Source organism: Pseudomonas sp. WC2401 (assembly GCF_041200115.1).
GTDB classification, from domain to species: Bacteria; Pseudomonadota; Gammaproteobacteria; order Pseudomonadales; family Pseudomonadaceae; genus Aquipseudomonas; species Aquipseudomonas fragi.
The window spans coordinates 699416-812751 of sequence record NZ_CP165623.1 but is presented as its reverse complement, the minus strand read 5'-3'; the positions used below and the strand labels follow the sequence as shown (position 1 = coordinate 812751).

106 protein-coding genes and 1 pseudogene (1 of these 107 cut by a window edge) are annotated in these 113336 nt (G+C 59.0%); 44 read left to right on the top strand and 63 right to left on the bottom strand.

Annotation, left to right across the window (positions count from 1 at the left end; translation table 11 throughout):
• The 3 genes from AB3G35_RS03575 to AB3G35_RS03565 all read right to left on the bottom strand — a co-directional run.
• Positions 1-139, bottom strand: the 5' portion of a protein-coding gene (locus AB3G35_RS03575; protein ID WP_016782740.1) for a MetQ/NlpA family ABC transporter substrate-binding protein. 632 nt of this gene lie to the left of the window's left edge; the window shows 139 of its 771 coding nt (coding positions 1-139); it begins with the start codon at positions 137-139; its stop codon lies beyond the left edge, outside the window.
• Positions 140-219: 80 nt separating this feature from the next.
• Positions 220-894, bottom strand: coding sequence for a methionine ABC transporter permease (locus AB3G35_RS03570; RefSeq protein WP_016782741.1), 675 nt, complete (start codon positions 892-894; stop codon positions 220-222).
• The gene (locus AB3G35_RS03565; protein WP_016782742.1) at positions 894-1901 is read right to left on the bottom strand and encodes a methionine ABC transporter ATP-binding protein; all 1008 of its coding nucleotides are present in this window, start codon (positions 1899-1901) and stop codon (positions 894-896) included. Before AB3G35_RS03565 ends, AB3G35_RS03570 begins: the two co-directional genes overlap by 1 nt.
• A gap of 201 nt (positions 1902-2102) precedes the next feature.
• Between AB3G35_RS03565 and katE the strand changes: the two genes are divergently transcribed.
• On the top strand, positions 2103-4292 hold the full coding sequence (gene katE, locus AB3G35_RS03560; RefSeq protein WP_369782312.1) for a catalase HPII: 2190 nt from the start codon (positions 2103-2105) through the stop codon (positions 4290-4292).
• Between the two features lie 61 nt (positions 4293-4353).
• Here katE and AB3G35_RS03555 read toward each other — a convergent pair whose 3' ends face one another.
• Genes AB3G35_RS03555 through AB3G35_RS03540 form a run of 4 tightly spaced genes read right to left on the bottom strand, consistent with a single transcriptional unit; the run spans position 4354 to position 7162 of the window.
• Positions 4354-5073, bottom strand: coding sequence for a PA5502 family lipoprotein (locus tag AB3G35_RS03555; protein WP_016782744.1), 720 nt, complete (start codon positions 5071-5073; stop codon positions 4354-4356).
• Between the two features lie 37 nt (positions 5074-5110).
• Positions 5111-5899, bottom strand: a complete 789-nt coding sequence (znuB, locus tag AB3G35_RS03550) for a zinc ABC transporter permease subunit ZnuB (RefSeq protein ID WP_016782745.1) — start codon at positions 5897-5899, stop codon at positions 5111-5113.
• Positions 5892-6680, bottom strand: a complete 789-nt coding sequence (gene znuC, locus AB3G35_RS03545; protein ID WP_016782746.1) for a zinc ABC transporter ATP-binding protein ZnuC — start codon at positions 6678-6680, stop codon at positions 5892-5894. The genes znuB and znuC overlap by 8 nt, the downstream gene beginning before the upstream one ends.
• Positions 6680-7162, bottom strand: a complete 483-nt coding sequence (locus tag AB3G35_RS03540) for a Fur family transcriptional regulator (protein ID WP_016782747.1) — start codon at positions 7160-7162, stop codon at positions 6680-6682. The genes znuC and AB3G35_RS03540 overlap by 1 nt, the downstream gene beginning before the upstream one ends.
• A 57-nt stretch (positions 7163-7219) precedes the next feature.
• Here AB3G35_RS03540 and AB3G35_RS03535 point away from each other — a divergent pair, with 57 nt between their 5' ends.
• The gene (locus AB3G35_RS03535; RefSeq protein ID WP_369782311.1) at positions 7220-8149 is read left to right on the top strand and encodes a zinc ABC transporter substrate-binding protein; all 930 of its coding nucleotides are present in this window, start codon (positions 7220-7222) and stop codon (positions 8147-8149) included.
• Positions 8150-8296: 147 nt separating this feature from the next.
• Here AB3G35_RS03535 and AB3G35_RS03530 read toward each other — a convergent pair whose 3' ends face one another.
• Both AB3G35_RS03530 and AB3G35_RS03525 read right to left on the bottom strand, forming a co-directional pair.
• A complete protein-coding gene (locus AB3G35_RS03530; protein ID WP_369782310.1) occupies positions 8297-9247 on the bottom strand; it encodes a homoserine kinase in 951 nt (316 codons plus the stop codon).
• 56 nt (positions 9248-9303) lie between these two features.
• A complete protein-coding gene (locus tag AB3G35_RS03525; RefSeq protein WP_016782750.1) occupies positions 9304-9594 on the bottom strand; it encodes a DUF2782 domain-containing protein in 291 nt (96 codons plus the stop codon).
• A 74-nt stretch (positions 9595-9668) separates the two neighbouring features.
• On the opposite strand from AB3G35_RS03525, the gene polA reads away from it, so the two are divergent.
• A complete protein-coding gene (gene polA / locus AB3G35_RS03520; protein WP_369782309.1) occupies positions 9669-12437 on the top strand; it encodes a DNA polymerase I in 2769 nt (922 codons plus the stop codon).
• Positions 12438-12768: 331 nt separating this feature from the next.
• On the opposite strand, the gene yihA is transcribed toward polA, so the two are convergent.
• Positions 12769-13419 (bottom strand): ribosome biogenesis GTP-binding protein YihA/YsxC, encoded by a 651-nt coding sequence (gene yihA / locus AB3G35_RS03515; protein ID WP_016782752.1) that lies wholly within the window; start codon positions 13417-13419, stop codon positions 12769-12771.
• A gap of 190 nt (positions 13420-13609) precedes the next feature.
• Here yihA and AB3G35_RS03510 point away from each other — a divergent pair.
• The 6 genes and pseudogenes from AB3G35_RS03510 (at position 13610) to AB3G35_RS03485 (ending at position 19079) form a co-directional block, all read left to right on the top strand.
• Positions 13610-13857: pseudogene (locus AB3G35_RS03510) on the top strand (cytochrome c5 family protein).
• Between the two features lie 46 nt (positions 13858-13903).
• On the top strand, positions 13904-14524 hold the full coding sequence (locus AB3G35_RS03505) for a cytochrome c (protein WP_016782753.1): 621 nt from the start codon (positions 13904-13906) through the stop codon (positions 14522-14524).
• 200 nt (positions 14525-14724) lie between these two features.
• The gene (locus AB3G35_RS03500; protein WP_016782754.1) at positions 14725-15363 is read left to right on the top strand and encodes a thiol:disulfide interchange protein DsbA/DsbL; all 639 of its coding nucleotides are present in this window, start codon (positions 14725-14727) and stop codon (positions 15361-15363) included.
• Positions 15364-15378: 15 nt separating this feature from the next.
• Positions 15379-16257, top strand: a complete 879-nt coding sequence (locus AB3G35_RS03495; protein ID WP_369782308.1) for an endonuclease/exonuclease/phosphatase family protein — start codon at positions 15379-15381, stop codon at positions 16255-16257.
• Complete coding sequence (locus tag AB3G35_RS03490) at positions 16254-18212, top strand: diguanylate cyclase (protein ID WP_369782307.1); 1959 nt, start codon at positions 16254-16256, stop codon at positions 18210-18212. The genes AB3G35_RS03495 and AB3G35_RS03490 overlap by 4 nt, the downstream gene beginning before the upstream one ends.
• A gap of 87 nt (positions 18213-18299) precedes the next feature.
• Positions 18300-19079: an N-acetylmuramoyl-L-alanine amidase gene (locus tag AB3G35_RS03485; protein WP_086795604.1), complete on the top strand. Its 780-nt coding sequence runs from the start codon at positions 18300-18302 to the stop codon at positions 19077-19079.
• A gap of 4 nt (positions 19080-19083) precedes the next feature.
• On the opposite strand, the gene AB3G35_RS03480 is transcribed toward AB3G35_RS03485, so the two are convergent.
• Together AB3G35_RS03480 and algB are read right to left on the bottom strand one after the other, a co-directional pair.
• On the bottom strand, positions 19084-20874 hold the full coding sequence (locus tag AB3G35_RS03480; protein ID WP_083369709.1) for an ATP-binding protein: 1791 nt from the start codon (positions 20872-20874) through the stop codon (positions 19084-19086).
• 7 nt (positions 20875-20881) lie between these two features.
• Complete coding sequence (gene algB / locus AB3G35_RS03475) at positions 20882-22228, bottom strand: sigma-54-dependent response regulator transcription factor AlgB (protein WP_016782759.1); 1347 nt, start codon at positions 22226-22228, stop codon at positions 20882-20884.
• Positions 22229-22776: 548 nt separating this feature from the next.
• Between algB and AB3G35_RS03470 the strand changes: the two genes are divergently transcribed.
• The 4 genes from AB3G35_RS03470 to AB3G35_RS03455 all read left to right on the top strand — a co-directional run bounded on the left by AB3G35_RS03470 (position 22777) and on the right by AB3G35_RS03455 (position 26562).
• Positions 22777-23061 (top strand): hypothetical protein, encoded by a 285-nt coding sequence (locus tag AB3G35_RS03470; protein ID WP_016782760.1) that lies wholly within the window; start codon positions 22777-22779, stop codon positions 23059-23061.
• Positions 23062-23133: 72 nt separating this feature from the next.
• The gene (locus AB3G35_RS03465; RefSeq protein WP_019828122.1) at positions 23134-23298 is read left to right on the top strand and encodes a DUF1328 domain-containing protein; all 165 of its coding nucleotides are present in this window, start codon (positions 23134-23136) and stop codon (positions 23296-23298) included.
• A 610-nt stretch (positions 23299-23908) separates the two neighbouring features.
• Positions 23909-25228, top strand: coding sequence for a glutamate/aspartate:proton symporter GltP (gltP, locus tag AB3G35_RS03460; RefSeq protein WP_016782761.1), 1320 nt, complete (start codon positions 23909-23911; stop codon positions 25226-25228).
• Positions 25229-25332: 104 nt separating this feature from the next.
• Complete coding sequence (locus AB3G35_RS03455) at positions 25333-26562, top strand: nucleoside recognition domain-containing protein (protein ID WP_088378644.1); 1230 nt, start codon at positions 25333-25335, stop codon at positions 26560-26562.
• Positions 26563-26664: 102 nt separating this feature from the next.
• Here AB3G35_RS03455 and AB3G35_RS03450 read toward each other — a convergent pair whose 3' ends face one another.
• The 8 genes from AB3G35_RS03450 to AB3G35_RS03415 form a co-directional block, all read right to left on the bottom strand.
• Positions 26665-27294, bottom strand: coding sequence for a class I SAM-dependent methyltransferase (locus AB3G35_RS03450; RefSeq protein ID WP_086795601.1), 630 nt, complete (start codon positions 27292-27294; stop codon positions 26665-26667).
• A gap of 41 nt (positions 27295-27335) precedes the next feature.
• A complete protein-coding gene (locus tag AB3G35_RS03445) occupies positions 27336-27980 on the bottom strand; it encodes a methionine ABC transporter permease (RefSeq protein ID WP_095027691.1) in 645 nt (214 codons plus the stop codon).
• Positions 27970-29091, bottom strand: coding sequence for a methionine ABC transporter ATP-binding protein (locus tag AB3G35_RS03440; RefSeq protein WP_083369708.1), 1122 nt, complete (start codon positions 29089-29091; stop codon positions 27970-27972). The genes AB3G35_RS03445 and AB3G35_RS03440 overlap by 11 nt, the downstream gene beginning before the upstream one ends.
• A 2-nt stretch (positions 29092-29093) precedes the next feature.
• On the bottom strand, positions 29094-29885 hold the full coding sequence (locus AB3G35_RS03435) for a MetQ/NlpA family ABC transporter substrate-binding protein (RefSeq protein ID WP_083369707.1): 792 nt from the start codon (positions 29883-29885) through the stop codon (positions 29094-29096).
• Between the two features lie 132 nt (positions 29886-30017).
• Complete coding sequence (locus tag AB3G35_RS03430; protein ID WP_106115685.1) at positions 30018-31379, bottom strand: LLM class flavin-dependent oxidoreductase; 1362 nt, start codon at positions 31377-31379, stop codon at positions 30018-30020.
• The gene (locus tag AB3G35_RS03425; RefSeq protein ID WP_369782306.1) at positions 31379-32575 is read right to left on the bottom strand and encodes an SfnB family sulfur acquisition oxidoreductase; all 1197 of its coding nucleotides are present in this window, start codon (positions 32573-32575) and stop codon (positions 31379-31381) included. Before AB3G35_RS03425 ends, AB3G35_RS03430 begins: the two co-directional genes overlap by 1 nt.
• A 14-nt stretch (positions 32576-32589) precedes the next feature.
• Positions 32590-33831, bottom strand: a complete 1242-nt coding sequence (locus tag AB3G35_RS03420; RefSeq protein WP_369782305.1) for an SfnB family sulfur acquisition oxidoreductase — start codon at positions 33829-33831, stop codon at positions 32590-32592.
• Positions 33832-34050: 219 nt separating this feature from the next.
• Entirely contained in the window at positions 34051-34815 is a 765-nt protein-coding gene (locus tag AB3G35_RS03415) for a hypothetical protein (protein WP_016782768.1), read from the bottom strand.
• Positions 34816-35306: 491 nt separating this feature from the next.
• Between AB3G35_RS03415 and AB3G35_RS03410 the strand changes: the two genes are divergently transcribed.
• The 3 genes from AB3G35_RS03410 (at position 35307) to AB3G35_RS03400 (ending at position 38312) form a co-directional block, all read left to right on the top strand.
• The gene (locus AB3G35_RS03410) at positions 35307-36239 is read left to right on the top strand and encodes an SdiA-regulated domain-containing protein (protein WP_369782304.1); all 933 of its coding nucleotides are present in this window, start codon (positions 35307-35309) and stop codon (positions 36237-36239) included.
• 125 nt (positions 36240-36364) lie between these two features.
• Positions 36365-37279 carry an SdiA-regulated domain-containing protein gene (locus AB3G35_RS03405; RefSeq protein ID WP_324708365.1) on the top strand — a complete coding sequence of 305 codons (915 nt, stop codon included), beginning with the start codon at positions 36365-36367 and terminating at the stop codon, positions 37277-37279.
• A gap of 124 nt (positions 37280-37403) precedes the next feature.
• Positions 37404-38312, top strand: a complete 909-nt coding sequence (locus AB3G35_RS03400; protein ID WP_029611640.1) for an SdiA-regulated domain-containing protein — start codon at positions 37404-37406, stop codon at positions 38310-38312.
• Positions 38313-38417: 105 nt separating this feature from the next.
• Here the strand turns inward: AB3G35_RS03400 and rpiA are convergent, their stop codons facing one another.
• Complete coding sequence (rpiA, locus tag AB3G35_RS03395; RefSeq protein WP_016782772.1) at positions 38418-39089, bottom strand: ribose-5-phosphate isomerase RpiA; 672 nt, start codon at positions 39087-39089, stop codon at positions 38418-38420.
• Positions 39090-39230: 141 nt separating this feature from the next.
• Here rpiA and ilvA point away from each other — a divergent pair, with 141 nt between their 5' ends.
• Both ilvA and AB3G35_RS03385 read left to right on the top strand, forming a co-directional pair.
• Positions 39231-40745 (top strand): threonine ammonia-lyase, biosynthetic, encoded by a 1515-nt coding sequence (ilvA, locus tag AB3G35_RS03390; protein ID WP_016782773.1) that lies wholly within the window; start codon positions 39231-39233, stop codon positions 40743-40745.
• A gap of 40 nt (positions 40746-40785) precedes the next feature.
• On the top strand, positions 40786-41214 hold the full coding sequence (locus AB3G35_RS03385) for a DUF2269 family protein (RefSeq protein ID WP_106115689.1): 429 nt from the start codon (positions 40786-40788) through the stop codon (positions 41212-41214).
• 55 nt (positions 41215-41269) lie between these two features.
• On the opposite strand, the gene AB3G35_RS03380 is transcribed toward AB3G35_RS03385, so the two are convergent.
• Positions 41270-41926, bottom strand: coding sequence for an HAD family phosphatase (locus AB3G35_RS03380; RefSeq protein ID WP_086795593.1), 657 nt, complete (start codon positions 41924-41926; stop codon positions 41270-41272).
• 143 nt (positions 41927-42069) lie between these two features.
• On the opposite strand from AB3G35_RS03380, the gene AB3G35_RS03375 reads away from it, so the two are divergent.
• Complete coding sequence (locus AB3G35_RS03375; protein ID WP_019828104.1) at positions 42070-42549, top strand: RNA pyrophosphohydrolase; 480 nt, start codon at positions 42070-42072, stop codon at positions 42547-42549.
• Between the two features lie 21 nt (positions 42550-42570).
• A complete protein-coding gene (gene ptsP / locus AB3G35_RS03370; RefSeq protein ID WP_016782777.1) occupies positions 42571-44850 on the top strand; it encodes a phosphoenolpyruvate--protein phosphotransferase in 2280 nt (759 codons plus the stop codon).
• Between the two features lie 198 nt (positions 44851-45048).
• Here the strand turns inward: ptsP and AB3G35_RS03365 are convergent, their stop codons facing one another.
• Entirely contained in the window at positions 45049-45795 is a 747-nt protein-coding gene (locus AB3G35_RS03365) for an NRDE family protein (protein ID WP_016782778.1), read from the bottom strand.
• A gap of 129 nt (positions 45796-45924) precedes the next feature.
• On the opposite strand from AB3G35_RS03365, the gene AB3G35_RS03360 reads away from it, so the two are divergent.
• Genes AB3G35_RS03360 through AB3G35_RS03350 form a run of 3 tightly spaced genes read left to right on the top strand, consistent with a single transcriptional unit; the run spans position 45925 to position 48548 of the window.
• The gene (locus tag AB3G35_RS03360) at positions 45925-46707 is read left to right on the top strand and encodes a sulfite exporter TauE/SafE family protein (protein WP_016782779.1); all 783 of its coding nucleotides are present in this window, start codon (positions 45925-45927) and stop codon (positions 46705-46707) included.
• A 12-nt stretch (positions 46708-46719) separates the two neighbouring features.
• Positions 46720-47523 carry a prolipoprotein diacylglyceryl transferase gene (lgt, locus tag AB3G35_RS03355; RefSeq protein ID WP_016782780.1) on the top strand — a complete coding sequence of 268 codons (804 nt, stop codon included), beginning with the start codon at positions 46720-46722 and terminating at the stop codon, positions 47521-47523.
• Between the two features lie 53 nt (positions 47524-47576).
• Positions 47577-48548: a thymidylate synthase gene (locus tag AB3G35_RS03350; protein WP_016782781.1), complete on the top strand. Its 972-nt coding sequence runs from the start codon at positions 47577-47579 to the stop codon at positions 48546-48548.
• 48 nt (positions 48549-48596) lie between these two features.
• Here AB3G35_RS03350 and AB3G35_RS03345 read toward each other — a convergent pair whose 3' ends face one another.
• Both AB3G35_RS03345 and AB3G35_RS03340 read right to left on the bottom strand, forming a co-directional pair.
• Positions 48597-49262, bottom strand: a complete 666-nt coding sequence (locus tag AB3G35_RS03345) for a fumarylacetoacetate hydrolase family protein (protein ID WP_095004004.1) — start codon at positions 49260-49262, stop codon at positions 48597-48599.
• A 178-nt stretch (positions 49263-49440) separates the two neighbouring features.
• Positions 49441-50835 carry an FAD-binding oxidoreductase gene (locus tag AB3G35_RS03340; RefSeq protein WP_016782783.1) on the bottom strand — a complete coding sequence of 465 codons (1395 nt, stop codon included), beginning with the start codon at positions 50833-50835 and terminating at the stop codon, positions 49441-49443.
• A gap of 206 nt (positions 50836-51041) precedes the next feature.
• Between AB3G35_RS03340 and serA the strand changes: the two genes are divergently transcribed.
• On the top strand, positions 51042-52271 hold the full coding sequence (gene serA, locus AB3G35_RS03335) for a phosphoglycerate dehydrogenase (RefSeq protein ID WP_083369705.1): 1230 nt from the start codon (positions 51042-51044) through the stop codon (positions 52269-52271).
• A gap of 58 nt (positions 52272-52329) precedes the next feature.
• Here the strand turns inward: serA and AB3G35_RS03330 are convergent, their stop codons facing one another.
• The gene (locus AB3G35_RS03330) at positions 52330-52767 is read right to left on the bottom strand and encodes a DUF4399 domain-containing protein (protein ID WP_016782785.1); all 438 of its coding nucleotides are present in this window, start codon (positions 52765-52767) and stop codon (positions 52330-52332) included.
• Between the two features lie 138 nt (positions 52768-52905).
• Here AB3G35_RS03330 and AB3G35_RS03325 point away from each other — a divergent pair, with 138 nt between their 5' ends.
• Positions 52906-53547, top strand: a complete 642-nt coding sequence (locus AB3G35_RS03325) for a transporter substrate-binding domain-containing protein (RefSeq protein WP_106117010.1) — start codon at positions 52906-52908, stop codon at positions 53545-53547.
• 102 nt (positions 53548-53649) lie between these two features.
• Here the strand turns inward: AB3G35_RS03325 and AB3G35_RS03320 are convergent, their stop codons facing one another.
• The 3 genes from AB3G35_RS03320 to AB3G35_RS03310 are packed head-to-tail and all read right to left on the bottom strand — an operon-like array spanning position 53650 to position 57446.
• Positions 53650-54906, bottom strand: coding sequence for a cytochrome c (locus AB3G35_RS03320; RefSeq protein WP_169870163.1), 1257 nt, complete (start codon positions 54904-54906; stop codon positions 53650-53652).
• Positions 54907-54918: 12 nt separating this feature from the next.
• On the bottom strand, positions 54919-56703 hold the full coding sequence (locus AB3G35_RS03315; RefSeq protein WP_369782303.1) for a GMC family oxidoreductase: 1785 nt from the start codon (positions 56701-56703) through the stop codon (positions 54919-54921).
• Positions 56704-56705: 2 nt separating this feature from the next.
• Positions 56706-57446, bottom strand: coding sequence for a gluconate 2-dehydrogenase subunit 3 family protein (locus AB3G35_RS03310; RefSeq protein ID WP_016782789.1), 741 nt, complete (start codon positions 57444-57446; stop codon positions 56706-56708).
• Between the two features lie 303 nt (positions 57447-57749).
• On the opposite strand from AB3G35_RS03310, the gene AB3G35_RS03305 reads away from it, so the two are divergent.
• On the top strand, positions 57750-58391 hold the full coding sequence (locus tag AB3G35_RS03305; RefSeq protein WP_324708367.1) for a dual specificity protein phosphatase family protein: 642 nt from the start codon (positions 57750-57752) through the stop codon (positions 58389-58391).
• A gap of 7 nt (positions 58392-58398) precedes the next feature.
• On the opposite strand, the gene AB3G35_RS03300 is transcribed toward AB3G35_RS03305, so the two are convergent.
• Positions 58399-60405 carry a M3 family metallopeptidase gene (locus tag AB3G35_RS03300; protein WP_340055994.1) on the bottom strand — a complete coding sequence of 669 codons (2007 nt, stop codon included), beginning with the start codon at positions 60403-60405 and terminating at the stop codon, positions 58399-58401.
• Between the two features lie 112 nt (positions 60406-60517).
• Positions 60518-61564 carry an aminopeptidase gene (locus AB3G35_RS03295; RefSeq protein WP_369782302.1) on the bottom strand — a complete coding sequence of 349 codons (1047 nt, stop codon included), beginning with the start codon at positions 61562-61564 and terminating at the stop codon, positions 60518-60520.
• Between the two features lie 182 nt (positions 61565-61746).
• Between AB3G35_RS03295 and AB3G35_RS03290 the strand changes: the two genes are divergently transcribed.
• Positions 61747-62163 (top strand): hypothetical protein, encoded by a 417-nt coding sequence (locus tag AB3G35_RS03290; RefSeq protein ID WP_016782793.1) that lies wholly within the window; start codon positions 61747-61749, stop codon positions 62161-62163.
• On the opposite strand, the gene AB3G35_RS03285 is transcribed toward AB3G35_RS03290, so the two are convergent.
• A complete protein-coding gene (locus AB3G35_RS03285) occupies positions 62155-62400 on the bottom strand; it encodes a DUF1161 domain-containing protein (RefSeq protein WP_029611642.1) in 246 nt (81 codons plus the stop codon). The genes AB3G35_RS03290 and AB3G35_RS03285 overlap by 9 nt on opposite strands.
• A 147-nt stretch (positions 62401-62547) precedes the next feature.
• The gene (locus AB3G35_RS03280) at positions 62548-62979 is read right to left on the bottom strand and encodes an OsmC family protein (RefSeq protein ID WP_016782795.1); all 432 of its coding nucleotides are present in this window, start codon (positions 62977-62979) and stop codon (positions 62548-62550) included.
• A gap of 215 nt (positions 62980-63194) precedes the next feature.
• Between AB3G35_RS03280 and AB3G35_RS03275 the strand changes: the two genes are divergently transcribed.
• Positions 63195-64199 carry an LLM class flavin-dependent oxidoreductase gene (locus AB3G35_RS03275; protein WP_106117002.1) on the top strand — a complete coding sequence of 335 codons (1005 nt, stop codon included), beginning with the start codon at positions 63195-63197 and terminating at the stop codon, positions 64197-64199.
• A gap of 120 nt (positions 64200-64319) precedes the next feature.
• On the opposite strand, the gene AB3G35_RS03270 is transcribed toward AB3G35_RS03275, so the two are convergent.
• Positions 64320-64544, bottom strand: coding sequence for a DUF1161 domain-containing protein (locus AB3G35_RS03270; RefSeq protein WP_083369703.1), 225 nt, complete (start codon positions 64542-64544; stop codon positions 64320-64322).
• A gap of 120 nt (positions 64545-64664) precedes the next feature.
• On the bottom strand, positions 64665-64880 hold the full coding sequence (locus tag AB3G35_RS03265; RefSeq protein WP_016782798.1) for a dodecin: 216 nt from the start codon (positions 64878-64880) through the stop codon (positions 64665-64667).
• 154 nt (positions 64881-65034) lie between these two features.
• On the opposite strand from AB3G35_RS03265, the gene AB3G35_RS03260 reads away from it, so the two are divergent.
• Positions 65035-65361: a YqjD family protein gene (locus AB3G35_RS03260; protein WP_016782799.1), complete on the top strand. Its 327-nt coding sequence runs from the start codon at positions 65035-65037 to the stop codon at positions 65359-65361.
• Here the strand turns inward: AB3G35_RS03260 and AB3G35_RS03255 are convergent.
• On the bottom strand, positions 65358-66254 hold the full coding sequence (locus AB3G35_RS03255; protein ID WP_106117000.1) for a LysR family transcriptional regulator: 897 nt from the start codon (positions 66252-66254) through the stop codon (positions 65358-65360). The genes AB3G35_RS03260 and AB3G35_RS03255 overlap by 4 nt on opposite strands.
• A 113-nt stretch (positions 66255-66367) precedes the next feature.
• Here AB3G35_RS03255 and trpB point away from each other — a divergent pair, with 113 nt between their 5' ends.
• Positions 66368-67588: a tryptophan synthase subunit beta gene (trpB, locus tag AB3G35_RS03250; RefSeq protein ID WP_016782801.1), complete on the top strand. Its 1221-nt coding sequence runs from the start codon at positions 66368-66370 to the stop codon at positions 67586-67588.
• Positions 67588-68394 carry a tryptophan synthase subunit alpha gene (gene trpA / locus AB3G35_RS03245; protein ID WP_016782802.1) on the top strand — a complete coding sequence of 269 codons (807 nt, stop codon included), beginning with the start codon at positions 67588-67590 and terminating at the stop codon, positions 68392-68394. The genes trpB and trpA overlap by 1 nt, the downstream gene beginning before the upstream one ends.
• Before the next feature lie 134 nt (positions 68395-68528).
• Here trpA and epsC read toward each other — a convergent pair whose 3' ends face one another.
• From epsC to phoB, 7 genes are all read right to left on the bottom strand, one after another.
• The gene (gene epsC / locus AB3G35_RS03240; RefSeq protein ID WP_083369702.1) at positions 68529-69455 is read right to left on the bottom strand and encodes a serine O-acetyltransferase EpsC; all 927 of its coding nucleotides are present in this window, start codon (positions 69453-69455) and stop codon (positions 68529-68531) included.
• Positions 69456-69543: 88 nt separating this feature from the next.
• Entirely contained in the window at positions 69544-70926 is a 1383-nt protein-coding gene (locus AB3G35_RS03235; RefSeq protein ID WP_369782301.1) for a M16 family metallopeptidase, read from the bottom strand.
• 83 nt (positions 70927-71009) lie between these two features.
• On the bottom strand, positions 71010-72668 hold the full coding sequence (locus tag AB3G35_RS03230; RefSeq protein ID WP_016782805.1) for a Na/Pi cotransporter family protein: 1659 nt from the start codon (positions 72666-72668) through the stop codon (positions 71010-71012).
• Between the two features lie 243 nt (positions 72669-72911).
• Positions 72912-74219 carry a CitMHS family transporter gene (locus AB3G35_RS03225; RefSeq protein ID WP_016782806.1) on the bottom strand — a complete coding sequence of 436 codons (1308 nt, stop codon included), beginning with the start codon at positions 74217-74219 and terminating at the stop codon, positions 72912-72914.
• A gap of 266 nt (positions 74220-74485) precedes the next feature.
• Positions 74486-75826 (bottom strand): hemolysin family protein, encoded by a 1341-nt coding sequence (locus AB3G35_RS03220; protein WP_016782807.1) that lies wholly within the window; start codon positions 75824-75826, stop codon positions 74486-74488.
• A 99-nt stretch (positions 75827-75925) separates the two neighbouring features.
• Positions 75926-77248, bottom strand: a complete 1323-nt coding sequence (gene phoR / locus AB3G35_RS03215) for a phosphate regulon sensor histidine kinase PhoR (protein ID WP_016782808.1) — start codon at positions 77246-77248, stop codon at positions 75926-75928.
• Positions 77249-77292: 44 nt separating this feature from the next.
• Entirely contained in the window at positions 77293-77985 is a 693-nt protein-coding gene (gene phoB / locus AB3G35_RS03210; protein WP_016782809.1) for a phosphate regulon transcriptional regulator PhoB, read from the bottom strand.
• A gap of 152 nt (positions 77986-78137) precedes the next feature.
• Here phoB and AB3G35_RS03205 point away from each other — a divergent pair, with 152 nt between their 5' ends.
• Positions 78138-78518 (top strand): hypothetical protein, encoded by a 381-nt coding sequence (locus AB3G35_RS03205; RefSeq protein WP_016782810.1) that lies wholly within the window; start codon positions 78138-78140, stop codon positions 78516-78518.
• A 251-nt stretch (positions 78519-78769) separates the two neighbouring features.
• On the opposite strand, the gene AB3G35_RS03200 is transcribed toward AB3G35_RS03205, so the two are convergent.
• The 8 genes from AB3G35_RS03200 to AB3G35_RS03165 form a co-directional block, all read right to left on the bottom strand.
• Entirely contained in the window at positions 78770-79660 is an 891-nt protein-coding gene (locus tag AB3G35_RS03200; RefSeq protein WP_016782811.1) for an ABC transporter permease subunit, read from the bottom strand.
• A complete protein-coding gene (locus AB3G35_RS03195) occupies positions 79657-80577 on the bottom strand; it encodes an ABC transporter permease subunit (RefSeq protein ID WP_029611643.1) in 921 nt (306 codons plus the stop codon). Before AB3G35_RS03195 ends, AB3G35_RS03200 begins: the two co-directional genes overlap by 4 nt.
• On the bottom strand, positions 80574-81716 hold the full coding sequence (potA, locus tag AB3G35_RS03190) for a polyamine ABC transporter ATP-binding protein (RefSeq protein WP_016782813.1): 1143 nt from the start codon (positions 81714-81716) through the stop codon (positions 80574-80576). Before potA ends, AB3G35_RS03195 begins: the two co-directional genes overlap by 4 nt.
• A 69-nt stretch (positions 81717-81785) precedes the next feature.
• Positions 81786-82880: a polyamine ABC transporter substrate-binding protein gene (locus AB3G35_RS03185; protein WP_029611644.1), complete on the bottom strand. Its 1095-nt coding sequence runs from the start codon at positions 82878-82880 to the stop codon at positions 81786-81788.
• 237 nt (positions 82881-83117) lie between these two features.
• Positions 83118-84230: a polyamine ABC transporter substrate-binding protein gene (locus AB3G35_RS03180; protein ID WP_016782815.1), complete on the bottom strand. Its 1113-nt coding sequence runs from the start codon at positions 84228-84230 to the stop codon at positions 83118-83120.
• A gap of 184 nt (positions 84231-84414) precedes the next feature.
• On the bottom strand, positions 84415-85779 hold the full coding sequence (locus AB3G35_RS03175; protein ID WP_083369701.1) for an aspartate aminotransferase family protein: 1365 nt from the start codon (positions 85777-85779) through the stop codon (positions 84415-84417).
• A 61-nt stretch (positions 85780-85840) separates the two neighbouring features.
• Positions 85841-87199 (bottom strand): glutamine synthetase family protein, encoded by a 1359-nt coding sequence (locus AB3G35_RS03170; protein WP_016782817.1) that lies wholly within the window; start codon positions 87197-87199, stop codon positions 85841-85843.
• A 36-nt stretch (positions 87200-87235) separates the two neighbouring features.
• A complete protein-coding gene (locus AB3G35_RS03165) occupies positions 87236-88012 on the bottom strand; it encodes a gamma-glutamyl-gamma-aminobutyrate hydrolase family protein (RefSeq protein WP_083369700.1) in 777 nt (258 codons plus the stop codon).
• 278 nt (positions 88013-88290) lie between these two features.
• On the opposite strand from AB3G35_RS03165, the gene AB3G35_RS03160 reads away from it, so the two are divergent.
• The 3 genes from AB3G35_RS03160 to AB3G35_RS03150 all read left to right on the top strand — a co-directional run bounded on the left by AB3G35_RS03160 (position 88291) and on the right by AB3G35_RS03150 (position 91321).
• Positions 88291-89667, top strand: coding sequence for a glutamine synthetase family protein (locus tag AB3G35_RS03160; RefSeq protein ID WP_016782819.1), 1377 nt, complete (start codon positions 88291-88293; stop codon positions 89665-89667).
• Between the two features lie 141 nt (positions 89668-89808).
• Positions 89809-90600, top strand: coding sequence for a carbonic anhydrase (locus AB3G35_RS03155; RefSeq protein ID WP_106116996.1), 792 nt, complete (start codon positions 89809-89811; stop codon positions 90598-90600).
• Between the two features lie 64 nt (positions 90601-90664).
• A complete protein-coding gene (locus tag AB3G35_RS03150) occupies positions 90665-91321 on the top strand; it encodes a TetR/AcrR family transcriptional regulator (protein ID WP_106117014.1) in 657 nt (218 codons plus the stop codon).
• A gap of 137 nt (positions 91322-91458) precedes the next feature.
• On the opposite strand, the gene tauD is transcribed toward AB3G35_RS03150, so the two are convergent.
• From tauD to tauA, 4 genes are read right to left on the bottom strand one after another with little or no spacing between them, the layout of a single operon-like run.
• Complete coding sequence (tauD, locus tag AB3G35_RS03145) at positions 91459-92292, bottom strand: taurine dioxygenase (RefSeq protein WP_369782300.1); 834 nt, start codon at positions 92290-92292, stop codon at positions 91459-91461.
• Between the two features lie 49 nt (positions 92293-92341).
• Positions 92342-93178, bottom strand: a complete 837-nt coding sequence (gene tauC, locus AB3G35_RS03140; protein ID WP_086795578.1) for a taurine ABC transporter permease TauC — start codon at positions 93176-93178, stop codon at positions 92342-92344.
• A complete protein-coding gene (gene tauB / locus AB3G35_RS03135; protein ID WP_016782824.1) occupies positions 93175-93969 on the bottom strand; it encodes a taurine ABC transporter ATP-binding subunit in 795 nt (264 codons plus the stop codon). The genes tauC and tauB overlap by 4 nt, the downstream gene beginning before the upstream one ends.
• A 26-nt stretch (positions 93970-93995) precedes the next feature.
• Complete coding sequence (gene tauA / locus AB3G35_RS03130; protein ID WP_016782825.1) at positions 93996-94979, bottom strand: taurine ABC transporter substrate-binding protein; 984 nt, start codon at positions 94977-94979, stop codon at positions 93996-93998.
• A gap of 498 nt (positions 94980-95477) precedes the next feature.
• On the opposite strand from tauA, the gene AB3G35_RS03125 reads away from it, so the two are divergent.
• The 8 genes from AB3G35_RS03125 (at position 95478) to AB3G35_RS03090 (ending at position 102793) form a co-directional block, all read left to right on the top strand.
• Complete coding sequence (locus AB3G35_RS03125; RefSeq protein WP_369782299.1) at positions 95478-96845, top strand: OprD family porin; 1368 nt, start codon at positions 95478-95480, stop codon at positions 96843-96845.
• A 292-nt stretch (positions 96846-97137) separates the two neighbouring features.
• Positions 97138-97776, top strand: coding sequence for a peroxiredoxin (locus tag AB3G35_RS03120; protein WP_083369699.1), 639 nt, complete (start codon positions 97138-97140; stop codon positions 97774-97776).
• 310 nt (positions 97777-98086) lie between these two features.
• On the top strand, positions 98087-98680 hold the full coding sequence (ssuE, locus tag AB3G35_RS03115; RefSeq protein ID WP_016782828.1) for an NADPH-dependent FMN reductase: 594 nt from the start codon (positions 98087-98089) through the stop codon (positions 98678-98680).
• A gap of 100 nt (positions 98681-98780) precedes the next feature.
• Complete coding sequence (locus AB3G35_RS03110) at positions 98781-99746, top strand: sulfonate ABC transporter substrate-binding protein (RefSeq protein WP_088378603.1); 966 nt, start codon at positions 98781-98783, stop codon at positions 99744-99746.
• A 31-nt stretch (positions 99747-99777) separates the two neighbouring features.
• Positions 99778-100926, top strand: a complete 1149-nt coding sequence (ssuD, locus tag AB3G35_RS03105; protein ID WP_315249540.1) for an FMNH2-dependent alkanesulfonate monooxygenase — start codon at positions 99778-99780, stop codon at positions 100924-100926.
• Between the two features lie 7 nt (positions 100927-100933).
• The gene (ssuC, locus tag AB3G35_RS03100) at positions 100934-101740 is read left to right on the top strand and encodes an aliphatic sulfonate ABC transporter permease SsuC (RefSeq protein ID WP_086795576.1); all 807 of its coding nucleotides are present in this window, start codon (positions 100934-100936) and stop codon (positions 101738-101740) included.
• Positions 101737-102543 carry an aliphatic sulfonates ABC transporter ATP-binding protein gene (gene ssuB, locus AB3G35_RS03095; protein WP_016782832.1) on the top strand — a complete coding sequence of 269 codons (807 nt, stop codon included), beginning with the start codon at positions 101737-101739 and terminating at the stop codon, positions 102541-102543. The genes ssuC and ssuB overlap by 4 nt, the downstream gene beginning before the upstream one ends.
• Positions 102544-102577: 34 nt before the next feature.
• The gene (locus AB3G35_RS03090; RefSeq protein ID WP_003444581.1) at positions 102578-102793 is read left to right on the top strand and encodes a molybdopterin-binding protein; all 216 of its coding nucleotides are present in this window, start codon (positions 102578-102580) and stop codon (positions 102791-102793) included.
• A 303-nt stretch (positions 102794-103096) separates the two neighbouring features.
• Here the strand turns inward: AB3G35_RS03090 and betT are convergent, their stop codons facing one another.
• From betT to hemF, 6 genes are all read right to left on the bottom strand, one after another.
• The gene (gene betT, locus AB3G35_RS03085) at positions 103097-105094 is read right to left on the bottom strand and encodes a choline transporter BetT (RefSeq protein ID WP_086795575.1); all 1998 of its coding nucleotides are present in this window, start codon (positions 105092-105094) and stop codon (positions 103097-103099) included.
• A 634-nt stretch (positions 105095-105728) separates the two neighbouring features.
• Positions 105729-107168, bottom strand: coding sequence for a hypothetical protein (locus AB3G35_RS03080; protein ID WP_369782298.1), 1440 nt, complete (start codon positions 107166-107168; stop codon positions 105729-105731).
• 69 nt (positions 107169-107237) lie between these two features.
• Positions 107238-107774, bottom strand: a complete 537-nt coding sequence (locus AB3G35_RS03075; protein WP_134050339.1) for a hypothetical protein — start codon at positions 107772-107774, stop codon at positions 107238-107240.
• A gap of 278 nt (positions 107775-108052) precedes the next feature.
• Positions 108053-108379, bottom strand: coding sequence for a DOPA 4,5-dioxygenase family protein (locus AB3G35_RS03070; protein WP_134050341.1), 327 nt, complete (start codon positions 108377-108379; stop codon positions 108053-108055).
• Between the two features lie 159 nt (positions 108380-108538).
• Positions 108539-109360, bottom strand: coding sequence for a shikimate dehydrogenase (gene aroE, locus AB3G35_RS03065; protein WP_369782297.1), 822 nt, complete (start codon positions 109358-109360; stop codon positions 108539-108541).
• Between the two features lie 22 nt (positions 109361-109382).
• Positions 109383-110297 (bottom strand): oxygen-dependent coproporphyrinogen oxidase, encoded by a 915-nt coding sequence (gene hemF / locus AB3G35_RS03060; protein WP_369782296.1) that lies wholly within the window; start codon positions 110295-110297, stop codon positions 109383-109385.
• A gap of 152 nt (positions 110298-110449) precedes the next feature.
• On the opposite strand from hemF, the gene AB3G35_RS03055 reads away from it, so the two are divergent.
• Entirely contained in the window at positions 110450-111427 is a 978-nt protein-coding gene (locus AB3G35_RS03055; protein WP_324708376.1) for an NADPH:quinone reductase, read from the top strand.
• 102 nt (positions 111428-111529) lie between these two features.
• On the opposite strand, the gene AB3G35_RS03050 is transcribed toward AB3G35_RS03055, so the two are convergent.
• Positions 111530-112087: an L-threonylcarbamoyladenylate synthase gene (locus AB3G35_RS03050; RefSeq protein WP_016782842.1), complete on the bottom strand. Its 558-nt coding sequence runs from the start codon at positions 112085-112087 to the stop codon at positions 111530-111532.
• A 35-nt stretch (positions 112088-112122) separates the two neighbouring features.
• Positions 112123-113220: a DNA-processing protein DprA gene (gene dprA, locus AB3G35_RS03045; protein WP_106116989.1), complete on the bottom strand. Its 1098-nt coding sequence runs from the start codon at positions 113218-113220 to the stop codon at positions 112123-112125.
• Positions 113221-113336 lie beyond the last annotated feature (116 nt).

Here is a 113336-nt window from a genome sequence, read left to right as displayed (position 1 = left end):
TGACGCCCTCCTTGGCCAGTGCAGGCTTCACGAACTCCAGGATCTCCGCGTGGGGCACCGGGGTGGCCGCAACCGACAGATCGCCCGCGTGGGCCGAAAACGCCGCAACAGCGGCCACAGCAGCAAATAACTTCTTCATGCAGCAACTCCTTGTGAATACCTGATCTCAGGTATCTGCCAGCCGGAGCTGGCGGTTACGTTTATAGAATCGGCTTGCGTTTACTTGCGCGAAAAGTGCACCACCAGCCTGTCGCCAACGGTCTGCAGAATTTGCACCAGAATCAGCAACAGCACCACTGTGACGATCATCACGTCAGGTTGAAAACGCTGGTAGCCGAAGCGGATAGCCAGGTCGCCCAGGCCGCCGGCACCGACAACACCTGCCATCGCGGTGTAGCCCACCAGCGTAATGGCTGTCACCGTAATCGCGGCAAAGATGCCGGGGCGTGCTTCAGGCAGCAACGCATTAGTAATGATCTGACGTGTCGTGGCGCCCATGGCCTGCGTGGCTTCGATAATGCCGCGATCGACTTCACGAAAGGCCGTCTCTATCAGGCGCGCAAAGAATGGCGTGGCGCCCACTACCAGCGGTGGAATCGCCCCGGCCACACCCAGGGATGTGCCGGTGATCACGACGGTCAACGGGATCATCACCACCAGCAGGATGATGAACGGCAGTGAACGCAGGATGTTCACGATAAAGGATAGCGCGGCATACAGGGTTTTCTGTTCCAGCAGCTGGCGCGGGCTGCACAGGAACAGCAGGATGCCCAGCGGCAGGCCGAGCAATACGGTGAACAGCAGCGAACCGCCGAGCATGACCATCGTGTCGCCGGTGGCCAGCCAGATTTCGTACCAGTCGATATTGGAGAAGAAGCTCAATAGGGTTTCCATTAGCGCAGCACCTCCATATGAACGTCAGCGGCAACGAAGCTGGCAAACGCCGCTTCCATATCGCCACCGGTGATGGCGAGGGTCAGTTGCCCATAAGGGGTGTCTTTGATGCGGTCGATGCGACCGGCCAGGATGCTGTAGTCCACACCCGTTTCGCGAGCAATGGTACCCAGCAACGGTGCGTAGGTAGCTTCACCCTGGAAGGTCAGGCGCACGATGCGGCCAGGCACATGAGCGAAATCGTCGCGCTGCTCGCTCTCGTCAATCTGCTCGTCTTCCTGCACAAAACGCTTGGTGGTCGGGTGCTTGGGGTGCAGGAACACATCGGCTACCGGGCCTTGCTCGACGATCACACCTGCGTCCATCACGGCCACTTCGTCACACACACGACGGATCACATCCATCTCGTGGGTGATCAGCACGATGGTCAGCTTCAGCTCGCGGTTGATCTCGGCCAGCAGTTGCAGCACCGAGGCCGTGGTTTGCGGGTCGAGGGCGCTGGTGGCTTCATCGCACAGCAGCACTTTTGGCTTGGTGGCCAGGGCGCGGGCAATGCCCACGCGCTGTTTCTGGCCGCCCGACAGTTGCGCCGGGTACTTTTTGGCGTGATCTGACAGGCCCACGCGCTCGAGCAACTCAGCAACGCGCTTATCAATGGCACTGCGGGACAATTCACCTGCCAGTGTCAGAGGCATCGCGACGTTATCGGCCACGGTCTTGGAGGCCAGCAGGTTGAAGTGCTGGAAAATCATGCCGACCTGTTGACGGAAACGGCGCAGGCCGTTGGCGTCCATTGCGGTCACGTCTTCGTTATCGACGATGATCTTGCCGCCGCTCGGGGTTTCGAGGCGGTTGATCAGGCGCAGCAATGTACTTTTACCCGCACCGGAGTGACCAATCAGGCCGAACACCTGGCCGCTCTCAACACGCAAACTGGTGGAGTGCAGCGCGGGAATGTCCTTACCGGCAACCCGGTAAGTTTTATGAACATTATGAAACTCAATCACGTAGCGAACCTTGTGGGCGCGTAAATAGAAGTACAGCGGTAAGCCGGGCGCGCATTTTAGCCTGTCCGTATAGATGCACTTAGCATTTATTTGCGCGCAAACCTTTGATTTGGCAATAAGACGACTAAAGGTCAGAAAAAAGGAACGACGGTAGAGGCCAGGCGTCAGTACTTAGGCAACTCGCATCCGCCTCGGCGGTATTTGTCGACAGGGCCTAATGCACAGGGCTTCGCAAACAAGGAGTTTAGTCTGATGAGCAGCAAAAAACCGTCTTCCAACAAGAGCCAGATGGCCGGCACCGACACCTTGGATCGTGGCAACACCAACGTCAAATTGCAAAGCCTTGAAACCTTTCGCGATGACGCCACGGACCAGGCATTAAGAACCAACCAGGGGGTGAAGATTGCTGATAATCAAAACACCCTCAAGGCCGGCTCCCGCGGTCCGTCGTTGCTCGAAGACTTCATCATGCGCGAGAAAATCACGCATTTTGACCACGAGCGGATTCCCGAGCGCATCGTGCACGCGCGAGGCACCGGGGCGCATGGCTATTTTCAGGCGTACAAGTCCCACAGCGCCCTGACCAAGGCGGGCTTTCTGCAGGATCCGGGCAAGCAAACCCCGGTGTTTGTGCGTTTCTCCACCGTGCAAGGCCCGAGGGGCTCCGGGGATACGGTGCGTGACGTTCGCGGTTTTGCGGTCAAGTTTTTCACCGACGAAGGCAACTTCGATCTGGTAGGCAACAATATGCCGGTCTTTTTCATACAAGACGCGGTCAAGTTTCCTGACTTTGTTCATGCCGTAAAACCTGAGCCGCACAATGAAATCCCTACCGGGGGCTCGGCTCATGACACCTTCTGGGACTTTGTCTCACTAGTGCCGGAATCTGCTCACATGGTTATTTGGGCCATGTCCGACCGGGCCATTCCGAAAAGCCTGAGAAGCATGCAAGGCTTCGGCGTGCATACCTTTCGCTTTATCAACGCTGAAGGCCAGGCGAACTTCGTCAAGTTCCACTGGCGGCCGAGCGCAGGTACTTGCTCGTTGGTGTGGGACGAAGCGCAAAAGCTCGCAGGCAAAGACACTGACTTCCATCGCCGTGATCTGTGGGACGCCATCGAAACGGGCGATTACCCGGAGTGGGAATTCGGGGTGCAGATCATCCCGGAGGAAGACGAACACAAGTTCGATTTTGACATTCTTGACCCCACCAAGCTGATTCCCGAAGAACTGATACCCATCACACCCTTGGGCAAAATGGTGCTCAACCGCAACCCGGACAATTTCTTCGCAGAAACCGAGCAGGTTGCGTTCTGCCCGGGGCATATCGTGCCGGGGATCGATTTTTCCAACGATCCGTTGCTGCAAGGGCGCCTGTTTTCCTACACGGACACGCAGATCAGCCGTCTTGGCGGGCCGAACTTTCATGAAATCCCGATCAACCGTCCGGTCGCGCCGTTCCACAACAACCAGCGCGATGCCCAGCACCGCAGCACGATCCACAAGGGCCGTGCGGCTTACGAACCCAACTCCATTGACGGGGGCTGGCCAAAAGAAACGCCACCCGCCGCCAGGGACGGCGGTTTCGAGAGCTACCCGGAGCGTATCGATGCCAACAAAATCCGTCAGCGCAGCGAGTCGTTCAGCGATCATTTCTCCCAGGCGCGGCTGTTTTTCAACAGCATGAGCAAACACGAGCAAGAGCACATCATCGCCGCCTACAGTTTCGAGCTGGGCAAGGTGGAGCGCGAGCATATCCGGGCGCGCCAAGTGGACGAAATCCTGGCCAATATCGATTTGGGCCTGGCCGGGCGCGTAGCGCAGAACCTGGGGTTGCCTGCGCCCAAGGCCGGCACAGTGGCCGAGCGCAAGACCGGTATCGCCAAGTCCCCGGCCTTGAGTCAGGCCAATCTGTTGCCGGGCAATATCAAAACCCGCAAGGTCGCGATTCTGGCCGCCAACGGGGTGGATGGCAAAGCGATCGATGCCCTGAAACAGGCGCTGGCCGCCGAGGGTGCCCACGGCAAATTACTGGGGCCGACCTCGGCACCGGTCAAGACAGCTGAAGGCAATTTGCTCGCGGTGGATGCGTCGATGGAAGGCTTGCCCTCAGTGGCGTTCGACGCGGTGTATGTGCCGGGCGGCGCAGCGTCGATCAAGGCCTTGAGCGGCGACGGCGTGGCTTTGCACTACCTGCTGGAAGCCTACAAGCACCTCAAGGCCATCGCCTTGCACGGCGAAGCCGGACAGCTGCTGGACGTGCTGCATTTGCAGGCGGATGAAGGGCTGCTGGTGATCAAGGAAGCCAAGGACCTGAAGGGCTTCTTTGCGGCAATCGGGCAACATCGTGTATGGGCGCGTGAGGCCAGGGCCAAGGCAATACCGGCCTAGTCTTCAATAAAAAACCCGTAGCAGCCGGTGGCTACTACGGGTTTTTTTATGCCCGGGCGATTTACTCCGCCTTGGCAGGGATCAGCACCATTTGTGCAGGCACATGGCGAATGATCTGACGCTCCAGCTTGAGGTCAAACCCGGGATCGAGCTTTTTGACCCGCTTGCTGATCAGTGTGGCCAGCCAGGGGTAGTCCGCGGTACGCGGAACCTGCAGGCTGACAGCACACTGGTAATTAACGATATCTTGAGCGATCAAATCCAGTTGATGGCGAAGTTTGGCAATATCGTTGATGTTCAGTGCAACGGTGGTGCTTTCGGCCGCCGGGTCGATCACCTTGGCAGGCGGCCGGGCTTCAGCAGCCTTGAGCGCGGCTTCGGCCTTGTCCAGCTCGGCCTTGCGGGCCTGGGTGATGGCGCTGTTGACGCCACCGGTCAGCGCAGGCGCCTTGGGCATCAGCGCGCGGGCACGGCTCAGGGCAGTGGCTGCAGCATTGACATCACCCTTTTGCAGAACGATCTGGCTGCGTTGCAGGTAGGCCTCGGCCAGTTGGCGCTGGTACTGCACCAATTGCGGATCATCCGGGGTTTGAGCCTGCAAGGCGCTCAGTTGGTCTTCAGCGGTCGCGAGTTCGCTGCTGGCCAGGTTTTGCTCCAGCTGTGCGATGGCCGTAGCGCGAGCGTCGGCGGCAGTAGTGTCGGCCGACGGCGTGCTTTGGCAGGCGCCCAGCAGCAAGGAAAATGCGGCCAGGAGCAAGTAACGGGAGTTGAACAGCTTCATTCCTGCGGCTCTCTAAGTGCGCAAAAAACAAGCAAGTCTACACCCCTCGACGGGGCAGAACAAAACTCAGCAAAAACAGTGCAGCGGCACACACCACAATCGACGGCCCTGCCGGCGTGTCCTTGAACCATGAGAGTGCCAGGCCACCACATACGGCCAGTATGCCCAGCGCGCTGGCGCCCAGCGCCATTTGCTCCGGAGAGCGGGCATGGCGCTGGGCCGCCGCCGCCGGAATGATCAGCAAGGACGTGATCAGCAGCACGCCGACGATTTTCATCGCCACGGCAATCACCACCGCGATCAACAGCATCAAGGCCAAGCGTAACGCCGCCACGGGCAGGCCTTCAACCATCGCCAGCTCTTCATGCACAGTAATCGCCAGCAATGGCCGCCACAGGGCAACCAGCAAGGCCAGTACCGCCGCACTGCCGCCCAGGATCCACATCAGGTCGGTTGGGCTGATGGCCAGCAGGTCACCAAACAAATACGCCATCAGGTCGATCCGCACTTCATGCATGAAGCTTAGTACGACCAGCCCGAGGGACAAGGTGCTGGGGGCGAGAATTCCGAGCAAAGTGTCGGATGCCAGCGATTGACGCTGCTGCAGCGTAACCAGCAACACGGCCAGCAACAGGCAGCCCACGGTCACGGCAATGGTCGGGCTCACATCCAGTAAAAAGCCCATCGCTACGCCCAGCAAAGCCGCGTGCGACAAGGTGTCGCCAAAGTAGGCCATGCGACGCCACACCACAAAGGACCCCAGAGGGCCTGCAACGATTGCCAGAGCCAGACCTGCCAGCAGGGCGTAAAGCAGAAAATCAGCCATGCTTGCAGCCTTCTCCATGTACATGAGTGTGTGCAGCCGGGGCGTCTTCACTGACCACCGCGCCATGCAAGTCATGGGCATGGTCGTGATGGTGGTGATAAATCGCCAGGCTTTGTGCGTTTTTGCCAAACAGCTCGACAAAGGCCGGGTCGCCGCTCACCTGCTCAGGATGCCCGGAACAGCAGACGTGGCGGTTGAGGCACACCACCTGGTCGGTGGTGCTCATCACCAGATGCAAGTCGTGGGACACCATCAGCACGCCGCAGCCGTGGCGGTCGCGCAAACGGGTGATCAGGGCATACAGCTCCGACTGGCCGGCCACGTCCACGCCCTGTACCGGCTCGTCGAGCACCAGCAATTCAGGTTTGCGCAACAGTGCGCGGGCCAGCAGCACCCGCTGCATCTCACCGCCGGACACGCTTTGCACCGGGCTGTCGATGACCTTTTCGGCGCCCACCTCCTTGAGTGCGTCAAGGGCCTGGGCACGGTCCACGCCGGGCACCAGACGCAAAAAACGCAGCACCGACAACGGCAGCGTCGGGTCGACGTGCAATTTTTGCGGCATATAGCCCACCCGCAACTTGGGCTTGCGCCAGACACTGCCACGGGTAGGCTTGAGCAGGCCGAGCACGGCCTTGACCAGCGTGGTCTTGCCGGCGCCATTGGGGCCGATCAGGGTCACGATCTGGCCCGGCTCAACGCTCAGCTCAATATTGTCGAGGACGTTTTGCCCGTCATACGTCACCGTGACGTGTTGCAGGCGAATCAATGCTGCGCTCATCAGGCCTCCCGGCAACCCGAACACAAACCGACCACTTCGACGGTCTGGCCTTCGACAGTAAAGCCGACATCGCGGGCGCTCTGCACAATCGCGTCGCTGATAGCTTTTTGCTCAAGCTCGATGGCCGCATGACAGTTGCGGCAAATCAGGAACTGGCCCTGGTGCGGATGTTCAGGGTGGCTGCAGCCGACAAAGGCATTGAGCGACGAAATACGATGCACCAGGCCATTATCGAGCAGGAAGTCCAGTGCCCGATAAACGGTCGGTGGCGCGGCGCGGCGGCCGTCCTGCTCGCTCAGCACCGCCAGAATGTCGTAGGCGCCCAGCGGCTTGTGGCTCTGCCACACCAGCTCCAGCACCCGACGACGCAATGCGGTCAGGCGCAGGCCCTTTTGTGCGCACAGGGTATCGGCCTCGGTCAGCGCACTGTGGACACAATGAGAGTGGTCATGGGGACGGCTGGCAAGCGGTGTAATAGGCATGGGCGGCGACGATTATTGAGAGAGACGTTATTATGTTACCTGTTTCAGCCCACATGAGTGCTCATCGTGCCCCGTTTTTTGTCTCTTTTTCTTGCTCTAAGCGCCAGTTTGCTTGTGATCAACCCGGCCCGGGCCGAGGTCAACGTGCTGACCAGCATCAAACCCCTGCAGCTGATTGCTGCTGCCGTGCAGGACGGCGTGGGGCATCCGGAGGTGCTTTTGCCGCCCAATGCCTCGCCGCATAACTATGCACTGCGCCCATCCGACGTACGGCGTGTGCAGTCGGCGGACCTGTTGTACTGGATCGGCCCGGACATGGAAGGGTTTCTGCCACGGGTGATCAAGGGCCGGACCCTGCCATCGGTGACGGTACAAACCCTGCCGGGCTTGAAACTGCGTCATTTCGCCGAAGATAGCCATTCCCACGAAGAAGATGCCGCCGAACATGACCACGATCATCGCCCCGGCACCCTGGATGCGCATTTGTGGCTGGCCCCGGACAATGCCCGGGTGATTGCGGCAAAAATGGCCGCTGACCTGAGCGAAAAAGACCCTGCCAACGCAGGCAAATACCAGAGCAACCTGAAGGCTTTCAATGAGCGTCTCGATGCCCTGGATGCGCGCCTCAAGCAGCGTATGGCCGGGATTGCCGACAAGCCGTTCTTCGTCTTCCACGAAGGCTACGACTATTTTGAAAGTGCTTACGGCCTCAAGCACACCGGGACCTTCAGTGTGGCTTCGGAAGTGCAGCCGGGCGCCCAGCATGTAGCGGCCATGCGCAAGCGTTTGCAGGAAGTGGGCAAGACCTGTGTATTCAGCGACCCGCCGCTGCGTCCGCGTCTGGCGGACACCCTGACCGCCGGGTTGCCGGTCAAGCTGGCAGAGCTGGATGCCCTGGGCGGCTACACCCCGGCGACAGCACAGGGGTATGAGCAGTTGCTGGAAAAACTCGGCAACGACCTGGCGGGTTGCCTGGAGAGTTTGTAAACCAGCTCCGCTGGTATTGCGCTGTGCTGCATGCCAGAACCTCTGTGGGAGCGGGCTTGCTCGCGATTGGATCGACGCGGTTGTTCAGATACACCGCGTCGCTACCATCGCGAGCAAGCCCGCTCCCACCGTTGATTTCAGCGTTTGTTACAACGCGAACGGCAGCTGTACGGTTACCGTCTGGCGCAAAGCCAGGCGCTTTTCGAACTCGCCCGGATCGTGAATCAGCACGTCCTGACCGGCAAAGGTCTGGGCTGCGATCAGGCGCGACAGCCAGAACCGCACGCAGGCAATGCGCAGCATGGTCGGCCACAACTCGGCTTCAGCCGCAGTGAACGGGCGCAGCGCAGCATAAGCGCCCAGCAGCGCACGGGCGCGATTGGCGTCGATCTGGCCGTCTTCGTCGGCACACCAGTCATTCAGGGCAATGGCCACGTCGTACAGCATCGGGCCCGAGCAGGCGTTGTAAAAGTCGATCAGCCCGGTCAGATGAGTGCCTTCGAACATCGCGTTATCGCGAAACAGGTCACCGTGCAGATTGGCCCGAGGCAACGCCAGAATCTGTGCCTTGCGCTCGGTAATTTCCTGCAATGCCTTTTGCAGCAATTGTGCCGAATCAGGCGACAAACCGGCCATCAGGGCTGGCCCTTCTGTCAGCATCCAGTCCAGGCCGCGGTCGGTCTTGCGCTCCAGCACCTTGTTGCGGGTAGCGGTGTGCAAGTGGCCGAGCAAGTCACCCACCTGGGCGCAATGCTGGGCGTTGGCTTCACGAATATGCTTGCCCGCCAGGCGCGGCTGCAGCAGCGCCGGCTTGCCCTTGAGCTCGCGCAGGGCCTGGCCGTCAACAGTGCGCAAGGCGAAAGGCACCGGCAGATCGGCGTCATGCAGCACATCCAGCAGCTCGATAAAGAACGGCATTTCCTTGACCGGGCCGCGTTCAACCAGGGTCAGGACAAACTCCCCCTGCTCCAGGCTGATGAAGTAGTTGGTATTTTCGCTGCCCGCAGCAATCCCCTGGAAATCGAGCAAACGCCCGAGTTCATAAGGCGCAAGGAAGGTTTCCAACTCGCTGCGAGTCAGTGGGGTGAATACAGACATGATTTAAATTGCCAGTACGGGCGCCGCCCCAGGCGGCGCCAATTAAAGTTAAGACGCTACTTCCATTCGAAGATTTTCCACGAAGGAATCAGCATATCCGGCTGGTCGGAACGGATGTAATTGGCATCAGTACCATCAGCGCGTACCAGGAAGTACGGTTTGCCCCCTTTTGGGGTGACCTTGATGGCGTACAGGAAACCGTTTTGACGGTACTCCTGAATGGTTTTATCGCCTTCCGTGCGAATGGTTACATCTGGATCGGCGGTGACTGCTTCATCTGCTGCGAAGGTTACCAGCGGAGTGAGTGCAAACAAACCGGTCAGCAACAGGCGATTAAGTGTGCGCATGATAACCTTGTCCCTTTGTCGTCATTGGTCCGGACATTCTAGCGCCGGACTCGCCGAAAAGGTTGATCCTGCTCATGAGCCAAGCTCCCCTCGTCCTGGTGGACGGTTCTTCATATCTGTACCGCGCCTTTCACGCGCTGCCGCCGCTGACTACGTCCAAGGGGCTGCCGACCGGCGCCGTAAAGGGCGTGTTGAACATGCTCAAAAGCCTGCGCAAGCAGTACCCGGACAGTCCGTTCGCGGTAGTTTTCGACGCCAAGGGCGGGACATTTCGCGATGACATGTACGCCGAGTACAAGGCCAATCGCCCGAGCATGCCCGATGACATGCGCGCACAAATCGAGCCCTTGCACGCCAGCGTGATCGCGCTGGGCTTCCCCTTGCTGTGCGTTGAAGGGGTCGAGGCGGACGATGTGATTGGCACGCTGGCCCGCAGCAGCGCGGCAGCAGACCGACCAGTGGTCATCTCCACCGGTGACAAGGACATGGCCCAACTGGTCGATGGCCATATCACCCTGGTCAACACCATGACCGGCAGCGTGATGGACGTCGAAGGCGTCAAAGAGAAATTCGGCGTTTCGCCCGAGCAGATCATCGACTACCTCGCGCTGATGGGCGATTCGTCTGACAACATCCCAGGCGTGCCGGGCATTGGCCCCAAGACAGCCTCCGGCTTGTTGGTGGGCGTAGGCGGTGGTTTGGTCGATCTTTACGAAAAGCTCGATATCGTGCCGACCCTGCCCATTCGCGGTGCCAAAAACTTGCCTGCCAAACTCGAAGAACACCGGGAAATGGCGTTTTTGTCCTATCAATTGGCGACGATCAAGATCGATGTGCCGCTGGATATCGGCCTGGAAGACTTGCACCTCAAGGCGCCTGACTGCGAAAAACTGATCGAGCTGTACACCGAGCTTGAGTTCAAAAGCTGGATCGCCGAGGTCGAGCGCGAGGCCAAGCGTGCTGGCCAGGTGATCGTGCACGAAGCCCCCGAGGCGCCTGCCGAGGCCGAGCAGCAATACGAAACCATCCTCGATCAGGCGCGGTTTGACGTATGGCTGCAAAAGCTCAATGACGCCAAGCTGATTGCCTTTGACACCGAAACCACCGGCCTGGACGCGCAGCAAGCGCAACTGGTGGGTTTGTCGTTCGCGGTCAAACCCGGCGAAGCGGCCTACATCCCGTTGACCCACTCCTATATGGGCGTGCCGGAGCAACTGGACCGCGACACCGTTTTGCGTGCCCTCAAACCGCTGCTGGAAGACCCGAGCAAAGCCAAGGTCGGACAACACGCCAAGTACGACATGAATATTCTGGCCAACTGCGCCATCGGTGGTGATCAAGCGTGCGGGATCATGGTGCAGGGCGTTGCCTACGACACCATGCTGGAGTCCTATGTGCTCGACTCCACCGGCAGCCGCCACGATATGGACAGCCTGGCGCTCAAGTACCTGGGCCACACCACCACCAGCTTCCAGGACATTGCTGGCAAGGGCGTCAAGCAACTGACCTTTGACCAGATTTCCCTGGAACAGGCCGGGCCGTATGCGGCCGAAGATGCCGATGTGACCTTGCGCCTGCACCATGTACTGCACGAAAAACTGGCGGCCATCCCCAGCCTCAACAGCGTGCTGACGGACATCGAGATGCCGCTGGTGCCTGTATTGGCGCGCATTGAACGCCAGGGCGCGCTGGTGGATGCCAACCTGCTGGGCATCCAGAGTGTTGAACTGGGTGACAAGCTGGTTGCGCTTGAGCGTGAGGCTTTTGCCATTGCCGGTGAAGAATTCAACCTGAGCTCACCCAAGCAACTCGGCGTGATCCTGTACGAAAAACTCGGCTTGCCGATTATCAGCAAAACGGCCAAGGGCCAGCCTTCGACGGCCGAAGCCGTGCTGGCGGAGCTGGCCGAGCAGGACTTCCCGCTGCCCAAGGTGCTGATGCAGTACCGTTCGATGAGCAAGCTGAAGAGCACTTATACCGATCGCCTGCCGGAGCAGATCAACCCTCGTACAGGGCGGATTCATACGTCCTACCACCAGGCGGTGACGGCTACCGGGCGTTTGTCCTCCAGTGACCCGAACTTGCAGAACATTCCGATCCGTACTGCAGAAGGTCGCCGGATTCGTCAGGCATTCGTAGCCCCAAAAGGCTACAAACTGCTGGCGGCCGACTACTCGCAAATCGAACTGCGGATCATGGCCCACCTGGCCAAGGACGAAGGCTTGCTGCATGCCTTCCGCAACAACCTGGACGTGCACAGCGCCACAGCGGCCGAGGTCTTCGGGGTTGAGCTGGCGGACGTCACTACCGACCAGCGGCGCAGTGCCAAGGCCATCAACTTCGGCCTGATCTACGGCATGAGCGCCTTTGGCCTGGCCAAACAGATTGGCGTCGATCGTAAGCAGTCACAGGCCTATATCGACCGTTATTTCGCACGTTACCCGGGCGTGCTGGACTACATGGAGCGCACGCGCACCCAGGCTGCCGAGCAAGGCTATGTCGAGACCATTTTCGGTCGTCGCTTGTACCTGCCGGAAATCAACGCGAAAAACCCGGCCCTGCGTAAAGGTGCAGAGCGCACGGCGATCAACGCCCCGATGCAGGGCACGGCGGCCGATATCATCAAGAAAGCGATGGTGGCTGTGGATAACTGGCTCAGCGCATCAGGCCTCGATGCCCGTGTCATCCTGCAAGTACACGATGAATTGGTGCTGGAGGTACGCGAAGACCTGGTGGACCAGGTGCGTGATGAAGTGCGGGTACACATGAGCGAAGCGGCGAAGCTGGATGTGCCGCTAGTGGTTGAAGTAGGCGTGGGCAACAACTGGGATGAGGCGCATTAATGAGGGGATGTGGGAGCGGGCTTGCTCGCGATGCAGGCGACGCGGTCTGTCGCAATGACCGCGTTGATGCCATCGCGAGCAAGCCCGCTCCCACACTAAAAATTTATTGCTGCTGCAGAGACCGGGCTTATTCCAAAGAGTTTTTAGGCTCCCGGAACTAAATCTGCCAACACCACTCAGATTTATTGAATGGGTGGTGAAGCCCTTCAAAGCTCCTAATGTTGTGTTAAGTGTTGGCAGATATCTGAACCACGCCCTAGCGGTTCAGTACTTGAACCCCGGACCTCCTTCCCCCCATGCGAAGTCCGGGGTTTTTTTTGCCTGCGATGTGTTACTCGTCAGCCTCGACCAGCTCTTCGCCTTTGTTCGGCAGTTCCATCCAGCGCGCCAGCACGGTGTACGCCTCTTCCAGGCCCATGCGCTTGGGCGTGGAGAACAACTGGATGGTGACGGCATCGCCCCATTGCTTGCGAATGTCCGACTGGATTTTAAGCAATGTATTTTTTGCAGCGCCGTACGTCAGTTTGTCGGCCTTGGTCAGCAAAATATGCATCGGCATGCCGCTGGACACGGTCCAGTCCAGCATCAAAAGGTCGAAATCGGTCATTGGATGACGGATATCCATCATCAAGATCACGCCTTTGAGGCTTTCACGGCTGCCGAAATACGCCTCAAGGTGACGCTGCCAGTGCAGTTTCAGCGGGATCGGCACCTTGGCATAACCGTAACCCGGCAGGTCGACCAGACGACGTTCTTCGTCCAGTTTGAAGAAGTTCAGCAGTTGGGTACGGCCCGGAGTTTTCGACGTGCGCGCCAGGCTGGCGTGGGTCAAAGTGTTGAGGGCACTGGACTTGCCGGCGTTGGAACGCCCGGCAAACGCGACTTCGTAGCCCTCGTCATCGGGGCATTGATCGACTTTGGCAGCGCTGAGCATGAAGGTGGCCTGTTGGCACAGACCGAGAATGGGGTTCTTGAGTTGCATGGGATTTCCGATGTGAGCGGCGTCAGGAATGGACGCGGCGAGCGTGTCGTTTCCGTTTCAGTGACGCCAGTATATAATGCCGCAGATTTTGTGTGCGCTTTGTCCCAGCGTAGGATGAAGAACACGGGAGCGAAAAACCCAGGTTGCGCATTAGAACGCAGCAGGCTCCCAACCCTGAAAAGGTCGTTTTATGACTGCTGGTGCCGGTGTCTTGATGCCACGTTACAGCATTCAGGCTACACAGGATCCGGAAGCCGTGTACAACCGCGTTTGTATTGTCTGCCATGCAGGTCAGCTTATCGGCCAAGGTTAGAGCAAGGTATGGAAGCGCTGGTGCAACACGTGACCCAGGGTTTCAAGGCGATGCCGCCGCGTGGTTTGTGCATGGACTGCAGTGTCGAGGATCACCGAACTGTCCTACAGTGGATAAGCGAGTGAGCCCGGCCCAGAACTCTTTAACCCTTAGCCGTAGTTGGATTAGCTGATGAACAAATTACTCGTGAGTCTGCTGTTGACCTTGGGCGTCAGCGGTATTGCCCAGGCTGCAGGCGCCGTTGTGGTAGGTGATGCTGCTGCAGGTCAGGCAAAAACCGCTGTATGTGGCGCTTGTCACGGTCCGGACGGCAATAGCATGGCCCCAAACTTCCCCAAGCTGGCCGGGCAAGGTGATCGTTACCTACTCAAGCAGTTGCATGAAATCAAGGACGGCAAGCGTCAGGTGCTGGAAATGACCGGCCTGCTGGCGAACCTGAACGATCAGGACCTTGCCGACATCGCTGCCTACTACTCCAGCCAGAAAGGCTCGGTCGGCGCTGCAGACCCGGCACTGGTTGCCCAGGGTGAAGCCCTGTTCCGTGGTGGCAACCTTGAGAAAGGCATGCCAGCGTGCATCGGCTGCCACTCGCCAGACGGCCAGGGCCTTGCCGCTGCCGGCTTCCCGCACCTGGGCGGCCAACATGCCAGCTATATCGAGAAACAGCTGACAGACTTCCGCGAAGGCGATCGTACCAACGATGGCGACTCGATGATCATGCGCGGCATCGCGGCTAAGATGAGCAACAAGGACATCAAGGCGCTGGCCAGCTATATTCAAGGCCTGCACTAAGGTCAGCACGGTCGGCGAGGCCAGGTCTTGAAACCAGTGGTCACGTTAACGATCGTTTAATCCTTGAATGTGAACCTCAAAGGGCAGCTTCGGCTGCCCTTTTGCATCGCGTCTACAGTTACACTATCGAACTCAAGCCAGCATGGACCTGTCTGAATACAGGTCACGTTGATATGACCTTATCTGTCCAGGAGTAAAGCATGCGTAATCTGATTCTCAGCGCCGCTCTCGTCAGTGCCAGCCTGTTTGGCATGACCGCTCAAGCTGCCGAGCCGCTTGAAGCGGGCAAACAATATGTAGAGCTGAGCAGCGCCGTTCCGGTTGCCGTGCCTGGCAAGATCGAAGTCGTTGAGCTGTTCTGGTATGGCTGCCCGCATTGCTTCGCCTTCGAGCCAACCATCAATCCGTGGGCAGAAAAACTGCCGGCCGACGTGAGCTTCGTGCGTATCCCTGCCATGTTTGGCGGGATCTGGAATGTTCATGGCCAATTGTTCATCACCCTTGAAGCCATGGGCGTTGAAAACAAGGTTCACAAAGCTGTATTCCAGGCCATCCACGACGGCAAGAAGCTGGCTACCCCAGAGGAAATGGCTGATTTCCTGGCCGGCGAAGGCATCGATAAAGACAAGTTCCTGAGCACTTACAACTCGTTCGCCGTCAAAGGCAAGGTTGAAGACGCCAAGAAAAAGGCCCAGGCCTATCAAATCTCCGGCGTACCGACCATGGTCGTCAACGGCAAGTACCGCTTCGACCTGGGCACTGCCGGTGGCCCTGAAGGCGCTTTGAGCGTGGCTGACCAGCTGATCGCCAAAGAGCGTGCAGCGGGCGCAAAAAACTAAGCGGCGCCCTCGCCCATGCTCCGCTGGAAAGGCGAGCGAACCGTTGGTCTGCATGAGCCGCAGATCAACGAAGATCATCTGGCGTCCTGCGGGATACCGGATGATCGGCGTTTACGACTGCTCAGTTTCAATATCCAGGTGGGTAACAGCACCCAGGGTTACCGGCATTACCTGACCCGCAGCTGGCAGCATGTACTGCCTCACAAAGGCCGGGCCGGTAACCTGGAGCGCATTGGCGACTTGCTCGGCGACTTCGACCTGGTTGCCCTGCAAGAAGCCGATGGTGGTAGTCATCGTTCCGGCTACATCAATCAGGTCAAGTATCTTGCCCAGCAGGGCGAATTCCCCTACTGGTATCAACAACTCAATCGCAATCTCGGGCGTCTGGCCCAGCACAGCAATGGCTTGCTCAGCCGACTGCGCCCTGCCGTGATTGAGGATCATCCCTTGCCCGGGCCTGCGGGTCGCGGTGCGATTCTGGTACGTTTTGGCGAAGGCCCTGACGCACTGGTGGTGGTAATCATGCATCTGGCGCTGGGGACAAAAACCCGCACCCGGCAGTTGGCCTATATTCGCGAGTTGATTGGTGGCTATCAGCATCATGTGTTGATGGGCGACATGAACACCCACGCCAACGACCTGTTGCACACCTCGCCACTGCGTGACCTCGGGTTGCTGGCACCGCAAATGGAGGCCACCTTCCCCAGTTGGCGTCCGCAACGTTGCCTTGATCATATTTTGCTCAGCCCAAGCCTGACCCTCGAACGCGTGCAGGTACTGGACCAGCCAATCTCGGACCATCTGCCGGTGGCTGTGGATATCCGCCTGCCAGGTTCTGTCGGCGTCGACTCACAGCTAGCGTTACGTCCGCCTGACAACGAGCCGCATGCATGACAGACGAGGCCGCGCGCTGGAAAGAGAAATACCTTAAAAGCGTTGAGCTGCAAGACAAGCTTGAGCGCCGCTGGAATGCCCGCCTCGACTTGCTGCGCCGGGGCCTTGTGCGCAGCACCCTGGCCGCTGAAGGTAGCGATCGCACGGTCGACCAGTGCATGAAAGAGATGCGCGAAGTGGTGCGCACCAATGAGATGGACGCCGCCCTTGCCGCCCTGCTGCCGCGCCTTGAAAAAGCCGTGCTCGACTCTGAGCAACGGCGTGAAACCCGGGTTGAGCAAGTCAGCGTGGCGCTCAATACCTTGGTCACGCAGTTGCAGGCCCTGCCCTTGCCCCGCGAGGTCAGCAGGCCGCTCAAGGCCTATGCCAAGCAGCTCGACAACCGGGTGTCCCATGCCCGTGAAATACCGCTGCTGCTCGATGAGCTAAGCCATTTACAGGGGCAGGCGCTGGCACCACAACTCAAGGAAGCCGAGCCGCCCAAACCGGGTTTGTTGCAGCGCCTGTTCGGCACCCAGGACAGCGACCCCCCACCCACAGAAACCGCACCGCAGCCGCAGCCCGCGGCGGAAAAACCCGTAGCTGCACCGGTTGTGGTCAAACCGGCCGTGATCATCGCGCCGGCTGAGCCTGTCATCGCCGAAGTCGCGCCGCAGCCCTCGCCCCCGCCAGCCTTGCACGATGCCCAGGCGCCAGTGCTGGTCGCACCAGAGGTGGTAGCCATAAACGTGCCTGATGAGCAGGCATCCAGTGGTGCGCTGGAGTCCGTGGTGGCGCTGGTCGAGGCAGAGAATGACCAGGCCCGGGCCCCTGAAAGTCCCGAGCCTGAACCGGGGCCTGAACCCGAGTACGAGCCCGCCGAGATTGATGCCGTCTATGCCCTGCCCGAGGCCCCCGAGCCCACTTACAGCAGCGTTGCGGAGCATATTGAATCCACCCTGCTCGGCCTGCTGAACGACCTGTCGTTGCCCGAACATCATCGCCCCCAGGCCGAGGCCATGCGCAAACGTCTGGAAAAGGGGCTGAACTGGTACGAACTGCTGCCAATACTCGACGATCTTGCGGTTTTGATGCTGGCCATTACCGACAGCGGCCAGCATGAATTCGGGGCTTATCTCAAACAGCTCAATGAGCGTCTTGAGGCATTCCAGAACAATCTTCAGGCCGCCAGCGAAGGCCATGCCGAAGGTCGCAGCGCTGCCGACGACCTGCACAGCCAACTGCGCGAACACGTCGACGGCCTGCAAAACAGCGTGCAAGACGCCGTCGACCTCAACAGCCTCAAGCACCTGCTGGAAAACCGTCTCGAAGGGCTGCTGGGTGCGATGGATCAGCACCAGCAGCAGCGCAATGCCCGCGAACAGGAGGTTTCAGCCCACCTGCAAGGGCTGGCCGAGCGCATTGCGCAGATGGAGCAGCAGGCCCAGGACTATCGCGAGCACCTTGAAGAACAGCGCCAGAAAGCCCTGATCGACCCCCTGACCGGCCTGCCAAACCGGGCGGCCTGGGGCGAACGTCTGCAGCATGAAGTCGAACAGTGGCAAAACCACGGCAAACCGCTGCTGATTGCCATGCTCGACCTCGACCACTTCAAGCGTATCAATGATGGTTATGGGCATCTGGCGGGCGACAAGGTGCTCAAGATCATTGCCGCGCAGTTGCGCAAGCACCTGCGCCCGGTCGACTTTATTGCCCGCTTTGGCGGCGAAGAATTTGTCCTGCTGATGCCCGACACACCGCTGGCGGCGGGTGTGCAGGGGGTCGAGAGACTGCGGGCGGCGATTGAAGCCTGCCCCTTCCACTTCAAGGGCGAACCGGTGACCATCACCCTGTCCATAGGGGTGTCGGCGTTCAGGCCGGGGGATCGCAGTGATCAGGTACTCAAGCGCGCAGATGAAGCGCTGTACCAGGCCAAGCACCGTGGGCGCAATTGCGTGGAGACAGCGCCGCTGTAACGACGACATAATTCGTCCATCCCACTGCACAACAAGGCCCTTAAGGTATGCTTGCTGATTAACTGTTCAGTCGTGTTGTGCCTGCCCATGAAATTTTCCGCCCTGATCGTGTCCCTTGCCCTGCTGGCCGGTTGCAGCAACGGCCTGCGCATGGACACCAGCCATCCTTCGGTCAACCACGACAGCCGCGTGCAGTTTGTGGTGTTGCACTACACGTCGACCTCGCTGGAGCGCTCCCTGGAGCTGTTGACCCACGGCCCGGTCAGCAGCCATTACCTGGTGGGCGATACCCCGCCGACCATTTATAAACTGGTGGATGAAAACCAGCGCGCCTGGCACGCCGGTGAAAGCCAGTGGAAGGGCCGCACCTGGCTCAATTCCAGCTCCATCGGCATTGAAATCGTCAACAAGGGCTTTCGCGATACGCCAGAAGGCAGAGTCTGGTACCCCTACACTGAAGGCCAGATCCAGTCCGTTATTGCATTGCTCAAGGACATTTCCACACGCTACAAGATCGACCCGCGCAATATCATTGGCCACAGCGATATCGCCCCCTTGCGCAAGCTTGACCCCGGCCCGTTGTTTCCCTGGAAGCGCCTGGCCGATGCCGGCTTTGGCATCTGGCCAAACGCCCAGGCCGTCGCCCGCGAGCAAGCGCTGTACGCCAGCAACTTGCCAAGCATTACCTGGTTCCAGCAGCAACTGGCGCTACTGGGCTACGAGACCCCGCAAACCGGCGAGCTGGATGTAGCCACTCGCCATGTTCTGGCCGCCTTCCAGATGCATTTCAGGCCATCGCGGTTCGATGGCACTCCCGATGCTGAAAGTGCGGCCATTTTGAAAGTGCTAAACACGCAAAAGCACTGACGGGCTAGAGCAACGGCAAGGCCATGTAAAATTGCGTGCCTTGCCCGGGGCGTGAATACACCCCGATACGCCCGCCATGCAGTTGCACAATCTCCTTGCACAGCGCCAGTCCAAGGCCGGCGCCGCCCTTTTTGCGCCCCACTTGTACAAAGGGTTCAAAAATCCGCCCCTGCTGGCTATAGGCAATGCCTTCGCCATTGTCCTCGATGCTGATGATCACCCGCTCGCCATGACGCCGGGCCTGCAGGCGGATCTGCCCGCCGCTGGCGGTATGGCGCAAGGCATTGTCCAGCAGGTTGTCCAGCACCCGCTCCAGCTGCACCTGATCGGCCCGCAGCTCGGGTAGCGGCTGCTGCAGTTCCACCAGCAGCTCGATATTTTTCGCCGCTGCAAGGTCTGCGAAGCGGGTGCGGGCGTCTTCAAGCATGTGCTCGACGCTGCAAGGGGCCAGCGTCAGTTTTTGCATGCCGTTTTGATAGCGGGAGAAATTCAGCAGGTCATTGATCAACTGCATCAGACGCTGCATTTCTTCGTTGACGGTGTTGAGCAGGTCGGTTTCCCGCGACTGCGGGTCAAAGCGCGAACGCTCCAGAAACAGCCCGAACGCCATATGCATGCCAGTGACGGGGGTGCGCAATTCATGGGAGGCGCGCAGCACAAATTCGCTGCGTACCCGCTCAAAGGCGCGCTGCTCGGTAACGTCATGCAACACCATCACGGCACCGAGGATCGGCCCCTTGGGCTGGCTGACGGGGGTCAGGCTGTAGGTCAGCAGGCGGGTTTCACCCTCGATATCGACGCTCAGATCCTCCGGCAGGCGCTCAAGGCTGCCGCCGCGCAAGACCGTCTGCAGTTGCTGGTCGAGTTCGGGCCGCTGCATCACGTCCCCCAGCGATTGGCCCAGGCGGCTCTCGTCCCAGCCCAACTGGCGCTGCGCGACAGGGTTCAAGTGCTCAAGGCGGCCCTGCTGGTCGATCATCAATAGCCCGTCATCGATGCTGTCGAGCACGGCCTGCAGCCGTTGCTGGCCCGCCAGCAGCTCGTCGATATTGGTGGCCTGATGCTGACGCAAAGCCTCGGCCATAATGCCAAAGCGCCGCGTCAGCAGGTTCATCTCCGTGGCCGAAGAGAGCGGCAACACCACCTCGAAATTACCCTTGCCTATATTGTCGGCGGCTTTGGCCAAGGCTTCGATCGGCGCGCCAAAACGCCTGGCAATACCGTGGGCAGTAATAAAGCCGATGATCAGCACGGCAAGGCCGACCAGGCCGAGCAAGGCGGCAATGACCAGAGCGCGATCCCGGGCTGCGGCCTGGGCGGCATAGATGGTATCGAGCGCGCGGCGGTGTTCGGTAATCAGGCCGTTGCGCAGCTGATTGAATCGGCTGGTCAGTTCCTTGTCATTGCTCAGGTTCAGTTGCGCGTCGTGGGCCTTGTTGAAGGCCAGCAAAAAGCTGCTGTAATCCTCCCGGGCCTGGGCAAAACCGCTGTGCAGATCGTTTTTGCGCTCATGCTCAATGCCCTCGTCGAGCAGCTTCAGATACTGCTGGGCCGATGCCTGCAGCGCCTGGGGGTCTGGCTGGTTGTGCAACATCATGACCAGTTGATCGCCCAGGGACTGGCGCAGCTTAAGGCCAAGGTCGAGGGTAATGAAGTTGTTGCGAATCAGCGCTTCCTGGGTTTTGGCCATTTGCATCACGCTGACGACGCCAAGCAGCAGGCCGAGCAGCGCCACCGTAATCAGCGCCGAAATGCTCAGGAACAAACGGGTACGCAGCTTGATCGCAAGTTTCATCGGCTACTCACAGGTTGTACTGCTTGCGTTTTCGGTACAGCGTCGAAGCATCGATGCCCAGCGTCTTGGCTGCCTGGTCCAGGGTTTCGCTAGTGGCCAGAACGGCGCCGATATGGGCTTTTTCCAGTTGATCCAGGCTCAGTGCCGCACCAATGCGCGGGGCGTTGGGCGTGGCTTGCTCGGCCATCCCCAGATGGCTGACCTCGACCACTTCCTGGGGGCAGATGATACTCGCTCGCTCAACCACGTTGCGCAGCTCACGAATATTGCCCGGCCAACGGTAATTGGCCAGCGCGCGGCGGGCTTCTTCGCTGAAACCGCGGGCAGGGCGGGCATATTCCTTGACGAAACGGGCCAGGAACCGGTCGGCCAAGGTCAGGATGTCTTCACTGCGCTCGCGCAGCGGCGGCAGGTGCAGGGTGATCACGTTGAGACGGTAGAGCAGGTCTTCACGGAAGCGGCCATCGCGCACCATGTCCTCGAGGTTGAGGTTGGTGGCGGCCAGAATCCGTACATCGGCGCGGCGGGTGACGGGGTCGCCGACGCGTTCGTATTCCTTGTCCTGGATAAAACGCAGCAGTTTTGGCTGCAGGGCCAGTGGGAAATCGCCGATTTCATCGAGGAACAAGGTACCGCCGTCGGCCTGATTGACCCGGCCCAAGGTGCTTTCACTGGCGCCGGTAAAGGCACCGCGGGTGTGGCCGAACAATTCGCTTTCCATCAGCTCGGCCGTCAGTGACGGGCAGTTGATCGTCACGCAGGACTTTTTCGCCCGCTTGCTCCAGCCGTGTATGGCCCGGGCCAGTTCGCCTTTACCGGTACCCGACTCGCCCAGAATCAGGATATTGGCATCGGTGCCGGCAACCTGGCGGGCGGTTTCCAGCACCGCCATCATGGCCGGGCTATGGGAGTCGAGGCCTTCCTTGGGTTTGCGCACCTCACCTTCAAGGGCTTCAAGGCGGGCGGACAACTGGCGCACTTCCAGTTGCTTGGCGGTGGCCAGGCGCAGCTGGTCGGGGCTGCACGGTTTGACCAGATAGTCTGCTGCACCTGCCTGGATCGCATCCACGGCGGTATCCACAGCCGAGTGGGCGGTGACGATCACCACCCGCATCCACGGCGCCTGAATGCGCATCTGGGCCAGCACATCCAGGCCGTTGTCTTCACCCAGGCGCAGATCAAGGAAGCACAGGTCGAACACCTGGCGTTGCAACAACGCGTCGGCCTGCGCTGCGCTGTTGGCGGTGGCGACGGTGTAACCCTCGTCTTCGAGGCAATAGCGGAATGTACGCAGGATGGCGGACTCATCGTCGACCAGCAGAATGCGGCCCTGTTGCTCTTTGGCTGACTCCATTTCCTACGTTCCTTTATATGTGGTCTTGGTTAGTGTCGGAATAATCGGGCAAGTTGCATGATTTTTCGGATTGATTCCGAGGCTAGCACCGAAGGTGCTGGGCTGCATGAAGTAACTGGCTGATTTTGCAGCTGATTAGGCTGGAAATCAGGTCTTGATCAATCGTGGGAATTTACCCTCGTAGCAGCTGACTCGCGGAGCGAGGCTGCGTTCGGCGGCGTAGCCGTCGTAAATCCTGAGTCAACGGTTCTCCTGGTACACCATAGAGCTCCAGTTCTACGACGGCTACGCCGCCGAACGCAGCCTCGTTCCTTCGGCAGCTGCTACGGGGTTTACGTGGCTGCGTGATCGTGCAGAACGCACGACAGCCTTGCCGGTCATCGTGCAGGATGCGTGCAAAATCTGTTTTCATCTATTTATAACTTATTGATTTGTAAGGATTTTATTCGAAATAAAAAAGTGGCACGACCCCTGCAATTACCCTTGTACAGAGCGTCGCAACTCGCGGCACAACCTCACATTGACCACCGGGTGACAGGAGTTTGAACATGAATCGTCAAGAATTCTCCAACATGCGTGTTACGTCATTGCATCTGCAACAAGGCCTGTTTGCCAGCCTGGCGTTGTCGGTGACCTTGATCGGTGGTCAGCAGTGGGCACGCTGGGAGACTGCAGCGCAGCCCGTTGCCACGGTGGTGCATGCCGCTGCCCCGCAACAGCATTTCCAGGCATTGGGCGCGGTCATTGAAGGCACTGGCCATTACGCGCTGGCCGCTTCCGACGACACCCAGATAGCCAACACCCAGCCCCTGCCGGAACGCTGGGTGTTTTAAGTGTTTACAGCCTTGAAGCCCTGATGGGCGTCAAGCACCACCCTGTTTCACACTGTAATAAGGAGAATCACCATGTTGAGTTGGGCCATTACCTTCCTGATTATCGCCATCATCGCTGCAGTCCTGGGCTTCGGTGGTATTGCGGGCACCGCTACCGGCATCGCCAAGATTCTCTTTGTCGTGTTCCTGGTGATGTTTGTGGTGTCGTTTATCTTCGGTCGTCGCGGTCGAGGCTAGCCATGTTCGCCCCCTCCTTTAAGGCAGCGGTTGCTACCCCGTTATCGGGTGGCGACCGCGGGGCATGAAACCGGTTACATCACGTGTTGCGGCCAAGGTTTTACCTTGGTTTTTTTACGCCTGAAGAAAACCACCCGGCATGCGTAATGCCTTATCAGGGTTCATTTTTTTAAAAACAAATGTGGCCTGAACGGTGCTTCGGAACGTCGACCGTATATCGACTTGTAGAAAAATAGCCGGGACTTATATCTGATTTGTGTTGTCGGATATTTCTTGGATATAAGCGGCTTTATGCCACCCCCTACCTGACCAAAATGACCTTGAAACAGCCGGTCTACGGCACTTATGTCGTCTATTCTGTGGAATCTCAGGAGGGGCGATTTGAGGTCTTGTCGGACAAAACCCATGCCGATTCGGCATAGGGTAGGCGTTTACGGCATTAGACGGCCACCTCCTGCATGGGAATAGTTGCGCCTTTTTTCGCCTGCCAAAGAGCCTTTCGGGCTCGGTTTGGGCGACCTTCTACGGGGGTGCAGGTTTCTCTCTTTTGCGCTTTCGAGCGCTCTAGCCTGAGCCTGCGCCCGAGTCCACTTGAAGTAAGGGTAATGACATGAAGAAGGCAAAACTTAGCCTCGCCTGGCAGATCCTGATTGGTCTGGTCCTCGGGATTGCAATCGGCGCGCTGCTCAACCATTTCAGTGCTGAAAAGGCCTGGTGGATCAGTAACGTTCTGCAACCTGCCGGCGATATCTTTATCCGTCTGATCAAGATGATCGTAATCCCAATCGTGATTTCTTCACTGGTTGTCGGGATTGCAGGCGTGGGGGATGCGAAGAAACTCGGTCGTATCGGTTTTAAAACCATCATTTACTTCGAGGTGGTCACCACCATCGCGATCCTGGTCGGCCTGGTGCTGGCCAACGTGTTCCAACCCGGTGCCGGGATCGACATGAGCACCCTGGGCACGGTCGATATCTCCAAGTACGCGGCCACGGCTGCCGAAGTAACGCATGAGCATGCGTTTATCGAGACCATCCTCAACCTGATTCCATCGAACATCTTCGCAGCCATGGCGCGCGGTGAGATGTTGCCGATCATCTTCTTCTCGGTGCTCTTCGGTCTCGGTTTGTCGAGCCTGAACGCCGAACTGCGCGACCCGCTGGTGAAAACCTTCCAGGGCGTGTCCGAGTCGATGTTCAAAGTCACTCACATGATCATGAACTACGCGCCAATCGGTGTGTTTGCCCTGATCGCCGTGACCGTCGCCAACTTCGGTTTCGCCTCGCTGGTGCCACTGGCCAAGCTGGTGCTGCTGGTTTACGGCGCCATCCTGTTCTTCGCCGTTGCGGTGCTGGGCCTGATTGCCAAGCTGTTCGGCTTCTCGGTGTTCAAGCTGATCCGCATCTTCAAGGATGAACTGGTTCTGGCTTACTCCACCGCCAGCTCCGAAACCGTGCTGCCGCGCGTGATCGAGAAGATGGAAGCCTACGGCTGCCCGAAAGCGATCTGCAGCTTTGTGGTACCGACCGGCTACTCGTTCAACCTTGACGGTTCGACCCTGTACCAGAGCATCGCGGCAATCTTTATTGCCCAGCTGTATGGCATCGACCTGTCGATCAGCCAGCAACTGCTGCTGGTCCTGACCCTGATGGTGACCTCCAAAGGCATCGCCGGTGTACCGGGCGTGTCCTTCGTGGTACTGCTGGCCACCCTGGGCAGCGTGGGTATCCCGCTGGAAGGCCTGGCCTTTATCGCCGGTGTTGACCGTGTGATGGACATGGCGCGTACGGCCCTCAACGTGATCGGTAACGCCCTGGCGGTACTGGTGATCTCCCGTTGGGAAGGCATGTACGACAGCGCCAAGGGCGAGCGCTACTGGAACTCGCTGCCGCACTGGCGCAGCAAGGAAGCCCTGCCAAAAGGTGAGTAACCTCGCCTGGTAGCGCAACCCCCACAAACCCCGGCCTTGGCCGGGGTTTGTTGTTTCTGGGGGTAGGCCGCTATCATTCGCACCATCTTCCAGGAGTTTTCTTGATGCTCAACGGCCTATGGCTCAGCTTTTTCGTCGTCGCTACGGTATCGGCGCTCGCCCAATGGCTGGTGGGGGGCAACGCAGGGATCTTCTCGGCGATCGTGGAAAGCATCTTCGCCATGGCCAAGCTGTCGGTCGAAGTGATGATTTTGCTCTTCGGCACCCTGACGTTATGGCTGGGTTTTCTGCGCATTGCCGAAAAAGCCGGCATCGTCGACTGGCTGGGCAGGGCGCTGGGGCCGCTGTTCAAGCGCCTGATGCCGGAAGTCCCGCCCGGTCATCCGGCCCTGGGCTTTATCACCCTTAACTTCGCCGCCAATGGCCTTGGGCTGGATAACGCTGCCACGCCCATCGGCCTCAAGGCCATGCGGGCCCTGCAAGAGCTCAACCCGAGCCCGACCAGCGCGAGCAATGCGCAGATCCTGTTCCTGGTACTCAACGCCTCGTCCCTGACCCTGTTGCCGGTCACCATCTTTATGTACCGCGCCCAGCAAGGGGCACCGGACCCGACCCTGGTATTCCTGCCGATCCTGCTGGCCACCAGCGCCTCGACCCTGGTCGGCCTGCTCTCGGTGGCCATTGTGCAGCGCCTGCGCCTGTGGGACCCGGTGGTGCTGGCGTACCTGGTGCCTGGCGCGCTGATCCTGGGCGGCTTCATGGCGTTGCTGGCGACTCTGTCAGCCACGGCGCTGGCCAGCTTGTCGTCGATCCTGGGCAACCTCACGTTGTTCGGCCTGATCATGCTGTTTCTGGTGATCGGTGCGCTACGCAAGGTCAAGGTCTACGAAGCGTTTGTCGAAGGGGCCAAGGAAGGCTTCGACGTGGCGAAAAACCTGCTGCCATACCTGGTGGCGATGCTGTGCGCGGTAGGCGTGCTGCGTGCTTCCGGAGCACTGGATTTTGGCCTGGACGGCATCCGCCATGTAGTTGAGTGGCTGGGTTGGGATACGCGCTTTGTCGATGCATTGCCAACAGCGATGGTCAAACCCTTCTCGGGCAGTGCGGCGCGGGCCTTGCTGATCGAAACCATGCAGACCCAGGGCGTGGACAGCTTCCCGGCGCTGGTAGCGGCCACGGTGCAGGGCAGCACGGAAACCACGTTCTATGTGCTGGCGGTGTACTTCGGCGCCGTGGGCATCCAGCGTGCCCGGCATGCGGTGGGTTGCGCCCTGCTGGCGGAACTGGCGGGGGTCGTGGCGGCAATACTGGTTTGCTACTGGTTCTTCGGTTAATCCGGGGGCCTTTGTGGGAGCGGGCTTGCTCGCGATACAGGCATCGCGGTTTATCTGCCAAACCGCAGTGATGCCATCGCGAGCAAGCCCGCTCCCACAGGTTTACAGCGCTTTACGCCACACACTCACCAGCCACGGTTGCTGGTCACGGGGCAAGCCAGCCGGGCGGTAATAGTGCTCCAGCTCGGCAAACCCTGCAGCCGTCAGCATCGCCCGCCAGTGCTCCAGGTCGTGATACGCCCCATACCGCTCACCGTTCCAGCCTTCACGGTTGTCGCCGCGTGGGTTGGAACTGAGCAGTACGCCGCCGGGTTTCAAGGCCGCGTGCAGCTTGCCCAAGACCTGGCCCAGTTCCTGGGTCGGCACATGGAACAGCGAAGCGTTGGCAAAGATCCCGTCGAAGCGTTCAGCGGGCAAGTCGAGCTTGAGAAAGTCCTGGTGCCACACTTCACAGCCGCTGTCTTCACGCGCCATTTGGGTGAAGCGTTCGGTGCCGTCCAGGCCGATGGCGACATGACCCAGGCGGGTGAAGGCCTGCAGGTCGCGCCCCGGCCCGCAGCCAAAATCCAGAATCGTGAACGGTGCCGTGCCCGGGATATGGCGCAGCAGGGCATCGATGTTCTGGCTTACATCGTGGTCGCGGGTGCCTTCACGGAAGCCCTCTGCGCTTTGTTGATAGTGGCCCAGAGTGGTGGCAGCAATCTGTTCGAGGGTTTTTGCATCGAGGGTCATGGCAGGTATAGTCGGCGGCGGGGCTGGCCGCCGACTATACCTCAGCGTTTGTTCAGCGCCAGGGCCAGGCGGTCGCCACCCAGCTGAATCACGGCCACCAGGATAACCAGCAGGACTATCACCGTGAGCATCACCTGCGAGTCAAAACGCTGGTAACCGTAACGGTACGCGATGTCGCCCAGCCCGCCAGCACCAATCGCACCGGCCATCGCCGACGAGTTGATCATCGTCACCAGGGTGATGGTGAAACCACCGACAATCCCCGGTAAAGCTTCGGGCAGCAGTACATGCCAGATGATGTGATGGCGCTTGCAACCCATGGCCTGGGCGGCTTCGATCAGGCCGTGATCCACCTCGCGCAGGCTGACTTCAGCAATACGCGCAAAAAACGGTGTGGCGGCGATGGTCAGCGGTACGACCGCGGCCCATACGCCGTAGGTAGTGCCCACGATCAGGCGGGTAAACGGGATCAATGCCACCATCAAAATCAGAAACGGGATCGAGCGAAACAGATTCACAAACGCGCCCAGTGCCTTGTTCAGTGTTGGGGCCTCATAGATTCCGCCCTTGCCGCTGGTAACCAGGATTACCGCCAGCGGAATGCCCAGCACCAGCGCAATCAGCGACGACACGCCGACCATCAGGAAGGTGTCGATCACCCCCTGCCACAAACGATCAAACCCCATAGCCCACCACCTCGACCTGTTGTGCCCATTGTCCCGCGCGTTTACGCAGCTCTTCAGCGCCCAGCGAAGTGCTGGTCACGCTAAGCAGCAGTTGGCCCAGGGCATGGCCCTGGATATGTTCGACCCCGCCGTGCAGCAGCCGCACCTGCCCCCCCAGTGCGCTGAACAGCGCACCCAGGTCGGGCTCTTGTGCCTGGCTACCGGTGAAGCGCAAGCGCAGGACCACGCTGGCCTGCGCCGACAGGGGCTGGGCCGTGATGCGGCTTTGCAGCGCGGCGGGCAGGGTGTCTTGCAAGGGCGCGAGCAGGGTTTTGCTGACGTCATGCTGCGGGTCGCCGAACACTTGCCATACCGGGCCTTGCTCGACCACGCGGCCTTGTTCCAGCACTACCACGCGCTGGCAGATATCGCGGATCACGGCCATTTCATGGGTGATCAGGATAATGGTCAGGCCCAGGCGCTGATTGATTTCGCGCAGCAGGCCGAGGATCGACTGAGTGGTTTCGGGGTCCAGCGCCGAGGTGGCTTCATCGCACAGCAAAATCGCCGGATCGTGAACCAGAGCGCGGGCAATGCCTACGCGCTGTTTCTGCCCGCCCGACAATTGCGCCGGATAAGCCGTGTGCTTGCCTTGCAGGCCGACCAGTTCCAGCAGCTCGCGCACTTTTTGCTCGCGCTGCAGCTTGGGTACGCCCGCCACCTTGAGCGGCAGTTCAACGTTCTGCCATACGGTTTTGGCCGACATCAGGTTGAAGTGCTGGAAGATCATGCCGATCTTGCGCCGCAGCGCCACCAGCTGGTCTTCGTCAAAACCGGCGATATCCACCTGATCAATCAGCACGCGGCCGCTGCTGGGCTGCTCAAGACGGTTGATGGTGCGAATCAGCGACGATTTGCCGGCGCCGCTGCGGCCAATAATGCCGAAAATTTCGCCGCGCTGGATCGCCAGATCGATGCCCTTGAGGGCGTCTACCGGGCCCTGGCGACCGTCATAGGTTTTGCCGATGCCGATAAAACGCACATGGGCGTGGCTCAGCCCGGGGTGCAGCTCGGTGTGGTTGGCGCCGGGCTGCGGCTGGTCGAGCCGCTCGCGAGCAATAGCCACATTCATGGTCAGCCTCCCCAGCCAGGCTGGTACAGGGTGCCGTAGGTCTTATCCAGCGAAGCCTTCACGACAGGCGAGTGCTGATAGATATCGATGAACTTGGCCAGACGCGGGTCGTCCTTGTTCTTGGGCTGGATCACGAACTGAATCACATACTCGGGGTGGTCAATGCCGTCGAACAGCAGCGCCGACTCGGCATCGAAGGTTTTGGACAGGCGGATGTAGGCCGGGTAGCCCTGCACCAGGTCGGCATCGTCGTAGGCGCGTACCAGTTGCACGGCCTCAACCTGCAGGATCTTGATGTTTTTCGGGTTGGCGATGATGTCTTCTTCGGTGGCCTTGTAGCCGACGCCCGGCTTGAGGGTGATCAGCCCGGCCTTGGCCAGCAGTTGCAGGCCGCGCCCGCTGTTGATCGGGTCGTTGGCGATGGCCACGGTGGCGCCTTCAGGCAGGGCGTCGAGGCTTTTATACTTTTTCGAATACAGGCCCACGTTGTTGATGATGCCTTTGGCATAGGGCGCCAGATCAAAGCCGGCGGCGGCCTTGGCGTTTTCCAGGAACGGGATGTGCTGGAAGTAGTTCACGTCGATATCACCGCTGGCGAGGCTGACGTTGGGTGCGATCCAGTCGGTGAATTCCACCAGTTCGACCTTGAGCCCTTGCTTGTCGGCCTCGGCCACGGCGGTTTCCAGGGGGATGGCGAAAGCGGCGGTAGTGCCGACCTTGAGCGGCTTGTCAGCCGCGTGGAGCAAACCGCTAAACAGCCCGAGGGCCAGCACCAGTGCGTGTTTTTTGTTCATAAGAATTGCCCAGTCAAAGAGTCGGAATTTGAACCCTGTGGGAGCGGGCTTGCTCGCGATGGCAGCGCTGCGGCTTGCCTGAAAGACCGCGTCGCTTGTATCGCGAGCAAGCCCGCTCCCACAAAAAATCAGCTAAACGGTGTGCCTGAAGGCCGCGCCGGTATGCCGTTGTGGCAAATGCGCGTCGCCTTCGGCAAACAGCTTTTGCCGCAGGCTGCCAGTGTCATAAGCGGTTTTATAGGAACCCCGGCGCTGCAGTTCGGGGACCACCAGGTCGATAAAATCGACGTAGCTTTCTGGGGTGACGATGCGGGTCAGGTTGAACCCGTCCAGGCCCGTTTCTGCAATCCAGGATTCCAGCTCATCGGCCACTTGCTCAGGTGAACCCACCAAGGTGATGTAACGCCCGCCCAGGGCGTGCTGTTCGAGCAGCTTGCGCCGGGTCCAGTCGTTGTTTTGCAGCACTTTGGTGGCCGACTGGATCGCGTTGCTCTTCACGTACTGGATCGGTTCGTCCAGTTCGTAATCGGCAAAATCGATACCCGTGGAGCTGGAAAAGTGCGCCACCCCGGCTTCGGCGCTGGCGTAGCTCAAATACTCATCACGCTTGGCCAGTGCCTCGGCCTCGGTGGGCGCCACGATCACGTTCAGGCCCATAAACAGCTTGATGTCGTCCGGGTTGCGGCCCGCTGCCACGGCGCTGGCACGCACCTTGTCGACCTGGGCTTTGGTCGCGGCCTTGGTCTGCCCGCTGATAAACACGCACTCGGCATGGCGCCCGGCAAACACCAGGCCGCGGTCCGAACTGCCGGCCTGAAACAGTACCGGGGTGCGTTGCGGTGACGGTTCGCAGAGGTGATAACCCTCCACCTGATAGAACTCACCTTCGTGTTTGACCTTGTGCACCTTGTCGGGTCGGGCGTAGATGCGCTGCACCGGGTCATTGAGCACGGCGTCGTTTTCCCAACTGCCTTCCCAGAGCTTGTAGAGCACTTGCAGGTACTCATCGGCCTGATCGTAGCGCCGGTCATGCTCGACCTGCTCGGTCAGGCCCATGGCCTTGGCGGCGCTGTCGAGGTAGCCGGTGACGATATTCCAGCCCACACGACCACGGGTCAGGTGGTCCAGGGTCGACATGCGCCGTGCGAACAGATACGGCGTTTCGTAGGTCAGGTTGGCGGTCAGGCCAAAGCCGAGGTTTTTGGTGACGGCAGCCATCGCCGAAACCAGCAGCAGCGGGTCGTTGACCGGCAACTGGATGGCCTCTTTGAGTGGCACATCAACCGATTGTTGATAGACGTCGTACACCCCCACGATGTCGGCGATAAACAGCCCGTCAAACAGCCCTCGCTCCAGCAGTTGCGCCAGCTCCGTCCAGTACTCCAGGGTGTTGAAGCGGGTCGAGTTGTCCCGTGGATGGGTCCACAACCCGTGGTTGATATGGCCAATGCAGTTCATGTTGAAGGCATTGATGAGGATTTTCTTTTTGCTCATCAGATGGTCCCCCGCAATGGCGGGTTGGCATCGTTGAGGTAGTAATTGCCCACCGCGTGATACTTCCAGCGCACCGGGTCGTGCAGGGTGTGGACCCGGGCATTGCGCCAGTGGCGGTCAAGGCCGTGCTCGGCCAGAGTGGCCTGGCTGCCCGCCAGTTCAAACAGGGTGCTGCCGGCGGCCAGGGAAATCTCGGTGCTCAGGGCCCGCGCTTCGGCAACGGCAATCGAGGCCACAGCCACGGTGCTGGCATTGGGGTTGGCCTGGGCAATGTCGAGGAACTCGCCAGCACGCTCCAGCAGGGCCTCGGCGGCATGCAACCGTACACTCAAGTGACCGAAGCTTTTGAGGGTCAGGGGGTCTTCGCTGGCGATATCCGTGGTGGCGTCGATCCAGGGCCGGGTTTTTGTACGCACAAAGTGCAGGGCGTCTTCAAAGGCCGCTCGGGCGATACCGGTGTCGATAGCCGCGTGAAGAATCTGCGCCAGCGGGCCTACCGGGGTCGGGCGCTCGAAGGCGGTCTGGAAGGGGATCACGTCCTGGGCGGCGACCAGTACATTGTCGAACACCACCGAGCCACTGCCCGTGGTGCGCTGGCCAAACCCGCTCCAGTCATCGATCACGTTCAGGCCGTCGCTGTCGCGGCGCACAAACGCCAGATGCTGGATACCGTCATCGTCTACGACCGAGGTAGGAATCCGCTGCGCATACAGCGCGCCGGTGGCGTAGAACTTGCGGCCGGTGATGCGGTAACCGTGTTCGGCCCTGGCCAGGTGAGTGGTGCGGTCATGGGCAGTTTTAGTGCCGATTTCAGCCAGGGCATTGCCGAAGCGCTCCCCGGCCAGCACTTCGGCATACAGCCGCTGTTTTTGCTCGTGTGTGCCATTGACCCGCAACACTTCGAGTGCATAAAAATGGTTTTGCGGGATTTGTCCCAGGGAGGCGTCAGCCGCGGCGATCAGCGCGATCACTTGGGCCAGGGTGACGTTGGACACCCCCGCGCCGCCATAGGACTTGGGCACGCTAATGCCCCACAGGCCGGTATGGGAAAACAGCTCAAGCTCATCAAACGGCAAGCGCCGTTCGCGATCGCGCAGGGCGCTGTCGCGCTTGAAATGTGCGGCCAGTTCACGCGCTACGCTCAGGGCCTCGGCATCGCTGTGGATAACCGGGACCTGTTTGGATATCAGTGACATGGGTGTCTCCAGGGTCAGATCCAGGAATGCCGGGCAGGCAGGGCGCCGTTGAGGCGATAGGCGCCGATGGCGTGGTACTTCCAGCGCACCGGGTCGTGCAGGGTGTGGACCCGGGCATTGCGCCAGTGGCGGTCGAGGTTGAATTCGGCCAGGCTGGCGCGGCTACCGGCCAGTTCGAAGAGCTTTTCGCTGGCCAGCAGCGACAGCTCGGTGCTCAGCACCTTGGCTTCAGCTACCGCAATCGAGGCGCGGGCAGCGCCAGCAGCGTCAATCGGTGCAGCGCTGACTTCATCCAGCACGCGACCGGATTTGCGCAGCAAGGCTTCGGCTGCATGCAGCTCAATGTTCAGCTTGCCGATATCGGCAATTACATAGGGGTCATCACTGTTGCGTTCGACCTTGGCGTCGATCCACGGGCGCGAGCGCTCGCGGACAAAACTGATAGTGTCGGCAATGGCGCCGCGCGCAATGCCCAGGTCAATGGCGGCCTGGATCAGTTGCGATACGGCGCCCTGAATGTTCGGGGCATCGTTGAGCCGAGAGCTGTCGACTACCAGTTCAGCTTCAACCCGCACGTTGTTAAGCAATACGGTGCCGCTGGCAGTAGTGCGCTGACCAAAGCCGGACCAGTCATCCACTACCCGCAGACCGGGCGTACCGCGACGTACAAAGGCCATGACCTGCTTGCCGTTATCGTCGAGCGCCTTGACCGCGATCCAGTGGGCAAACAGGGCACCAGTTGAGTAAAACTTCTGACCGTTTATGACGAAATCATCGCCATCGGCGGTGATCCGCGCTTTCAATTCCAGGGTGTTTTTACTGCCGCGTTCGGGGCCTGCATTGCCGATGCGCCAGCCTTGCAACACGCTGGCGAACAGGTGTTCTTTTTGCGCCGGGGTGGCCGTGGCAGCAATCAGGCTGAGAATGCCCACCTGATTCTGCGGGATCTGCCCCAGCGCCGGGTCGGCCGCCGAAATAATGGCGAACACTTCAGCCAGGGTCACGAATGACACCTGGGGCCCGCCAAATTCCCGGGCAATGGAGAGGCTGCCCAGCCCGCTACGGGTGAATTCTTCTACCAGCGACCAGGGCAACTTGCGCTGCAGGTCGCGCTTGCCAGCGTGTTCGCGGGCATTGGCCGCCAGGCTACGCGCGGCTTCAAGGGCTTCGTTGTCGGTGCGCAGAACCTGCGCTGCCAGCAACAGAGGCGCGACATCCTGGTCGCTTTGCAGGTGTGCATTGGCCAAGTTGGACATTAGTTGCGCTCCTTGGCTGCACTCAATGCCCTGGCGTTATGCACAAGGGTGATTGTGTTACGGACCATACCTACCTCACGTTTCATGGGGGCGCCGCTTGTGCGGCGCGGATAAAAGCCGAGAGTCCGGTGGTCCGGTGCATATACCCTAATCGAGTATAAAAATTTAAAGAACTAACTTTTAGGAATATGAATAGACGATTCCATCGCCCGCCCGGCCCTAGTTGCGCCAGTTGGGCCGCGGCTCTGCAGCCTGCAGCACCTCCCTTGGAGCAGGGTTGAGGTAGAGCCTGGGGACGCCGACCTTGAGTACCCGCGCCGGTGCCCAGCGCGAGTTGTTGCCCACGCGGTCGATCACGCAGTAAGTCACCTCCAGCCGGGCGTCTTCGCCAGCCTCCTGGATAATATGCGGGGGCACAAACACGCTGACGGGCTTGTCGATATCCACCTTGCGCAGTTTCGGCACGTCCAGGCGTACATCGCCCCAGAGCAGGGTGATTGCGTCATCGCAGGCCATGTTGCGATAGGGTTCGATCGTCAGCGGCACGCCGCGCTTCATCTGGCTGGGGTTAACCCCATAGCGCTGGATCGGCAGCGGAATCACCAGCGGCGCAAGGCCCTGGTTTTCCTCGCCGATGGCTTCGCCGCCAGGGCAGTCAAGTTTGACAAATATTTTAAGTTGCGCAGAAAGAGCCGGGCTGCTGCCGATATGCATCACCCGGTAATAGAGGCGCGCCGTACCATTTTGAATAAAACTGTGCGGCACTCTTAACAGGACAGGCTGGCCAATATCGGCCTTGATAATCTGCTGCGAGGCAACATAACAGCCGTCCCAGAACAACTCGACCAGGTCGCCTTCTTCCATGTTCGTGTACGGATTTATTGTAATAAGCAAGTGCTCGGCGGCGCGCGCGCAAACAGTATGCCTGGCAGGGTTCGACAGTGCAGGGGCGGCCAGTTTGTTGATGCATGAAGTAAAGGGCATATTTAAAGATTCCTTTCCAGTATGTAAGGGAACGCTACGCGTCTGCGCAGGCCGGCCCTCGCGCGCAGTCACGCGTGCTGGCGGCACATTGATAACGCGATAAATATTGACTTGAAGAAGTGGCTGGGTGGCTTTGTATTTATTAGATAAGAGTCCGCGGGGATGGGTGTCAAGGGCGAACAGAGCTAATATAAATGTCCCTGTATTATTCAGAAAGTTCCTACTGATAGAGCGCTTTAACATTGCACCGCAAGTTACGCGGGTACAGGGTTGTCGATTCATCCATAGTATAAGTGTGTCGCATGCTTAATGGCCTGCTATCGCCGAGCGCCTGGAGGGGTTGAATCACTCAGGGCCTGGGGCATGATGAGTTTTTTTGCGTTTTTGCCATTTATTTCACACTCCGTCTGCATAATCGCCAGAGGCGAGGCAGCCGGTTTGCCCGCTTTGTGATATTTAGTTCTGGCCCAACCTTTCGGAAGCCCACTCAAATGGCAACAAACCCACAGTTGATACCGCCTGTTCCCCGGCCCTCACGTTTCAGCCTGCGCTGGTACTCCTGGGTGTTGCTGGCGGGTGCATTGTTCTATGGGCTCGCATGGATCATGCATTGGGATGACCGCGGTGCGCTGTGGGTACTGGAGCGGTTTGAAAGCCAGTCCGAGCAGAATGAAAGCATTTGGCTACCTGACTATCGGGCGGTGATTGATGCCAAGGTGTTGCCGGGGATGGAAAAGGACGAAGCGTCGGACCTGGCCTATAACCCGCTGACCAAAACACTGTTTTCGGTGATGGGCAAAAAACCGTTTCTCGTGGAACTGACCCTCAATGGCGACGTGCTGCGCAAAATCCCGCTGGTGGGCTGGAGCAACCCGGAAGGCCTGACCGTCATGGAGAACGGCCTGCTGGCCATTGTCGATGAGCGTGAACATATGCTGAGCATCGTCAACATCGATGCCAACACCAAAAGCCTGAATATTGCCGACTTCCCCAAGTACGACCTGGGGCCTTCGAAAAACCAGAACAAGGCCTTCGAAGCCATTGCCTGGGACCCGCGCCGCCAGCAGTTGTTGCTGGGTGAGGAGCGTCCGCCGCAGTTGTTTGTATGGAAGAGCGACGGCAGCCAGGTGCTCACCGGCAGCAAGCAGAAAGTGCCCAGCGATGAGCTGGACCTGCGCAACCTCTCGGCCCTGAGCGTTGATCCGCGTACGGGCCATACATTGGTGCTGTCGGCCGATTCGCATATGCTGCTGGAACTGGACGAACTGGGCGAGCAAGTCAGCTTCATTACCTTGCTCGGCGGCTTCAATGGCCTGAAGAACACCATTCCCCGGGCCGAAGGTGTTGCGATTGATGAACACGGCACGTTGTACATGGTGAGCGAGCCGAACCTGTTTTATCGTTTTGAAAAGACAGTGAAGTGATTTTCTTTAAATCAAGTAGGAAAAGGCTTAAACGCTAGTTTCTATCTATTTGCGCATTGGGGATTAAGTTTAAATTCAGGCACCGCTGGCATTTAAGCTGCCTGTTAAATTTAGAGTTATACCCAATGCGTCCTGTCAGTCGCTCTACAGTTTTTATTATTTGTATCATGCTCGTATTACTCATAGTTTGTAGCGTTGCAGCGCAGCATGATCGTTTGCCGGCACGCCTATGGTTTAACGTCAGCCAGTTGTTGCAACCTGTCGAACCAGATGCGATCAAACTGGGCGAATACCACGTCGTATTGCAAGGCATGGAGATCAAGGGGATTGAAGACGATGCCTCGTCTCTGACCTTCGATCCCATTCGCCAAACCCTGTTTACCGTGACCAATAAAGATGCCGAGCTTTTTGAACTGTCCCTGGATGGTCGAATTTTGCGGCGTATAAAGCTGATCGGCTTTGGCGATGCCGAGGCGGTCGAGTTTGTTGGCGAAAATACCTACGTCATTGCCGACGAGCGTGAACATCGGCTGTTTAAAGTCAAGGTTGATGACAACACCCGGGTCCTGGATGCCCGTGATGCTGAACAATTGACGCTGGGGTTCCATAAACCCAGCAACAAGGGTTTCGAAGGCCTGGCCTACGACCCGGTAGGCAAGCGCATGTTTGTGGCCAAAGAGCGCGACCCGATGCTGATTTATGAAGTGAGAGGTTTCCCCCTGGACAATTCCAGGCAACCGTCTGCCATTCATGTGGCGACTCATCCACAACGGGATGCGGGCTTGTTTGTACGGGATTTGTCGGATCTGGAGCATGACAAGCGCACCGGGCATTTACTGGCACTGTCGGACGAGTCGAAATTGCTGCTTGAGCTGGGCCTGGACGGAAAGCCGATCAGCACACTGTCGCTGAAAAAGGGTCAGCACGGTTTGGCCCGCTCAGTGCCGCAGGCAGAAGGCGTGGCGATGGACGATAAAGGGACTGTTTATGTGGTGAGCGAACCTAACCTGTTTTATCGTTTCGAGAAGCTTAAGCAGTGATTTCGGCAAAAGCCGTGCAGGAAAATCCCAAAGATTAATCTTTGCCCTCTTAAGTATTGAGGATTAAGTTTAAATTCATGCAGTGCTGGTATTTAAACCGCCTGATTAATTTAGAGTTAGCCTAATGCGACCTGTCAGTCGTTCTACCGTTTTCACTCTTTGTATCGTGCTGGTGGCATTACTGGCTTGCGGGGTGGCTGCACAGCATTTCCGGATGCCTGAACGCATCTGGTTTCACCTCAGCCAACAGTGGCAACCGGTCAACCCGGATGCGATCAATCTGGGCGAGTACCGCGCGGTATTGCAAGGCAAGGCCATCGAAGGGCTCGAGGACGATGTTTCGGCACTGACCTTCGACCCAATTCGTAAAAGCCTGTTCACTGTAACCAACAAGAAAGCCGAGCTGATCGAACTGTCCCTTGATGGCCAGATCCTGCGCCGTATCGCACTGGTCGGGTTTGGTGATGCCGAAGCGGTGGAGTTTATTGGTGAAAATACCTATGTGATTACCGATGAGCGTCAACAGCGCCTGATCAAGGTCAAGGTCGATGACAACACCCGGGTTCTGGATGCCCGCGACGCCGAGCAATTGACGCTGGGGATCAACCCGTCGGGCAACAAGGGCTTTGAAGGCCTGGCCTACGATTCGGTGGGCAAGCGCCTGTTTGTCGCCAAGGAGCGCGACCCCATGCTGATTTACGAAGTGCGGGGCTTCCCTCAAAGCAACCCCCAGAAACCCTATGCCACCCATGTAGTGAGCAACCCGCGACGGGACGCGCGGTTGTTTGTGCGGGACTTGTCGAGTTTGCAGTTTGACGAGCGCACCGGGCATTTGCTGGCGCTATCGGACGAGTCGAAATTGCTGCTTGAGCTGGGCCTGGACGGGAAGCCAATCAGCACACTGTCGCTGAAAAAGGGTCAACACGGTTTGACCCGCTCAGTGCCACAGGCAGAAGGCGTGGCGATGGACGATGAAGGGACTATTTATGTGGTGAGCGAGCCGAACCTGTTTTATGTGTTCAAAAAACCCTAGAGCCTGTGGGAGCGGGCTTGCTCGCGATGTAAACGACGCGGTGTACCTGTCACACCACAGCGATTCAATCGCGAGCAAGCCCGCTCCCACACGTGTAAGGCGGGGTTACTTGCTCAGGGTTTTCACGCCTTCAGGGGTGCCCAGCAACAGCAGGTCGGCCGGGCGGGCCGCGAACAGGCCATTGGTTACAACGCCGACAATGGCGTTGATCTGACGCTCCAGCTCAACCGGGTTGGTGATCTGCATGTTGAACACGTCGATGATGATATTGCCGTTGTCCGTCACCACACCTTCGCGGTAAACCGGGTCGCCGCCCAGTTTGACCAGTTCGCGGGCCACATGGCTGCGCGCCATCGGGATCACTTCAACCGGCAGCGGGAATGCGCCCAGCACCGGTACCAGCTTGCTGGCGTCGGCGATGCAGATAAAGGTCTTGGCCACGGCTGCGACGATCTTCTCGCGGGTCAGGGCTGCGCCACCGCCTTTGATCAGGTTGAGGTTTTCGTCGCTTTCATCGGCGCCATCAACATAGAACTCCAGGTCGCTGACCGTGTTCAGTTCATACACCGGAATACCGTGGCCCTTGAGGCGCGCAGCGGTGGCTTCGGAACTGGCCACGGCGCCGTCGAAGGCACCCTTGTGCAGGGCCAGGGCGTCGATAAAGCAGTTGGCAGTGGAGCCGGTGCCGACCCCGACGATGCTCTTGTCATCCAGTTTTGGAAGGATGAAGTCGACAGCAGCCTGGGCTACGGCCTGTTTGAGTTGATCCTGGGTCATGCGGGCTCCGGGGCGGGAAGGGTAAACAGAAAGGCGCTGAGTATAACCCAAGCCTTTAAAACCTTTGGATTCGTATGGTCGCCTGCGTAAACGCTGGGGTAGACTCCTTGGTCCCTGCCAACCCGCCAGTGAAGCTTTCCGATGCTCGAACAGTACGTTAAGAAGATCCTCACCTCGCGCGTTTATGACGTTGCCGTCGAAACGCCCCTGCAAGCTGCCAACCAGCTCACCGAGCGCCTGGGCAACCAGATTTTGCTCAAGCGCGAAGACCTGCAGCCGGTGTACTCGTTCAAGATTCGTGGCGCTTACAACAAGCTGATGCACCTGACCGACGCCGAGCGCGCGTGCGGCGTGGTCACGGCGTCTGCGGGCAATCATGCCCAGGGCCTGGCGCTGGCAGCCAAGGTACTGGGGGTCAAGGCCACTATCGTGATGCCCAAGACCACCCCCGAGATCAAGGTTGAAGGCGTGCGTTCCCGTGGCGGCATTGTTGTGCTGCACGGTGACTCCTTCCCCGAAGCGCTGGCCTACTCCCTGCAATTGGTCGAGAAAGAAGGCTACGTCTACGTTCACCCCTACGATGACCCGCACACCATTGCCGGGCAGGGCACCGTGGCAATGGAAATCCTGCGCCAGCACCCGGCGCCGCTGGATGCGATCTTCGTACCGGTGGGCGGCGGCGGGCTGATCGCCGGTATTGCGGCGTATGTGAAGTACCTGCGCCCGGACATCAAGATCATCGGCGTCGAGCCCGATGACTCCAACTGCCTGCAAGCCGCGATGGCGGCGGGCGAGCGCGTGGTGCTGCCAACCGTGGGGATTTTCGCCGACGGCGTAGCCGTGGCGCAGATTGGCCAGCACACGTTCGATATCTGCAAGGACTATGTGGATGAAGTGATCACCGTCAGCACTGACGAGATCTGCGCAGCGATCAAGGATATCTTCGACGATACCCGCTCGATCACTGAACCTGCCGGCGCATTGGGCGTGGCCGGGATCAAGAAGTACGTCGAGCAGCGCGGCGTGCGCGGCCAGACCCTGGTGGCAATCGACTCCGGTGCCAACGTCAACTTCGACCGCCTGCGCCATGTGGCCGAGCGCGCCGAGTTGGGTGAAGGCCGCGAAGCCATTATCGCCGTGACCATCCCGGAAGTGCCGGGCAGCTTCAAGGCGTTCTGCCAGGCAGTGGGCAAGCGTCAGATTACTGAATTCAACTATCGCTACCACACCGGCAGCGAAGCGCACATTTTCGTTGGCGTGCAGACCCACCCCGAGAACGACCCGCGCAGCGCGCTGCTGGCCAGCCTGACTGAGCAGGGCTTCCCGGTGGTCGACCTGACCGAGAACGAGCTGGCCAAGCTGCATATTCGTCATATGGTCGGCGGGCATGCGGCCAAGGTCAGCGATGAATTGCTGTTTCGTTTCGAGTTCCCGGAGCGCCCGGGTGCGCTATTCAACTTCCTCAACAAGCTGGGCGGGCGCTGGAATATCTCGATGTTCCATTACCGCAACCACGGTGCGGCGGATGGCCGGGTCATGGCCGGGCTGCAAGTGCCGGCCGATGAGCGCCACCTGGTGCCGGCAGCGCTGGCTGAAATCGGTTACCCGTACTGGGATGAGAGCGATAACCCGGCCTACCAGCTGTTTCTTGGCTGATAGGCGCTACGCTGATTGAACGGCTCAAGGGATTAATCAAATGGAAACGTTCACAGCGTTAAAACTGCTGCATGGCGCAGCGACACTGCTGTTGTTTGTCAGCGCCGTTACCTTGCTGGTGGTAGCTATCCGCCGTTGGCGGGCTGGGGATAAAAACCTGGCGGGCGGGGTTGTGCAACGGCCCTGGAGCTTTGTCTGGGCGCTGATGGGCCTGTGTTTGCTGGCGTTGCCGGTCAGTGGCTGGTTTCTGGTGCATCTGGCCGGTTGGCCATTGAGCCAGATGTGGCTGCTGGCGGGCAGCTGTTTGTATCTGTTGGGCAGCCTGAGCTGGGTGTGGCTGGTGGTGCGGCTCAATCGCCTGCGGTTGGGGCGAGTGGCCAGGTACCCGTGGTTCACCCTGGTGCTGGCGATTTTTTGTGCAGTCTGCTTTATCGCCATCGCCGGGTTGATGGGCGCCAAGCCGGTTTAAGGCGCGCCCTCACCCCAGCCCTCTGGGAGAGGGCTGGGGTGAGGGGCTGTTGCTTTCAGTCGCGCAGCGAAATAACCGGCCAGCCACGCTTCAATGCCTCGGCCCGCAAGTTCGGATCAGGGTCGACCGCCACCGGGTGGTCAACCTGTTCCAGCAACGGCAGGTCGTTCATCGAGTCGCTGTAGAAGTAGCTGTCTTCCAGGCTGTAGCCGTTTTCTTCGATCCAGCGGTTCAGGCGTGTCACCTTGCCTTCACGGAAGCACGGTACGTCGGTGCTGCGACCGGTGTAGCGGCCATCGACGATTTCGCATTCGGTGGCAATCAAATGTTCCACGCCGAGTTTTTCGGCAATGGGGCCGGTAATCACGCGGTTGGTGGCGGTAATGATCACCAGGGTGTCGCCTGCTTCCCGGTGCTTGGCCAGCAGGGCCTGGGCCTTGGGCAGCATCAGGCTATCGATGCAGTCGCGCATGAATTCGCGGTGCCATTGATCCAGTTGCGCCATGTCATGGCGGCCAAAGATTTCCATGCTGAAATTAAGGTAGGCAGCGTTGTCGAGCTTGCCGGCCAGGTAGTCCTGGTAGAACGCGTCGTTGCGCGCCTTGTAGGCGTCGCCGTCGAGAATGCCCCGGCGGCACAGGTAATCGCCCCAGGCGTGATCGCTGTCACCGCCCAGAAGGGTGTTGTCCAAGTCGAATAAAGCCAGACGCATTGAGGTTACCCGTTGAGTTGCCTTAAAAAAGGCCACCAGAATACGGTCTTTTAACAAGAGTGCACATAAGGCAGGAAGGCGCGTTGCTGCTTTAACAACCTTTGTGGAACAATGCGATGACATGCGTTTGCGAGGTTGTTGCCGTGATCGACCCCGATGGTTTCCGCCCTAATGTCGGGATTATTCTGACAAATGACGCTGGTCAGGTACTTTGGGCTCGCCGTATCAATCAAGACGCCTGGCAGTTTCCACAGGGAGGCATCAACCCTGATGAAACGCCGGAAGACGCCTTGTACCGCGAGCTGAACGAAGAAGTTGGCCTTGAACGCGAAGATGTAGAAATACTCGCCTGCACGCGAGGCTGGTTGCGTTATCGTTTGCCGCAACGCCTGGTTCGTACCCACAGCCAACCGCTGTGCATCGGCCAGAAGCAAAAGTGGTTTTTGCTGCGCCTGGTCTCTAACGAGCAGCGGGTGCGGATGGATTTGACCGGTAAACCGGAGTTCGATGGCTGGCGTTGGGTCAGTTATTGGTACCCGTTGGGCCAGGTGGTGACATTCAAGCGCGAGGTCTACCGTCGCGCTCTCAAAGAGCTTGCCCCGCGCCTTTTAACGCGCGCCTGACACGGAGTTCGACCCCGAGCCATGCTCAATACGCTGCGCAAGATCGTCCAGGAAGTTAACTCCGCCAAGGATCTCAAGGCGGCGTTGGGGATTATTGTGTTGCGCGTCAAAGAGGCCATGAGCAGCCAGGTCTGCTCGGTCTATTTGCTTGATCCAGAGACAAACCGCTTTGTCCTGATGGCCACCGAGGGCTTGAACAAGCGCTCGATCGGCAAAGTCAGCATGGCACCCAACGAAGGCCTTGTGGGCCTTGTGGGCACCCGTGAAGAGCCTCTGAACCTCGAAAACGCCGCCGATCACCCGCGCTATCGCTACTTTGCCGAAACCGGTGAGGAGCGCTATGCCTCCTTCCTGGGTGCGCCGATCATCCACCACCGGCGCGTGGTCGGGGTTCTGGTCATCCAGCAGAAAGAACGCCGTCAGTTCGACGAGGGCGAAGAAGCCTTCCTGGTGACCATGAGCGCCCAGCTGGCCGGGGTTATTGCCCACGCGGAAGCCACGGGCTCGATTCGTGGCCTGGGCCGTCAGGGCAAGGGCATCCAGGAAGCCAAGTTCGTCGGCGTGCCGGGTTCGCCGGGTGCCGCGGTGGGTACCGCCGTGGTGATGCTGCCCCCCGCGGATCTGGACGTGGTGCCCGACAAGGCCATCACCGATATCCCGGCCGAAATCGCGCTGTTCAAGACTGCCCTCGAAGGCGTGCGCAACGACATGCGCGCGGTGTCGAAAAAGCTCGCCACCCAACTGCGCCCTGAAGAACAGGCACTGTTTGACGTGTACCTGATGATGCTCGACGATGCGTCGCTGGGCAGCGAAGTCAAAAATGTGATCAAGACCGGTCAGTGGGCCCAGGGCGCGCTGCGCCAGGTGGTGACCGATCACGTCAACCGTTTCGAACTGATGGACGACGACTACCTGCGCGAGCGGGCGTCGGATGTGCGCGACCTTGGCCGGCGCCTGCTGGCCTATTTGCAGCATGATCGCCAGCAAACCATGGTCTACCCCGACAACACCATCCTGGTCAGCGAAGAGCTGACGGCCACCATGCTCGGCGAAGTGCCTGAGGGCAAGCTGGCGGGCCTGGTGTCGGTACTGGGCTCGGGCAACTCCCACGTCGCGATCCTGGCGCGGGCGATGGGCATTCCGACCGTGATGGGCGTGGTTGACCTGCCGTACTCCAAGGTCGACGGCATCCAGATGATCGTCGACGGCTACCACGGCGAGGTCTATACCAACCCCAGCGAAGTGCTGCGCAAGCAATACGCTGAAGTGGTCGAAGAAGAACGCCAGCTGTCCCAAGGGCTCGATGCCCTGCGCGAGCTGCCGTGCATCACCCCGGACGGGCATCGCATGCCGCTGTGGGTCAACACCGGCCTGCTGGCCGATGTGGCGCGGGCGCAGCAGCGGGGCGCCGAAGGCGTAGGCCTGTACCGCACCGAAGTGCCGTTCATGATCAACCAGCGCTTCCCGAGTGAAAAGGAGCAGCTGGCGATTTATCGCGAGCAACTTTCCGCCTTCCATCCGCAACCGGTGACCATGCGCAGCCTGGACATTGGCGGCGACAAGTCACTGTCATACTTCCCGATCAAGGAAGACAACCCGTTCCTGGGCTGGCGCGGGATCCGCGTCACCCTAGACCACCCGGAAATCTTCCTGGTGCAGGCCCGGGCCATGCTCAAGGCCAGCGAAGGCCTGAACAACCTGCGTATCCTGCTGCCGATGATCTCCGGCACCCACGAACTCGAAGAAGCCCTGCACCTGCTGCACCGTGCCTGGGGCGAAGTGCGCGACGAAGGCACCGACGTGCCCATGCCGCCGATTGGCGTGATGATCGAAATCCCGGCGGCGGTTTATCAGACCAGGGAGCTGGCGCGTCAGGTCGACTTTCTGTCGGTGGGTTCCAACGACCTGACCCAGTACCTGCTGGCTGTAGACCGCAACAACCCGCGGGTGGCGGATTTGTATGACTACCTGCACCCGGCGGTGCTGCAGGCCCTGCAGTCGGTGGTGCGCGATGCCCATGCCGAAGGCAAGCCGGCGAGCATCTGCGGTGAAATGGCCGGTGACCCGGCGGCGGCGATCCTGTTGATGGCGATGGGCTTTGACAGCTTGTCGATGAACGCCACCAACTTGCCGAAAGTGAAATGGATGCTGCGTCAGGTAAGTTTGAGTCGCGCCAAGGAACTGCTGGCCGAAGTCATGACCATCGACAACCCGCAGGTTATTCGCAGCACCATTCAACTGGCGCTGAAGAACATGGGCCTGACCCGCATGATGAACCCGGCGGCGATCAAGCCTTACTGAAAAGTGGTCACATGTGGGAGCTGGCTTGCCTGCGATACAGGCGACGCGGTCTGGCAGGCACACCCCAGCGATGCCATCGCGAGCAAGCCCGCTCCCACAAAGGATCCTGGCAAGCCATGAATTCTGCTGGCCATGCATAACCTGTGGGAGCTAGCTTGCCTGCGATGCAGGCGACGCGGTCTGGCAGGCACACCGTGTTCATGCCTCTATCCTTACTTCTCCCAACCGCCCCCCATGCGGCCCGAAGCTGTGCTCCACCATCACCCTTGAGCCGTCTGCATTCACAATCAGCGCGGTACTGGCACGAGTGCCATAACTTGGGCTGGCGATAAACACGCTCGACAGCAAACTCTCCGTGGCCAGCCCCACGCCGGTGTCCGGTAGTTCGCTGAACGGGGCCGTCTGCGCATCCTTGAGCAACGCCAGCAGCGCTTGTGGCTGCGGGTTGTCCAGCACCTCGGCCAGCGCTGCCTTGGCCTTGAGCAGTTTGGGCCAGGGCGTATCCAGCCCGCCGTTGGACACACCATAAATCCCCGCACTCAGCGGTTGCGGCGCCAGGTCCCTGGAGTTGAAATGCCAGAGCTGATCTGCGGTGCCCAACAGCAGATTAAAACCGGCATAGTCGACAGAACGTCGGCCAACCTGGGTGAAATACTCGGCAATTGACTGGTTGCCGGTGAGAAAGTCTGCCACCAGCTCGCCCCGTGAGCGCCGTGAAGGCGGCTTGTGCGGCTCGCGGATGTTGGTCAGGGCCGCAAAGCGTCCATCGGCACCAATACCCAGCCAGGTGCCTCCCGCTTCAAGGTCGCGCCCGGCATACACTTGCGGCGCATTGACCCACTGCGCCAGCGGTTTGGCAGGGCGCGCATAGAATTCATCGCGGTTGGCCGCAACGACCAAAGGCTGTGCATGGCCGGGGCGCCAGGCGAAGACAATCAGACACATGGGCAGTCCTTAATGTTTTTTTAACCACACTACTTATAGATTGATCGGGCGGCTCGCGCCATACCGTGCAGCGCAGTGGAGCCAAAGCCCTTGCTCCGTTACCATGCGGGTCAAATTTGGGGGGGCGTCATGGAATTTCTGCTCTATCTGGTACTGGGAGGTTTTGCGGGGGTGCTGGCCGGGCTGTTCGGGGTCGGCGGCGGGCTTATCATCGTGCCGGTGCTGGTGTTCAGCTTCACCTTGCAGGGTTTTGACAGCGAGGTGCTGACCCATCTGGCCGTCGGCACGTCGTTGGCCACGATCATCTTTACCTCGATCAACTCGATCCGCGAACACCATCGCAAAGGCGCCGTGCGCTGGCCGCTGGTGCTCTGGATGACCCTGGGTATCCTGATCGGCGCCGGCATCGGCGCGCTGACCGCAGAAGCCATTGCCGGCCCCCACTTGCAGAAAATCATCGGCGTGTTCGCCGTGGTGATCGCCCTCCAGATGGCCCTGGGCTTACAGCCCAAGGCCACTGGCACAGTACCTGGCAAGGTCGGGCTGACCCTGGCCGGTACCGTTATTGGCTGGGCATCGGCGATTTTCGGCATCGGCGGCGGCTCGCTGACCGTGCCGTTCCTGAGCTGGCGCAGCGTGCCGATGCAGCAGGCCGTGGCCACGTCATCGGCCTGCGGGCTGCCGATTGCACTGGCAGGTGCATTAAGTTTCATGATCATAGGCTGGCATAACCCCGACCTGCCCGCGCATAGTCTCGGGTTTGTCTACTTGCCCGCGCTGCTCGGGATTGCCCTGACCAGCATGTTTTTCGCCCGTTTCGGTGCGCGACTGGCCCACAAGCTCTCGCCACGCCTGCTGAAACGGCTGTTTGCCGCACTGTTGTTCTGTGTCGGTTTGAGTTTCCTGATCTAACAAGGAGTCGCAATGCTGCCTTACCCGCAGATTGACCCGGTGGCACTGGCCATCGGCCCGCTGAAAATCCATTGGTACGGCCTGATGTACCTGATCGGCATTGGCGCTGCCTGGCTGATCCTGTCGCGACGCCTTAACCGCTTCGACCCGACCTGGACCAAGGAGAAGCTCTCCGACCTGGTGTTCTGGGTGGCCATGGGCGTGATTGTCGGCGGCCGTTTGGGTTATGTGCTGTTTTACGACCTGAGCGCCTACATCGCCAACCCGTTGCTAATTTTTGAAGTGTGGAAGGGCGGCATGGCGTTCCACGGTGGCCTGATCGGCGTGATGCTGGCGGTGTGGGGCTTTGGCAAACGCAACGGCAAGTCGTTCTTCCAGATCATGGACTTTATCGCCCCTGTCGTGCCGATTGGCCTGGGTGCGGGGCGCATCGGCAACTTTATCAACGCTGAACTGTGGGGTAAGGCCAGCGATGTGCCGTGGGCGATGATTTTCCCTACCGACCCACAGCAACTGGCGCGTCATCCGTCGCAGCTTTACCAGTTCGCCCTCGAAGGTGTGGCACTCTTCCTGATTCTTTGGCTGTACTCGCGCAAACCACGGCCAACCATGGCGGTTTCCGGGATGTTCGCCCTGTTCTACGGCATCTTCCGCTTTATCGTCGAATTCGTCCGTGTACCGGATGCCCAACTGGGCTATCTGGCGTTCGGCTGGGTGACGATGGGGCAAATCCTCTGCATCCCGATGATCGCGGGCGGCCTGCTCCTTATCTGGTGGGCTTATAACCGCGATCCGGCGGCTCAAAAAGCTGCGTAATACATTCGAATGGCGGGGCTTACAAAGCCCCGCATTCAAACGGTAGGAAAACCATGAAGCAATATCTCGACCTCGTTGCCAACGTCATCAAAAACGGCACCCTGCAAGCCAACCGCACCGGCGTGAAGACCATCAGCCTGCCCGGCGCCATGTTGCGTTATGACCTCAAGGAAGGCTTCCCGGCCATCACCACCCGGCGCATGGCGTTCAAATCGGCCATTGGCGAGATGTGCGGCTTCTTGCGCCCGGTCAACAGTGCCGCGGACTTCCGAGCATTGGGTTGCAAGGTGTGGGACCAGAATGCCAACGAAAACGCCCAGTGGCTGGCCAACCCGTTCCGTCAGGGCGAAGACGACCTGGGCGAAATCTACGGCGTGCAATGGCGCAAGTGGCCGGCCTACAAGCAAGTCGAGCGCAGCAATACGGCCGCAATCGAACTGTGCCTGAGCCAGGGTTACCGCCAGATTGCCGAAGGCGAAGAAGACGGCCAGGCCTATGTGGTGCTGTACAAAGCCATCGACCAGGTGCGCCAGTGCGTCGACACCATCATCAATGACCCGGGCAGCCGCCGCATCCTGTTCCACGGCTGGAACTGCGCCCAGCTCGACGAAATGGCCCTGCCGCCGTGCCACTTGCTGTACCAGTTCCACCCGAATGTCGAGACGAAGGAAATTTCCCTGACCCTCTACATCCGCTCCAATGACCTGGGCCTGGGTACGCCGTTCAACCTGACCGAAGGCGCGGCACTGCTGAGCCTGATCGGCCGCCTGACCGGCTATACGCCGCGCTGGTTCACCTACTTTATTGGCGATGCCCATGTGTATGAAAACCACCTGGACATGCTCAACGAACAGCTGACCCGCGAGCCGTACCCGATGCCAAAACTGGTGATCTCGGACCGCGTGCCGGAATTCGCCAAGACCGGCGTGTACCAGCCAGAGTGGCTGGGCCTGATCGAGCCGAGTGACTTTAGCCTCGAAGGCTACCAGCACCACGCGCCCATGACCGCACCGATGGCGGTGTAATACAACAGCCTGTGACTGCCACAGGCTGTATCAACGCGTCAGGCTGAGCTAGCGAACGATACTCTCGAAGCGGCTCACGCCTGTCAGCTCCAGCACCAGCTCATCCCCCACATTCAGCGGGCCTACGCCTACCGGTGTGCCGGTCATGATCACGTCACCGGCTTGCAGCGAGAAGCATGCGGCCATGTGCTGGATCATCGGCACAATCGGATTGAGCATCAGGGCGCTATTGCCGTCCTGACGCACTTCGCCATTGATGGTCAAACGAATGCCGATATCGGCCAGGTCAGCAAAGGCGCTGCTCTGCACGAAAGGGGCCAGCACACAGGCGCCATCAAACGACTTGGCAATTTCCCACGGCAAGCCCTTGCTCTTGAGCTCGGCCTGTTTGTCACGCAGGGTCAGGTCCAGGCCGGGGGCAAAACCGGAGATCGCGTCCAGCACTTCCTCGGCGCTCGGGTTGTTCGACAGGGGCTTGCCGATCAGCACCGAAATTTCGGCTTCGTAATGCACCGAACCGCGTTCGGTGGGGATTGCAAAGCCGCCTTCCAGAGGCACGACACAACTGCCCGGCTTGATGAAAAGCAGGGGCTCGGTCGGGATCGGGTTATCCAGTTCCTTGGCGTGTTCGGCGTAGTTACGGCCGATGCACACCACCTTACCGATGGGAAAGTGAATCCGGGTACCGTCGACATACTGGTGCTGATAGCTCATGGACCGACTCCGCTGATAACTAATGATCCCGTAGCAGCTGCCGCAGGCTGCGTCCGGCGGCGAAGCCGTCGTAAAGTCGGTGATTACGGTTTGCCAGGCAAACCGCGTATTCAGGATTTACGATCGCTTCGCCGCCGGACGCAGCCTGCGGCAGCTGCTACGGGTTATGTGTGGTTAATTAAACCGCAAAAATCTTGCCGGGGTTCATGATGCCTTTAGGGTCGAACACGGCCTTCAGCGCTTTCATGTACTCGATCTCCACCGGCGAGCGGCTGTAGGTCAGGTAATCACGCTTGGTCATGCCCACGCCATGCTCGGCCGAGATCGAACCGTTGTACTTCTCGACGGTTTCAAACACCCACTTGTTCACCGTCGCGCACTTGGCAAAGAACTCGTCCTTGCTCAGGTTTTCCGGCTTGAGGATGTTCAAGTGCAGGTTGCCGTCGCCAATATGGCCGAACCAGACAATTTCGAAGTCCGGGTAGTGTTCGCCGACGATCGCGTCAATTTCTTTCAGGAATGCCGGGACTTTCGACACAGTGACCGAAATGTCGTTTTTGTACGGCGTCCAGTGGGAGATGGTCTCGGAGATGTACTCGCGCAGTTTCCACAGGTTCTGCAGCTGGGTTTCGCTCTGGCTCATCACACCATCAAGCACCCAGCCTTCTTCCATGCAGTGTTCGAAGGTTTCCAGGGCAGCGTTGGCCACTTCTTCGGTGGTCGCTTCGAATTCCAGCAGGGCGTAGAACGGGCAGTCGGTCTCGAACGGCGAAGGCACGTCGCCACGGTCCATGACCTTGGCCAGCGCCTTGTCGGAGAAGAACTCGAAAGCCGTCAGATCAAGCTTGTTCTGGAAGGCGTGCAGTACCGGCATGATCGAATCGAAATCTGCCGTGCCCAACACCATCGCCGTCAGATTTTTCGGCGCACGGTCCAGGCGCATGGTGGCTTCCACCACAAAACCCAGGGTGCCTTCGGCGCCGATAAACAGCTGGCGCATGTCGTAGCCGGTGGCGTTCTTGATCAGGTCCTTGTTCAGCTCCAGCACGTCGCCCTTGCCGGTGACCACTTTCATGCCGGCCACCCAGTTGCGGGTCATGCCGTAGCGAATCACCTTGATCCCGCCGGCATTGGTGCCGATATTGCCGCCAATCTGGCTCGAACCTGCCGAAGCAAAATCCACCGGGTAGTACAGGCCGTTTTCTTCGGCCAGGTTCTGCAGATGTTCAGTCACGACACCTGGCTGGCAGACCACGGTACGGTCGGTCAGGTTGATGTCCAGCACCTGGTTCATGTAGTCAAACGACACCACCACTTCGCCATTGGCAGCTACGGCTGCAGCGGACAAACCGGTGCGGCCGCCCGAAGGCACCAGCGCCACGTTATGGGCGTTGGCCCACAGCACGATGGCCTGCACTTGCTCGGTGGTTTTCGGGAACACGATGGCCAGCGGGGCCGGGGCGAAATGCTTGGTCCAATCCTTGCCGTAAGCATTAAGGGAGTCGGCGTCGGTCAAAACCTTGCCAGGCTCTACCAGGGTCTTCAGCTCATCAATCAAGGCAGGATGGGTCATCAACAGAACTCTCGAACAATTCATGGTCATCCTGAGAACGCTTCACGTCGCAGGAATGGGTGTTTAGCGGGGCGCTTATGCTAGCATACGACCCCCCCGCAGAATCGAGCCACTGGACGATTCTCGGTGCCGGTCTTCACGCCGGCCAGGTCAGCTCGCGCTGTCCATTCCCTGCCATTTTTTCTCTGGGACACAGGTTTACGCAGATGAGCAAGACTTCTCTCGATAAGAGCAAGATCAAGTTCCTTCTTTTGGAAGGCGTCCACCAATCCGCTGTTGAAGTGCTCAAATCCGCCGGGTACACCAGCATTGAGTACATCACCAGTTCCTTGCCTGAAGCCCAGCTGAAGGAAAAGATCGCTGATGCCCACTTTATCGGCATCCGTTCTCGTACCCAGCTGACCGAAGAAGTGTTCGATTGCGCCAAGAAACTGGTCGCTGTTGGTTGTTTCTGCATCGGCACCAACCAGGTCGACCTCAACGCTGCTCGCGAACGCGGTATCGCTGTTTTCAACGCCCCTTACTCCAACACCCGTTCGGTGGCCGAGCTGGTGCTGGCTGAAGCGATCCTGTTGTTGCGTGGCATCCCTGAGAAAAACGCTTCCTGCCACCGTGGTGGCTGGATCAAGAGCGCGGCCAACTCCTTCGAAATCCGCGGCAAGAAGCTGGGCATCGTCGGTTACGGCTCGATCGGTACCCAGTTGTCGGTTCTGGCTGAAGGCCTGGGCATGCAGGTGTTCTTCTACGACACCGTGACCAAGCTGCCATTGGGCAATGCGACTCAGGTGGGCAATCTGCACGAGCTGTTGGGCATGTCCGACATCGTCACCTTGCACGTACCGGAAACCGCAGCCACCCAGTGGATGATCGGCGAGAAAGAAATCCGCGCCATCAAAAAGGGCGGCATTCTGATCAACGCTGCGCGTGGCACCGTGGTTGAGCTGGACGCCCTGGCTGACGCGATCAAGGACAAGCACCTGATCGGCGCCGCTATCGACGTGTTCCCGGTTGAGCCGCGCTCCAACGACGACGTGTTCGAAAGCCCGCTGCGTGGCCTGGACAACGTGATCCTGACCCCGCACATCGGCGGCTCCACCGCTGAAGCGCAAGCCAACATCGGTCTGGAAGTGGCAGAAAAACTGGTCAAGTACAGCGACAACGGTACTTCGGTATCGTCCGTGAACTTCCCGGAAGTGGCCCTGCCGGCCCACCCTGGCAAGCACCGTCTGCTGCACATCCACCAGAACATCCCGGGCGTGATGAGCGAAATCAACAAGATCTTCGCCGAAAACGGGATCAACATCTCCGGCCAGTTCCTGCAAACCAACGAGAAAGTTGGCTATGTAGTGATCGACGTCGACGCCGAGTCCTCGGATCTGGCGCAAGAGAAGCTGCAGACCATCAACGGCACCATTCGTTGCCGCGTGTTGTTCTAAACGCGCTTCACTAAAAAGGGAGACCCTCGGGTCTCCCTTTTTTATGCGTCGAAAACGCTTATTTCACATTAACCGTGATTTTTTCCGACACGATGCTTGGCTTGAACGGCACATGCACCTGGTTGCCCAGCACCAGTTGCAAGGTGTGCTTGCCAGGTGGCAGGGTGACCTGGGTTTCGGTCTGGGCCTTGCCGAAGTGGATATGGTTGGCATCAGCCGGGATCGGTGCGTTCTCGGCCGGCAACTGGTCGACATCGATCAGCAGGTGGTGATGGCCCGCATGTGGCGTGGCCTCGGTGATAGGCGCCAGCGGCATGCCTTCGATGCCGAATTTAACGGTGAAGGTTTGATCAACCGTGGCACCGTCTTTAGGTTCGACGATAAACACTTTGGCGCCTTTTGGAGCCGCTTCCGACTCCAGGCCGGCCGCCGTGGCCATGACCGAAGCGCCCATCAACACAGAAGCCAACGCAACACGAGACAGTAGAGCTTTCATTTTTTTCTCCGGTTTTTGCAAAAATCTTCAGGGTCGGACAACTTTGAGCCAAAGCGTTGTCCAACGCCGCAAGTGACCAACATAAAGCAAAGCGAACGTTAAATGCGATTCGCTTGCATCCCAACCAAAGGAGTGACCATGCGTTTATTGCCGGGCCTGATGCTTTTACTGCCACTGGTGAGCCCTTTTGCTCAAGCCGAACTGATCGACGACGTGAATGACCGTGGCGAACTGCGCATCGCCCTTGAAGCCGATATGCCACCGTTCAGCTTCAAACAGGACGGGCGCCTGACAGGCTTTGACGTCGAGTTGGGTGAGTTGCTGGCCCAGGAACTGGAAGTGCATGCCTCCATTCTAGTCACCGACAGCGATGACCTGCTGTCAGGGGTTGAGAGCGGCAAATACGATGTCGCCATCAATCATGTGGCTTTGACCCCTGCGCTGCAGGATCGGTTCGATTTCAGCGAGCCTTACAGCCACCTGCAAGCGCAGGCGATTGCCCGGCAGGAACAGCCGCGCTCACCCAGCAGCCTTGCCATGTTTCAGGGCCAGACGTTAGGCGTAGCTCAGGGCAACACGTTTGTCGACCGCGGGCCATTGGTGACGGTGGCGCAGAAAGCGCCAGATACCGATGAGGAAGTTGCCCTGGCGATCCCCTTCCAGAAAGGCAACCCGGCGTTCCAGGCCAGCCTGGACAAGGCGTTGCAGCGGATCAAGGCAGACGGGAGGCTGGAGGCGTTGTCGCAGAAATGGTTCGGGGCGGCTGCAAGACAGCCCTGAATACCCAATGTGGGAGCGGGCTTGCTCGCGATGGCGAGCGACTCGGTCATTCAGGCATACCGAGTCGTTTGCATCGCGAGCAAGCCCGCTCCCACCGAATACTCAGGGTTGACGAATTGCCTTCACATCCCCGGCCTTCACTTCAGCCGCCTGGTTGCCCCAACTGGTGCGGATAAAATTGACCACATCGGCCACTTCCTGATCCGACAAGCGCCAGTCGAAAGCCGGCATGGTGAACGTTGACGGCGCCGTATGCGTCGCAGGCAATGTCCCACCCTTAAGCACGATATGGATCAGCGATGTCGGGTCGGCCGACTGCAACACCGGGTTACCCGCCAATGCCGGGAACACTCGGGTATAGCCGTGACCGTCAGTGCGATGGCAGGCCGCGCAGTTGTCGATGTACACCGCCGCGCCGCGCTTGCTGTCATCACCGTTCCACAGGGCATCCGCTACAGCCGGATCGTACTGATGGGGCTTGTCCGCCGGATTCACTGCCGGCAACGACTTCAGGTAACGAGCGATAGCCGTCAAGTCTGCGTCGGACATGTACTGCATGCTGTGTACGATCACATCGCTCATGCCGCCAAATACCGCACTGCGATCACTACGCCCGGTCTTGAGGAACTGCACCAACTGGTCTTCGCTCCAGCTGCCCAACCCGTCCTTGTGATCACCGCGCAAGTTCTTCGCGATCCAGCCTTCCAGCGGTGCGCTGCCTGACAGGAATGCCGGGCTGTCGCTGGCACTCAGGGCTTTTTCCTGCATGGTCAGGGCGCGTGGCGTATGGCATGCGCCGCAGTGCCCAAGGCCTTCCACCAGATAGGCGCCACGGTTAAGCACCACGTCTTTGCCGGCGTCGGGCTTGAAGTCTTCAACCGCCGGGGCAAACAGCCAGCGCCAGATCGCCAGCGGCCAGCGCATGCTCAGCGGCCACGGAATGTCTGCCTCCTGATTCGCTTGTTCGACAGGTTTTACGCCCTTCATAAAGTAGGCATACAACGCTCGCATATCCGCCTCGTTGACCCGCGCATACGACGGGTACGGCATGGCCGGGTACAAGGTGCTGCCGTTTTGCGCGACGCCGTGGCGCACGGCTTTGTCGAAGTCTTCAAAGCTGTAGCTGCCAATGCCGTTTTTGTCCGGCGTGATATTGGTCGAGTAGATCGTACCGATCGGGGTTTCCATCGCCAGGCCACCGGCGAACGGCTTGCCGCCCTTGGCGGTGTGGCACGCCACGCAGTCACCGGCGCGAGCCAGGTATTCACCCTGTTTGATCAGCGCTTGCGGGTCACTCTCTTCAGCCACAGCCGAGAAGCTGGCGAACAGGGCCAGGGTCGCGATAACAAATGCTTTCATGGTCATCGCTCCTTATGCCTGAACCAGCGGGCCGGGGTTTTTCAGGTACTGCTCGCGGATTGCCCGCGCCGACCAGTACGTCAATGCCGCCACGAGACCTGTGGGGTTGTAGCCCAAACCTTGTGGGAAAGCCGATGCGCCCGGCACAAATACGTTGTGAACGTCCCAGCTTTGCAGGTAGCGGTTCAGTGCGCTGGTTTTCGGGTTGGTGCCCATGATCGCGCCACCGTTGAGGTGGGTGGTCTGGTACGACGACGTATTGAAGTGGTCGCCTACCTGCTTGCCGATACGCGCAATGGCCTTGGGGTTCATCGCTTCGGCGATCTTGCCCATTTTTTCCATCATGAAGCGGTTCATCTTGATGTCGTTTTCTTGCCAGTCGAACGTCATGCGCAGCAGAGGTTGGCCGTAGGCATCGCGATAAACCGGGTCAAGATCAAGGTAGTTGCCACGGTAGGACTGATGCGCACCGTGGGCGTCCATCGACACTTGGTGGGTGTAGTAATCGGCGGTTGCACGCTTCCATGCGCTGCCCCAGGCCGGCGTACCCGGCGGGTTGGACGTACCTGCAATCGGTCGGCTACCGGCCTGGTTGACCCACATTGGCGAACCACCGACAAAGCCGTGGGGGCCGTGGTCGAAGTTGTCGGCGTTGAAGTCGTCAATCGCCACGCCATTGCCGCCCGCACCGATAAAGTTGTTGGTGTGAACATCTTTGTCGAAGTAGGCCTTGATGGTGCCCATGTTCTGGTAAGCGAAGTTTTTGCCCACCACGCCTTCACCGGTTTTCGGGTCATACGGCTTGCCAATGCCCGACAGCAACATCAGACGCACATTGTGGAACTGGAACGCACCAAGGATCACCAGATCGGCCTGCTGCTCGATTTCGCGGCCCAGGGCATCGATATAGGTCACACCAGTGGCTTTGGTTTTGGTGCTGTCCAGGTTGACCCGGATCACATGAGCGTTAGGGCGCAGCTCAAAGTTCGGCAACGGCTTCAGGGCAGGAAGAATATTGACGTTGGGCGATGCCTTGGAATACATGTAGCACACGTAACCGCTGCAAAAACCGCAGAAGTTGCACGGGCCCATCTGCGCGCCGTAGGGGTTGGTGTAAGGCCCCGAGGTGTTCGCCGAGGGCAGGTTGTAAGGCTTGTAGCCCACTTCATTAGCCGCTTTCTGAAACAGCTGTGCGGAGTAGGTGTTCTTCTGCGACACCAATGGGAAGTGGTCGGAGCGATCCGGTGCGTAAGGGTTGCCACCCTTGCCTTCACCGACCCGTTGGCCATTGACGGTCCAGGCCTGGCCCGAAGTACCCAAGACCTTTTCCGCATAGTCGAAAAACGGCTCCAGTTCTTCGTAGCTGACGCCGAAGTCCTGGATGGTCATGTCCTTGGGGATAAAGTTCTTGCCGTAGCGCTCTTCGTAATGACTGCGCATGCGCAGTTCGATCGGGTCGACCCGAAAGTGCACCCCAGACCAGTGCAAGCCTGCACCGCCCACACCATTACCGGGTAAAAAAGCGCCCAACTGGCGGTTTGGCAAAGCCACGTCATTGACGCTATGGCGGATGGTGACGGTTTCCTTGGAGACGTCCTGGAACAGCTTTTTACGCACGCTGTAGGTGAGTTCGTCGATTACCTGTGGATAGTTACCGTCCGGGTAAGTGTCCTGCATCGGGCCACGTTCGAGGGCCACAACATTCAGACCAGCTTCGGTCAGTTCTTTGGCCATGATCGCGCCGGTCCAGCCGAATCCGACGATAACTGCATCAACTTTTTTCATAACGGTCGACATGCTCAAGCCCTCTCGCCGCGAATGGAAACTGCCGGGAAGGGGTATTGCTCGTTGCGTTCAACCCAGTCCATGAAATCAGCGCGCGCGCCGGGGAAGCCGATCATGGTCCAGCCGACCATGCCTTTGTTGCCACCGTGAATCGGGTCGCAAAAGAAACCTTCCTTGGTGTTTTGCAGCAAAAAGCTGAAAAACATCTTGGCCGGAACGCTATCGAATTTCGGTGTGCCAGCTTCCAGCTGTTTGAGCACTTCGTCTCGGGTAGCGCTGTCTAGCCCAGCAAATGTTGAGTTATAGGCCTTTTTGCACAGTTCCTCCGTGGCAGCGATGCCCAGGCGGTAGATCTGTTTTGGCACCAGTTTGCTCTGCCAGCCCATTTCCGGTGCTGCGTCGGCATTGAACGGGCCTTGCATAAACCACAGTGCACCGCTGGCGTAAGGGGTGTTCATCTGACGGTCGATATATTCCGGCACACCGGCTTCCAGAGCGCCCGGGCCCTGCTCGTCGGCCGGGATCAGGCGCGCGACGGCGGCGTTGACGAACGCCCACTCTTCGGCGGTGAAGTAGGTCGGCTCATAAGCCGTGCCTGCTGTGGCAACGGACGGCGCAGGGGCAGGGGCGGCCTGCACGTCAGGCGTGGCCATCAGGACGGAACCACCAAGGCCCGTGCTCGCAACAGTGACCACTGGAATCAGGGTCAGGGTTTTGCGCAAAAACTCACGCCGGGGGTTGTCTTGCTCAGACATGCAGGGGGCACCTCATCAGGCAGTCACGGATTACAGCCGCTCATGGGCAGCTTTTCGTTTTGGCAGCGGTACAGGGCGTTATCGACCCAGGGAACAGGCACGCATGCAAAGTTTGGTTACAAATACTAACAGGCCGGGCGCACAGATGAATCGTTTCATGCGTAAATTTGCCGCACTACTGGCATAGCGCCATCTACGCTGACGCCATCACGTTTTTTTGACAATTGAGCGACATAGTTTTGATTCGGCATCACGCAATCTTGCGCCTCACCTTCCCAACACCTTGTTAATGGTCGAACTGACATGCCCAAAGCCCGGTTTTTTCCTGCTCTGTGCCTGACCTTGCTGGCAGCATTTGCACTGCCTCAGGCCCAGGCCGACGAAACCACCCAGGCCCGACCAGCCCAGTGGGCACAGCCCATCGCGACCCAGTACAACCTGTATCAAATGTCCCCGACCTTGTACCGCAGCGCATTGCCTGACAGCGCCGCGCAGCCGTTGCTGGATAAACTGCATATCGCCACCGTGATCAACTTCCTGCCCGATGCCGACAGTTCCTGGCTCAATACCCCAGATGTCGCACAAGTCCAGTTGCCTTATCGCACCAACCATGTGGATGACGCTGATGTGCTGGCCGCCTTGCGCGCCATTCAGACCGCGCAAGCCCAAGGCCCGGTGTTGATGCATTGCAAGCACGGTTCGGACCGCACCGGGCTGATGGCGGCGATGTACCGCGTGGTGGTGCAGGACTGGAGCAAGGAAGACGCCCTGAAGGAAATGACCCAGGGCGGCTTTGGCGAAAACTCGCACCACAAGGATGGCGAGAGCTACATGATGAAGGCCGATATCCCACAGTTGCGTGCAGCCTTGAGCAGCGGGGCGTGCAGTACCAGCCCGTTTGCAACCTGCGTGGTAAAAAACTGGCTCAAATCTGCCAAGTCCTGATTAACGGTCAAATACCCGCTGGCGGTCGCCCCATAAACAATGCGAACGACTCTGATAGCGGGTATTCACTGCCCGGTGCATGAAACGCTTCGCGGTAGGCCATGCCCGCTTGCGGGCTGAACACACCCTCCTGCTCGAATCGCGCAAAAACCTGCTCGGCCAGCGCTGCGGCCTGCTCGCGCAGGTAGTAGTTGGCGTCATGCCCCGCGACCATATAGTCAAACGTATTGGCAAAACGCTCATGTTCAGCCTGGGGTAAAGGCTGGACCTGATTTTGTGCGCTACGCCAAACCGCCTCCACGCTGCGACCATCGCCCCAAGTCAGGTGCAGTTCAAAATCAAACAGCGAACGCGACAGTTCCTGCACCTCTTCCAGCCAACGCTCGGTATCACGGGCACTCAAGGCCTGGTCAACCTGCTCATAGGTCAGTTCACTGTCGTGTTGATGGTGCCGGGCATACCAGCGCAGGCTGTCCCGCGACCAGCACCATTGCTCTGCACACTTGCCTGCAAATCGCGAGGCTACGGAGCCCAGGCTGTCCACCCGGGAAAACGCACTGTAGGGGCTGCGGGTCAGCAGCAACTTCAGGCAATGGCCCAACTCATGGAACAAGGTGCCCATCTGCACATGGTTCAGCAGCGCAGGTGCGCCCTCGGCTTCGGGGGTAAAGTTGCCATGCACAATGGCCACCGGGGTGGTCAGCTCCCCCTGTGCATTGACTCGACGGCTGCGTGCCGACTGCATCCAGCAGCCATTGATTTTGGGGGCACGCATATAAGGGTCGATAAAAAGATGCCCCAGCAGCACACCGGCTTCGTTTACCTCAAACAGGCGAACATCCGGGTGCCAGGTGTTGAATGACGTTTGCTCCACCAGATCGACCGCAAACAGGCGCTTGACGACCAGCACAATGCCCTCGAAAACGCGATTGAAAGGGAACCAGGCGCGCAACTGATCGTTGCTCAGTGCGCCAGGCTGCCGGCCATGCCTGCGGGCCAGAAACAACAGATCCCAGGGTTGGAGCCTGTCGTACCCCAGCGTGGCCGCCAGGGCATGCAACGCCGCCGTTTGCGTTGCAAAACGCGCTGATTTTTGTGCAATGCGGGTGCGCAGCATACCCAGCACTGCATCCGTCGAGGCCGCCTTGTTCTGGATGCTCAGCTCGGCATGGTTGCCGTACCCCAACAGCAAGGCCTTCTGATGGCGCAAGCTGAGCAGATCGTTAAGCACCGGACCATTGTCATATTGCCCGCCAGCGGGGCCCAGCTCGGAAGCCCGCGTGTTGTAGGCGGTGAACAGTTCTTCGCGCAACGCCCTGTTCTGGCAACAGCTCATGATTTCAGTGTAAGTGTCACGCTCTTCGAGGGTAATCAGCCAGCCCTCAAGACCGGCCGCCCTGGCCGTCTGCGCCAGCTGTGCCTTGAGTGCAGCGGGCAGGCCCGCCAGCAATGACTCATCGTGAACCAGCCGCCGCCAGGCCTTTCGGGATTGCCGGGCATTTTCGAAAAACACCCATTCCAGCCTGGAAATTTCACGGTTGAGCCGAGCCAGTTCGCCTCGGTCTGCGGCGGGCAGCTCACTCCCGGCCAACCGGTAGTCCAGCAGGATCTTGTGCAGCAACGCCTGCTGGGCACGATCCAGCTCCAGGGCCTCGGGGCTGTGGGCCAGCGCCTTGCAGGCAAGGTAAAGACCGCGATCTTGCAGCACCTGGGTCTTGTAGTCGTGGGCCGCGCGGAAACAATCGCCGATGGTGGTTTCCCAGGGCACGTCCCGGGATACCTGCCCCAGCGTCATGATGACGCCTATGGCGTCGTCCAGCCGCGCCGTCAAAGTCTCCATCGGCAAAATCAGTCCAGACCAGGTGGGGTGCCGGGACTGGGTGGCGACGATACGGCTGATTGTCTGCAGGTTGTCGGCAACAATGTGTTCAATGGCCGGCTTGAGGTGTTCGAGACGCACCTCGCTGTAAAGGGGCAGGAGGGTAGTGCTCAACAGCGGGTTGGTTGGCTCCATGGCTGTATTCCTTGAGAGTTCTGCTTCATTTCGGGCTGAGTAACTGTGGGGTTTCAGCCTAAAGAAGCAGAACTTTCAAGGGCACTATCTATGTAGTGCAGCGAATCAAACCTCAGCGGCCAGCCCATTGCTGCAAGGCGGCCTTGCGCTGCCCGGGGGGCAATTTGCCCAGCTGTTCGACTTCGGCATAAAACCTTGGCCAGTCATTGCCGACGTGCTTGTACAAGGCCGCGAAGGCGGGCACCCATTGATCGTACAGGCCGAAGGGCAGCAGTTTGGCGTTATTCAGCGGGCCATTGACCCACGCGTCATAGCGCGGATTTCCCGCCCATTGCTGATCCCGTAACTGACGATAATCACGGCGCATTCGTTCAAATTCCGCGGCTTTACGCTGCTGCATCTCGGCTGTTGGCAACGACTGTGCATAAAGAGTTTTCAAGCGCTGGCGAGTATCGAGCACCAAGGCGATAAATTGCTCGCGTTGCTGCAGGTTGCTGCTGCCGGAGGGTGGCAGGCCTTGCCTGGCGCGCCATTGGCGGGTGCCTTCCTGTTCAACGAAGCTGGCGAAAGACTCGTTGAACTCAGTGTCGTCCTTCACATAAAACCGCTGATGGGCCAGTTCATGAAAGATCAGCGTGGCCAAACGCTCATCACCCCAATTGAGCATGCTGTTGAGGATCGGGTCATCAAACCAGCCCAGGGTGGAATAGGCTTCGACGCCGCTGACAAACACATCCATGCCCTGCTGGTGTTGCAGGGCAGCTTCACCTCGCGCCGCACCCTGGCTGTAATAACCCCGGTAGGCCACGCACCCGGCGATGGGGAAGCAATGGGTTACCGGGTTGAGGGAAAACTCCGGGGTGGCGAAGACATTCCACACCACATAAGGCCGCTTGAGGTCGGCGTACAGGCGATAGCTCTGGTTGTCCGGCAGGTGCAAATGCTCACTGGCAAAGGTGCGTGCGGCCTGGGCTTTTACCAATTGGTCTCGCAGTTCAACCGGGCGCTGCGGGTCGGCAATGACCGTGCTCACCTGCTCGCGGGCCTGCAATAACTGCCACTGCCCTCCCGCCAGTTGCGAGTAATACGAAGCACTGGAACAGCCATTGATCAGCGGTATCAGGGCAATGGCAAGCAGGCAGCGAACACGCGGCGTCATAAAGCGATCCCGGCGGCAAAGTGACAATGGTGTGGGAGCGGGCTTGCTCGCGATACAGCCAGCACAGTCCTTCAGACAAGCCGCATCGATGCCATCGCGGGCAAGCCCGGCTCCCACAGAGGGCTGAGCTGCGAAGCGGCATTGCGCGCTATGCTTGTGTAACAAATTATCTGGTAATCATCATGCGCACTTTTTTGCTTGTGTTGACCGTGTGCCTGCTCAGCGCCTGCGCCAGCACGCCGATCCCCCCAGCGAACCCCAGCATGGCCTGGGTCGACCTTGAAACCCAAACCGGCAAGCTGGTAATGGCCGAGCGCCTGGACAACCAACGCCTGACCGACGGCCGCTATTTTCAGGTGACGCCGGGCAGCCACGAGTTGATGGTGCGTTTTGATTTCGAGGTGTTTGTCGGCGGCATGGGCATGTTCAGCGATCCCCAGGAGCGCTTGTGCTACATCACGCTCAATTATCCGGGCTTCGAGGCCGGCCAGCGCTACCGCCTGCAAGCCCGCTCTCTGGGCTTCAATGCCTACGCCCGGCTGTACAACGCAACGGGCAAGGTGGTGGCCGAGGAGCGGCTGGTCAACTGCTTACCGTGACGCCTGGCGGTCATTATTCTGGTAGATGATTTTTTTGCTACCGAATTCGCACGAACCTACCACCATGTTCTCATCGTGAACTTCTTCATTGCTCACGATTTCGAGCGTATAGGACGACACGTTATTGGCCTGGATCTTGGCCTCAATTTCGGTCTTCAGTTCTTCACATGGCTTGGGGGCTGCCAGTACCGATGTGGCCATGGCGCAGCAAACAACAGCTAGAGCGAAACGTTTCATGGTGAGACTCCCTTGAGGCAGAACGCAAAGTCATGATCTGACGCGAGTGGTGACCATTCGATCACATTTGGCGCAGTGCAGGACTGATCTGTCGCAGCCGGGCATCAACTGTACCCCGCTTGCGGCAAGCGGGGTACAGGGGTGTCGTCAGCTCACCAGAGTAGCGTCGAGGGTGATTTTGGCGTTCAGCACCTTGGACACCGGGCAGCCTTCTTTGGCTTTGGTGGTCAGTTCGTCAAATTGCGCCTGGGTGGCACCGGGCACCTTGGCCTTGAGTACCAGATGCACGGCGGTGATGGCAAAGCCACCCTCCACTTGATCCAAGGTTACTTCAGCCGTGGTGTCGATACTGTCAGCCTTGAGCCCGGCATCACCGAGAATCATCGACAAGGCCATTGAGAAACAGCCTGCGTGGGCTGCGCCAATCAGCTCTTCGGGGTTGGTGCCCTTACCGCCTTCGAACCTCGCCTTGAAGCCATACGGCGCTTCACGCAGTACGCCGGTTTCAGTGGAGATGGAGCCGATGCCGGTTTTAAGATCGCCTGCCCAATGAGCCGATGCTTTCTTTTTGATACTCATGCGTGCCTCCTGAAGAACGGCGCGAAGGTTTCACGCCTTGAATGAACTAGTGAGGGTAGTTCGCTCCACAAAGTTCACCCTATCGGACCAATCGTCATTTTTAGTAGCTCAATTCCCAGCCAACCATTGAAACTCGGGTATATGCCCATATTGCTGTAAACACTGGCAGGTCATGCGAGCACTCTGACCTGCATCCCACCTGGAGTAGCCGGCTGATGAAACGACTGTCTGACATCAAATTCTCGACCCTCGACCTGGTCCCTGTGCGCGAAAACGGCAGCGCAGCCCAGTCGTTGCGTAATTCGCTGGATCTGGCACAGCACGTGGAAAAGTTCGGCTACAACCGTTTTTGGGTCGCTGAACACCACAATATGGACGGCATCGCCAGCTCGGCGACCTCGGTGTTGATCGGTTATCTCGCCGGCGGCACTTCGACCATCCGTGTCGGTTCGGGCGGTGTGATGCTGCCCAACCATGCGCCCTTGGTGATCGCCGAACAGTTCGGCACCCTCGAAAGCCTGTACCCCGGCCGTATTGACCTGGGCTTGGGCCGTGCGCCCGGCTCGGACCAGATGACCGCCCGCGCCCTGCGCCGCGAGCGCTCGGGCAGTGCCGATGATTTTCCGCAGGATGTGGCCGAACTGCTGCGCTATCTGGGCCCGCGCACGCCCGACCAACGGATCATCGCCATGCCGGGCACCGGTACCCAGGTTCCGGTCTGGCTGCTGGGCTCCAGCCTGTTCAGTGCGCAACTGGCCGGTGAAATGGGGTTGCCTTACGCCTTTGCTTCACATTTCGCACCGCGCCTTATGCATGAAGCGATTCGTGTCTATCGCAACCACTTCAAGCCTTCGGCGGTGCTGGACAAGCCTTATGTGATGCTTGGCGTGCCGCTGGTGGCTGCCGACACCGACGAGCAGGCCGAGTACCTGGCCACTTCGGTGTACCAGCGCATTCTGGCGCTGATGCGCGGGCAGAGCCTGGTACAGCGCCCGCCGGTGGAGACAATGGACGGTTTGTGGCTACCCCATGAAAAAGAGGCCGTCATGAGCTTTCTGGGCCTGGCGATGGTGGGCAACCCGCAGAAAATCAAGGCCAAACTGGATGTGCTGGTTGAGCAGACCCAGGCTGACGAGCTGATTTTTACCTGTGATTTGTATGAGCATGCGGACCGCATTCATTCGTATGAATTGCTGTCGCAGGTGATGAAAGGGGCCTGACGCAAAGGGAAGTGTGGGAGCGGGCTTGCTCGCGATGGTATCGACGCGATTGATCTGAAACACCGCGGCGTGCACATCGCGAGCAAGCCCGCTCCCACAAGATTTACTACTGCGCTGGACTTATCCGCGCTTGTAGACGATTTCTTTGGTGCCGGCTTCGCAAGAGCCCACTACTTTGCCGTCAGCGGCAGCACCTTTTTCCACGACAGTCAGCGAATAATGCTTGGCGCCATTGGCTTCAATCTTCGCCGCGATTTCGCTTTTCAGTTCTTCGCATGGCTTGCCCGCTGCGAACGCCGTTCCTGCCAGACTCAGCAAACCTACAGCCAATAAAATCTTTTTCATCGGTCACATTCCCCGGTCAAAACAAAAAGGGTGCAATGCGTACATGCCGCATTGCACCCAGACGGTGTAGCGGACTTTATGGCAAACGGCCAGTCCGCGGGTCAAAAGCCTTGCTTCAGATCAGCTGCTGGCGATGCGAAAGCCGACTTTGAGTGTCACTTGATAGTGCGCCACCTTGCCGTCCTTGATGTGCCCGCGCGTATCAACCACCTCGAACCACTCCAGATGCTTGATGCTTTTGTTGGCCTCGGCCAGTGCATTACTGATGGCGTCTTCTATGCTGGTCGGGGACGAGCCTACCAGTTCAACTTTCTTGTAGGTGTGATGGTCAGACATAACGTTCTCCTTTGTCGTAAATCAAAGCCTAGCAGCGATTGTGCTAAATACTTTGTAGGCAATTTGAAAGGAAAAGTTCAGGCCAACTGCACTTTCTGGAAACCGCGGAGTCGGACTTAACAAGCACCTCACTCACCAATGCAGGAGAGCCCTAATGGCTAGCAACTCTTTACGTAAAGCCTCATTGCAAAGCATGGAAGCAGAGATCGAGAGCCTGCTCAAGTCTCTGGAAAGCCTCAAGCACGACGCTTCTGACGAGTCCAAAAAGACCCTTGGCATCCTCAAGAACAACGCCGAGAACGCGCTCAAGCATTCGCGTCACCTGCTCAGCGATGCGCTGGAAGAAGTGAAGGACAAAACTCGCGAAACCGCGATCGCTACCCGCGAATACGCGCAAGAGCACCCATACGCCACCGCTGGCGTTGCCATCGGCGCACTGGGTCTGCTGGCAGCCTTTCTGTTGTGCAAGCGCGGCAATTAATCTGCGCTGCGCGCAAGCTCTGCCTTGAGCCATTGCGCCAGTTGCCCGGCGCGCCCGTCTGCGGCGCGCTTGGGCAGCCATAACGTCAGCTGCGCCGGGGTTTCCTTGAAGCCCCAGGGTGCAGCCAGGCGTCCGGCTTGCAGGTCCTGGGCCACCAGCGGCTCGGGGGCAATCGCCACACCCAGCCCCGCAACGGCGGCTTCAAGCAAGTAGTACAAGTGCTCAAACCCCTGTCCGTATTGCAAATCCTTCGCCTCGATTGCGTTTTTTTGCGCCCAGCTCGGCCATGCCTGCGGCCGTGACGCGGTGTGCAACAAGGGTTCGCCAAGCAAGGCACTGGCCGGAGCGTTGCGCAATTGTTCGTAGTGCGCGTATCGCGGGCTGACCACCGGACCGATGCGCTCGCTGGCCAGTTCGTACACCTGCATGTCGGCGGGCCACGGCGGCTCGGCAAATACCAGCAAAGCGTCAAGCCCGGGGCGACGCGGGTCAAGATCGCCTTCACCGGCTGAGAGGTGCAGGCGCAAGTCCGGCAAGTCGGCATTCAAGCGGCCCAGGCGCGGAATAAACCAGCGCGCCAGCAAACTGCCCGAACAGCCGAGCACGAAAGGGGCGTCGACCTGGCTTTGCGTGAGTTCAGCGCATACGTTGCGCAAGCGTTCAAAGGCTTCGCCGCTGGCATCACGCAGACGGATACCGGCCTCGGTGAGCTTTAGCCCGCGCCCTTCCTTAACGAACAGGCTCACCCCCAAGTGCTCTTCCAGCACTTTCAATTGCCGACTGACGGCACCGTGGGTGACGTGCAGCTGCTCGGCCGCCAGGCTGACGCTGCTCAGGCGGGCAGTGGCTTCAAAAGCGCGCAGGGCATTGAGGGGCGGGAGGTCGCGGCTCATGATATGTGTGAGTTTTCCTGACAGGTTGTGGCGATCTTATCGGTTTTCATCCCGGGCTGTCACGGGTACAGTCAGGCCCATAGACCTTCGTAACTTTTTATCTGGAGCGTCACATGACTCAATCCACCTTGCGTACCGGCCCTGATGCCAATGGCCTGTTTGGCTCATTCGGCGGCCGTTATGTGGCTGAAACCCTGATGCCGCTGATCCTTGACCTGGATCGCGAGTACGAGCTGGCGAAAAAAGACCCTGAGTTCATCAAGGAACTGGCCTACTTCCAGCGCGATTATGTGGGCCGCCCAAGCCCGCTGTACTTCGCCGAGCGGCTGACCGAGTTCTGTGGCGGCGCCAAGATCTACCTCAAGCGCGAAGAGCTGAACCACACTGGCGCGCACAAGATCAACAACTGCATCGGCCAGATCCTGCTGGCACGGCGCATGGGCAAAAAACGCATCATCGCCGAGACCGGCGCCGGCATGCACGGCGTGGCCACCGCCACCGTCGCTGCGCGCTTTGGCCTGCAGTGCGTGATCTACATGGGCACCACCGACATCGAGCGCCAGCAGGCCAACGTGTTCCGCATGAAGCTGCTGGGCGCTGAAGTCATCCCCGTGGTGGCCGGCACGGGCACCCTGAAAGACGCGATGAACGAAGCCCTGCGCGACTGGGTAACCAACGTCGACAGCACCTTCTACCTGATCGGCACCGTGGCCGGCCCGCACCCGTATCCGGCGATGGTGCGCGACTTCCAGGCCGTGATCGGCAAGGAAACCCGCGACCAGATGCAAGCCCAGGAAGGCCGCCTGCCGGACAGCCTGGTGGCGTGCATCGGCGGTGGTTCCAACGCGATGGGCCTGTTCCATCCGTTCCTGGATGACACCAGCGTTGAAATCATCGGCGTGGAAGCGGCCGGCTACGGCATCGAAACCGGCAAGCACGCCGCCAGCCTCAATGGTGGCGAGCCGGGCGTGCTGCACGGCAACCGCACCTTCCTGCTGCAGGACGACGATGGCCAGATCATCGACGCCCACTCGATTTCCGCCGGCCTCGACTACCCCGGCATCGGCCCTGAGCACGCCTGGTTGCATGACATCGGTCGCGTCGAATACACCTCGGTGACCGACGCCGAAGCCCTGGATGCCTTCCACAAATGCTGCCGCCTTGAAGGCATCATCCCGGCCCTGGAAAGCGCCCACGCACTGGCCGAAGTGTTCAAGCGCGCCCCAACCCTGCCGGCCGATCACCTGATGGTGGTCAACCTTTCGGGCCGTGGCGACAAAGACATGCAAACCGTGATGCACCACATGGAACAGTCTCAACAGGAGCAACACTGATGAGCCGCCTGCAAACGCGCTTTACCGCACTCAAGGAACAAAACCGCGCAGCGCTGGTGACCTTTGTCACGGCCGGTGACCCGGATTACGACACTTCCCTGGCGATCCTCAAGGGCTTGCCGGCGGCGGGTGCCGATGTGATCGAGCTGGGCATGCCCTTCACTGATCCGATGGCCGACGGCCCGGCGATTCAACTGGCCAACATCCGAGCGTTGGGCGCCAAGCAGAACCTTGCAAAAACCCTGCAGATGGTTCGTGAGTTTCGTACCGGTAACGACGACACTCCGCTGGTGCTGATGGGCTATTTCAACCCGATCCACCACTATGGCGTGGCGCGTTTTATTGCCGAAGCCAAAGAGTCGGGCGTCGATGGCCTGATCGTGGTCGACATGCCGCCAGAGCACAACGGCGAGCTGTGCGACCCGGCGCAGGCAGCGGGCCTGGACTTTATCCGCCTGACCACGCCAACCACGGACGACGTGCGCCTGCCGACCGTCCTGGCTGGCAGCTCGGGCTTTGTGTATTACGTTTCGGTGGCGGGCGTGACCGGTGCCGGTTCGGCCACCACTGAACAGGTGAGCGCGGCCATTGAGCGCCTGCGTCGCCATACCGATCTGCCGATCAGCGTAGGCTTTGGTATCCGTACCCCTGAACAGGCTGCGGCAATTGCCCGCCTGGCAGATGGCGTGGTGGTGGGTTCGGCATTGATCGACAAGATCGAAAATGCCGCGACGCCTGAGCAGGCGGTGGATGGTGTACTGAGTTTGTGTGCTGCGCTGGCGGAAGGCGTGCGCAGCGCTCGCTAGGTCAAGAGCGCCCTCACCCTAACCCTCTCCCGGAGGGAGAGGGGACTGACCGCACGCGGCCTCAAAATCTCCATAGATCAGCTCCCTCTCCCTCTGGGAGAGGGCTGGGGTGAGGGCAAAAGGCCTACGCGGTCTTACTTCTGCGTCCCGTCATCATGCAGCAGGTTGGCCTGGGTCAGGTTGCTGCCTGCAGGTACGCTGCGGGTCAGCCATACATTGCCACCAATGGTCGAACCCTGACCAATGGTGATACGCCCCAATATCGTCGCGCCCGCATAAATCACCACATCATCCTCAACGATTGGATGGCGTGGATGGCCTTTCTGCAATTGCCCCGACTCATCTGCCGGAAAGCGCTTGGCACCCAGGGTCACAGCCTGATAGATCCGCACACGTTCGCCGATGATCGCGGTTTCTCCTATCACCACACCCGTACCGTGATCGATAAAGAAACTTCGGCCAATCTGCGCGCCGGGGTGGATATCAATGCCGGTGGCCGAGTGTGCAATCTCTGCGCTGATGCGCGCCAGCAACGGCAGCCCTGCACGGTACAGATGATGGGCCAGACGGTGATGAATCACCGCCAGAATCCCCGGATAGCACAACAGCACCTCATCCACACTGCGCGCCGCCGGGTCACCGTGATAAGCCGCCAGGACGTCTGTGTCGAGGATGCTGCGCAAGCCGGGTAGCGCCAGGGCAAAGTCCTGAATCAGCAAAGTCGCGGTTGCATCCACGCCCTCATCGGCCAACCCGCCCTGGCGAGCCACATAACGCAGCTCCAGGCGGGCCTGTTTGAGCAGCGCATTGAGCGCCACATCCAGGGTGTGGCCGACGTAAAAATCTTCGCTCTCTTCACGCAGGTCCACCGGGCCCAAACGCATCGGGAACAAGGCACCACACAGGGCCTCAAGAATCTCGGCCATTGCCGCACGGGATGGCAGCTCACGGCCCCCCTGTTCACCACTGACCCGGCCGTTCTGCGTGCGCCACTGGTTTCGCGCCGTGCGCAGCTGGCAGACGATGGCTTGCAATTGCCAAGGATTGGAACGATCACTCACGATGAATACTCCGCACGCTGGCGGCTGGATCGACCAGCCGCGAATTGGCAATGATTTTACGGTATCAAAACGTTTACGACTCGGGCAATCAACGCTTGGTCCGACGCCAGATGCGCCAGCTCACCACGGCGATAATCAGCAACGCCAGCCCACCCAGAATGGCCAGGCTCATGCTGTGGTAACTGAACAGCGGTTTTTCGATGCGCACATAGCCTGGCTCGGCCAACAGCTCGCGTAGCGCTACGTTGGCCTGCTTGAGGCTGATGGCTTGCAACTGCCTGGCGGGGTCGGCGAAACGGCCCTCATCGTAGTCACCCAGGGATGCCCAGTAGTAGTCGGCCAACGCGCTGCTGCCTTGCACTGTCCAGGCCTGGCGGGAGATGGCAGTGTTTTTGAGCCGGGCAAAAATCTGCGGATCCAGCCCGTCCTTGAGCAGACGCGCCTTGAGTTGCTCGATCACCTGCCGGGCTTGCGCCACGTTCTCGCGCTCAAGGTCAGCATTGAGGCTTAAAAAGCTCACGCCACCAAATACTTCCCGCTCGGCCCAGGGACCGTAAGATAAGCCATGCTTGAGCCGCAGTTCGCTGTAGAGCGCCCACTCCAGATAATCACGCAGCAGGATCCAGGTTTCGTCGGACTGCCCTTCGATCACAGGTTCAGGGAACAGCCAATGCAAGGTCGCGGTATCCCCCACCACGCCCCGCACCAGTTCGCGCTCGGCCTCAGCCTTGGCATCAATCCCGGCCAGTGGCCGGTGCTCGCTAGGCTCAACCGGCTCAAGGGCGCCGTAAGTGCGCTCCAGATAGGCGGGCAGCAGCCGGTCAAGGTCGCCGACGATAATCAGCGTCATATTGTTGGGCGCATACCAGTTCTGGCGCACGGCCTCCAGTTGCTGGCGCGTAAGATCGTGGACTTCGGCCCGCTCGGCGCATTTAAGGCCCAGCTCGACGGCCAGTTGATTACTGGCACTGTGGCCAAGGTCCTGGCGGTCGAGCCAGCGCTGTAAATGCGAATAATGGCCACCGTCTTCACGCTCGACCACTTGCTTGGCATCGTTAATGCGTTGTTCGGTCAATTGCGTGCGGGTCAGCAGGCCCAGCAGCAGGTCGAGGATCTTGCGCTGGTTTTTGGCCGGGGCTTCGATCACAAAGGTGGTGTCGGCGCTGCTGGTAAAGGCGTTCCATTCGCCACCCAGGGCCTGCATGCGCTCCTCCAGGCCACCTTCGCCGGTGTCATCGATACCGCTGAAAAGCAGATGTTCCAGCAGATGGGGCAATTGCTGATCGGCACACGAAAAGTCGTCCAGGCCAACCCCCACCACCAAACGGATGGCCACATGTCCGCGATCGTTGTTGGGCTTGAGGATCAGTTGCAGGCCATTGGGCAGTTGGTAGCCCTCGACGCTGTAACGATCCAGAGCAAAACCCTGGGCTGCGCCAAGCAACAAACAGATAAACAGCAGGCAACGCATAAAAAATCCCTGAATTCTCGAATCCTTGAGCCCGTGCAGCTTAGTCGCTGCATAACGGCTGACAACAGCCCAACGCACAACGTTCAAGGCGAATGTTGCGTGTCGGCTGCGTCATCCAGCTCCAGGGCTCCGGTTTCAGAGGTCTCCAGCACCACGTAAGCGCTGCCGCAAAACAGCGAGTTGAGGCGTTTCATATCCGCGATCAGCTCCAGGTGCATGGAACTGGTCTCGATACTTTGTGTGACTTTACGCTGCAAGCGACTCACATGGGCGTGGGCCAAACGCCGCTCCTGGGCGCGAAAACGGCGTTTTTCCCGCAGCAACTGGCGGGCGCTTTGCAGGTCGGAGCTGAGAAACACCGTCAGCCCAAGGCGCAGGTTTTCAATCAACTGGGTTTGCAGGCCCACCAGCTCCTCCAGCCCTGTTTCTGAAAACGAGCGGCGCTGCGAGGTTTTCTGCTGCTGGACTTTGCGCAGCATGCGCTCGATCACATCGCTGGCAAGCTTGAGGTTGATCGCCAATTCGATGATTTCGGCCCAGCGTCGACTGTCCTGTTCGCTCAAGTCCTCTCGCGGCATTTGCGCCAGATACAGTTTGACCGCGCTGTAGAGTATTTCGACTTCATCACTCAAGGTGCGCATTTCTTGGGTGATGGCGGTTTGCTTGCCGCGCAGAACGTCGAGCATATTGACCAACATGGTATCGATCAGGTCGCCAATACGCAGGGTTTCGCGCACTGCGTTGGTCAGGGCCAGGCTCGGTGTATCAAGAGCAGCAGGGTCCAGATGGCGCGGTTTGGCGACGCCGTTGGCTTGCTCGCGTTCGGGCAGCAGCCAGGCACAAATACGCGCCATCAGGCCGACTGTGGGCAACATCAGGAAACAGCGGGCGGTGTTGTAGAGCAGGTGAAAGCCGATCACCAGCTCCTGGGCGCTGTAGCTCAGGCTGTCCATCCAGGCCACCAGCGGGTCGAGCACGGGCATGATCAGCAGCAGGCCGATCAGCTTGTACAGCAGGCTGCCCAAGGCCACCTGGCGGCCTGCCGCGTTCTGCATATTGGTACTGAGAAACGCCAGCACGCCGCTGCCGATATTGGCGCCAATCACCAGGCCGATGGCGACATGCAGGCTGATAACACCCGCACCGGCCAGGGTGGCGGTCAGCAGCACGGCCGCCAGGCTGGAGTAGGACACCATTGCGAACAGGGCGCCGACCAGAGCATCGAGCAGGATATCGCCGGTCAACGAAGCAAAAATCACCTTCACGCCCTGGGCATGGGTGATGGGTGTGGCAGCTTCGACGATCAGTTGCAGGGCCAGAATGATCAGGCCCAGGCCAATGCCTACCCGCCCCAATTGCCCGGCGCGGGTTTGCTTGCGGGTCAAAAAGAAAATCACACCCAGGAAAATCAGCAGCGGCGACAGCCACGACAGGTCGAAGGTCAGCACCCGGGCCATCAAGGCGGTCCCGACATCGGCGCCGAGCATGGTGGCCAAGGCAGGGGTCAGTGCCATCAACCCCTGGCCGACAAAGGACGTGACCAGCATGGCCGTGGCGTTGCTGCTTTGCACCATGGCCGTAACCACGATCCCGGCGACAAAGGCGAACATGCGCCGGGAGACGTTTTGCCCGATGACATGGCGCAGGTTGGTACCGTAGACCCGCAGGATGCCGGTTCGGACGATGTGCGTGCCCCAGATGAGCAAGGCCACGGCGGAAAGCAGATTGAGCAGGGTCAGCATGCTGGCTCCCTGTATTGGATGTGTCTAAGGATCAGATAGCTGCGGGCCGTTCCTACAGATGTTTCTTAAGATGTAGTCGGCAAATGAGCAGAGCGCCAGCATCGCATAGCTGGGGGAGGGTTGAAACACTTCTGGACAATGCTGAACCTGTGGGAGCGGGCTTGCCCGCGATGGCTTCGACACGGTTTAACTCAAACACCGCGTCGCTTGCATCGCGAGCAAGCCCGCTCCCACAGGGGGGGGTTACAGCGTGCTGAACACCGGGAACGTCCCCAGCAGCAGCGCCGCAACCATGATGACCAAGCACACCAGGATCGCCCACTTGAGGGTGAAACGCTGGTGGTCGCCAAACTCGATGCCAGCCAGGGCCACCAGCAGGTAGGTAGAAGGCACCAGCGGGCTGAGCAAATGCACCGGCTGGCCCACAATCGAGGCACGGGCCATTTCGGCGGCGGTAATGCCGTAGTGGCTGGCAGCTTCGGCCAATACAGGCAGTACGCCGTAGTAGAACGCATCATTGGACATAAAGAAGGTGAACGGCATGCTCACCAGCGCGGTAATCACTGCCAGATACGGCCCGAGCGCCGGTGGAATCACCGCCAGCAGGCTCTTGGACATGGCATCGACCATGCCGGTGCCCGACAGGATGCCGGTAAAGATACCCGCCGCAAAAATCAGCCCGACCACCGCCAGTACGCTGCCAGCGTGGGCCGCGACGCGGTCTTTTTGCTGCTGCAGGCACGGGTAGTTGACGATCATCGCGATACTGAACGCGACCATAAACAGCACGGGCAAAGGCAGCAGGCCAGCAATGAGCGCAACCATCAGCGCCAGGGTCAACGCACCGTTGAACCAGATCAGTTTTGGTCGACGGGCATCCGGGTACTGGGAAACGCTGATTTCGCTGTGGTCGATTTCGTCACCGTGCAGGTGCAACTCACCCAGGCGCGCACGCTCGCGTTTGCCGTAGAACCACGCGATAACCAGAATCGCCGCGCAGCCTGCGAGCATGGCCGGGATCATCGGCACAAAGATGTCCGACGGGTCGACATGCAGCGCACTCGCCGCGCGGGCGGTCGGGCCGCCCCAGGGTGTCATGTTCATCACGCCACCCGCCAGGATGATCAGGCCGGCCATGATCCGCGGGCTCATGCCAATGCGGCTGTAGAGCGGCAGCATGGCGGCCACGCAAATCATGTAGGTGGTCGCGCCGTCACCATCCAGGGACACCACCAGCGCCAGCACCGCCGTGCCCACCGAGATTTTCAGCGGGTCGCCCTTGACCAGCTTGAGGATCTTGCGCACCGCCGGGTCAAACAGGCCGGAGTCGATCATCAGGGCAAAGTAGAGGATGGCGAACATCAGCATCACCCCGGTCGGGGCCAGCTTGGTGATGCCTTCGAGCATCATCGGGCCGATTTTTGGCGCAAAACCGCCGAAAATGGCAAACAGGATGGGTACCAGAATCAGGGCGATCAGGGCAGATAGGCGCTTGGTCATGATCAGGTACATAAATGTAATGACCATGGCAAAGCCAAGGAAGGTCAGCATAACAGTCACCATTATTGTTGTAGTAAGGCTCTGACCGCGTGTTTTACGCGTGGCAGGCCAACCGGTCTGTTGCCGGTAATGACTCGATGCTAGAGGGGAATACTTTCAGCCAGCTTTCGCTTGTAAAAATTCTTACAGGAGAGGGAGGGGATATTTGCACTACCCATGTGGGAGCGGGCTTGCTCGCGATGGAGTCGACACGGTTCAACGGATGGACCGCATCGTTTGTATCGCGAGCAAGCCCGCTCCCACAGGTTGTGTGGCGGTCAGTCCAGCTTCAGGACCTTGGCCAATACGATTTTCGGGCCTTTCATCTTTTTGATGATGATGCGCAGGCCCTCGACTTCCAGTTGCTCTTCTTCTGCAGGCACCCGCTTGAGGGTGTCGTAGATCAGGCCTGCGACGGTTTCGGCTTCAACGTGGTCCAGGTCTACACCCAGCAGGCGTTCGATCTTGAACAGCGGCGTGTCGCCGCGTACCAGCAGCTTGCCCGGCTGATACGAGAGGATGCCGCGCTCGGCCTTGCGGTGTTCGTCCTGGATATCACCCACCAGCACTTCGAGCACGTCTTCCATCGTCAGGTAACCCACGACCTTGCCGTCAGCCTCTTCAACCAGGGCAAAGTGCGCGCCGCCCTTGCGGAACTGCTCCAGCAACTGGCTCAGCGGCATGTGCCGCGACACGCGCTCCAGCGGCCGGGTCAGTTCTTCAAGGTTGAAGGTTTCGGGCAGGTGATCGAGGTCGGCCAGCTCCAGCAGCAGGTCCTTGATATGCAACAAACCGACAAAGGTGTTGGTGTCAGCATCGTAGACCGGGTAGCGGCTGAACTTGTGGCGACGGAACAGCGCGAGGATTTCCTTGAGCGGGGCCTTGGAGTCCAGGGTCACCAGGTCTTCGCGGGAGTTAGCCCAGTCGACCACTTCCAGCTCGCCCATTTCCACGGCCGACGCCAGCACGCGCATGCCCTGGTCGCTCGGGTCCTGACCACGGCTGGAGTGCAGGATCAGCTTGAGTTCTTCACGGCTGTAGGCGTGATCATGATGGGCACCTGGCTCGCCCTGGCCGGCAATACGCAAGATCGCGTTGGCGCTGGCGTTGAGCAGGTAAATCGCCGGGTACATGGCCCAGTAGAACAGGTACAGCGGCACGGCGGTCCACAGCGACAGGGTCTCGGGCTTGCGGATGGCCCACGACTTGGGTGCCAGCTCACCGACCACGATGTGCAGGTAGGAAATGATAAAGAAGGCGGTAAAGAACGATACGCCCTTGATCACTTCCGGCGATGACACGCCGATGGCGCCCAGCAGCGGCTCCAGGATGTGCGCAAACGCCGGCTCGCCGACCCAGCCCAGGCCCAGCGAGGCCAGGGTAATACCCAGCTGGCAGGCAGACAGGTAGGCGTCGAGCTGATTGTGTACGGTGCGCAGGATTTGCCCGCGCCAGCCGTTGTCTTCGGCAATTGCCTCAACCCGGGTGGAGCGCAATTTGACCATGGCGAATTCAGCCGCAACGAAAAAACCGTTGAGCAGTACCAGGATCAGAGCAAAAAGAATCATGCCGAAGTCGGCGAAGAGTGTCGCGAGGGTCAAGCCAGGGGAAGGGTCCATGATGGAGTTTTACGGGTTCCGTCGTTACAGATAGGGAGATATGACCAAACAATGTAACGGCTGATGTAGCCCTTGCCTAGTGGGAAAGGGCTACAGGGCCTAGTCGACCAGCGACTTTTGCTGAGGTTTTGCCACCTGAACGGGTGGGAAATGGCAGGTGAACGTACTGCCGTGCCCCAACACACTGCTGATCTCCAGCCGCGCACGGTGGCGCAGCAGCACATGCTTGACGATGGCCAGCCCCAGCCCGGTGCCGCCGGTGTTGGCGTTGCGGCTGGAATCGACGCGGTAGAAACGTTCGGTCAGGCGCGGCAAGTGCTTGTTGTCGATCCCCACCCCCGAGTCCTGCACGCTCAGGTGCGCGCCCGCGCTGTCTGCCCACCAGCGAATGCGCACGCTGCCGCCATCGGGGGTGTATTTGACGGCGTTGAACACCAGGTTGGAGAAGGCGCTGCGCAATTCGGCTTCGCTGCCCTTGAGCGCGCAATCGGCTTCGACGTCGAGGGTGATGGTCTGGTTGCGCTGGCCGGACAACGCCTGGGCGTCGCTCTTGATCGAGCGCAGCAAGCTGTCGACGGCCACCGGCTGGTTGTCCGAGGGGTAATCGGTGGCCTCCAGCTTGGCCAGCAGCAGCAGGTCGTTGAGCAGGGTCTGCATGCGCTCGCCCTGTTGTTGCATCTGCGACAGCGGGCGCTTCCAGCGCGGGTTCACGTCGTCGACGTTATCGAGCAGAGTTTCGAGATAACCACATATCACCGTCAACGGCGTTCGCAGTTCGTGGGACACGTTGGCGATAAAGTCTTTGCGCATCTGCTCCAGCTGATGAATACGCGTCACGTCGCGCACCAGCATCAGGTGTTCGTTGTTGCCGTAGCGGGTGATGTAGAGCTGGATGCGCAAGTGATCGTTGACCGGCGAGGGGATATCCAGTGGTTCGCCGTAATTGCCTTGCTCGAAGTATTCCTTGAAGCGCGGGTGGCGCACCAGGTTGGTCACTGGCTGGCCGCTGTCCTGCGGAGTCTTGAGGCCCAACAGGGTCTCTGCGGCGAGGTTCCACCACTCCAGGTTGCCGTCGCTGTCGAGCATGATGACCGCGTCCTTGAGCGCGGCCGTGGACTCCTGCACGCGATCGATCACCGCTTGCAGCCGCCCGCGCACCCGCTGGTCGCGGCGCTGCAGGTGGTAGATGCTGTCGAATACCTCACCCCACAGACCGTAGCCATCGGGCGGCGCTTCGTCGGGTTTGTGCTGACGCAGCCATTCGTGCAGGCGCAGCAACTGCTTGAGAGTCCAGCCCAGGTAGAACGCCAGGCCAATGGCCAGGCTCCAGCCGTAATAACCACTGATGAGGCCGACCACCAGGCAGGCAGCGACCAGAAGCAACAAATGGCGAATCAGAGTGCCATGCCAGTTTTGATTCACGTCGCGCGGGTCCTTGCTTGCCGTTGAGTCAGAAAAAGCCGGTATCAGGCCTTGGTCGAAAACCGGTAACCGGTGCCACGCACGGTTTGTACCAGATTTTCGTAGGCCTCACCGAGGGCTTTGCGCAGGCGACGGATATGCACGTCCACGGTGCGTTCCTCCACATACACATTGCCGCCCCAGACCTGATCGAGCAACTGGCCGCGGGTGTAGGCACGCTCCTGGTGGGTCATGAAGAATTGCAGCAGGCGGTATTCGGTAGGTCCCATTTCGGCCGGGGTGCCGTCGATGGTCACGCGGTGGCTGATGGGGTCGAGCAGCAAGCCGCCGATCTCGATCGGCGATTCAGCATCGGCCGGGCCGGCGCGGCGCAGCACAGCCTTGAGGCGGGCCACCAGTTCACGCGGCGAAAACGGTTTGGTGATGTAGTCATCAGCGCCCACTTCCAGGCCCTGAATCTTGTTGTCCTCCTCACCTTTAGCCGTAAGCATGATGATGGGAATATCACTGGTCAGCTCTTCGCGCTTGAGGCGACGGGCCAGTTCGATGCCCGAAGTGCCGCCGGGCAGCATCCAGTCGAGCAGGATCAGGTCCGGTTTACGGTCCACGATAATGGCATGAGCATCCTGGGCATTATCGGCTTCAAGGCAATCGTAGCCCGCCATTTCCAGGGCCACGGCGATCATCTCGCGAATCGGCGCCTCGTCATCAACGATCAAAATGCTCCTGCCAACCATGCCGTAATCCTCTCGTCATTAAACTGTCTTGTGGCGCATTAGATAACGCAATTATTGCAGTCGTGTGACAGCTTTGGGGATTGGACGCGCGTTAACAGTTGGTGAACTACGCTTTGGATTCAAATCGTACAACCACAAAAAGGACGATTCCGATGACCTCTAGCTCGTTTTCCCTAAAGACATTGCTGTTGGCCGCAGCTTTTGCCTTGCCAGGACTGGCGTATGCGGCTGAACCGGCAATGACCAAGGACGGCATGCTCGTTGACCACAAAGGCATGACGCTCTACACCTTCGCCAAGGATGCGGGCGGCAAATCCATGTGCAATGACAAGTGCGCAGCCAACTGGCCGCCACTGGCCGCCGAGAGCACGGCGATGGACATGGGCAAGTGGACGGCCATCAAGCGCGATGACGGCCATATGCAATGGGCCTACGACGGCAAGCCGCTGTACACCTTCGTGATGGACAAAAAGGCTGGCGACATGACCGGCGACGGCAAGATGGACGGGGCCTGGAAGGTGGCCAAGCCTTAGGACTTCTGTAGCAGTTGACGAGTAGAACGAGGCTACGTCCGGCTGCGCAGCAGTCGTAAAACCAGACACCTGCGGTGTGCCAGTTGGACCCGACCCCGGGCTTCACGGCCGCTACGCAGCCGGACGCAGCCTCGCTCCGCGAGTCAGCTGCTACAAAGAGCCCTTGACCGGCAACCGAGTATCTACAAGGAGTATCCATAAAAAAACCTCGCCTCCCGGTCACGGGGGGCGAGGTTTTTTGTGACGCTGCTTTAAACGGCGCTGGTCGACTGCGGACGACGCACGTCCGGCTGCTTCCAGGACTCGGCCGCCGATTCGTCGATGGCCTGCTGGATCGCCTTTTTGCGGTGTTCTTCAGCACGGCGGCTGAAGAACCACACCATGAAGGTCACCAGCGATACCGCCAGCAAAATCAGGCTGGCCACGGCGTTGATCTCGGGTTTAACCCCCAGACGCACCGCCGAGAACACTTCCATCGGCAGGGTCGTCGACCCCGGGCCCGACACAAAGCTGGCCAGCACCAGGTCATCCAGCGACAGGGCAAAGGACATCATCGCGCCCGCCGCCAAGGACGGCGCAATCATCGGGATGGTGATCAAAAAGAACACCTTCCACGGCTTGGCACCCAGGTCCATTGCCGCTTCTTCGATCGACAGGTCCAGCTCGCGCAGGCGCGACGACACCACCACCGCCACATAGGCCGAGCAGAACGTCGTGTGGGCGATCCAGATGGTCACCAGGCCACGTTCCTGCGGCCAGCCAATCATCTGCGCCATGGCCACGAACAGCAGCAACAGCGACAGACCGGTAATCACCTCGGGCATCACCAGCGGCGCCGTCACCAGGCCGCCAAACAGCGTGCGGCCCTTGAAGCGGCTGATACGGGTCAGCACGAAGGCCGCCAACGTGCCCAGTGCCACCGCAGCAATCGCCGTGTACAGGGCGATTTCCAGCGAGCGCATCACCGAGCCCATCAGTTGCGTGTTGTCCAGCAGGCCCACGTACCACTTCAGCGACCAGCCGCCCCACACCGTCACCAGCTTGGAGGCGTTGAACGAGTAGATCACCAGGATCAGCATCGGCAGGTAGATGAACAACAGCCCCGCGACCAACATGAAGCTAGAAAAACGGAAGCGATTCATATCTTGCCCTCCAGCTCTTTAGCCTGGCTGCGGTTGAACAGAATGATGGGCACGATCAGGATCGCCAGCATGACCACGGCAAGCGCAGACGCTACCGGCCAGTCACGGTTGTTGAAGAACTCTTGCCACAACACTTTACCGATCATCAGGGTTTCCGGGCCGCCGAGCAGTTCAGGGATCACGAACTCGCCCACCACCGGGATAAACACCAGCATGCAGCCGGCGATAATGCCGTTTTTCGACAGCGGCACGGTGATCTTCCAGAAGCTGTTGAACGTGCTCGAACCCAGGTCAGACGCGGCTTCCAGCAGGCTGGTGTCGTGCTTCACAAGGTTGGCGTACAGCGGCAGGATCATAAACGGCAGGTACGAATACACAATGCCGATATACACCGCGATATTGGTGTTGAGGATCTGCAGGGGTTCGCTGATCCAGCCCATCGACATCAAGAAGCCATTGAGCAGGCCGTTATTGCTGAGGATGCCCATCCACGCGTAAACGCGGATCAGGATCGCGGTCCAGGTCGGCATCATGATCAGCAGCACCAGCACGGTCTGCATCTCTTTGCGCGCATTGGCGATGGCATAGGCCATCGGGTAACCGATCAGCAGGCACAGCAGCGTGCTGAAGAACGCCATCTTCAGCGAGCCCAGGTAAGCGGCGATATACAACTCATCGTCACCGAGCATGGCGTAGTTGCCCAGGTTCAGCAGTACCTGAATCTTCTGGTCAACGTAGCTGTAGATCTCGGTGTACGGCGGAATCGCGACGTCCGCTTCGGCGAAGCTGATCTTCAGGACAATGAAGAACGGCAGCATGAAAAACAGAAACAGCCACAGGAATGGAATCCCGATGACCATATGGCGGCCACCGGGGGTTATTCGTTGCAGTCGGCGTTTGAGTTTTCGCATGTTCATGAGCGCAGTACCACGCCGCTGTCGTCTTCCCACCACACGTAGACTTCGTCATCCCAGGTCGGACGCGCGCCACGGCGTTCGGCGTTGGCCACGAACGACTGCACCAGTTTGCCGCTCGGCAGCTCGACGTAGAACACCGAGTGCCCGCCCAGGTAAGCGATGTCATGCACCTTGCCGCGCGACCAGTTGTATTCGCAGGTCGGCTTTTCAGTGGTAACCAGCATTTTTTCCGGGCGAATGGCGTAGGTGGTGTGCTTGTCTTCCACCGAGGTGCTCACGCCGTGACCGACGTAGATGTCGTTCTCCAGCTCCGGGCACTTGATGCGCGCATAGCCTTCAGCGTCATCGACCACTTCGCCGTCGAACAGGTTGACGTTGCCGATAAATTCGCACACCAGGCGGCTGACCGGGGTTTCGTAAATGTCGATCGGGCTGCCGATCTGGGCAATCCAGCCCAAATGCATGATCGCAATACGCTGGGCCATGGTCATGGCCTCTTCCTGGTCGTGAGTCACCATCACGCAGGTCACGCCCACGCGCTCGATGATTTCCACCAGTTCGAGCTGCATTTGCGAACGCAGTTTTTTATCCAGCGCGCCCATCGGCTCATCGAGCAGCAGCAGTTTCGGGCGCTTGGCCAGCGAACGGGCCAGGGCCACACGCTGACGCTGACCACCGGACAACTGATGGGGTTTGCGCTTGGCGTACTGGCTCATATGAACCAGCTTGAGCATCTCGCCCACGCGGGCATCGATCTCGGCATTGGACATTTTGTCCTGCTTGAGGCCGAAGGCGATGTTTTGCGCCACCGTCATATGCGGGAACAGGGCATAGGACTGGAACATCATGTTGATCGGCCGCTCGTAAGGCGGCATATCCGTAATGTCCACGCCATCGAGGAAAATACGGCCCTCAGTCGGGCGCTCGAAACCGGCGAGCATGCGCAGCAAGGTGGACTTGCCCGATCCCGATCCGCCGAGCAGGGCGAAGATTTCGCCCTTGTTGATTTCCAGGGACACATCGTCCACCGCAATCGTCTCGTCGAATTTCTTCGTGACCCGGTCGATTTTGACCAGCACCTGCTTGGGTGTCTGGTCGCCCTCGAGGGCTTTCTTATAGGCGCCGGAGGCAACAGCCATTACGTAACTCCCAACAAATTTAGCAGCCCGGCCTTGATGGTCGGGCCTTGGATAGGTGGTCTTGCGAGATTACTTGCCCGTTTTGACCTTGGTCCATGTACGCGTCATCAGACGCTGGATCTTGGGGGGCAACTCGGTTGAGACGTATGTCTTGTCCAGCACCGCCTGGGTTGGGTAAACCGCTTCGTCGGTACGAATGGACTCATCCATCACCTTGTCGGCCGCCGGGTTAGGGTTGGCATAGCCGACATAGTCACTGACCTGAGCGATCACTTCAGGCTTAAGCAGGTAGTTGATGAACGTGTGGGCCTCCTTGACGTTGCTGGAATCCTTGGGGATGGCCAGCATGTCAAACCACAGGGCGCCGCCCTCCTTGGGCACGATATAGGCGATATTCACGCCTTTTTTTGCATCCTCGGCACGCGCCTTGGCCTGGAACACATCACCGGAAAAGCCAATCGCAACGCAGATGTTGCCGTTGGCCAGGTCGGAAATGTATTTGGAAGAGTGGAAGTAGGTAACGTATGGACGCACCGACATCAGGACTTCTTCAGCTTTCTTGTAGTCCTTTGGGTTGGTGCTGTTGGCATCCAGACCCAGGTAGTTAAGGACAGTAGGCAGCATCTCGTCAGCCGAATCCAGGAAGGCCACACCGCATTTGGTCAGCTTCTTCATGTTCTCGGGTTTGAATACGGCATCCCAGGAGTCGATGCTGTCGACACCCAGTACTTCTTTGACTTTATCGACGTTGTAGCCAATCCCGTTGGTGCCCCACAGGTACGGCACGGCGTACTGGTTGCCCGGATCGTTGGCCTGCAGGCGCTTGAGCAGGGCAGGGTCGAGGTTGGAATAGTTCGGCAGTTGCGAAAGGTCGAGTTTCTGGAACGCACCCGCCTTGATCTGCTTGCCCAGGAAGTGGTTAGACGGAACGACCACGTCATAACCGGTACGCCCGGCCAGCAGTTTGCCTTCCAGGGTTTCGTTGGAATCGAAAACGTCATAGATCGGCTTGATGCCGGTCGCGGCTTCAAAATCAGCCAGCGTGTTCGGCGCAATGTAGTCCGACCAGTTGTAAATATGCACCGTGGGCGCCGCTTGTACGCTGACGGCAAGCGTCAAACCAGCTCCGACCAGCAAGGTCTTGCGAAACAGAGATATAGACACGTGATGGTCCTCTAAATAGTTGGGCCTGAGTTGCCCGCGTCATACGGCAGTCGAACCGCCAAAGACAAAACCGGCGCGCAACTTACCCTCGATAAACCTGCACAGCAAAGTTTTCCGCGAATAATTGCCCTAACACCTTGTTTTTCCGACCATTGCGCCGGTTTTTGTGAAACCGGAAGGCATGAGCCCTCCGGTCTCAATCGCAGCCTGCGGCAGCGGCTACAAGGGGCGGGGCCGTTATTTACCAGACTTGATTTTGGTCCAGCTGCGCGTCAACAACCGCAGGGTGGTCGGCGGCAAATCGCTGATGGCGTACAACTTGGCCTTCACTTCATCGGACGGGTAAATGCTCGGGTCACCCGAGATATCTTTATTCACCAGCGGCGTTGCAGCCTTGTTACCGTTGGGGAAGCGCACGCTGTTGGTGATTTCGGCCATCACTTCAGGCTGCATCAGATAATTCATCCAGGCATAGGCAGCGTCGACGTTCTCTGCATCCTTGGGAATGGCGACCATGTCGTAGAAGCTGCCGGCACCTTCTTTAGGGATCACGTACTTGAGCTTGACCTTGTCACCGGCCTCTTTGGCGCGGGAAATGGACTGTTCAAGGTCACCCGAGTAACCCACGGCCACGCAGATGTTGCCGTTGGCCAGGTCGGAGATGTACTTGGAGGAGTGGAAGTAACCCACCGACGGGCGAATCTTCAGGAACAAGGCTTCGGCTTCAGCCAGTTGTTTCTTGTCTTGCGAATCGGTCGGGTAGCCCAGGTAGTGCAGGGCGGCCGGGATCATTTCGGTCGGCGAGTCGAGGAAGCTTATGCCGCAGCTCTTGAGCTTGGCAGCGTTCTCCGGCTTGAACAGCACGTCCCAGGAATCGATGGTATCGACGCCCAGCGCGGCCTTGACCTTCTCCGGGTTGTAACCGATGCCGATAGTGCCCCACATGTACGGGAAGGCATGTTTGTTGTCTTTGTCGCTGGCATCGCCAACGGCCTTGAGCAACGCCGGGTCGAGGTTTTTCCAGTTAGGCAGCTTGGACTTGTCCAGCTCTTGGTAAACCCCGGCCTTGATCTGCTTGGCCAGGAAATTGTTGGAAGGCACGACGATGTCGTAGCCGGACTTGCCCGCCAGCAGCTTGGCCTCAAGGGTCTCGTTGCTGTCGAACACGTCGTAGACCACCTTGATACCGGTCTGGTCTTCGAATTTTTTAACGGTGTCAGGTGCGATGTAATCGGACCAGTTGTAGATGTGCAGCACTTTATCTGCTGCTTGAGCTGCCCCGGCCATCACACCCATCAAGGAGAGGGCGAGAAGGGTCTTGCCAGCTTTTTTAAAACCTGATGCCTTCATCTGTAATGCTCCAATTGTTCTTTTAAACCACCGATTCAGCGACCTGATCTCAAGGTGACTAAAGCCGGCGGCTAGTCTGGCAAGATCCGGGGCAGGCTTTCAAGGGAAGAGCCTTGATTCTTAAGGCTTCGAGCGCAATTACCTACATCAAGACTGCAGTTCTCTTGCGCTAAAAGCCTAGCAGTTAACCTTGCAAAGTTTCCAAGGTCAGATCCAGGCACTTACGCGCCTTGGCCACCAGCTCGTCGATCTCGTCTTTGCTGATCACCAAGGGTGGCGAAATGATCATGGTGTCACCTACTGCGCGCATGATCAGACCGTTATCAAAACAGAACTGCCGGCAGATCATGCCGACACCACGGCCTTCATAACGCTTGCGCGTGGCTTTGTCCTGTACCAGTTCAATGGCACCCAGCATGCCCACACCGCGCACTTCGCCCACCAACGGGTGATCGTTCAGTTCACGCAGACGCTTTTGCAAATACGGTGCCGTTTCGGCGTGGACCTTCTCGACAATTTTTTCTTCGCGCAGGATGCGGATGTTTTCCAGCGCCACGGCGGCGGCTACCGGGTGACCCGAGTAGGTGAAACCGTGGTTGAAATCGCCGCCTTCATTCAGCACCGCCACCACCTCGTCGCGCACGATCAGGCCGCCCATCGGGATATAGCCCGAGGTCAAGCCCTTGGCGATGGTCATCATGTCCGGCTTGAGGCCGTAGAAATCGCTACCGAACCACTCACCGGTGCGACCAAAACCACAAATCACTTCATCGGCCACAAACAGGATGTCGTACTTGGCCAGGATTTCCTTGATGCGCGGCCAGTAGGTAGCGGGCGGCACAATCACGCCGCCTGCGCCCTGGATCGGCTCGGCAATAAAGGCACCGACATTGTCGACGCCCAGTTCGAGGATTTTTTCTTCCAGCTGGTTGGCCGCCCAGATGCCGAACTCTTCCGGGGACATGTCGCCACCCTCACCGAACCAGTACGGCTGCGGGATGTGGGTAATGCCCGGGATCGGCAAGTCGCCCTGTTCGTGCATATAGGTCATGCCGCCCAGGCTGGCGCCGGCCACGGTGGAGCCGTGGTAGCCGTTCTTGCGGCTGATGATGGTCTTTTTATTGGGCTGGCCCTTGATCGCCCAGTAATGGCGAACCATGCGCAGCATGGTGTCGTTGCCTTCAGAGCCTGAGCCGGTGAAGAACACATGGTTCATGCCTTCAGGCGCGATCTCGGCGATGGCTTTGGACAGTTCAAGCACCGGCGGGTGGGCGGTCATGAAAAACAGGTTGTAGTACGGCAGTTCACGCATTTGCTTGCTGGCCGCTTCAGCCAGCTCGTCACGGCCATAGCCAATGGCAACACACCACAGGCCGGCCATGCCGTCGAGAATCTTGTGGCCTTCGCTGTCCCACAGGTACACGCCCTTGGCGTGAGTGATGATGCGTGGGCCGACTTCTTTCAACTGTTTGAAGTCACTGAACGGTGCCAGGTGGTGATCGTTGCTCAGTTGTTGCCATTCGAGGGTTTGCGGGTTCTTGTTGGTCATACGGCTCTCCTTTAGTCAGTAGAGGAGGGGCGGCGCCTTCCTGGCTCGCCCCTCCAGCGTGTCAGACGGCGAACAGCAGGAATTCCCGCTCCCACGAACTGATGACGCGCTTGAAGTTTTCATGCTCGGCACGTTTGACGGCCACGTAACCGGTGATGAACTTGGTGCCCAGGTACTTCTCGACCGTCTTGCTGTTTTCCATGCGCTCCAGGGCGTCTTCGATGGTCAACGGCAAGCGCAGGTTGCGCCGCTCATAACCGCGGCCCACCACCGGTGCGCTCGGGTTGATGCCTTCAACCATGCCGATATAGCCACACAGCAGGCTGGCGGCAATCGCCAGGTACGGGTTGGCATCGGCGCCCGGCAGGCGGTTCTCGACACGACGGTTTTGCGGCCCGGCATCCGGTACACGCAAGCCCACGGTGCGGTTCTCCTCGCCCCACTCCACGTTCACCGGTGCCGAGGTATCAGGCAAGAACCGGCGGAACGAGTTCACGTTTGGCGCGAACAGCGGCAACAGCTCTGGAATGAACTTCTGCAAGCCGCCGATATGGTTGAGGAACAGCTGGCTCATGCTGCCATCGTCATTGGAGAACACGTTCTTGCCGGTCTCGATGTCGATGATGCTCTGATGCAGGTGCATGGCGCTGCCCGGCTCGCCGGTCATGGGCTTGGCCATGAAGGTGGCGGCCACATCGTGCTTGAGCGCGGCTTCGCGCATGGTGCGCTTGAACACCAGGATCTGGTCGGCCAGCGACAGGGCGTCACCGTGACGGAAGTTGATTTCCATCTGCGCCGTGCCGTCTTCGTGGATCAGCGTGTCCAGATCCAGCTCCTGCAGCTCGCACCAGTCGTAGACGTCCTCGAACAGCGGGTCGAATTCGTTGGCCGCTTCAATGGAGAAGGACTGACGACCGGTTTCCGGGCGACCGGAGCGGCCTACGGGTGGCTGCAACGGGTAATCCGGGTCGTCACTGCGCTTGGTCAGGTAAAACTCCATCTCCGGCGCCACGATCGGCTGCCAGCCGTGGTCGGCGTAGAGCTTGAGCACCTTTTTAAGCACGTTGCGCGGCGACAGCTCGATCGGGTTGCCCTGCTTGTCGTAGGTGTCGTGGATCACCTGAGCGGTTGGCTCAATCGCCCACGGCACCACAAATACTGCGTTCTGGTCGGGACGGCAGACCATATCGATGTCTGCCGGATCGAGGAGTTCGTAATAGATGTCGTCTTCGACATAGTCGCCCGTTACGGTTTGCAGCAATACGCTCTCGGGCAGGCGCATGCCTTTTTCGGCAATGAACTTGTTGGTCGGCGAAATCTTGCCGCGAGTAATCCCGGTAAGGTCGGCGATCATGCATTCGACTTCTGTGATCTTGTGGTCTTTCAACCAATCGGTGAGCTGGTCGAGGTTGTTACTCATAAATGCCTCTGGGCTGAGTGTCCTGAATTGAATAAGTCAGGCGTTTACTGACGCGTCTGCGTCGCGTTGTGTTGCGCGCCGTCTGCAGGCATCGCCAAATGCCTGGAAGATGGCGAGGTAAATCGGGTTAGAGCTTACCTGCCATTCGGGGTGCCACTGAACCGCCAAAGCAAAAGCCTTGCCGTCTTTGACCGACACGGCTTCGACCAGGCCGTCCGGAGCAATGGCTTCTGCGCGTAAACCGGGGGCCAGCTGATCAACGCCCTGGGTGTGAATCGAATTGACCTCGAACTCCGCTGGCAAGCCCAGGCCGGCCAATACGCCGCCAGGCTGGACGCGCATGGCGTGGCTGGGTGCGTATTGCACTTCAACAGGCGCGCTGGGGTCTTCGCGGTGCTCGATATAGCCTTCGACTTCGTGCAATTTCTGGTGAAGTGAGCCACCCAGAGCTACATTCAATTCCTGAAAGCCGCGGCAAATGCCAAGCACCGGAACGCCCGCTGCCAATGCAGCACGAATCAGGGGAAGGGTCGTGCGATCACGGTCGGGATCATGCAGCGTGCCTGGCGCGCTGGCGGGACCGTGATACAAATGGGGTTCTATATTGGAAGGTGACCCGGTAAAGAGCAGGCCGTCCAGACCGTCAAGAATATCGGTCGGATCAATCAGTTCCGCCAATGACGGAATGATCAGAGGCAAGCCTTTGGCGGCCACCGCAACAGCCCGCACATACTTATCGCCAGTGATGTGATAAGGGTGCAAACCGATCTGCTTGGTGCAGGCGGTGACGCCGATTAACGGCAGGCGTGACATGTAACACCCCGGTATTATTGCTGTTATGGGTTTGAATCGAGCTTAGCCTTGTTCATTTTTTTACACAACACCCCCGTAAAAAATACAACACGGCCCGCTCAAGCCTGCGGGCGGCACGATTTAAAAAGGGTTAATGGCGCCCTAAAAAGCGTCAAAAATGGCCTTTCTGCGCTTTTTGAGGGCAAAAAACAGGCTGCTTGACTTCGGTATGCCGTTCGGGTTGACTGAATCCCGTAGCGCTCAATGATTGATATTTTTAACAACAAAGGTGTTGCATCATGTCGGTACCCCCGCGTGCCGTTCAGCTTAATGAAGCGAACGCGTTCCTTAAGGATCATCCTGAGGTTCTGTACGTAGACCTTCTCATTGCGGATATGAATGGTGTGGTGCGCGGCAAGCGCATCGAACGCACCAGCCTCCACAAGGTTTACGAGAAAGGCATCAACCTGCCTGCCTCTCTATTTGCTCTGGATATCAATGGCTCAACGGTGGAAAGCACCGGCCTGGGTCTGGATATCGGTGACGCAGACAGAATCTGTTATCCAATCCCCGACACCCTGTGCAACGAACCCTGGCAAAAGCGCCCAACCGCGCAACTGCTGATGACGATGCACGAACTTGAAGGTGAACCTTTTTTCGCCGACCCGCGCGAAGTACTGCGTCAAGTTGTTACCAAATTTGACGATCTGGGACTGACCATTTGTGCCGCTTTCGAGCTGGAGTTCTACCTGATCGACCAGGAGAACGTTAACGGTCGCCCACAGCCTCCACGTTCGCCGATCTCCGGCAAACGCCCGCATTCGACTCAGGTTTACCTGATCGACGACCTCGATGAATACGTCGACTGCCTCCAGGACATTCTGGAAGGTGCCAAAGAGCAAGGCATCCCGGCTGACGCCATCGTCAAAGAAAGTGCCCCGGCGCAGTTCGAAGTGAACCTGCACCACGTTGCCGACCCCATCAAGGCCTGCGACTACGCGGTACTGCTCAAGCGTCTGATCAAAAACATCGCCTACGACCATGAGATGGACACCACGTTCATGGCCAAGCCTTACCCGGGCCAGGCGGGCAACGGACTACACGTTCATATTTCGATTCTGGACAAAGAAGGCAAAAATATTTTTGCCAGCGAGGATCCCGAGCAGAACGCCGCATTGCGTCACGCGATCGGCGGTGTGCTGGAGACCCTACCGGCTCAGATGGCGTTCCTTTGCCCTAACGTGAACTCCTACCGTCGTTTCGGCGCACAGTTCTATGTGCCCAACTCGCCGTGCTGGGGCCTGGACAACCGTACTGTGGCCATTCGCGTACCGACCGGTTCGGCCGATTCAGTGCGTATCGAACACCGGGTTGCCGGTGCCGATGCCAACCCGTACCTGTTGATGGCCTCTGTACTGGCCGGCGTGCACCACGGTCTGACCAACAAGATCGAACCGGGCGCACCCGTTGAAGGCAACAGCTACGAGCAAAACGAGCAAAGCCTGCCAAACAACCTGCGCGATGCCTTGCGCGAGCTGGATGACAGCGAAGTAATGGCCAAATATATCGACCCGAAATACATCGATATTTTTGTCGCCTGCAAAGAGAGCGAGCTGGAAGAGTTTGAACACTCCATCTCCGACCTCGAATACAACTGGTACCTGCATACCGTGTAAGCGCTTGCAGCCCAAAAAAACGCCGCCGGCCTTGCAGCCTGCGGCGTTTTTATTCATGGCGATAATCCATCAAACCAAGCGTTCTTATCGCTCGCAAACGTAAGAAAATCACTACAGAAATTTCACAGTGAATATCTCACGATGAAGCTCCGGCTGCCATTTGCAGCTACTTTCTACGAAGCCATCATCATGAAACGCCATTACCTGGGCATAGCCCTGTTCGCCATCGGTTTCGGCCCCGTCATTGCCGCCCCCTCACCCCAACCCCACTGGAGCTACACATCACCCACCGGGCCTGACGAGTGGGGCGATTTGCACGACAACCACACCCTGTGCAACACCGGCACCCAACAATCACCGATCAATATCAAAGCCAATACCCCAGGGCGCTTGCCAGCTCTGGATATCCACTACCCGAGAGGCCCTGCCGTGGTCAAACACAACGGCCACACGCTTGAGGTCACTCCTGAGAGCAAGGGCTATATGACCCTGCCGTCAGGCAACTATGACCTGGTACAAATGCACTTTCATGCCCCTGCCGAAATGCAGATAGAAGGCCACAAGTACCCATTTAGCGCGCATCTGGTCCACCGTGATGCCGCCGGCAACCTGGCCGTCATTGCCCTGTTATTTGACGTTGGGGCAAAAAACAAGGTTTTGGCACCGCTGTTTTCCAGCATGCCCCGTCATGAGGGGGACGCTGTGACCTTGCGCACACTGGATTTGAAAAGCCTGTTTCCGGCAAAGCTGGACTACTTCACCTTTATGGGGTCGCTGACGACGCCGCCATGTACCGAAGGCGTCCTGTGGCAGGTGTTTAAAGTGCCGGGCACGATATCCAAACAACAGCTGAAGGACTTCAAGCAGTTGTTCCCGATGAACGCGCGTCCGATCCAACCGAGCAACGACCGTGCGGTGAAGTTTGGAAGCTGAAACGGGTTTACAGACAACCTCGAACCCGGCTCGTACAATGCCGGCAGCCCTTGAGGAAACGCTGATGTCCCGCCCTGCCGCCCCACGCGCCACCCCCCGAAAGCCACGCGCTCGCAGCCAGGGCCGCATCGACACGATACTCGACGCTGCCCGCACACTGCTGACAGCCCAGGGGGTGGCCAGCCTGTCGATTTACAGCGTGGCTGAGCACGCGCAGATTCCGCCGTCGTCGGTCTATCACTTTTTCGCCGGTGTACCAGCCCTGCTCGAAGCCCTGACCGGTGATGTTCACGCCGCGTTTCGCGCCTGCCTGCAGGCGCCGATCGAACATGAGGCGCTGAGTGGCTGGCGCGACCTGTCGCACGTCATTGAGCAGCGCATGCTGGCGATCTACAACGAAGATGCTGCGGCCCGGCAGTTGATCCTGGCCCAGCATGGCCTGACCGAGGTCACCCGGGCCGACCGCCAGCACGACCTTGAGCTGGGGCAACTGATGCATGCGCTATTCATGAAACATTTTGAATTGCCAGTACTGCCACAGGACGTGGACGTATTTGCCCTGGCGATGGAGCTGGGCGACCGCGTGTATGCGCGCTCAATCCAGTTGCATGAGCGCATCACCCCGCGAATGGCCGAGGAAAGCATGCGGGTGGTGGATGCTTATTTGGGGCTGTATTTACCGCCGTTTTTGCCGAAACGTGAAAGCCCGTCAAACACCTGAGCGTAAGCCTGCATCAACGCTTGTGAGCTTGCCTTTGTGGGAGCGGGCTTGCTCGCGATTGCATCGACTCGGCTCATCGAGAGACCGCACCGCCTGAATCGCGAGCAAGCCCGCTCCCACAGCAGAGGATGAGCGGCTCAGAACGGCGCATCACCCAAAATCGTCGCACGGTGCATCACGCGACGGTTGGGGCGGTAGTCATCCACGGCGTAATGCTGGGTCACGCGGTTGTCCCAAAAGGCCACGTCGTTTTCCTGCCAGCGCCAGCGGATGGTGTATTCCGGGCGGGTGGCGTGGGCAAACAGCAGCTTCAAAATCGCTTCGCTTTCGGCTTCCGACAGCTCGTTGATACGCGTGGTGAAGCCTTCATTGACGAACAACGACTTGCGCCCGCTCACCGGGTGCGTGCGGATCACCGGGTGCGACAGCGGCGGATTGTTTTTGCGGATCTGCTCCCAGCGCGCCAGATCTTCCGGGGTCGAGCCAAAGCGCTCCAGCGGGAATGACTTGGTGAAGTCGTGGGTTGCGGTCAAACCATCAAGCAGCACCTGCAACGGTTTGGACAACCCTTCAAAAGCAGCAATCCCGGCGGCCCACAAGGTGTCGCCACCAAAAGCCGGCAACTGCTTGGCACTCAACACCGCGCCCATCGCCGGGGTCGGCAAAAAGGTCACGTCGGTGTGCCACACCGCGTTGTCACGCACGTCAGTTACGGCTGTATCCAGCACCAGCACTTCCGGCTGCTCCGGCACGTTGGGGTAGATCGGGTGAATATGCAGGTCGCCAAAATGGGCGGCAAAACGGGCTTGCTGCTGCGGGGTGATCGACTGGTTCTTGAAGAACACCACGTGATGCTCAAGCAAGGCTTGCTCAATGGCATCGCGGTGCTCAAGGCTCAGCGGTTGAGTCAGGTCGACACCATCAATCTGGGCGCCCAGGGCAGAGCTAATCGGGGTAATGGTCAGGCTCATGATCTATCTCTTTATCAGCGCGCCGATTAATCAGCGTCGAGTTCTGTTGTTAGTGAGCCTGGCCGTGCCACGGCACCAGCTTGCGTTGCAGGGCGCGCAGGCCCATTTCCATGGCAAAGGCGATGACGGCAATCACCAGAATCCCCAGCACCACCACATCGGTGACCAGGAACTGCGCAGCGGACTGCACCATAAAACCCAGGCCGCTGGTGGCAGCGATCAGCTCGGCGGCCACCAGAGTCGACCAGCCCACGCCCAGACCGATACGCACACCGGTCAGGATATCCGGCAGGGCGCTCGGCAAAATTACATGGCGGATCAACTGCCAGCGCGTCGCACCCAACGACTGCGCAGCACGGACCTTGGCCGGGTCGACGGTGCGCACACCGGTGGCGGTAGCAATCGCGATCGGGGCAAAAATCGCCAGGTAGATCAGCAGTACTTTTGACAGTTCGCCAATGCCGCACCAGATCACGATCAGCGGCAGATAGGCCAATGGCGGGATCGGCCGATAGAACTCGATCAGCGGGTCGAAAATCCCCCGTGCTATGCGGTTGTGGCCAATGGCGATGCCCACCGGCACCGCCGTCAGGATCGCAAAACCCAGGCCCAGGCCGATACGGCTCAGGCTCGCGCCCAGGTGTTGCCACAAGGTGGCGTCCATATAGCCAGTGGTCGCCAGCAGCCAGCCTTTTTGCAGCACCGCAGAGGGCGGCGGCAAAAACAGCGGCTCGATCAAACCTGCGGCGGTCACGGCCCACCATATGGCGATCAGGGTGACGAGGGTCAGGACACTGATCCAGCGCGTGCTCAGGCTGCGCTTGACCGGGCGCGGGGCGTGGGGGGCAGCAACCGGGGCGGCCGCGACTGCTTCATAACTGCTCATGCGCGCTCCTGCCGCTGGGCGGCGCCGCGTTGTGAAAATACGCGCTCAAGCACGTGCTCACGGGTTTCGATAAAACGAGGGTCGGACTTGATCGAACGGGCCGACTCGCCCGCGTTGTAGCGCCGGCCGAAATCCAGGGTCAGACGCTCAACGATGCGGCCCGGGTTGGGGGCCAGCAAAATCAGGTCTGTAGCCAGAAACACAGCTTCTTCAATGTCGTGGGTAATCAGGAATACCGGCTTGTCAGTGCGCCGGCACACTTGCAGCAACAGTTCCTGCATCTGCTCACGGGTGAACGCGTCGAGGGCACCGAAAGGCTCGTCCATCAGCAATACGCGGGGGTCGGCCGCCAGCGCACGGGCCAGGCCCACGCGCTGTTTTTGACCGCCGGAGAGTTCCCAGACGCGGCGCTTTTCAAAGCCGGACAAATCCACCAGCGCAAGCATTTCACGGGCGCGGGCTTCGCGCTTGTCCCGCGCCACACCCGCCAGTTCAAGGCCAAATGCCACGTTGGCCAGTACGTCTTGCCACGGCAGCAACACATCGTCCTGAAACACCACGCCGCGCTCGGCGCTCGGGCCGTGGACAGGCACGTTATCGAGGGTGATTCGCCCAGCGCTGGGCTCGACGAAACCGGCAATCAGATTCAGCAATGACGTTTTGCCGCTACCCGAAGGGCCAAGTGCGACCAGCAGTTGTTGAGGCCCGAGGCTGACGGAAATATCCGACAGCACCGGCTCAGCGGCGCCTGGGTACTGTGCGCTGATGCGCTCCAGTGATAACAAGGCCATGACGGTCGACTCCTCAGCGGCGTTGGTTATTGGGTTACAAAAGTGGCGTTGACCGACGGTGCGTAGTCCGGCAGTACGGCATCGACCTTTTTCTGTTCTTTCAGGAACGCAGCGGTATCAGCCAGGGCCTTGGTGGTAGGAGCGCCCAGCAATACCACCTGGTCAGCGGCCAGCGGGTAGACGTTACCTTGCAACAGCAGCGGGATATCGGCCGCCTTGGCACCCGAAAGCTTCACGACTTTGTCGATATTGCTCTGATTGGCCAGCCAGGCTTTTGGATCCTTGTGGTAGTCCGCGTAGGCATCCAGGGTCACTTTGGCGAACTGTTTAACCACTTCAGGGTGCTTGGCGGCGTAGTCCTTGCGCACGATCCAGGCATCGAAGGTCGGCGCGCCGAGTTTGCCCAGCTCGCCGGAGGTGATCAGCACCTTGCCGTTTTCCTTGGCCGTGCCCAGTGCCGGGTCCCATACATAGGTGGCGTCGATATCACCGCGCTTCCACGCAGCAACGATGGCTGGCGGCGCGAGGTTGAGAATCTGTACTTTCGCAGGGTCGATGTTCCAGTGCTTCAACGCAGCCAGCAGGCTGTAGTGGCCGGTGGACACAAAGGGCACCGCGACTTTTTTGCCCACCAGGTCCTGCGGGCCGTTGATACCCGAGCCGTTGCGGGCAACCAGAGCTTCAGAGCCGCCCAGCTGGGTGGCGATCAAAAAGGTTTCAACCGGTACGTTGCGGGTGATGGCCGCGGTGAGCGGGCTGGAACCCAGGTAGGCGATCTGCACGTCGCCCGAGGCGATGGCCGCAATGATGTCTGCGCCGTTATCGAATTTGCGCCAGTTGATCTTGGTGTCGGTGGCTTTTTCGTAAGCGCCGTCGGCCTGGGCGACCTTGGCCGGGTCAACGTTGGTCTGGTAGGCAACAGTCACATCCGAGCTGGCAGCCTGTGCAAAGAAGCTGGCACCCGCCAGGGACAAAGCAGCCAAAAGGCGTAGGGGAGAGTGCAGTTTCATCAGGAAGCTCCTCGGCAGGTGGCCGGATATCGGCTGGATGCGAGGTTAAATGATCTAAGAATCAGTAAATAAATAACTTTTAAGCATTAGCTTATGTAGTTCTGCAACATGCAGACACGCGCCCGCGCAATAACTGCTACGGCGTTTTATCCGGCAGGTGATCGGGTCGAAGGTTTAAGAACCAAAGGCTATTAAAAGATTCATGAAATTATGTTTAGAAATTAGACAAAAGACCGATAGCATTCCCACGCGCGCGTGTAGGAGAAACCCTTCTTTATGCCTATTTGATCTGAAAAGATCAGAAACAATTCTTTTTAGGTTTATTAAATAGCCATTAATCTGCGCACAAACGACGGATGACTAGACAAAGGTCGTAGACATGATTGGTTACGATTGACTTGCCGGTCACCGTCTGGCGCTAATCGCGCATCTGTAGCACCCGGACATCAGATCCGGGGCTAAAGAACTACAAAAATTAGAAACGCAAAGGAGCAACACATGAACAAGTCCACCTTGGCCATCGCTGTGGCCGTAGGTTTGCTGGCACAACAAGCAAGCGCTGCCGGCTTTATCGAAGACAGCAAGGCAACGCTGAAGCTGCGTAACTTCTATATCAACAACGATAACCGTGATTCTGACGCAGGCTCTGCTGCCAACAAAAAAGCAGGCGTGCAAAGCAAGGCTGAAGAATGGGGCCAGGGCTTCCAGCTGGACTTCACCTCCGGCTTCACCCAGGGCACAGTCGGTTTCGGTATTGATGCCATTGGCCTGTTGGGCGTGCGTCTGGATTCGGGTGGCGGCACCAATGGCGCAAGCTCCACGTCTTATGGCGGCACTGTATTCCCAAGCAAGTCCAACGGCGATGCAGTCAATGACTTCTCCAGCCTGGGCCTGACCGCCAAAGCCAAGATCTCCCAGACCGAACTGCGTTACGGCACCCTGATGCCGAAACTGCCTGTCATTTCCTACAACGACGGCCGTCTGCTGCCACAAACCTTTGAAGGTGGCCAAATCACCTCCAACGAGTTCAAGGATGTGACCCTGATCGGTGGTCAGATCGAACACGTAAAAGGTCGTAACTCCAGCAGCGAAGAACAAATGTCGATTGGTGGTGCGAGCGCTCGCACGGCCAACAGCAACAAGTTCCTGTACGGCGGTGTCGACTACAAGGTCAACAAAGACCTGTTGCTGCAGTACTACTACGGCAACCTGGAAGAGTTCTACAAGCAACACTTCCTGGGCCTGGTTCACAACTGGTCCATCGGCCCGGGCGTGTTGAAAACTGACCTGCGTTACTTCAACAGCAGCGATGATGGTAAAAACGGTTACGACTCGTCGTATTTCAGCAACGGTTCTTACGCTAATAGCTCGTTGAAAAACGGCAAGGGAAAGGTTGATAACAACCTCTTCAGCGGCCTGCTGCTGTACACAGTTGAAGGTCACACCTTCGGTGGCGGCTATCAGGTCAGCAACGGTAGCAGCGACTTCCCGTTCCTGAACCAGGGCGATGGCGCGTCGGCTTATATCCCTACCGATATGCAGATCTCGAAATTCGCCCGTGCTGGCGAACGTACCTGGCAGGCACGCTACTCGTATGACTTCGCCAAAGTGGGCGTACCTGGCCTGACGGCGGGCGCGGTTTACCTGCGTGGCGACAATATCGACACCTACAGTGGTGGCAAGCAAGTGAGCAATGGCGCTTCCGAGTGGGAACGCGATATCACCGTGGCTTATGTGATCCAGGAAGGCGCGCTGAAAAACCTCGGCTTTATGTGGAAAAACGCCATGTGGCGCAACGATATTGCCAGCCAGCGCGACCAGGACGAAAACCGTCTGATCGTCAGCTACTCGATCCCGTTGTTGTAAGCGTGATCTAGAGCAAAAGTAAGAAAAATCCTGCCCGGCGCAATGCCGGGCAGGGTGTTTACCGAAGACCTGAACGGTCAATTCGCAACACATTAATAGTCGCAGCTCCCTGCCGCTCCCCTTGCCATGCTGAGTCCACAGTGGACCCGGGGCATTGTTGCGTCCAATGAAACTGTTTTTAATATCCCTTTTAGTTCTAACCAAATCGATATTTATTCTTTTTAATTAGCTGGTGACGCAGGCAGAGTGGCTCCATCACGCCCCGCCATTGCCAATAAAAAGGAGCTGCACCATGAGCCTCAGACTCGGCGACATCGCCCCCGATTTCGAACAGGATTCCAGCGCTGGCAAGATCCGTTTCCATGAATGGCTGGGCGACAGCTGGGGCGTGCTGTTCTCGCACCCGGCGGACTTCACCCCGGTGTGCACCACCGAACTGGGCTTCACCGCCAAGCTCAAGGATGAGTTTGCCAAGCGCGGCGTCAAAGCCATCGCGCTGTCGGTAGACCCGGTGGACTCACACCACAAGTGGATCGAGGACATCAACGAAACCCAGAACACCGTGGTCAACTTCCCGATCCTGGCCGATGCCGACCGCAAGGTGTCTGACCTCTACGACCTGATCCACCCCAATGCCAGCGACACCCTGACGGTGCGCTCGTTGTTCGTGATCGACCCAAACAAAAAAATTCGCCTGACCATTACTTACCCGGCCAGCACCGGGCGCAATTTCAACGAAATTTTGCGGGTGATCGATTCGTTGCAACTGACTGACAGCCACAAAGTGGCCACCCCGGCCAACTGGCAGGACGGTGACGAGGTGGTGATCGTGCCGTCGCTCAAGGACGAAGACGAAATCAAGCGTCGCTTCCCCAAAGGCTACCGCGCCGTGAAGCCCTACCTGCGCCTGACACCACAGCCGAACAAGTAAAACCAACCTCATACCCTGTGGGAGCGGGCTTGCTCGCGATGAAGGCGCCGCGGTTTCTTCTGATACACCGCGCCGATCCCATCGTGAGCAAGCCCGCTCCCACAAACAGGCAACCGTGTCTTCCACAGGGTTTTGGGCCGTTTCGACGGCCTTTTTTTTGCTTTCGATTTAACAAAAAGGCATATGCACTTTAAGAATAAACAAATGAATAAATATGATTTATGGATATATAAATCACCTGTTATGGTCTGTTCACTCAAGCGAAAACGCTGACAGCGAATTGCACATATTCATTCAAGGAAACGCCTAGATGCTGGTCGTGACACTCGGAGGAAGCCCAAGCCAACGTTCCCGCTCAGGAGTGTTGCTGGATCACGCCAAACGCTGGCTCAACCAGCAAGGCGTTGAAGTGGTGAGTTACCAGGTTCGCGACTTTCCGGCCGAGGACTTGCTGCACGCACGCTTCGACAGCCCGAAAATCATCGACCTGCTGCAACAGATCGAAAACGCCGACGGCCTGGTAATTGCCACCCCGGTGTACAAAGCCTCGTTCAGCGGCGCCCTGAAAACCGTGCTCGACCTGCTGCCCGAACGCGCCCTGAGCCACAAAGTGGTACTGCCCATCGCCACCGGCGGCAGCATCGCCCATATGCTGGCCGTGGACTATGCCCTCAAGCCGGTCCTGTCAGCGCTCAAGGCCCAGGAAATGCTCCACGGTATTTTTGCCGAAGACAGCCAGATTGCTTACGGCGAAGGCAGCGCACAGGCGCAACTGGTGCCGGTGCTGGAGCAACGCCTGCAAGAGTCGCTTGAACAGTTCTACAGCGCCCTGGCGCGCCGCCCCAAACCACTGGACCCGAGCATCCTCAACGAGCGCCTGGTGACGGCACGCTGGAGCATCTGAAACAGCATTTTTCCCACAGATAAAAGCTCCACCACCTTACTGAACCGCTAACGGCCCAGCAGGTGCTACCCGAATCCCGAACAACAAAAAGGAGAGCGCCATGCGCCCTGTCATTTTGCGTCGTGGTCTGGTCGCACTGTTAGCTGCGGCTGTGTCCTTCGGCGCTGTTACCCAGGCTCAAGCCGATACCCTGCGCATCGGTTACCAGAAATACGGCACGCTGATGCTGCTCAAGGCCAAGGGCACGCTGGACAAGCGCCTGGCCGAGCAGGGCGTAGACGTGCAATGGACCGAATTCCCCGGCGGCCCGCAATTGCTGGAGGGCCTGAACGTAGGCTCCATCGACTTCGGCGTGACCGGCGAAACTCCGCCGGTGTTCGCCCAGGCGGCAGGTGCCGACCTGCTCTACGTCGCCTACGAGCCGCCAGCCCCCACCAGCGAAGCGATCCTGGTGCCCAAAGATTCACCGATCAAATCGGTGCAAGACCTCAAGGGCAAAAAGGTTGTGCTCAACAAAGGCTCCAACGTGCACTACCTGCTGGTGCGCGCCCTGGAAGACGCCGGCCTGAAATACAGCGATATCCAGACCGTATTCCTGCCGCCCGCCGATGCCCGTGCCGCTTTCGAGCGTGGCAGTGTCGATGCCTGGGTGATCTGGGACCCGTACCAGGCGGCCGCCGAACAACAGCTGCAAGCGCGCACTCTGCGTGATGCCAGCGGCATCGCCGACAACCATCAGTTCTACCTGGCCACCAAGCCCTACGCCGAACAGCATCCCAAGGTGATCGAAACCCTTGTCGATGAAGTGCGCAATATTGGCGAATGGGCCAAGGCCCACCCTGAAGACGTGACGACACAAGTCGCGCCACTCCTGGGCCTGTCTCCTGAAATCACCCTCACGGCGGTCAAGCGCCAGGGCTACGGCGCACAGTTCCTGACCCCGGAAGTGGTCAACGCGCAGCAAAAAATCGCCGACAGTTTTTACCAGCTCAAGCTGATCCCCAAGCCGCTGGTTGTGAAAGACGTGATCTGGACGCCCCCGGCCAATCTGGCCAAAGCCAACTAACGCTTGCTGCCCCCCATTAGGAGACCACTCCATGAGCCTCAATATTTTCTGGTTCCTGCCTACCCACGGTGATGGCCATTACCTTGGCACCTCCGAAGGCGCCCGCGCCGTTGACTACGGCTATCTGCAACAAGTCGCACAGGCCGCTGACCGCCTGGGCTTTGGCGGGGTACTGATTCCGACAGGACGTTCGTGCGAAGACTCATGGTTGGTGGCGGCATCGCTGATCCCCGTGACCCAGCGTCTGAAATTTCTGGTAGCCCTGCGCCCCGGTATTGTTTCGCCCACCGTGGCGGCACGTCAGGCAGCGACCCTGGACCGTTTGTCCGGTGGCCGCGCCCTGTTCAACCTGGTGACTGGCGGCGACCCCGAAGAACTCGCCGGTGATGGCCTGTTCCTCAGCCACGAAGAGCGTTACCAGGCCTCGGTGGAATTCACTCGCATCTGGCGCCGCGTGCTCGAAGGCGAAACCGTGGACTACGACGGCGAGCACATCACCGTCAAAGGCGCCAAGCTGCTCTACCCGCCAATCCAGCAACCGCGTCCGCCGCTGTATTTCGGGGGCTCCTCCGAAGCCGCGCAGGATCTGGCCGCCGAGCAGGTGGAAATGGTGTTGACCTGGGGCGAGCCGCCGGCTGCCGTTGCCGAAAAAATCGAGCAGGTACGGGCCAAGGCTGCCAAATTGGGCCGTACCGTGCGCTTCGGCATTCGCTTGCATGTGATCGTGCGTGAAACCAACGAAGAGGCCTGGAAAGCCGCCGACAAACTGATCTCGCACCTGGACGACGAAACCATTGCCCGCGCCCAGGCCTCGCTGTCACGCTTTGACTCGGTGGGCCAGCAACGCATGGCCGCCCTGCACGGCGGCAGCCGCGACAACCTCGAAGTCAGCCCCAACCTGTGGGCAGGCGTGGGCCTGGTGCGCGGCGGTGCCGGCACGGCGCTGGTCGGTGATGGCCCGACCGTGGCCGCACGGGTTCAGGAATACGCCGATCTGGGTATCGACACCTTTATCTTCTCCGGCTACCCGCACCTTGAAGAGTCCTATCGCGTGGCCGAGCTGCTGTTCCCGCACCTGGATATCGAACGCCCGGAACTGCCAAAAAGCGCAGGCTATGTGAGCCCGTTCGGCGAAATGGTCGCCAATGACATCCTCCCTAAAGCCGCGTCGCAGAGCTGAGGTCGCCATGAGTACAGGCAAGGCCTCGGGCCTCAAAAACATCGGTCACACCCTGGCGCCCTGGGCTTTGCCGGTCTTGCTGCTGGCCGTGTGGCAGCTGTCCGTGTCGGCGGGCTGGCTGTCGACACGCATCCTGCCCGCCCCCAGTGCCGTAATCACGGCCGGGGTCGAGCTGGTGCGCAGTGGCGAAATCTGGAAACACCTGGCCATCAGCGGCTGGCGCGCCGGGCTCGGCTTTGTGATCGGTGGCAGCATCGGTCTGGCGCTGGGCTTTATCACCGGCCTGTCGAAATGGGGCGAACGCCTGCTCGACAGCTCGGTGCAAATGATCCGCAACGTGCCGCATTTGGCGCTGATTCCGCTGGTGATCCTGTGGTTCGGTATCGATGAATCGGCGAAGATTTTTCTGGTGGCCCTGGGGACTTTATTCCCGATTTACCTCAACACTTACCACGGCATCCGCAACGTCGACCCGGCGCTGGTGGAAATGGCCCGCAACTACGGCTTGTCCGGTTTCAGCCTGTTCTGGCAGGTGATTTTGCCGGGCGCGCTGCCGTCGATCCTGGTGGGTGTGCGCTTTGCCCTGGGCTTTATGTGGCTGACGTTGATCGTGGCCGAAACCATCTCCGCCAGCTCCGGCATTGGCTACCTGGCGATGAACGCCCGGGAGTTCCTGCAAACCGACGTGGTGGTGCTGGCAATTGTTTTGTACGCAGTGCTCGGCAAACTGGCCGACACCGCAGCACGGGGGCTGGAGCGCATCTGGTTGCGCTGGCACCCGGCGTATCAAGTGGTTAAAGGCGGTGCAGCATGACAGCTCAACAACCCCCACGTTTGCGCCAGGGCATCCCGCTGGCCATCAATGGCCTGCAGAAGGCCTTCGGCCAACGGCTGGTGCTGCGTGATATCAACCTGCATATCCCGGCGGGGCAGTTTGTTGCCATCGTGGGCCGCAGCGGATGCGGCAAAAGCACCCTGATGCGTTTGCTGGCCGGGCTGGATCAGCCCACCGCTGGCCAGTTGCTGGCGGGCAGCGCGCCCCTGCAAGAGGCCCGCGAAGACACGCGGTTGATGTTTCAGGAAGCGCGCCTGCTGCCCTGGAAAAAAGTCATCGACAACGTAGGCCTTGGCCTTAAAGGCGACTGGCGCCCCAAAGCGCTCAAGGCACTGGAAGAAGTCGGCCTGGCCGAACGCGCCAATGAATGGCCAGCAGCGCTCTCGGGCGGGCAGAAGCAGCGTGTGGCCCTGGCCCGCGCCCTGATCCACCAACCGCGCCTGCTGCTGCTCGACGAGCCGCTGGGCGCCCTGGACGCCCTGACCCGCATCGAAATGCAGCAACTGATTGAACGCCTGTGGCGCCAGCATGGTTTCACCGTATTGCTGGTGACCCATGACGTGAGCGAAGCCGTCGCGATTGCTGACCGGGTGATTTTGATTGAGGACGGCCAGGTAGGGCTGGACCTCACGGTCGACCTGCAACGCCCACGGGTACGCGGCTCGCATCGCCTGGCTGCACTGGAAACCGAAGTACTGAACCGTGTTCTTGCACTGCCTGGCTCGCCACCTGAGCCGGAACCCGTTGCACCGCTGCCTACGCAACTGCGCTGGGCGCAATAAACCTACTTTCTATCCCAAGACAGGAATCGACACCATGACCATTAAAGCCATCAACGTTCGCAACCAGTTCAAAGGCCACATCAAGGAAATCGTGCTGGGCGACGTGCTGTCGGAAATCGACGTACAAACTGCGTCGGGCATCGTGACTTCGGTGATCACCACCCGCTCGGTCAAGGAGCTGGAACTGGTGGTCGGTAGCGAAGTGATCGCCTTTGTAAAATCCACTGAAGTGTCTATCGCCAAGTTGTAAATCATGGCTGATCCACAACCCCGAACGGCGTAAGCCCTTCGGGGTTTTTTGTGCCTGAAAATCGCCCTCAGGCCTCACTCAGCCCGATCCCTCACAACTGCGCGATAGATCTGCAAATACCGACCTTAACTGTGGGGGCGAGCTTGCTCGCGAGGGCCATTCGCGAGCAGGCTCGCTCCCACAGTTTTGACGAGCATCCACACATTGTGAGAACACCCAAAACCTGTGGGAGCGGGCTTGCTCGCGATGGCATCAACCCGGTGACTCAGGCAGTCACAGCAGCCTGAATCACCGCCAAACCCATCAGCGCACCAAATGCAAAAACTGCAGATGGCGTTCGTACTGATCAAGGATGTCGTTGATGATCTGCTCCTTGGTGTAGCCCGTCAGATCGTAGTCCTGGCTGCCTTCGGCCAGATGCACTTCAGCTCGGTAGTAACGGCGGTTACGCAGTTGCTCCTTTTTGCCAAAGCCACCCCGGGCGAAGGACGGCGTGAAGTAGCCACGCATCTGCACCTGGTAGATAAACGGATGTTCATCACCATGGCCGATTTCCAGACTTACATTGTCGTTGGCCGGGTCCGGCTGCGTGACCACGTTCAGGCCTTTTTCCCGGAACACCGCACTCACTTCTTCAATCGCCGGGCGCACGGTGGTGTCCATAAAGCGGTACACCTCGTCCCGCGACGGGAAGTGTACGGCCTGGCTCAAGCGCTGGCGCCAGCCACCACGACGCGAGTGCGAAACCGGCGCCAGGGAGTGGGTCTGCGCAATCTTCTTCTGCGACTCAAGGTAGAACGCCTTGTGCAGGCCCCACATCATCAGCAGCAAAATCAGCGAGAACGGCAACGAGGTCAGCACCACCGCTGACTTCAGCGCATCGATACTGCCCGAGAACAGCAGCGCACTGGTGACCAGCGCGGTCATCGCACCCCAGAACACCCGCAGCCATTTTGGCCCGTCTTCGTCCGCGTTGTTGCCACGGGCCGAGAGAGTGGACAGCACCACGGTGCCGGAGTCGGCCGAGGTCACGAAGAACACGAAGCTGATAAATACCGTGACCGCGATAACGGTCTTGCTCCACGGGTAGGTCTCAAGCAGCAGGTACAGCGTACGCGACGGGTCGTCGATGGCCGACTGGCCGAGGGCGACCATGCCGTGGTTGAGCACCTGGTCGATGGCGCTGTTGCCGAAGATCGACATCCACGCCAGGGTAAAGCCCAGCGGGATCAGCAGCACGCCGAACACGAACTCGCGGATGGTACGGCCGCGGGAAATACGCGCAATAAACAGCCCCACAAACGGTGACCATGCGATCCACCAGGCCCAATAGAACACGGTCCAGCCGCCCAGCCAGTCACTTGGCTTGTCATAGGCATACACATCGAAACTCTTGGTGGGCAGCGCGCCCAGGTAGTCGCCGATGTTCTGCACCAGGGTGTTGAGCAAGTGCTGGGTGGGCCCGGCAAACAACACAAACAGCAGCAGGGCACAGGCCAGCAGCATGTTGATGTCGGACATCACCCGCACGCCCTTGTCGACACCGGCAATGGCCACCAGGATCGCGGCGCCCATCATCAGCGTGATCAGGCCCACTTGCACCCATTGGGTATGGGGCATGCCGAACAGGTAATCGAGGCCGGAGTTGAGGTGCAGCACCCCGAAACCCATGTCGGCGCCCAGGCCGAACACCGTGGCGATAATGCCAAAACCATCCACCGCATAACCGATGGGGCCGTTGATGCGCTTGCCGATCAGCGGGTAAAGCGCCGAACGCAGTGCCAGCGGCAGGTTATGCCGGTAGGCGAAGTAGGCCAGTGCCATGCCGACGAACGCGAACACACCCCAACCGTGCAGGCCCCAGTGCAGGAACAACAGCTGCATGCCCTGGCGCGCAGCCTCGGCATTGCCGGCCGGGCCCTGCGGCGGGTTGAGCATATGGGTGAGGGGTTCGGACACACAGAAGAAAAATAGCGTGATGCTGATCCCGGCGGCGAACAACATGCCCGCCCAGGACAGGTAACTGAACTCGGGTTCGTCGTGGTCGGCACCGAGCTTGATCTTGCCGTAGCCGGACAAGGCGGTGACGACCACGAAGATCAGATACAGGGTCATCGCTAGCATGTAGTACCAGCCGACCGTATTGGCCGCCCAGTTTTGTGCGGCCAGCAGCCATTCGCCGGCGGCGGCTGGCATGGCGATTACCACCAGGCCAAAGACCAGAATGAACGCGGCGGCGAAGTAGAACACCGGCGGGTTCATGCGGATCGAGGACGTCTCGGACGTGATCGGTACACTCATTGGATGTGCACCTTATAGAGGTAAAACGGGATCAAAAAGAGCGGATTCGGCAAGGGTTAGCCTCCTGTTGTGAGCGGGCAGCGGACCACCGGTTTAACTTGATTGCGCGTTCAAGTTAAACATGGATGGCCTTTTAGAACTAATCGCTGCCCGCAGCTGCACGCCTGATACGTTAGCTCATGGCAAGGTATGACACATGGCCATGATCATCGTTCAGCCGTTATAGCGTGGGGCTATCAGGGGGTGGCGACGGCAAAAGAAAACGGGAATTTCGGGCGCTGAAAAAAAATCCAAAAAAAATGTTCGCAGAAGCGCAGTGATCAAAAAATAGACTGATTTAGACGCCGATTAGTAGTGACTCAGGAAGAAAGTACCGACGAATTTACAGCTGAGGGGTACCCTATTGATTGAAGCGGTCCCAGAGACTTATCTCGTATTGGCGCCCGCAATCTACAAGCACCAATGCGAACAAACAGAGATTCACAAAGAACACCTGATAATGTTACAGATTACAGTTATAAAAAATTTTAGACTACAAACACTCTATTTCATACATCGAAGTTAACAATAGCCCACAGATAAAATCCAATCGACAGATAAATCATGCTTTCTTTCAACGGATATTTATATCAATTTAACTTTTCAATGTCTCTGACGATGGCTCATCGGGAGTTATCGTCGAAAAATTAACGGCCACTGCTTCTTTAATTTCACCCTTTTGAGTAAAACCACTGACACCTACAATATCATTGCCATTTCGAGCATCTGCTAATGGCCTTGTATAGTTCAGATCAATCTGTGAAATACTTAACTCGTCCAGCGAATGTAACTCGCTTGTACCAGTCGACTCAACCCTGCTTTGGCCATCATGATTGGCATCAACCCAAACCCTCACATCGCCCCAGCGTTCATCCTGGTTATCAAATTTAAGGTCTTTGTTGCTATCTAGGCTGCGCAGTGCATCAAATGCATTATCAAAGGTTTTTTTACTCGGAGAATCACGGCTTCCTTGTTCAGCACCAAAATACTCTGACATCAACTCCGAGACATTATCAATTTTTCCGTTTCCATCAAGGTCCAAAACAACCATGCCTTCGTCAGGGCTGTTCCACCCCGTTTGCACCTTCTCGCCATCATTGTTCATGTCGAAATGAACAGGAAAGGTATGAGGGTTGGTGAGTTTTACTCCGGCCCCACCCAGATCCAAAATCAAAGGGTCTACTTCGTTTTCTAAGGCGCATTTCATTCTTGCAATTTGTTCTGGCGTTATATAGTTGAGACCTCCAACACTTTCCAAAGAAATATCAACATTAGCAGCTGGCCTTTCGATATTTGTCACAGGTACCCCTCCGCCTGTGCTGTAGCCGTTCGATGCAGAAGTAGCGCCACCTGCCCCCCCACTTCCGCCACTGTCAAGACTACCAGCCGTACTGTTACTTATACCGCCACCTGGAACTACAGGCAGTGAAATATCAACTTCCACACCTTCTACTAATAAATCTTCAAATACTATCTTTATTACAAAAGGTATAATCATTGAGGCATTGCCAAAATGCTTTTCGAAAATCATCCCAATAGCAGCGGCATTTTGTATAAATACCGTGGCATAATTTTCCATTTGCTCTAAAAAGTTACGGCCCGGAATCTCAACGTAATTATGCCCTAGTCCACCCCCCCACACAGGAAACTCATCACCGAGCGTCCCGGCCCATTGCCATGGTTCCAAGCCCAAGCCTTCAACTGCGGCTTGTACGTCTCTTTTGATCACCTCTTTAATTGGCAAAATGCCTTTAGCATAAATAAAATCCGCAATAACTTGGTGGGCTAATCTGTCAGAAGCATTTTTATACATACGCGAAGTGAATTTCCTTCCGGAGCGCTCAACTGCATATCGCATGGAATTGGAAACCAGTTCGCTTACAAAGCTCCCATCAATATTATTGATAGATTTTGCAGCCATAAGCCAGTTAGCCGTCATCAACATCTGGTCTCTCACTTCGCCATCGGCCTGGTTGGCAATGGCTTTTTGAGCAACATTATATAAGTAATGGTATCCTCCCGCGTAGTCTTTCACGGCGAGTCTACGTTCCAGGTATTTGATATCCGCGGGTGTCAGAGGTATTTGCACCATATTGGCGCCTCCTTAATTAATTAAAAAACGATCCAGAAAACTCAACACAAAATTATCGACTTCTTTAAGGTTGGAAATCTCGCGATTAAACAAATAGTCAACCCCAAAAATATTTTTGTACGCTCTTTTTCCCACATAAATAAGGTCCCACTCATATATGTAAGCATTGCTTCCATCACGGCCCGCAACTCTATAAGTCTTTTCACTACCCTCTAATAGTTCAACCCCATCAAAAGACGCAATGGTTTTTAATGTTCGGGTGACTCGATCTATATCAAACGGAGGAACGGATATAGGAAAAAGAATTAACACCATTATATTGTTAGATCTATTTTTATAGTCAACCAACTTCATGGATGGATATTCCACTCGAAGAGTAACCACGGTTTCACCGTTAAAATCAATAAGCTCACAATCCTCATCCGAAACATCAAAGGAAAAAACACTGGCATTCGTTTTTTTATTAACAAACGTGCAAGCTGCATGGGCGGGCATTGAGCCACAAGCAAACACCAGTGATATAAGCCCACCTAGAAGATATCTACGCACTACCAGCCTCCAACATTACTGATGTATCGCCTTATCCACAGGAGGATTAAATACAGCCACCAGCAACATTTAATCTCCAGAGCACAGCGCGAAACATGGTTTGGACGTGTTATTTCCATCCAAGATTCAATATTAAAAATCTTATCGCCCTGAAAACTTTAGGCCTAGTATCAAAATATGACCACAGCGAAGCCGCCGTACTTACTGTCGGATATTTCCGTAACTAAAAATAGTATGTAGGAGAGGGTTAAACCGGGCGCTGAACTGCGCGCCCCCGTTTAAAAAACAGACAAGTCCAGCGGCCGAATTGCGCCCATCCAGATAGCATGGTCGGTGTGGTCCAGCAGGTCGTTGCCGGTATCGGGATGCAAAAACACCACCAGACCGTGCCGGTAGAGCGCCAGCCACGGCAGGATGATGCCGATCAGTTCAGGACCGAAGGCCAGCTGGCAGCTCCAGTCCGGGTGCGGGCCCACCGGGCGTTCATGAACGCGGCCCATGGTCACGCCAAAAAGTCGCCTGGCCTCTTCGCCCAAGGCGCGCGCCTGGTCGATGGTCGAGGCGTCGAAATAGAGGTGGGCGTGGTAGCCCTTGATTCGGTGCATAAGTACCTCTTGCCCTCGCCCCAACCCTCTCCCGAAGGGAGAGGGGGCTGATCGAGTCGATCCTGGATTCAGTGCAGAACCGTCAGGTCACAATAAATTAACAGTACCCCCCAATCGGCCCCCTCTCCCTCTGGGAGAAGGTTGGGGTGAGGGTGTGCTTCACAGCGCCAGCAACCGCCGCAATTCAGCCAGCGCCGGTGCCGTATCCGGGCGCACCCCGCGCCACAGATAAAACGCCTCAGCAGCCTGTTCGGCCAGCATGCCCAAACCATCCATCACCTGACCCGCGCCATGCCCGCTGGCCCACACGCAAAACGGCGTCGGCTCCTTGCCGTACATCATGTCGTAGCACAGGGTCTTGCCCGGCTCGATCAAGCTGCTGGCAATGGGTGGCAATTCGCCGCTTAGGCTGGCCGAGGTGGCGTTGATAATCAGGTCGACAGGCTCGTGCAGCCAGTCAAAACCGCTTGCCGCCACCGGGCCCAGGTCGCTGAACAACTCGGCCAGCAACTCGGCTTTTTCAACGGTGCGGTTGGCGATGGTCACCGAGGCCGGCCCTTCAGCCAGCAGCGGCTCCAGCGCACCCCGCACCGCACCGCCCGCGCCCAGCACGAGGATGCGTTTACCCTTGAGGCTGAAACCGGCATTGACCGTCAGGTCGCGCACCAGCCCCGCACCATCGGTGTTGTCCCCCAGCAAGCTGCCATCGGCCAGTTTGCTCAAGGTGTTGACCGCACCTGCCCGTTGCGCCCGTGCGGTCAGGCGGTAGGCCAGGCGGTAGGCGTCTTCCTTGAAGGGCACTGTCACATTGGCGCCACGCCCCTGCAGGAAAAACTCCGTCGCGCAGCCAGCAAAATCATCCAGCGGCGCCAGCAAGGTGTCGTACTGCATGGCCTGGCCGGTTTGTTCGGCAAACAGGCGATGCAGCACCGGGGATTTGCTGTGGGCAATCGGGTTACCAAAAACAACGTAACGGTCCATCAGGCAAGCTCCTCGGGTAGTGTCAGGTGTTGGCCAACCAGTCGCGGTCTTGCAGGAAGTAATCCGTCAGACGCGCTTCCGGGCTACCCGGCTCGGCTTTCCAGTCGTAGGCCCAGCGCACTTGCGGTGGCAGGGACATGAGGATCGATTCGGTACGACCGCCCGATTGCAGGCCAAACAGGGTGCCACGGTCATAGACGAGGTTGAATTCGACGTAACGACCCCGGCGGAATTCCTGGAATTCTCGCTGCTGGGCGGTGTATTCGTCGTTTTTGCGGCGCTGAACAATCGGCAGGTAGGCGTCGATATAAGCATCGCCAATGGCGCGAATAAACGCAAAGCAGGTGTCGAAATCCCACTCGTTCAGGTCATCGAAAAACAGGCCGCCGATACCGCGCGGCTCGTTGCGATGCTTGATATGGAAGTAGGTGTCGCACCAGGCCTTGTAGCGCGGGTACACATCGGCACCGAATGGTGCGCAGGCCTGCTCGGCCACGCGGTGCCAGTGTATGCAGTCTTCTTCAACGCCGTAGTAAGGGGTGAGGTCAAAGCCGCCACCGAACCACCAGACCGGCTCTTCACCTTCTTTTTCGGCGATGAAAAAACGTACGTTGGCGTGGGACGTTGGTACATGGGGGTTGTGCGGGTGGATCACCAGCGACACGCCCAGCGCCTCAAAGCCACGGCCCGCCAATTCAGGACGGTGGGCGCTGGCGGACGGCGGCAAGCCGCTGCCAAATACGTGGGAAAAGTTAACGCCACCTTTCTCGATGACGTGGCCGTTTTCGATCACTCGTGTACGACCGCCACCGCCCGCCGGACGTTGCCAGGCGTCTTCAACGAATTGCGTGCCGCCGTCTTCCGCTTGCAGTGCGTTGCAAATGCGGTCTTGAAGGTCGAGCAGGTAGGCTTTTACAGCCTCGGTGCGAGTAGTCATGACATCACCTTAAATCGGGCAAAGCGACGCGGCGTGCGGGGCCGGCGGCAAAGGGCCGCTAGCATAACACCGCACCCAGCTTCGCCGCAGTTGACGAAGATCACGCTTAGGCGTTGGATGGTGGCTTCGTGAAATGAGCGAGGACAGTGCAGATGGCAAAGCGTATCCAGTTTCGGGCCCACGGCGGCCCGGAAGTACTTGAGTATGTCGACTACCAACCCGCCGAACCGGGCCCGCAGCAGGTGCGGGTGCACAACCAGGCCATCGGCCTGAATTTCATCGATACCTATTACCGCGGCGGCTTGTACCCGTTGCCTGAGCTGCCGTCCGGGCTGGGCAATGAAGGGGCGGGGGTTGTCGATGCCGTGGGCAGCGAGGTGCGCAATGTCAAGGTGGGCGACCGCGTGGCCTATGGCACCGGACCGCTGGGGGCGTACAGCCAGTTGCATGTATTGCCCGCAGCCAATGTGGTAAAGCTGCCCGAGGATATTTCCTTCGAGCAAGCCGCCGCCGTGATGCTCAAAGGTCTGACAACCCAGTACCTGCTGCGTCAGACTTATGAACTCAAAGGGGGTGAAACCATCCTATTCCACGCTGCGGCAGGGGGCGTCGGCTCGATTGCCTGTCAGTGGGCAAAAGCCTTGAATGTAAAGCTGATCGGCACGGTCAGCTCGGCCGAAAAAGCCGCACACGCCAAGGCCCTCGGCGCGTGGGAAACCATCGACTACAGCCACGAGGATGTAGCCAAGCGTGTACTGGAATTGACCGACGGCAAGAAGTGCCCGGTGGTTTACGACGGCGTAGGCAAGGACACCTGGCTAACGTCATTGGACTGCGTGGCGCCACGGGGGCTGATGGTCAGCTTTGGCAATGCCTCAGGCGCGGTAACAGGGGTCAATCTGGGGATTTTGTCGCAGAAGGGTTCGCTGTATGTGACCCGGCCGACACTGGCGTCCTACGCCAATAGCGCCGAAAACCTGCAAGCGATGGCCGATGAGCTGTTTGCGATGATCCGCAGCGGCGCCATCCAGGTTGATATCAGCCAGCGGTTTGCGTTGGCTGATGCGGCCAAGGCGCAGACAGAACTGTCGGCGCGCCGAACCACGGGATCGACGATTTTGTTGCCTTAAAACAAATGTCCCCCTGTGGGAGCGGGCTTGCTCGCGATGAGATCGCTGTGGTGTACCTGATACACCGCGGCGATCCCATCGCGAGCAAGCCCGCTCCCACCATTACGCCGGGCGTACCACTTTGCCGGTCGCCAGATCGCGGATCAGGCTCGGGTTTTTGCGCCCGCCCAGGTTACCGCCCAATACATGGTCGATTTGCCCGCGGAAATACTGCTCGACCTTCAATCGCGTACGCGCCGCCGGTAAGCCCGCCGGGTTGGCGGAGGTGGATACGATCGGCCCCACCAGCGCGCACAGCTCGCGTACCAGTGGGTGATCGCTTACCCGCAGCGCCACCGTGTCGTGTACCCCGGTGATCCACTCGGGCAGCAAGCCCTGATGCGGCACCAGCCAGGTGTTCGGCCCCGGCCAGGTGCTGGCCATGCGGTCAATCCACTCCTGGGGGAAGTCTTCAAACAGGAAGTCAAACTGGTGAATATTGTCCGCCACCACAATCAGGCCTTTATCCACAGGCCGCGATTTGATCGCCAGCAACCGCTCGACCGCGTCTTCATCCCACGGGTCGCAACCCAGCCCCCAGACCGCCTCGGTCGGGTAGGCAATCACCGCGCCTGCGCGAATGGCTCTTGCAGCTTGTTGGACGCGCCAGGTGCTGATCATTGAATGTCTCCAGATATATGCTGCGCGCAGTGTACTTAGCTGGCGCGAGCAAACCAACGCCCACCCTCGAGTACAACGTGCCCCGCCAGTTCAAGCTCGGTCAAAGTGGCCAGCAATCGGGGCAGATCCCAACCACTGGCGTTGACCAGCGCTTCGCTGGTGCAAGGCGCTGCCAGCAACAATTGCACTAATGGATGACAGCTTGGTGTAAGCGTTTGTGCTGTGGATATCGGCATCGAGCGCCAACCCCGCAAGCCTTCAAGGATGTGCTCGACGGTTTCGACAAGCGTAGCGCCATCACGGATCAGTTGATGACAGCCACGCGCCCCCGGGTGATGGATGGAACCGGGCATGGCGTAGACCTCACGCCCCTGCTCGGCAGCGAGCCGGGCAGTAATCAGCGATCCGCTGGACACGCTGGCCTCGACCACCAGCACGCCAAGGGACAAACCGCTGATGATGCGGTTACGCCGGGGGAAGTTGGCGGCTTGTGGCCCGGCGTCCAGGGGAAACTCCGAAACCACCGCGCCAGCGCCGTGAATCATGGCGTCTGCCAGGGCGCGATGGCGCTGTGGATAAAGTTTTTCCAGACCTGTGCCCAGCACCCCCACCGTCTGCCCACCAACGTCGAGGGCAGCCTGGTGCGCCGCGCCATCAATGCCCAGCGCCAGCCCGCTGGTAATCACAAAACCTGCGCCTGCCAGACTGCGGGAAAAGGCTGCGGCGGTGTCCAGCCCTGGCCTTGAGGCGCGTCGGCTACCGACCATCGCCAACTGCGGCTTTTCCAGGATCGAAGGCTCGCCCGCCACGAACAACAGCGGCGGGGCATCGCTCAATTCACTCAACAACGCCGGGTAAGCAGCCTGGTCATGCAGCAGCACATGGTGTCTGGAGCGCTCAAGCCAGCGCAATGCAGCGCTGGCACCCTCGCGAACTTCAGGGCTGCGCCGCGCCTGGGCGCAGGCCTCGGGCAGCCCCAGGGCGCGCCAGGCACTGGCAGGCGCGCTGAGAGCAGAGCTGGCCGAGCCAAAGGCGCTGAACAGGCTGTAGTAGCGCCGTGGCCCAACGTCGGGCAAGCGGTGCAAACGCAAGCGGGCCTCCAGCTCTGCTGGGGATATTTCTGACGGTGGCATAGGATCATCCTTGATCGATTATTCCATCTAGCTGTAAGGAACAAGCTGTGGATAAGTCTGTTGACAAGTTGTTTGGCAAATCATGAAAAGGGCTGGATTGAGCACCCCGGCAAAAC

What these genes read in the sequence shown, in the direction of transcription:
- hemF (WP_369782296.1), bottom strand. Translation starts at nt 110,297, where the DNA reads ATGACTACTCGCACCGAGGCTGTAAAAGCCTACCTGCTCGACCTTCAA.
- phoB (WP_016782809.1), bottom strand. Translation starts at nt 77,985, where the DNA reads ATGGTTGGCAGGAGCATTTTGATCGTTGATGACGAGGCGCCGATTCGC.
- betT (WP_086795575.1), bottom strand. Translation starts at nt 105,094, where the DNA reads ATGAGTGTACCGATCACGTCCGAGACGTCCTCGATCCGCATGAACCCG.
- gltP (WP_016782761.1), top strand. Translation starts at nt 23,909, where the DNA reads ATGAAGAAGGCAAAACTTAGCCTCGCCTGGCAGATCCTGATTGGTCTG.
- AB3G35_RS03055 (WP_324708376.1), top strand. Translation starts at nt 110,450, where the DNA reads ATGGCAAAGCGTATCCAGTTTCGGGCCCACGGCGGCCCGGAAGTACTT.
- lgt (WP_016782780.1), top strand. Translation starts at nt 46,720, where the DNA reads ATGCTGCCTTACCCGCAGATTGACCCGGTGGCACTGGCCATCGGCCCG.
- AB3G35_RS03385 (WP_106115689.1), top strand. Translation starts at nt 40,786, where the DNA reads ATGGAAACGTTCACAGCGTTAAAACTGCTGCATGGCGCAGCGACACTG.
- AB3G35_RS03415 (WP_016782768.1), bottom strand. Translation starts at nt 34,815, where the DNA reads ATGCCCTTTACTTCATGCATCAACAAACTGGCCGCCCCTGCACTGTCG.
- AB3G35_RS03365 (WP_016782778.1), bottom strand. Translation starts at nt 45,795, where the DNA reads ATGTGTCTGATTGTCTTCGCCTGGCGCCCCGGCCATGCACAGCCTTTG.
- AB3G35_RS03315 (WP_369782303.1), bottom strand. Translation starts at nt 56,703, where the DNA reads ATGTCGACCGTTATGAAAAAAGTTGATGCAGTTATCGTCGGATTCGGC.
- AB3G35_RS03160 (WP_016782819.1), top strand. Translation starts at nt 88,291, where the DNA reads ATGTCGGTACCCCCGCGTGCCGTTCAGCTTAATGAAGCGAACGCGTTC.
- ilvA (WP_016782773.1), top strand. Translation starts at nt 39,231, where the DNA reads ATGCTCGAACAGTACGTTAAGAAGATCCTCACCTCGCGCGTTTATGAC.
- AB3G35_RS03290 (WP_016782793.1), top strand. Translation starts at nt 61,747, where the DNA reads ATGCGCACTTTTTTGCTTGTGTTGACCGTGTGCCTGCTCAGCGCCTGC.
- AB3G35_RS03325 (WP_106117010.1), top strand. Translation starts at nt 52,906, where the DNA reads ATGCGTTTATTGCCGGGCCTGATGCTTTTACTGCCACTGGTGAGCCCT.
- AB3G35_RS03405 (WP_324708365.1), top strand. Translation starts at nt 36,365, where the DNA reads ATGCGTCCTGTCAGTCGCTCTACAGTTTTTATTATTTGTATCATGCTC.
- algB (WP_016782759.1), bottom strand. Translation starts at nt 22,228, where the DNA reads ATGGAGTCAGCCAAAGAGCAACAGGGCCGCATTCTGCTGGTCGACGAT.
- AB3G35_RS03320 (WP_169870163.1), bottom strand. Translation starts at nt 54,906, where the DNA reads ATGAAAGCATTTGTTATCGCGACCCTGGCCCTGTTCGCCAGCTTCTCG.
- AB3G35_RS03260 (WP_016782799.1), top strand. Translation starts at nt 65,035, where the DNA reads ATGGCTAGCAACTCTTTACGTAAAGCCTCATTGCAAAGCATGGAAGCA.
- AB3G35_RS03495 (WP_369782308.1), top strand. Translation starts at nt 15,379, where the DNA reads ATGCTCCGCTGGAAAGGCGAGCGAACCGTTGGTCTGCATGAGCCGCAG.
- AB3G35_RS03490 (WP_369782307.1), top strand. Translation starts at nt 16,254, where the DNA reads ATGACAGACGAGGCCGCGCGCTGGAAAGAGAAATACCTTAAAAGCGTT.
- AB3G35_RS03170 (WP_016782817.1), bottom strand. Translation starts at nt 87,199, where the DNA reads ATGAGTAACAACCTCGACCAGCTCACCGATTGGTTGAAAGACCACAAG.
- AB3G35_RS03330 (WP_016782785.1), bottom strand. Translation starts at nt 52,767, where the DNA reads ATGAAAGCTCTACTGTCTCGTGTTGCGTTGGCTTCTGTGTTGATGGGC.
- tauC (WP_086795578.1), bottom strand. Translation starts at nt 93,178, where the DNA reads ATGAGCAGTTATGAAGCAGTCGCGGCCGCCCCGGTTGCTGCCCCCCAC.
- AB3G35_RS03310 (WP_016782789.1), bottom strand. Translation starts at nt 57,446, where the DNA reads ATGTCTGAGCAAGACAACCCCCGGCGTGAGTTTTTGCGCAAAACCCTG.
- AB3G35_RS03120 (WP_083369699.1), top strand. Translation starts at nt 97,138, where the DNA reads ATGAGCCTCAGACTCGGCGACATCGCCCCCGATTTCGAACAGGATTCC.
- AB3G35_RS03285 (WP_029611642.1), bottom strand. Translation starts at nt 62,400, where the DNA reads ATGAAACGTTTCGCTCTAGCTGTTGTTTGCTGCGCCATGGCCACATCG.
- AB3G35_RS03070 (WP_134050341.1), bottom strand. Translation starts at nt 108,379, where the DNA reads ATGCACCGAATCAAGGGCTACCACGCCCACCTCTATTTCGACGCCTCG.
- AB3G35_RS03470 (WP_016782760.1), top strand. Translation starts at nt 22,777, where the DNA reads ATGAATCGTCAAGAATTCTCCAACATGCGTGTTACGTCATTGCATCTG.
- AB3G35_RS03345 (WP_095004004.1), bottom strand. Translation starts at nt 49,262, where the DNA reads ATGAGCTATCAGCACCAGTATGTCGACGGTACCCGGATTCACTTTCCC.
- yihA (WP_016782752.1), bottom strand. Translation starts at nt 13,419, where the DNA reads ATGCAACTCAAGAACCCCATTCTCGGTCTGTGCCAACAGGCCACCTTC.
- AB3G35_RS03465 (WP_019828122.1), top strand. Translation starts at nt 23,134, where the DNA reads ATGTTGAGTTGGGCCATTACCTTCCTGATTATCGCCATCATCGCTGCA.
- AB3G35_RS03230 (WP_016782805.1), bottom strand. Translation starts at nt 72,668, where the DNA reads ATGCTGACCCTGCTCAATCTGCTTTCCGCCGTGGCCTTGCTCATCTGG.
- AB3G35_RS03505 (WP_016782753.1), top strand. Translation starts at nt 13,904, where the DNA reads ATGAACAAATTACTCGTGAGTCTGCTGTTGACCTTGGGCGTCAGCGGT.
- AB3G35_RS03255 (WP_106117000.1), bottom strand. Translation starts at nt 66,254, where the DNA reads ATGAGCCGCGACCTCCCGCCCCTCAATGCCCTGCGCGCTTTTGAAGCC.
- AB3G35_RS03270 (WP_083369703.1), bottom strand. Translation starts at nt 64,544, where the DNA reads ATGAAAAAGATTTTATTGGCTGTAGGTTTGCTGAGTCTGGCAGGAACG.
- tauA (WP_016782825.1), bottom strand. Translation starts at nt 94,979, where the DNA reads ATGAAACTGCACTCTCCCCTACGCCTTTTGGCTGCTTTGTCCCTGGCG.
- trpA (WP_016782802.1), top strand. Translation starts at nt 67,588, where the DNA reads ATGAGCCGCCTGCAAACGCGCTTTACCGCACTCAAGGAACAAAACCGC.
- ptsP (WP_016782777.1), top strand. Translation starts at nt 42,571, where the DNA reads ATGCTCAATACGCTGCGCAAGATCGTCCAGGAAGTTAACTCCGCCAAG.
- aroE (WP_369782297.1), bottom strand. Translation starts at nt 109,360, where the DNA reads ATGGACCGTTACGTTGTTTTTGGTAACCCGATTGCCCACAGCAAATCC.
- AB3G35_RS03205 (WP_016782810.1), top strand. Translation starts at nt 78,138, where the DNA reads ATGACCTCTAGCTCGTTTTCCCTAAAGACATTGCTGTTGGCCGCAGCT.
- ssuB (WP_016782832.1), top strand. Translation starts at nt 101,737, where the DNA reads ATGACAGCTCAACAACCCCCACGTTTGCGCCAGGGCATCCCGCTGGCC.
- AB3G35_RS03195 (WP_029611643.1), bottom strand. Translation starts at nt 80,577, where the DNA reads ATGAACATGCGAAAACTCAAACGCCGACTGCAACGAATAACCCCCGGT.
- AB3G35_RS03275 (WP_106117002.1), top strand. Translation starts at nt 63,195, where the DNA reads ATGAAACGACTGTCTGACATCAAATTCTCGACCCTCGACCTGGTCCCT.
- AB3G35_RS03220 (WP_016782807.1), bottom strand. Translation starts at nt 75,826, where the DNA reads ATGGACCCTTCCCCTGGCTTGACCCTCGCGACACTCTTCGCCGACTTC.
- trpB (WP_016782801.1), top strand. Translation starts at nt 66,368, where the DNA reads ATGACTCAATCCACCTTGCGTACCGGCCCTGATGCCAATGGCCTGTTT.
- AB3G35_RS03295 (WP_369782302.1), bottom strand. Translation starts at nt 61,564, where the DNA reads ATGACGCCGCGTGTTCGCTGCCTGCTTGCCATTGCCCTGATACCGCTG.
- AB3G35_RS03480 (WP_083369709.1), bottom strand. Translation starts at nt 20,874, where the DNA reads ATGAAACTTGCGATCAAGCTGCGTACCCGTTTGTTCCTGAGCATTTCG.
- ssuD (WP_315249540.1), top strand. Translation starts at nt 99,778, where the DNA reads ATGAGCCTCAATATTTTCTGGTTCCTGCCTACCCACGGTGATGGCCAT.
- dprA (WP_106116989.1), bottom strand. Translation starts at nt 113,220, where the DNA reads ATGCCACCGTCAGAAATATCCCCAGCAGAGCTGGAGGCCCGCTTGCGT.
- AB3G35_RS03500 (WP_016782754.1), top strand. Translation starts at nt 14,725, where the DNA reads ATGCGTAATCTGATTCTCAGCGCCGCTCTCGTCAGTGCCAGCCTGTTT.
- AB3G35_RS03225 (WP_016782806.1), bottom strand. Translation starts at nt 74,219, where the DNA reads ATGCTGACCTTCCTTGGCTTTGCCATGGTCATTACATTTATGTACCTG.
- AB3G35_RS03090 (WP_003444581.1), top strand. Translation starts at nt 102,578, where the DNA reads ATGACCATTAAAGCCATCAACGTTCGCAACCAGTTCAAAGGCCACATC.
- AB3G35_RS03425 (WP_369782306.1), bottom strand. Translation starts at nt 32,575, where the DNA reads ATGTCACTGATATCCAAACAGGTCCCGGTTATCCACAGCGATGCCGAG.
- potA (WP_016782813.1), bottom strand. Translation starts at nt 81,716, where the DNA reads ATGGCTGTTGCCTCCGGCGCCTATAAGAAAGCCCTCGAGGGCGACCAG.
- AB3G35_RS03410 (WP_369782304.1), top strand. Translation starts at nt 35,307, where the DNA reads ATGGCAACAAACCCACAGTTGATACCGCCTGTTCCCCGGCCCTCACGT.
- AB3G35_RS03435 (WP_083369707.1), bottom strand. Translation starts at nt 29,885, where the DNA reads ATGAACAAAAAACACGCACTGGTGCTGGCCCTCGGGCTGTTTAGCGGT.
- ssuC (WP_086795576.1), top strand. Translation starts at nt 100,934, where the DNA reads ATGAGTACAGGCAAGGCCTCGGGCCTCAAAAACATCGGTCACACCCTG.
- AB3G35_RS03165 (WP_083369700.1), bottom strand. Translation starts at nt 88,012, where the DNA reads ATGTCACGCCTGCCGTTAATCGGCGTCACCGCCTGCACCAAGCAGATC.
- AB3G35_RS03380 (WP_086795593.1), bottom strand. Translation starts at nt 41,926, where the DNA reads ATGCGTCTGGCTTTATTCGACTTGGACAACACCCTTCTGGGCGGTGAC.
- rpiA (WP_016782772.1), bottom strand. Translation starts at nt 39,089, where the DNA reads ATGACCCAGGATCAACTCAAACAGGCCGTAGCCCAGGCTGCTGTCGAC.
- AB3G35_RS03440 (WP_083369708.1), bottom strand. Translation starts at nt 29,091, where the DNA reads ATGAATGTGGCTATTGCTCGCGAGCGGCTCGACCAGCCGCAGCCCGGC.
- AB3G35_RS03455 (WP_088378644.1), top strand. Translation starts at nt 25,333, where the DNA reads ATGCTCAACGGCCTATGGCTCAGCTTTTTCGTCGTCGCTACGGTATCG.
- AB3G35_RS03445 (WP_095027691.1), bottom strand. Translation starts at nt 27,980, where the DNA reads ATGGGGTTTGATCGTTTGTGGCAGGGGGTGATCGACACCTTCCTGATG.
- AB3G35_RS03555 (WP_016782744.1), bottom strand. Translation starts at nt 5,073, where the DNA reads ATGAAGCTGTTCAACTCCCGTTACTTGCTCCTGGCCGCATTTTCCTTG.
- AB3G35_RS03305 (WP_324708367.1), top strand. Translation starts at nt 57,750, where the DNA reads ATGCCCAAAGCCCGGTTTTTTCCTGCTCTGTGCCTGACCTTGCTGGCA.
- AB3G35_RS03125 (WP_369782299.1), top strand. Translation starts at nt 95,478, where the DNA reads ATGAACAAGTCCACCTTGGCCATCGCTGTGGCCGTAGGTTTGCTGGCA.
- AB3G35_RS03235 (WP_369782301.1), bottom strand. Translation starts at nt 70,926, where the DNA reads ATGCGTTGCCTGCTGTTTATCTGTTTGTTGCTTGGCGCAGCCCAGGGT.
- AB3G35_RS03155 (WP_106116996.1), top strand. Translation starts at nt 89,809, where the DNA reads ATGAAGCTCCGGCTGCCATTTGCAGCTACTTTCTACGAAGCCATCATC.
- AB3G35_RS03540 (WP_016782747.1), bottom strand. Translation starts at nt 7,162, where the DNA reads ATGCCTATTACACCGCTTGCCAGCCGTCCCCATGACCACTCTCATTGT.
- AB3G35_RS03200 (WP_016782811.1), bottom strand. Translation starts at nt 79,660, where the DNA reads ATGAATCGCTTCCGTTTTTCTAGCTTCATGTTGGTCGCGGGGCTGTTG.
- AB3G35_RS03180 (WP_016782815.1), bottom strand. Translation starts at nt 84,230, where the DNA reads ATGAAGGCATCAGGTTTTAAAAAAGCTGGCAAGACCCTTCTCGCCCTC.
- AB3G35_RS03150 (WP_106117014.1), top strand. Translation starts at nt 90,665, where the DNA reads ATGTCCCGCCCTGCCGCCCCACGCGCCACCCCCCGAAAGCCACGCGCT.
- tauB (WP_016782824.1), bottom strand. Translation starts at nt 93,969, where the DNA reads ATGGCCTTGTTATCACTGGAGCGCATCAGCGCACAGTACCCAGGCGCC.
- AB3G35_RS03280 (WP_016782795.1), bottom strand. Translation starts at nt 62,979, where the DNA reads ATGAGTATCAAAAAGAAAGCATCGGCTCATTGGGCAGGCGATCTTAAA.
- AB3G35_RS03400 (WP_029611640.1), top strand. Translation starts at nt 37,404, where the DNA reads ATGCGACCTGTCAGTCGTTCTACCGTTTTCACTCTTTGTATCGTGCTG.
- AB3G35_RS03360 (WP_016782779.1), top strand. Translation starts at nt 45,925, where the DNA reads ATGGAATTTCTGCTCTATCTGGTACTGGGAGGTTTTGCGGGGGTGCTG.
- tauD (WP_369782300.1), bottom strand. Translation starts at nt 92,292, where the DNA reads ATGAGCCTGACCATTACCCCGATTAGCTCTGCCCTGGGCGCCCAGATT.
- znuC (WP_016782746.1), bottom strand. Translation starts at nt 6,680, where the DNA reads ATGAGCGCAGCATTGATTCGCCTGCAACACGTCACGGTGACGTATGAC.
- AB3G35_RS03050 (WP_016782842.1), bottom strand. Translation starts at nt 112,087, where the DNA reads ATGATCAGCACCTGGCGCGTCCAACAAGCTGCAAGAGCCATTCGCGCA.
- AB3G35_RS03350 (WP_016782781.1), top strand. Translation starts at nt 47,577, where the DNA reads ATGAAGCAATATCTCGACCTCGTTGCCAACGTCATCAAAAACGGCACC.
- polA (WP_369782309.1), top strand. Translation starts at nt 9,669, where the DNA reads ATGAGCCAAGCTCCCCTCGTCCTGGTGGACGGTTCTTCATATCTGTAC.
- AB3G35_RS03340 (WP_016782783.1), bottom strand. Translation starts at nt 50,835, where the DNA reads ATGACCCATCCTGCCTTGATTGATGAGCTGAAGACCCTGGTAGAGCCT.
- AB3G35_RS03110 (WP_088378603.1), top strand. Translation starts at nt 98,781, where the DNA reads ATGCGCCCTGTCATTTTGCGTCGTGGTCTGGTCGCACTGTTAGCTGCG.
- AB3G35_RS03530 (WP_369782310.1), bottom strand. Translation starts at nt 9,247, where the DNA reads ATGTCTGTATTCACCCCACTGACTCGCAGCGAGTTGGAAACCTTCCTT.
- serA (WP_083369705.1), top strand. Translation starts at nt 51,042, where the DNA reads ATGAGCAAGACTTCTCTCGATAAGAGCAAGATCAAGTTCCTTCTTTTG.
- AB3G35_RS03450 (WP_086795601.1), bottom strand. Translation starts at nt 27,294, where the DNA reads ATGACCCTCGATGCAAAAACCCTCGAACAGATTGCTGCCACCACTCTG.
- AB3G35_RS03430 (WP_106115685.1), bottom strand. Translation starts at nt 31,379, where the DNA reads ATGAGCAAAAAGAAAATCCTCATCAATGCCTTCAACATGAACTGCATT.
- AB3G35_RS03265 (WP_016782798.1), bottom strand. Translation starts at nt 64,880, where the DNA reads ATGTCTGACCATCACACCTACAAGAAAGTTGAACTGGTAGGCTCGTCC.
- AB3G35_RS03485 (WP_086795604.1), top strand. Translation starts at nt 18,300, where the DNA reads ATGAAATTTTCCGCCCTGATCGTGTCCCTTGCCCTGCTGGCCGGTTGC.
- AB3G35_RS03525 (WP_016782750.1), bottom strand. Translation starts at nt 9,594, where the DNA reads ATGCGCACACTTAATCGCCTGTTGCTGACCGGTTTGTTTGCACTCACT.
- AB3G35_RS03420 (WP_369782305.1), bottom strand. Translation starts at nt 33,831, where the DNA reads ATGTCCAACTTGGCCAATGCACACCTGCAAAGCGACCAGGATGTCGCG.
- AB3G35_RS03570 (WP_016782741.1), bottom strand. Translation starts at nt 894, where the DNA reads ATGGAAACCCTATTGAGCTTCTTCTCCAATATCGACTGGTACGAAATC.
- znuB (WP_016782745.1), bottom strand. Translation starts at nt 5,899, where the DNA reads ATGGCTGATTTTCTGCTTTACGCCCTGCTGGCAGGTCTGGCTCTGGCA.
- ssuE (WP_016782828.1), top strand. Translation starts at nt 98,087, where the DNA reads ATGCTGGTCGTGACACTCGGAGGAAGCCCAAGCCAACGTTCCCGCTCA.
- AB3G35_RS03175 (WP_083369701.1), bottom strand. Translation starts at nt 85,779, where the DNA reads ATGACCAACAAGAACCCGCAAACCCTCGAATGGCAACAACTGAGCAAC.
- AB3G35_RS03300 (WP_340055994.1), bottom strand. Translation starts at nt 60,405, where the DNA reads ATGGAGCCAACCAACCCGCTGTTGAGCACTACCCTCCTGCCCCTTTAC.